Origin of the sequence: Pseudoalteromonas sp. NZS100_1 (assembly GCF_015864285.1) — a bacterium.
GTDB lineage: Bacteria > Pseudomonadota > Gammaproteobacteria > Enterobacterales > Alteromonadaceae > Pseudoalteromonas > Pseudoalteromonas arctica.
This window is the reverse complement of record NZ_JADYXN010000001.1, coordinates 230,687-323,569: the sequence shown is the minus strand read 5'-3', so window position 1 is coordinate 323,569 and position 92,883 is coordinate 230,687. Positions and strand designations below refer to the sequence as shown.

Genomic DNA, 92,883 nt, shown 5'->3' with positions numbered 1-92,883 from the left:
CAAAAGATGATAAGGGTATTGTGAAGCAACCAAAAGATCGGTCAACCGATCAAAAATACCTTAACTGATCGGTGTTACCATATATTGGGGCATTTTTTATGGTATTGGATATAGTATTGAACCAATTTTTACACCTAACCCAAAAAGTATCATTGCACTTATTATTACAACTAAAGTGATGTGGCCACGTAGCTCTTTCGACTCATATTTTGACATTGCTGCAGCTCCTTATTTCATAATAAAAAAAACAGTTATCATGCCTAATATGAAGCTGACTACTGATGACAATGCTAACACCGTGGTTATAGTGTGCTTGTTTAAAGTTGTTGCACCACCGAGAGGTGTTGTATCTTCATCAAGCTTAATTAATTTACCCTGGCGTACTTCTAAAACCGCGCATAAAGCCATTGTGGTTTCTTTTGATGCCGCGCCTTCTTTTTCTACCCGTTGGATTGTTCTCAAGCTTACATCGCAGGCATCGGCAAGTTGCTGTTGCGTCCAATTAAATTGCTGCCTAAGTTCTTTTATTGTTTTAGGATTAAGTTGCATTTTAAAATTTCCCAATCAAGAATTCTAAAATTATAATTAGCAAGTAGCCACCAACTAGGCCTCCAAAAAAGCAGCCAAAAAGCACTTTTAACGAAGTTTTTGGGTTATTTAATAATGATGATTGTTCATAACTTTTTATAAATTGGCCATTTTTATAAAGTGAGCACTCTAACCTGCCAGTTAAAATATTACGCATTTCAAACATTACTTTAAAATCATTGTCACCAATATTAAATTGATGGCCACTGTGAATCCTTTGGTTACGCTTATTACTTATAAGTTCATCATTTACGTATACTTCTTCTTTCCCTGTAAAGTAGCTACCAAAACACGCTATTTGATTATCGCCATCTTGAAAGTAAAATTTGTAACCTAATTTTCTTGTATTTAATACATCGTTTTTCATCATCGTTATCCTTGTTGAGTTGATGATGCTAATTTAGCGTTTGTTTTTGTTATTTACGCCGTCAGCTGTACGCCAGTATGTATTTTGGCATATGACAGGTGAACTGTCATATGTTGTTAGCTTTTGATTTTTATTAATTTATTATATTTTAAGTATGTATTGGAAATTTTAGCAACTGTCGTATAGCTTAATCTAAAAAGTGGGTACGTATTTAAAATATCATTTCTGGTTGCTAGTTATATCTAATAACCAGAACAAATAACTAAGGGATTAACACCTTAGGCTTTAAATCCGTTAGACTTGGGAAAAGGCTATTTTATATCAACTTAAGGCAGTGCAGTATTATGCGTCATGCAATTTGGCAACAGCTTCGCGAAGAAGCTAACGATGTAGTAACACGTGAACCATTATTAGCAAGTCATGTTTATTCATGCATTTTGAATCATGATTGTTTAGGTTCGGCATTGAGCTTTATTGTTGCTAATAAGTTGGCTGATGCGGTGGTATCGGCATTCACTATCCGAGAGCTGTTCGATCAAGCATTTGTAAAATGTGACCGTATGCTATCTTTTGTTGCTGAGGATATTAAAGCGGTAAAAGACCGCGACCCTGCATCAGAAACCTATCTTACGGTTATATTAAATCTAAAAGGTTTTCATGCTATTCAGGCGCACCGTTTGGCTAATTGCTTGTGGCAACAAAACCGCAAAGAGCTAGCGCGCTTTATTCAAAGCCGTAACTCTGAAGTGTTTGGGGTCGATATTCACCCAGCATGTAAAGTGGGTAAAGGCATTATGTTTGACCACGCAACCGGTATTGTTATTGGTGAAACAGCGGTAATTGAAGATAATGTATCAATTTTGCAATCTGTAACGCTTGGCGGTACAGGCAATGAGCAGGGTGATCGTCATCCCAAAATTAGAGCGGGCGTATTAATTGGCGCCGGCGCTAAAGTACTTGGTAATATTGAAGTAGGTGAGGGCGCACGAATTGGTGCGGGCTCAGTTGTACTTAGCAATGTTCCACCACACACAACCGCTGTTGGCGTGCCCGCTAAAATTATTGGTCGACCGGATTGTGAGTGTCCGGCGCAAAGTATGAACCAAAACTTTTTAGCAAATCCTGAGCCTGAAAACGAATCGCACACGAGTGCAATGCTATAAGTAATTAAAAATAATAAAACTTAAAAGGAATTAACATGAACAAGAATAGTTTATTGGCTCTAGGGATTGGGTTTATTGCGGGTGTAGGTTTAACTTGGAGCTACTTTAATGCAGCTTCAAGTCATCCAGAATCTGTTAAGTCGCAGCCAAGTTATGAAAAACAGCAAAAGCTTCATACTGGACAACAAAGTAATGAGGTATTAAGTAATGCAGACTCTGCAGTACCTGAGCAAGTCGCTAGTATAGAGCCCGCTGAAGAGACGCCTCCAACCTATTCAGAAACCCAAATGCTTGATGAGCTACCTTTAGAAGAGCAAGTAACTCAGCTTAAGCAGCAACTTGCTGAGCAGAAAGCGACAGTTAAAAGCATTTTAAAGCAAATGAGAGGTCCTTCAGATTTTGAGAAGATTTTACGTGATAAATTTGAAAAGCAAACGCGTGACGAAGAATGGGCTTATCGTACTGAAATGGCATTACAAGATTTTTTATTAACAGCTGATTTAGCGATTATACCCGATGTTGTTAGCGCAAAATGTAAAACGACGATATGTGAATTTGAACTTGCCGCACCCGCTGATAACGACACATTTGATAATTCTCAATGGCGAGAGCTAAACGACGAGTTGATGAAGCAAGAGTTTTGGCAACAATTTAAAAGCACTACCTCCACATCAAGCGATAGCGAGCTTAAATTGTTGCTAAGTACAGAGTTTTAAGTAATACCAACTTTATGTAACAGGTATAACCTGTGATTCTATAGAGCCATCAACGAGCTCTGTAATCAAAACATCGCCTGTTTTAATTTGCCCCACAGATTTAACCACTTTGCCTTGTTGTGTTTTAGTGATGCTATAGCCGCGCGCTAAAACATTAAGCGGACTTACTGAATCTAACCTGCTTGCTTGCAGTGCTAAGCTATTATTCGCTTGCTGTAACTGATGTTGTATAGCTTGGTTTAGCCTAGCTTGTAATTGCGAAAGTTGATGGCTTGCTGTAGCGAGTTTTTTATCGGGTGATTGGCGCATTAAACGCGGCGTTAAGTTATTGAGTGTGCGTTCTTGTTGGTATAAACGATTACGCATCGCCTGTTGCAGCGCAATGCTTAGCTCATCCAAACGTTGTGATTTTTGATTAAGCTGATTACGCGGATGACATAAATTAAGGCGGTGTTGTAACTGCGTTGCTAGTGCGCGCTTGTCGGCAATGCCGTGCTTAAACGCGTTAGATAAACGATTAACTAATTGCGTTACTTTGTTGTGTAACTCTTGCGTATTAGGGCTTACAAGCTCAGCTGCGGCTGATGGAGTCGCTGCACGAACATCAGCAACGTAATCGCTAATAGTGGTATCTATTTCGTGGCCTACCGCACTTACTATCGGTAATTCACTTTTGAAAATAGCGCGGGCGAGCTGTTCGTGATTAAAACACCATAAATCTTCAAGTGATCCGCCGCCTCGCCCTAAAATAAGTACGTCTACTTCATCACGTGTGTTGGCTAATTCAATTTGGTTAATTAAATGCACGTGCGCTTCTTTGCCTTGTACCATAGCAGGGTAAATGATGACTTCTAGCTGCGGTGCACGGCGTTTGAGTACCGTTAAAATATCTTTTATAGCAGCGCCGGTTGCTGAGGTAATAACACCAATGCGATTAATATTTTGGGGTAATGGCTGTTTGTGAGCAGAGCTAAATAATCCTTCGGCGGCTAAACGCATTTTAAGCGCATCAAATTCTTGCTTTAGCTGACCTTCGCCTGCAGGTTCCATATGTTCAACAATAAGCTGGTAATCACCGCGAGGCTCATAAAGTGATACGCGCGCTTTTACTGTTACTTGTGCGCCATTGGCAGGGCGGTAGCTTTGGTTGCGATTATTACCTCGCCACATTGCGGCTTTAATTTGTGCTTTATCGTCCTTTAACGAAAAGTACCAATGTCCAGATGCTGGGGTAATAAAGTTAGAAATTTCGCCCGTGAGCACTAAAGATGCAAAACCTTGCTCAAGGATTGTGCGAATTTCTCTATTAAGGCGTGAAACGGTGTAAACCGCCTGCGAAGGCTTCGAAAACATAAAAAACAACCTAAAACTATTTATTGCACTACTTTATCATAAATATTTGCGAAATATTATTTACTCATGGCAACAACGCTGTTAAAATTTGGCCGCAATTCCTTATCTTAGATCCACATGTGAGAAGTTGCCAAAATGCTTAGAATCGCTAAAGAAGCTCTTACCTTTGATGACGTACTTTTAGTACCTGGTCATTCTACTGTTTTGCCACACACGGCAAATATTTCAACTCGCTTAACGCGTGGTATCAAACTTAACTTGCCGCTTATTTCAGCATCTATGGATACTGTTACAGAAGCTCGTTTAGCTATTGCCCTTGCGCAAGAAGGTGGTCTTGGTTTTATTCATAAAAACATGACTATTGAAGAACAAGCGAAAAACGTACGTAAAGTTAAAACCTACGAAGCAGGTATTGTTTCATACCCTGTAACGGTGACTGCCGATTTAACAATAGCAGACGCTATTGAGCTTTCACACGAAAAAGGTTTTTCAGGCTTTCCAGTTACCGATAGCGACAATGTACTTGTTGGTATTGTAACTAGCCGTGACATGCGTTTTGAAACTAAGCTTGAACAGCCTGTTTCTACCGTTATGACTAAAAAAGAAAAGCTTGTTACCGTTAAAGAAGGCGCAGCTCGCGAAGAAATTTTAGGCTTAATGCACGAACACCGCATTGAAAAAATCCTTGTTGTTGATGACGCTTTTAAACTTAAAGGCATGATAACAGTAAAAGATTACCAAAAAGCCCAAGACAAACCAGACGCATGTAAAGACGACCAAGGTCGTTTACGTGTAGGTGCTGCTGTAAGTGTTGGTGCTGGTACTGATGAGCGTATTGCTGCATTAGTAGAAGCGGGTATTGATGTTTTACTTATCGATACATCGCATGGTCATTCTCAAGGTGTTATTGACCGTGTTACTAAAACTCGCAAAGAGTATCCAGACTTACAAATTATTGCCGGTAACATAGCTACAGCAGAAGGTGCGATTGCACTTGCAGACGCTGGCGCCGACGCAGTTAAAGTAGGTATAGGCCCAGGTTCTATCTGTACTACACGTATTGTTACCGGTTGTGGCGTTCCACAAATTACAGCTATTTCAGATGCTGTTGAAGGCTTAAAAGGTCGCGACATTCCTGTAATTGCTGATGGCGGCATTCGTTTTTCTGGCGATATTGTTAAGGCACTTGTTGCTGGTGCATCGTGTGTAATGGTGGGTTCTCTTCTCGCTGGTACAGAAGAAGCACCAGGTGAAGTTGAATTATACCAAGGTCGTTACTACAAGTCTTACCGTGGTATGGGCTCATTGGGCGCGATGGATCAAAAAGAAGGTTCATCAGATCGTTACTTCCAAAAATCAAACGAAGCAGACAAGTTAGTACCTGAAGGTATTGAAGGTCGCGTAGCTTACAAAGGTCCAATTGCAACGATTATTCATCAGCAAGTAGGTGGCTTACGTAGTGCTATGGGTTTAACGGGTTGTGCAACAATTGAAGAGCTTAATACAAAACCACAGTTTGTACGCGTTACTTCAGCGGGTATGGGTGAATCGCACGTACACGATGTGCAAATCACTAAAGAAGCACCAAATTACCGCTTAGGTTAAGCAGCGTAATTAATTTAATATACTGGGCTTGCTTTGCAAGCCCTCTTTTTAGTCGTTTACATTAACAAATGACATTTAGCATCAGACTTTACGAGATACTCCATGAGCAAAGATATTCACGATTCACGAATTCTCATTTTAGACTTTGGTTCACAATACACGCAATTAATCGCGCGCCGTATCCGCGAAATTGGTGTTTACTGTGAGCTATGGGCATGGGATGTGACTGAAGAGCAAATCCGCGAGTTCAACCCACAAGGTATTATTCTTTCTGGTGGCCCAGAATCAACAACACTTGAAAACAGCCCGCGCGCTCCAGAGTACGTATTTAATGCAGGCGTGCCTGTGTTAGGCATTTGTTATGGCATGCAAACAATGGCTGCTCAACTAGGTGGTAGTGTACACAGCTCTGATAAAAAAGAGTTTGGTTACGCACAAGTTGAAAAAGTAGGTAATTGTGCATTGTTTGATGCAATTGAAGACAGCATTACCGATGGCGGCAACGGCATACTCGACGTATGGATGAGCCATGGCGACAAAGTAATGGATATTCCAGCTGGTTTTGCAACAACAGCTAAAACATCTACTTGTCCACATGCTGCAATGTCTAACGAAGAAAAACGTTTTTACGGTGTACAGTTTCATCCAGAAGTTACACACACGCATCAAGGTCAGCGCTTGTTAGAGCGTTTTGCTATTGATATTTGTGGCTGTGAAAAATTGTGGACTGCTGCAAAAATTATCGATGATGCTATCGAGCGTATTAAAGAAACAGTTGGCGATGACGAAGTTATTTTAGGCCTCTCTGGTGGTGTTGATTCATCGGTTGTGGCTATGCTTATTCACCGTGCAATTGGCGAAAGACTAACATGTGTATTTGTTGATAATGGCTTACTTCGTTTAAACGAAGGCCAACAAGTAATGGACATGTTTGGTAATAAATTTGGCTTAAACATTGTTAAAGTTGAAGCTGAAGAGCAGTTTTTAAATGATCTAGCGGGTAAGTCAGACCCAGAAGATAAACGTAAAGCCATTGGTCACACGTTTATTAATGTATTTGATGAGCAAGCCAAAAAGCTTAAAAATGCAAAATGGTTAGCGCAAGGTACAATTTACCCAGATGTAATTGAATCAGCGGCATCTGCAACTGGTAAAGCGCATGTTATTAAATCTCACCACAATGTGGGTGGATTACCAGATGACATGAAAATGGGCCTAGTTGAGCCATTACGTGAGTTATTTAAAGACGAAGTACGTAAAATTGGCCTAGAGCTAGGTTTACCGTACGACATGCTTTACCGTCATCCTTTCCCTGGACCAGGTTTAGGTGTGCGTGTACTTGGCGAAATCAAAAAAGAATACTGTGATTTATTACGCCGCGCTGATGCGATTTTCATCGAAGAGCTTCACAAAGCTGAGCTTTACCATAAAGTAAGTCAAGCGTTTACTGTATTCTTACCTGTTAAATCGGTAGGGGTTATGGGCGATGCACGTAAGTACGATTGGGTTGTATCACTTCGTTGTGTGGAAACAATCGACTTTATGACAGCGCGCTGGTCACATTTACCTTATGAGTTTTTAGGTGTGGTATCAAACCGTATCATTAATGAAATAGACGGTATTTCTCGTGTTGTTTACGATATTTCAGGTAAACCACCTGCAACTATCGAATGGGAATAATTAATTTTAGTTTTAATTAACTAATTTTAAGTGATTAAAAAACGGCGAATTAGCATGCTAATTCGCCGTTTTGTTTATTTAAAAAGCAGTTAAACTAAAAGAGTGATTTTTCTCTTTACCTTTGGCGAAACTTCTCTATAATTCGTCGTCATTGCAGGGGCGTAGTTCCAATTGGTAGAACAGCGGTCTCCAAAACCGATGGTTGGGAGTTCGAATCTCTCCGCCCCTGCCATTTCTTCTTTACATCGTTTTTATTACTTCTTATATTGTTCAAATGTCTAATCTACTGAGTTGTTATGCATCCACGTTACGCAGCTATTTTTGATATAGAAAATCTTGAACTCAATCAACATTATTGTCCTCAAGCAAATGATCAAGCTAATACTTTATCGCAAAGCACGATAGCTAGTTCTTTAACGCTAAATGAGCAACTACTTGCAGACATTAAACTCAGTGCAGAGCCTATTATTATAAATAGCGTTGTACAGGGCAGTGAGATGCAATTAAACGATAATAAGCTTACATTGCCAACCCCACAGCTCAACGCCTCTGAGAAGCGTGCTTTATGGGCTTTAATGAGTAAACACCTTGATAAACTTTAAATCAGTAGATGAAACTGCAATACCTCAATTAATGGCCATCGAAACAGCGTGTCATAGCCATCCGTGGACTTTAAATACAATGGGTTCATGTATAGGCGGGCGCTATTTTAATGTTGCCGCATTTGATGAGGCGAGCATGATTGGTTTTTATATTGGTGAAAAAGCAGGGCCTGATTTTACACTTATGGATATTTGTGTAACACCAAGTCACCAGGGTAAGGGTATTGCAAGGCAGTTGTTAGCGCAGTTTATTGAATATGGTGAGCAGCAAAATGCTGAAAACCTCTTTTTAGAAGTTCGCGAATCAAATACGCGTGCTATTGCGCTGTATGAGCGCGCAGGCTTTGCTGAGATGTCAGTGCGTAAAAACTACTACCCAAGCGATAACCCTGCTAAAAATGGCTTTGAAGACGCTATTTTAATGGGTATGGCGCTAGGTTTAAACTTTTCATAATTAAAGTCGGTAATTAGCATTTAAAATATAGAGCCGTTAAAGTACTGCATTTGTACAGTTTTGTAAGTTTGCTTTTTAGGTTACTTTGTCGCTAATTGCTTGCTCAATGGCTGCTATTAAATCATTTACCAGCTCGTCTCTTGGTACTTTATTGTTACTTTTTAAGTTCTCTTCAAGTGCCGCAGCGCTATGGTAAATTTCATCAAAGTTAAAGCATCCAGAACTGCCTTTAACACTGTGCGCTATACCTCTTAATGCTTCCCAATCATCACAATGCTGCAAAGCTTTAACTTCTTCTAAATATGTAGGTAAGTTAGCTAAGTAATTATCGGCAATTTGCTGAAACTTTTCGCTCTTTAATAGGCTATCCCATTTATTTTGATTATCTTTTTCAAGATGTAAATAGCTTACAAGTACTTTTTCGAGTGCATCTTTATCAATGGGTTTAGCCAGTGCTTTGTCGCAACCAGCTTCTAGATAAGTGCCTATATCATGGTTCATTACATTGGCAGTAAGGGCAATGATAGGGCCATCATACGCTGCATGACGAAGCATTTTAGTCGCTTCTAATCCGCCCATTACAGGCATTTGCATATCCATAATAATAAGTTGGTAGTCGTTTACGAGCGCCATTTCTACAGCTTGTGCGCCATTACTGGCAATATCGGGTTCAAGACCCCAGGTTTGCAGTAATAATTTAATTAATAGTTGGTTATCTGGGTTATCCTCAGCCACTAATATATTGGCGTCGAAGCTATTGGTTGCAAACGATAAGAGAGGATCTTTCTCTGGTATTAACTGGCTGTCTTGCGTTAAAAATTCAAGCATGGGTTGATCATCAGATAGCTGACATGCCACCCTAATTGTAACTCGGCTACCTACACCCACTTCACTTTCAAGGTTTACATCGCCACCAAGTAACAGTGCTAAGTTTTTAGAAATACACAACCCAAGACCTGTACCACCAAAACGACGTGTAGTTGTGGCATCGGCTTGTTCAAACGGCTTAAATACACGTTCTATTTGATGCTCAGACATACCAATACCAGTATCTTTAATTACAAACTCTAGCTTTTGACTTGCTTGTAAATAATGCACACAAATAGACACGCTACCATTTTCGGTAAATTTAACGGCGTTATTAGCAATGTTTATAAGTATTTGTTTTAAGCGGGTCACATCACTATAAATGGTGCGGGGTAGCGGCAGTTGATAGTCGATATTAAGGGTTAATTGTTTTTCTTGTGCCAGTGGTTGAATAATTGATTCAATATCGTGCACAAGCTGCACTACGTTTAACGCTGACAAATCAACAGCCAGCTTTTCAGCTTCAATTTTAGATAAATCGAGTATGTTATTTATTAACTCTAGTAAGTGTTTTGAATTACGTAAAATAGTGCTTAGGTGTTGTTTGTCATTCGCTACTTTATCGTTGTGTAGTAACTGCTCAGTAAAGCCCATAATGGCCGTGAGCGGCGTGCGTATTTCGTGACTCATGTTAGCTAAAAAACGACTCTTAAGTTGATTAGCTTGCTCAGCTTGGCCAATAGCTAACTCAAGTTGGCTGTTCATAGCTTCAAGTGCTTGGGTACGACTTTCCACTTTATCTTCAAGGTGGTGTTTGTATTCTTCAAGCTGTTGTTGGTAGTGCCTTATTTGATTAACCATGTGGTTAAAGTCGTTAAATAAAACACCTACTTCATCATTTGTATGAGCTGGTAAGTGCACCGACAAATCGCCATCACCAACACGATGACTCGCAGCCCCGAGTAACTCAATTGGGTTAAGTAATAAATTGCGGACCACTACAAAAATTAATATTGGCAGGGTGATCACCGAAATAATAACAATTAAGCCTGTTATTAAACTTATGGCTTTACCTGATTGATAAAGCACCCCTTTGGGAATGGTCGATACGTAATAATATCCGCCGGGCATTTGCACTGCAAAAATCATTCGCTCTATTTTGTCTATGCTTGAGAGTTCAATAGTTGAAAGCATGCCGATATCAGCGAGGTCGTGCACTTGATTAAGTTCGTACTCGCTTATGTATTGGCCACGCATATTATAATCGGAGCTAAATAAAATTTTCCCGTCTTTAGTCAACATTAAATTAAGCGTGTTGTTATATGGCGCTTCTAAAATACTAGAGTTTAGTATTGAAGGTTCTATATGTATTACAATAAAACCAAGCTGCTGTGGTCGTTTTAAATAGTAATCAACACTATAAATTCGTTGAATAAAATATAAACTAGTGGTGCCATCATCCTTTTGAATCATAAATTGCTGTTTACTTAAATTACTTTGCAATACTTGATTAAAAAACGGGTAGCTTTTAGGCGCTGTTGTTAGGTTGTTAGAGTAGTAGGCATCGCTTTTCCCACTGGCTGAAACTAAATTAATGCTAATTATATCGGGATAAGCCTCACTGTAACTGGCAAATACATCCATAAGCGCGCCAAGTTTTCGGGTGTAATTACCGTTGGCACGAATGTCGTTTGCTAAAAAATCACTAAGTACTGGCGAGGTTGAAAGTAGTTTTGCTGTAGAGTGAAAAGAGTCGATATAATTAAATATTTTTTGCTGTTGTTGCTCAACAAAACGGCTCATTATTAAATCAGCTTGTTTTTGTGTTGAATTAGTTACATTGGTGAGCGTAAAGCCACCTAAAAATAGCAGCGGTAGAATAACAAGGGGTGTTATATACCATAATAATCTAATACTTAACTTACTGGTTTTCATGACCAAACGACTTATCCTCCATGCAATCTATCAATAATATGCGTTACGACTTTATTACACAAGCTTGTGGCGGTCTTGGTGGCTAAATTACAATCAGTAGTTACATGGTATTTAGCTCTGTATTGGTGTTTTTTTATTTTATTAAGTTATTTTAATTTAATAAGTTACATGCTTATAACTGTTATTTTATTGTTCAAAAAAGTTTACATAAATTTACATCTTTTAAAGTCATTTTTTTAAAGATAAATGCTATCACTTAAAATTAAATTTTCTAATTTACTCTTAGTTATAAATACCAGTGGGTTAACGCAGGGCTGTTAGCCGGGCCACTAGGTTATATTCTCAAGCAAGGCTTAAAAATTCTAATGGTGTGCAGGGGCTTGGTGTATTGTGTGCTGATTCTATTTATTTGGCTTATTACTGATTTTTTTGTACCTCATTTGCAGTTAGGCTTCCCAAAATCCATATTGATAAAAAAGATCAGCTAATAACCAACCATTGATTGTTTATAAGGCCAAGATCAGCGAAAATAGTCTTCAATTACGATTAACATAACGGATCGCATGTGAAGGGCCAATTTAGGGCTTTTCTGATGGTGTGTTGAGCTTTCGAGGTTGCTCTATACCAATTTTATTAAAAACAAGATCGTTCTAGCGTATTAAATAACTCACTAACTACGTTAAAAATTATTCATAGAGAATAACTCTATGTGATAATTTCGCCTTGTTATTGCGCTATTTTATTATCGCTATAATAGAACGCTAATTTAATGCAATTGGTATTATTTAAGCCTTGAAAGCTCAGCATACTTAAAGTGGATAATATCCGTATACAAACTAAAAGAACTTTTTTAATGGCAGATCAAAATCTCCTTAGCGAAATTAATAAACGACGAACCTTTGCTATCATCTCTCACCCAGATGCTGGTAAAACAACCATTACCGAAAAAGTATTGTTATTCGGACAAGCTATTCAACGAGCCGGCACTGTAAAAGGCCGTGGCTCTAACCAGCATGCAAAGTCTGACTGGATGGAAATGGAAAAAGAGCGTGGTATATCTGTTACTACCTCTGTAATGCAGTTTCCATATAACAACGCACTTGTTAATTTACTTGATACTCCAGGACATGAAGATTTCTCGGAAGATACTTACCGCACATTAACTGCGGTAGATTCGTGTTTAATGGTTATTGATGCGGCAAAGGGTGTAGAAGATCGTACCCGTAAGCTAATGGAAGTTACACGCCTGCGTACAACGCCAATTGTTACGTTTATGAATAAATGTGACCGTGAAATTCGCGACCCAATGGAAGTGCTTGACGAAGTTGAAACAGAGCTAAATATTGCCTGTGCACCCATTACTTGGCCAATTGGCTGTGGTAAAGAGTTCAAAGGTGTTTATCACATTCATAATGACGAAGCTGTTTTATACAAAACAGGTCAGGGTCATAAAATTCAAGAAGTTCGTACCATTAAAGGTCTTGATAACCCAGAACTTGATATTGCCATTGGTGAAGATTTAGCTGCGCAATTACGCGATGAGCTTGAGCTTGTTATTGGCGCATCAAACGAATTTGATTTAGATCTGTTTTTAGCAGGTGAGCTTTCGCCAGTTTATTACGGTACCGCACTTGGTAACTTTGGTGTTGACCACGTTTTAGATGGTTTAACTAAATGGGCACCAACGCCACTGCCTCGTGAAACCGAAGACAGACTTATTGTTGCAACTGAAGAAAACTTTACTGGTTTTGTATTTAAAATTCAGGCCAACATGGACCCTAAACACCGTGACCGTATTGCATTTATGCGTATTGTATCGGGTAAGTATAGCCAAGGCATGAAAATGAATCACGTGCGAATTGGCAAGCAAGTGAGCATTTCTGATGCGGTAACCTTTATGGCGGGCGATCGTGAGCGCGCAGCTGACGCTTACGCGGGCGATATTATTGGTTTGCATAACCACGGTACCATTCAAATTGGTGATACGTTCACACAAGGCGAAAAGCTTAAATTTAGTGGTATCCCTAACTTTGCGCCTGAATTATTCCGCCGTATTCGTCTTCGCGATCCGCTTAAGCAAAAGCAATTATTAAAAGGCTTAGTACAGCTTTCTGAAGAAGGTGCTGTGCAGGTATTTAGACCGCTTATAAACAACGATTTAATTGTGGGCGCGGTAGGTGTACTTCAGTTTGATGTAGTTGTAGCGCGCTTAAAAGCCGAATATAACGTAGATGCTATTTACGAAGGTGTAAACGTAAATACAGCGCGTTGGGTAAGCAGCGACGATGTGAAAAAGTTTGAAGACTTTAAGCGCAAGTGCGAAAGTAATTTAGCACTCGATGGTGGCGATAACTTAACTTACATTGCGCCGAGCCGTGTAAATCTTAACTTATCGGTAGAGCGTTACCCAGAAGTGACATTTAACCACACTCGCGAAAACTAGAATCGACTGACTACAGTTAACTGAAAGCCTGCTTTGGCGGGCTTACAAAGGTAAAAAATATGAATATTCGTACTATTTTAATCGAAAAAGCCATTGCCGCTATGGCGGGCGCAGGCTTACCTGAAGATACAAACCCAGCAGTAACACAAAGCACACGTCCACAATTTGGTGATTACCAAATTAATGCAGCAATGGGCGCGGCTAAAAAAATGAAAAGCAATCCACGTGAGCTTGCGCAAAAAATTATAGATAATCTTGATGTAAGCGATATTGCTCAAAAGACTGAAATTGCTGGCCCAGGTTTTATTAATATTCATTTAAAGCCTGAGTTTTTAGCTCAAAGCGTACAAGCCGCTAACAGTGATGCAAAGCTTGCTGTAAACGAGCATGCTAACCCGCAAAAAGTGGTTGTTGACTATTCATCACCAAACCTTGCTAAAGAAATGCACGTAGGCCATTTACGTTCAACCATTATTGGTGACTCAATTGTACGTGCGCTTGAATTTAGAGGTGATACGGTTGTACGTCAAAATCACATGGGTGATTGGGGCACGCAATTTGGTATGTTAATCGCGCATTTAGAAGATCAAATTAGCCAAGGTGTTGATTTAGATTCTGTAGCGCTTGCTGATTTAGAAACCTTTTACCGCGATGCTAAAAAACGCTTTGACGACGAAGAAGGCTTTGCTGATAAAGCACGTAATTACGTTGTTAAATTACAAGGCGGCGATGCGCACTGTGAAAAACTTTGGAAACTGTTTATAGCTACCTCAGTTAAGCACTCTGAAGAAGTATACAAGCGTTTAAATGTAACACTTACTCAAGCTGATATTATGGCTGAAAGCGCATACAACGCAGAACTTAACGATATTATTAGCCTACTTAAAGATAAAAATATTGCAGTAGAGTCGCAAGGCGCGCAAGTTGTGTTTTTAGATGAACTTGCCAACAAAGATGGTGAACCATCTGCGTTTATCGTACAAAAATCTGGCGGTGGTTTTTTATATGCAACAACAGATTTAGCGGCATGTGATTATCGTTCAAATAAATTAGGTGCTGATCGTATCTTAATTTTTGTAGATGCACGTCAAAATCTACACTTTAATCAAGTAGAGCTAACAGCGCGTAAAGCAGGTTTATTACGAGACGAAACAAGTTACGAGTTTTGCCCGTTTGGCACCATGATGGGCGCCGATAACAAACCATTTAAAACACGTACTGGCGGCACAGTAAAACTTGCTGACTTATTAGAAGAATCAATTAACCGTGCAGCTGCAAAACTAGCTGAACGTGAATCGGATTTAAGTGATAGCGATCGCAGCGAGATTGCACGTAAAGTAGGTATTGGCGCAGTTAAATACGCCGACCTTTCTAAGCACCGTACCAGCGATTACATTTTTAACTGGGACAGCATGCTAAGCTTTGAAGGCGCAACCGCTCCTTATTTACAATATGCTTATACACGTATACGCAGTATTTTCCGTAAGTCAGGCGTTGATGCAGCTACATTAAATTCAGATGTTGCAATTATTGAGCCTCAAGAAAAAGCACTAGCACTTAAGCTACTACAGCTTGAAGAAGTACTTGATTTAATGATCAGCGAAGCAACACCGCACGTACTATGTGGTTACTTATATGAGCTAGCAAGCTTATACATGACATTTTACGAAGCCTGCCCAGTACTTAAAGAGGGCGTAGAGCCAAGCGTGCGCGATAGCCGTTTAGTGTTGTGTAATTTGGTTTCAAGAACATTAGAAACGGGATTGGACTTACTCGGCATTGAAGTCATGGAGCAAATGTAATCACCGTCGTATTTTAACCTAATACTGCGTTATCCACCCCAACTTACCCTAATCACATACAAACCGTATGCTCATAGGGATAAGTCGGGTTGGATGCCTTGTCTTAGGCTAAACTACTTAGGTGAACCGTCTGCTGCGTGTAGTTCGCTTTGACTGCGTTGTCGTGCTTTTTTAGCCTAAGTCACATACTAAATGTATGCTCCTTGGCATAAAAAAGCACTCCGTCTTGTCAGCACTTCTACACTTGCAGATATCTGAGTTGTGTAGTTTACGTTGTAGGTTGGGTTGAGTGAAACGAAACCCAACGATACGCCTGAGACTCTATGTTTATTGCTATCGAATGCACCTGAGGCTCTGTGTTTATTGCTATCGATAAACCTGAGACTCTATGTTTACTGCTATCGAATACACTCGAGACTCGGTGTTATTGCTATCGCATGCACCTGAATCTTAATATTTGTTACTACTCAACATCCATTGTTTTAAGCTCGCTACTCTAAGCTCTTTTCTAAGGCTTTATTTAAAGGACTTGTTATGAAACTCGAAGATATCCGCCGTGAATACCTGCAAGACGCGTTAAGCGAAGATAACTTGCAAGATGATCCATTCAAGCAGTTTGAAACATGGCTTGAGCATGCAGTGGCAAGCCAGTTACCCGATCCAACTGCGATGGTTGTAGCAACTGTTGATGAAACCGGTCAACCTTCACAGCGCATTGTGCTTTTAAAGCATCTGGATGATAACGGTTTTGTATTTTTTACCAATACAGGTTCGCGTAAAGCGCAAGAGCTTAAAGGTAATAATAAAATATCGCTGCACTTTCCGTGGCACCACATGGAACGCCAAGTTATTGTATATGGCGAGGCTAAACCATTACCTACCTCTGCTGTGGCAAAGTACTTTTTATCTCGTCCTAAAGAAAGCCAATTAGCTGCATGGGCATCAGCGCAAAGTCGTCCGGTGTCATCACGTAAAGTACTAATGGAAACCTTCGCCAACATGAAAAGTAAGTTTGCTAAATGTGAAATTCCATTGCCTGATTTTTGGGGCGGATATTGTGTAGTACCCACTAAAATTGAGTTTTGGCAAGGTGGGGCGCATCGTTTGCATGATCGCTTTATATATCAGCGCCAAGCAGATAACAGCTGGCAAATTACACGCTTAAACCCTTAATTAAAAGATGAGTAAGTAACCGTGCAATTTATTGACTCTCATTGCCACCTCGACTTTAGCGAGTTTGATTCGAATCGTGAATCGCTCATAAGTGAGTGTGTAGCAAAGGGAGTTAATCAGTTTGTTGTGCCGGGTATTACGCTTGCTCAATCACATACTCTCATAAAACTCAAAGCAACTTACCCAAGTATAAAAATAGCCGCAGGGCTACATCCTTACTTTTTAGAGCAACATAACGAATCGCACATAGAAGCGTTATTTGAATTCGCGACTACAAATAAACATCAGCTGGTTGCTATTGGGGAGTGCGGGCTTGATCGAAGTATTGAAAACCTTCCTAAACAAACTTATTTATTTGAGCAGCAAATAGGGCTTTCTAATGAGCTTAATTTACCGCTTATTGTGCATCATAGGCAAAGCCATGATTTAATTGCGCAATCGTTTAAGCGGTGTAAGCCAAAAAACGGGGGAGTGATTCATGCCTTTTCGGGCTCACTTCAACAAGCGCAGTACTATATTAAGCAGGGTTTTAAGCTTGGCATAGGCGGTGTTATTACCTATGATCGCGCAGTTAAAACACGCGCTGTTATTGCTGCTATTGAGCCAGAGCACTTAGTGCTTGAAACCGACTCACCTTCAATGCCGTTAAGCGGTCATCAAGGTGAAGTTAACACGCCATTACATATACCTGATGTATTTAACGCGTTATGTGATTTAAAGCCACATAGTGAAAGAGGGACGCTTGCAAAGCAGCTTTACGATTCTTGTTCAGATGTTTTTTGCATATAGCGATTTACCTGCCAACGTTTTAATCCACGCCCTAACTGCCACGTAAAAATACATGCAATCACTAGCATTAACAATACTTGACGACCTAAGTCATGAAAATGATTATGGCTGTCGGATATTGCGGCGCGAGTTAAATAAGTAACAGACACAAAGCCTATAGGGCGGTCATCATCGCTTATCACGGGTTCCATAAAAGGTGTTTTTAGTTTACTAATACCCGGTGTAGAGTCAGGGAGTTGTCCATAAATATGATGTGACTGCCAATTGTCACTGCTAGCAATTAAAATGCCTTGTTGATCATAAATAGTCGCAGAAAGTACAAATTCATCTTTACTTATATCGTTACAAATGGCGTTGAGCTGTGGTTTGTTTTTTTCAATAAGCGGTGTTTTAACATTTAAAGCCATAAACTGAGTGAGGCTTTTTGCCGTGCTATCGGCACTATCATAAAGTAACTGATGACTCTGAAAACTACTATTAACACCTACCCAGCTTAGTAATACAAAACAACCAGCCGCTAGTATTAAGCGAACAAGTCGTTTTCTTTGAGAAGCAGTAATAGGGTTTTTAATATGGTTATTTTTCATAGTCACCGTTTATGCTACTGACAGCATTTTGATTTGATGTTACAACTACACTAACTATAACCTTAAACCCCACCTGATGGCGAATTTAGTGTTGAGAATACCAGTTATGATATGCCAATTATCAGGAAAATAAAAATAAACACGGAGATTCCATGTCGCAAATCAACATGGCACAGCAAGCTGCTGAGCAACCATTACAACACTTAACTCTAAATAAATGGTTTAGCTATAGTGGTGGTGCATTTACACCTCTTGATTATATACCAAACAAAGCATTAGGGTTATTTAGCATCGCATTTGCGGGTGATTTTGAAGAAAAACACATTGTTAGCATTATTGATTTTTTAGCTATGCATAACCAAACCGTCACTGCTATATGCCAATATCAACCAGATTTAGGGTTAGCTCCAGCACTGTGTTTTTACGCGCAAAACTCCGATCAAGCTATAAACCCGTTAGTACTACAAGAGTTTTCAAGCACTCTAGATTGTCAATTAGTGCAAGTTGCTACTGTGCCTAATTTATATGAGCCTGGTTTATTGGTTATGGATATGGATTCAACTGCAATAACTATTGAGTGCATAGACGAAATAGCACGCCTTGCGGATGTTTACGACGAAGTTGCCTCTGTAACCGCACTTGCAATGGCGGGTAAACTTGATTTTAGCGAGAGTTTAAATCAGCGCGTAGCTAAACTGGCTGGTATTGAAAAAAGCTTAATTGAAGAGCTAAAAAGTGCATTGCCACTCATGCCGGGCATTAAAGTGCTGTGTCAAATTCTAAAACAGCATGACTGGTATTTAGCAATTGCATCAGGTGGTTTTGTACCGTTTGCAGAGCGCGTTCAAGAGCTTATTAATTTAGATGAAGTGCACGCTAATGTACTCGAATTTAAAGACGATAAACTAACAGGTAAAGTACTGGGTACAATTGTAGATGCACAACAAAAAGCAATTATTCTAGAGTCGTTACAACATAAACTAGGGCTTGAGAAGTCGCAAACAGTTGCTATTGGCGATGGCGCAAACGATTTAGTCATGATGGCAAAAGCTGGCCTAGGTGTAGCAGTGCATGGCAAACCTAAAGTAGTTGAGCAAGCACAAGCGGCTATTTGTGAAGGGTCATTATTACAATTGTTGTATATGTTGGCCATTCCGTTAGATAAAGAGCCCGCTCTTTAAAGTTGTTTAAGTTAAACTGCTTAGCGTAAGCGGTTTAACCAAATTAGTTTACGGCGGCCCATTTGTTCAACTTGCTCTTTTTTAAGCTCTAAATGGCTTAGAGCTTCTTCAGTTATATCTACTACGTCCCCCACGCCTGCAACAGCCCATAATGCTTCTTCTAAATCTTTTGCTTTATGCATTGCATATTGGCTTACGTATTTAAGCTCATTAGATAGGTAGTCAGTATCGGGGCGACCTGTGCGCGAAATATACAAACGCATCACAAATATAAGTTGTGATGTAATGCCTTTACTAATTTGTTTATAAAAGCTTGAGTAGTCTTCACCTAAAGCGCATTGGCTAACAATAGCCTCTTCAATTTTGCCCTTACGAGGGTCGAAATTAATAGCGAGTGTAAAAGCAAGCGGTGCGTCTTGGCGACTGCGATCTTTAATATTAGGCGTTATTACATTAATAATTTGCTCTTCGGTAAGGATACTCGAAAAGTCAGTTTTGTTACCTAATAAGCCAAAATTTTGCAAAATAACATGCATAGGACTGGCGTATAAGCCATAACCAATTGCACCTGTTTTAAAGTGTGCAGCTTCCTTGTGTAAATACAGCGGAAATTGGCATACACTTTTTGTAACCATATTTCTAAGCGCGGTAGATAAGCCTTCTACTTTTGGCGCTTCTTCAGATACTTTAAGTTTGTCTTTATTACCTTCTATTAGCTGAGTGAAAAAAGTCACGCCAGCATGGGGTAAATCAGCAACACGATTCGCTTTTAGGTTAATAGTAGTGAATGACTTACTAATGGCCATTATTTCGTACTTTAGTTCGCTAAGTTTATGCTTTTTAGTTATTTTTTGAAGCTCAGGAAATGTTAAAAGTACTATATCACCTTTTTTAAATGTGACTGGTTGCTCGCACTCTAATTGCAAACCCATTACAGAAAAGTCACGTGTATAACCGTTAAATACTTCATCATTAATAGTGACGCTAACCGGTGTTTTATAAAGGTAGCGCTTATGCGAGCGTAAATTTACGTATTCAAGTGGCACAATATCTAAATAAGGTGGCGTTTTATGTTTTGCGTGGCCAAAATGTTTAAGCTGATTTACTAACGCTTTATCAAAAGTAAGTTGTTTATAATCTGCTTGCTCTGTTTTATTGCCAATACTTGTAAGTACAACAATATATTTAACGTCTTTTATAAGGCCTTTAACTCGAGGGGAAGGCGGCTTGTTGAGTTTTTCAATATTAGCGCCAGCACTATTAGGTAATGAAAGCGGTATAAAAGAATCATCTGGATGACTTGGCATTATTTGTATTTTAAAGCACTGCCAACTTTCTTTTTGGCTACCAAAACCTAAAAATAGATCACGTAATTTAGGGTTATTATTTAGCTCAGTTCGTGTCGCAGAGTAATAGTAAATTTTACCCGATGATATATGTGTAAATGTATAGAGGTAATCTTCTTTGACCGCGGTAATTTGGGTTAGTAATTGTGTAATGCGCTGATGATTGAGTATATTGTACAAACACGGTGTTTTTCTTTCATCGGTAAAATAGCGCTGGATAAAAATATTATTTTCAGTAGTAAGGCTAAGGCTTGGGTAATACTGTTCATCTTTTTTGCTTAAAAATACATATAAAGACGTTACACGAGGGATGTAGTATTGCTCATACCCCTTTGATACTACAGCATCGAGCGTGTTATCTAAATTTACTTTATAACGACGTTTATTACCGTGAATAAAGCTTTCTAAAAAGTCATTAAAGGCGTCGTTATTTTCGATATAAGTGCGTTTTAAGCGAATGTGGTTGTATTCACGAGAGATATTTTCAACGGCAACAACCTCGTATTGAATACCGTTTTTTAGGCCAAGTTCAAAGTCTTGTTCAAGGCCTACCAAGCGCATTGCTATTAGTTCACCTTTTTTTATAGAGTAGCGCGTTGCAAGCTTAACCTTACAACCGCTTAAAGATATATCTGAGGTGCTAGCAGCAATGTTCTTTTTATCTTTGTAATCAATAGTTACTTTTATTGAGTAATTCATCCGTTCTTCACGGCGGCTCTCGTAAGAGGCAAACTTAATGACTTCAGTGCTTAAGTTACTTTCTGATTCTTGTAGTTCTGATTTTTCGGCGGCTTGTTTTTGTAATACTCGGTGGTTATTTTCTGTATTCATTACGGCTTCGTAAACGGCTAGGGTATATTCACCATGCTGTTTAAGTGCTTTTTCAAACACTTCAATGGCTGTGTCATCCATAAAGTGCTGTTTGCCGTTATGCTCATACGGTTTTACTTGGCCCGTCACTAATCCACGAAGATCAACAAAGCGTGCCACTGGCTGAGATAAGCGTGACATTTCCATTTTCATCAAAAATTGCTCAGGTTTGGTTAACCCAGCGGTTTTTGATTTGAAAATTAGGTCAAATTTAGCATTGCCTAAATATGTTTTTAACTCATTCACGAGGTCTTCGTGTTTGAGCATTATGTCATCAGCCATTTATAAAACCATCACCGTCTAATTGAAAAAGTAGGTATACTGTTAAGTCCATTTATTAGAAGTTCAATAAACGTTAAATCGCGCTATGTTATTAATATAGGTACAATTATTTTAGTTACTACTGTTTAGCTCTTGTTATTATGTGTTATATGCCATTTTGTTGGCAAGTTACTTTAAACTATTTCAAAGCAAAAAGTATGCCCTAAATTATAGCTAAAAAGAAACACCATGTGTATTTAATGATTGTGACGCTAGATTTTTACGCAGGCAAGAGTTTGTTGCTAAGTAAATGCTTGAAGTGGCAAAATAAGTTATTAGAAGTAAATGTTTTTAAAATTAGAGAATCGTAGATAAGGTTATAAATGACTAAAGCGGCAAAAATAGAGTTTGTGTGTACAGAATGTGGCATGAACTACCCACGTTGGCAGGGTCAATGCCGCTGCGGTGCGTGGAACACATTAGCAGAATTTAAACCTTCAGCAGGGCAGAGTAAAAAAGCGTCAGTTCGAGCAAATGTAGGTGGTTATGCTGGCGGTGCTGGTGGCGGCTCTAAAAAAATTAATGATATTGCTACGTCAGAGGCAGAAAAACAGCTAACTGAAATAGGCGAGCTCGATCGTGTGCTAAGCGGTGGTGTAACTACCGGCTCTGTTAATATAATTTCGGGTGATCCAGGTGCTGGTAAAACAACCTTGCTATCTGATCTAGTGGCGAGAATGTCACAACGTATGCCGTCACTTTACTGTACGGCCGAGGAGTCATTATCGCAGTTTAAAAACAGGGTAAATCGTTTAAAGTTAAACTATAACCCTGACGAGCTTTATTTACTTTCAGAAACCAGTGTTGAAACCATCATTGAAGAGCTCGAGAAAAATAAAATTAAGTTTGCTGTTATTGACTCTATTCAAGCGGTTGTAACCGAAACGGCAAATGGTAGCCCAGGTTCGCCTTCGCAAGTAAAAAGTGCCGCCCAAGCATTGACTCAATACTGTAAGCAAAATGATGTAACCATGTTTATTATTGCTCATGTAAATAAAAATAACGAAATAGCAGGTCCTCAAACACTTGTACATATTGTCGATGCGCTTTTACACATAGACACCAACGATGGGCAAATTCGAACCCTTAGGGCAAATAAAAACCGCTTTGGTGATATAGATACCGTTGGCATTTTTAAAATGTGCGAACGTGGGATGTTAAGCGTTGATAACCCGAGCGAAATTTTCTTGTCGGGTTCAACCACTGACTCGCCAGGCTCTACAATTACCTGTATTCGTAAAGGCAATCGTAATTTATTGCTGGAAATTCAGTGTTTAACGACCGAAACCGAGGCGGAATTTCCGCAGCGTGTGTGCGTTGGTTTAAACATGAACCGCATAAAAATGCTGACTGGCATATTACGAAAACACACTAAAACCAAAATATTCCACGATACGTTTTTTAATATTGTGGGTGGCCTAAGAATTGATGAAACAGAAACTTGTATTGATTTAGCATTAGTAACCGCGTTACTTAGCAGCTTAAATGAATTTGTTGTGCCACGTACCACGTGTATTATGGGCGAACTCAGCTTAAACGGCGATGTACGCCCAATTGATAGTGGTGTGCCACGTGTTAAAGAAGCAGCACAACATGGTTTTACAGAAATATATATTCCATTTCGTAATTACCATAAGTCGATGGAAGGGCTGGGCGCTAAAATTACCCCAGTTAAAACAGTACATGAGTTGCTTAGTTTAATTAATTAATACTTACGGGTGTTAATGTGTAATGTTACTCTTAATAAAACTCGGTTTACACAAAGAATAGAATAAGGAAATAACATGAAAAAGTTAGTAATAGTTGCAGCGATTGTAGCTGCGGGCGTTGGTGGCGTGAGCTATGCAAATTATGTAGCTACACAAGAAGTGCGTGCAGAAGTAGATAAGCAACTTGCTTTAGTAAGCGAGCAAACTGGCGCTACATTTAAATACGCTGGTTTATCGGCAAGTGTTATTTCAAAAAGCGTAGAAATAACAAATATGGAAGTAATAAGCCCAGAGGGCGACAATGTTGCTAATATTCAAAGCATTGAAATAACAGGTTACGAGCCAGATAAAATATCACCGCATACATCATTTGATGTAAAAAGCTTTCAGTTTGATAAAGATTTTGTTTCAAAATTACCTGCTGATACAAACGAAATGCTCGCGTCGGCAAGTTACGACTTACATTCATCACTTGATTACGATGAAGAGTCTGGCAATAGTGATGTAGTCGTTAAGCTTGATGCAAAAGACATTGTTAGTTTTAATATGGATATGGGCTTGGCTAATTCAAAAGCATTAATGGATGCTTCATTAGCGATTAGTAAAGCGCAGCAAGAAGCGGGTAACCAGCCACTTACTTATGAGCAAGAGTTACAGCAGCAAACACTTGTTATGCAAGCAATGAGTAAGTTAGAGCCGCGCAATGTTAGCTTTGCCTTAAATAACCAAGGTAAGTTAAAAGACTTACTATCAAGTGAGCTTGAAAAGCAAGGCATGACGCTAGAGCAAATGGAAATGATGTTAGAGCAGCAGTTACAACAGGCTCCTGTAACTGAAAATATTGCAGAGGCTTTAACTAGCTTTGCTAAAGGTTTAAATTCATTCAGTGTGTCTGCAAAGCTACCTGAAGGTAAAACTATGATGGAAATTAACCAACAAGTTATGATGCTAATAGGGCAACCTGAAGAGCTAGTTAAGTTTATTAACTTAGAAGTTAAAGGTGATTAAGCCTTAGTTTTGTATTAATAAAGGCGCCAATTGGCGCCTTTATTATTTTGTGTTGTTATAAGCAGTTAGTAACTCTGATTGCTAAAGCAGTTTGCTTTTATGATATTGGTGATTATTTGTTGTGATGGTTTTATTTTTTCCATCGCTAAAAACTCATCAGGCTGATGCGCTTGGTTAATTGAGCCTGGGCCCATTACGATTGTTTCACAACCGAGTTGTTGGATAAACGGCGCTTCAGTGCAATAATTTACCGCGACCGCTTTCTGCCCCGCTATTTTTTCAGCCATTTTAACTAAAGCACTGTCGGTGCTACCACTAAATGCCGGGATTGGTTCATGTAAATCAATAACGCTCACCGCATTTGGGTATTGCTGATTTATCTCTTTTGTTGCATCAAGCACTAATGCTTGTAGTTCTTGTACACTTAAACCTGGTAATGGGCGCATATCTATATGCATTTCACAGCAACCACAAATTCTATTCGCATTATCGCCACCATGAATATTACCTAAGTTTAATGTTGGATAAGGAATTTCAAAGTGATTTATTGAATACTTATGCTTTAATTGCTCTTTTAAGATCATCAATTTTGTAATCACTTTATGCATTACTTCAATGGCGTTAAGGCCACGTTCGGGATCTGAGCTATGCCCAGAGCGACCAACCACTCTTATTGCTGTACTCATATGGCCCTTGTGCATAAATACTGGCGTCATATCAGTAGGTTCGCCAATTATACAGCGTGCAGGTTTTAAATTAGGGTGCTTACATATTTGCTGTGCACCTGCCATAGTTGTTTCTTCATCAGCAGTGGCGAGTATTAAAATAGGTTGAGTTTGCTGCTTTTCATCAAGTTCACTAATCGCTTGTAATACAAAAGCAAAAAATCCTTTCATATCAATGCTTCCCAGCCCATACAATTTATTGTCTAGTTCGGTAAGTTTAAACGGATTGTGGTTCCAGCGGCTGTCATCAAAAGGCACTGTATCTGTGTGGCCCGCAAGCATTAACCCGCCATCGCCTTTTCCACGCTTTGCTAATAAATTAAAGCGGCCTTTACCTCCTTCTAATTCAATAATTTCACACGTAAAACCGAGTGTTTCGCACCACCTAGCAAGGAGTTCAATTACGTTTTTATTGCTCATACACAAGCTGTCTTCAATTGCACTAATAGAAGGGGCTGCAATCAATTGTTGATACATAGAAATAAACGAAGGCAAAGGCATAAAAAAATCCAAAATTATTATTCAATTTAATTGCATAACAATATAAAAGTATTTATGATGAATATCAATTCACTTTTTAAGCATAAATATATTAAAGTAAAGCTATGAAAATAATGCGACGATAATCTACAAATTCATTAAATTAAGTCTTAATTTAGCGTCTTAGCTAGTTTAAGCGAACAACATATATATTTAGCAGTAAATTTAAAAATAACGAGTAATCAATGAATGTAGTTATTATTGGCGCAAGCGGTTATAGCGGCGCAGAGTTAGCAAGCTTAGTTGCTAATCATCCAAACCTTACCTTAACAGGCTGTTATGTATCTGAGGGTAGCTTAGATAAAAATAAATTACTAAGTGATTTATACCCAGAGCACCTTGGCTTACTAGATTGTCCTTTACTTCCTCTTAGTGCATCAGCTTTTGATGACATTCAAAGTGATGCTGACTATGTGTGTTTATGTACCGATCACAAAGTAAGTGTTGATTTAGCGCCTCAATTTTTAGCTATGGGTAAAAAAGTATTTGATTTATCTGGTGGCTATCGCCTAGCAAATAATGATGATTACGTTACTTATTATGGTTTTGAGCATCAACACCCAGAGCTTTTAAATGAAGCGGCTTACGGTTTAGCAGAGTGGAACAGTGATGCTATCGCTAACGCAAAGCTAATTGCTGTTGCAGGCTGTTACCCAACAGCGGCGCTCAATGCACTTAAACCGCTTAAACAAGCAGGCTTATTGAGCAGCGAAAGTATTATCATTAATGCCGTTTCGGGTGTTACGGGTGCCGGGCGTAAAGCGAGTGTAGGAACACATTTTTGTGAGGTATCGCTTGCACCTTATGGTTTGTTTAACCATCGCCACGGTCCTGAAATTGAACAACACCTTGGCCACAAAGTATTATTTACACCGCATCTAGGTAGCTTTGCGCGCGGTATTTTAGAAACTATTTATGTACAACTTAAGCCTGGCGTTACCAAGGAAAACGTTGCATCGGCTTATCAAGTGCTTGCTAACGAACCATTAATTCGTTTGTTAGGCGATAAAATACCTTCAATTAAAGGTGTTGCTAAGCAACCATTTGTTGATATTGGTTGGCAGCAACAAGGCACGCAGTTAATTGTAATGTCTGCCATTGATAACTTATTAAAAGGCGCTGCTGGACAAGCTTTGCAGTGTATTAATATTTCTATGAATTTAGATCACACTACGGGCTTAAAAGGAGCGTTTTAAATGAGTAAAAAAACGTGGGTTATTAAACTCGGTGGTGCAGTACTTAATACAGAAAATGCAGCAAAAGCGTTATTTGATGTGCTAAGCGAGCAAAAAAATGATGAGTTTGTCATTGTTCATGGCGGTGGCTCTTTAGTAGATACATGGCTAAAGCAAGCGGGTTTTGCTAGTGCTAAACACCAAGGTTTACGTATTAGTCCAGCAGAGCAAATGCCTTATATAGTAGGTGCGCTTGCAGGTTGCGCTAATAAACAATTAATGACTCAAGCTATAAGCGCAGGGCATAAGCCTGTCGGCTTAAGTCTTTTTGAGGCGGGTGTGACTGCAACCCAAAAATTAAAAGCGCTTTGCTTAGTGGGTAAATGCACAAGTAACGACGATTCTATCATCAATGATTTACTTAGAATTTCTCGTTTACCTATTGTTAGCTCTATCGGCTTTGATGAACAAGGCTTGTGGTACAACGTAAATGCAGATGAAGCTGCAGCGGCTATTGCCAGTAATTTAAATGCAGAACTAATTTTTATGACGGATGTAGAAGCGGTACTTGACGCAAATAAACAACCGTTACATCAACTTGACACAAAACACATTGATACTTTAATTACAGATGGAGTAATTGTGGGCGGGATGGAGGTCAAAGTTAAGACCAGCCTTCACGCTGCCCAACATTTACGACGCGGTGTGTATATTTCCAGCTGGCAAAAGCCAGAAAATTTAACTGCTCTGCTGCAAGGTGAGCATGTCGGAACGAAGATTACACCATAGGTTTATTATGTTTGAGAATTTTTTAACAGGTTTAGAATTAGACCAAAAAGGCGCACTTAATTTATTAAAGTTAGCGCAAGATATAAAAGCAAAGCCAGAAAAATACAGCCAAGTATTATCGGGTAAATCAATCGTAACATTGTTTGAAAAGCAAAGTTTACGTACACGTTTATCGTTTGATATAGGTATTAATCGCCTTGGTGGTCATGCTGTTTATTTAGATCAGCAAAATGGCGCTATGGGTGCACGTGAATCAATTAAAGATTTTGCACTTAATATTTCTACTTGGGCTGATGGTATTGTGGCGCGTGTAAATCAGCACAGCACATTAACTACGTTAGGTGAATATTCATCGGTACCGGTAGTTAATAGCTTGTGTGACTTGTACCACCCTTGCCAAGCACTTGCTGATTTTTTAACACTCCAAGAAGTACATGGCGATGTGAGTCAGCTTAAAGTAGCTTACTTAGGTGAGGGCAATAACGTGACTCATTCATTGATGTTACTTGCCGCAACGCTAGGTACTGACTTTGTTGCTGTAACACCAAAAGGGTGTTCGCCAGATTCACAAATACTTAAAAAAGCAGAGCAAATTGCAGCAATGAATGGCGCATCAGTCATGGTGAGCGATAGAGTTGAAGCTGCGGTTGGTGCAAACGTTGTATACGCAGATACATGGGTATCAATGGGTGATACAACGCCGCTTGAGCAAGTAAAAGAAAAATACATGCCTTATCAATTAAACCAGGCATTGCTAGATCAAACAGGTGCGACTACGGTATTACATTGCCAACCGGCACACCGTGAATTTGAAATTACCTCTGAGGTAATGGATGGTCCAGCATCAAAAATCATTCAACAAGCAGAGAATCGCATGCATGCGCAAAATGCTCTGCTAGTTACATTACTAAATCCAAATTTTGTTAAGGAACACCTATGAGTTCAATTAAAAAAGTCGTTTTAGCCTATTCTGGTGGTCTTGATACGTCGGCTATCGTGCCATGGTTAAAAGAAAACTACGGCTGTGAAGTAATCGCGTTTGTTGCCGATGTAGGTCAAGGCGCTGAAGAACTTGAAGGCGTAGAAGCTAAAGCAATTGCCTCTGGTGCATCTGAATGTTACGTAGTTGACTTAAAAGATGAAATGGTAAGTGATTACATTTACCCAACGCTTAAAACGGGCTCAATTTACGAAGGTACTTATTTATTAGGTACTTCTATGGCGCGCCCAATTATTGCTAAAGCACAAGTTGAAATTGCACGTAAAGTAGGTGCTGATGCACTTTCTCATGGTTGTACTGGTAAAGGTAATGACCAAGTTCGTTTTGAATCATGTTTTGCAGCACTAGCCCCTGATTTAAAAGTAATTGCGCCATGGCGTGAGTGGGACTTATCGAGCCGTGAATCATTACTTGATTACTTAGCAGAGCGTGATATTCCGTGTTCAGCATCTGCTACAAAAATTTATAGCCGTGATGCTAACGCATGGCATATTTCGCACGAAGGTGGTGAGCTTGAAGACCCATGGTGTCAACCAACTGAACAAGTATGGACTTGGACTAACTCTCCAGAGCAAGCACCAGATAAATCAGAACTAGTAACATTAAAAGTTGTTGAAGGCGAAGTGGTTGCTGTAAATGGCGTAGAGCTTAAACCTTACGATTGTTTAGTTAAATTAAACGATATTGCATCGCCTCATGGTGTTGGACGTGTTGATATTGTAGAAAACCGTTTAGTTGGCATGAAGTCACGCGGTTGTTATGAAACGCCAGGCGGCACAGTCATTATGGCAGCGCTTCAAGCCATTGACGAGCTAGTGCTTGATAAAGCAAGCCGTAAGTGGAAAGAAGTACTCGGTGGTGAGTTTTCACATTTAGTATACGACGGCCGTTGGTTTACGCCTCTTAAAGATTCTATTTTAGCCGGTGCTGAAGCACTTTCTAAAGTGGCAACAGGTGAAGTGGTACTTAAGCTATACAAAGGCCAAGTAACTGCAGTTCAAAAGCAGTCACCAAATAGCTTATACAGCGAAGCATTTGCTACATTTGGCGAAGATGATGTGTACGACCAATCACACGCTGAAGGCTTTATTCGTTTATTCTCGCTTTCAAGCAGAATTTCAGCACTCGCTAAAAAGTAATTTATTACGCCCCTCATAAAAGGGGCACTACAGGGTTTGGAGAGATTTCATGGCATTATGGGGCGGACGTTTTTCTACGGGTCCAGATGAGGCGTTTAAGCAATTTAACGACTCTCTTCCCTTTGACTACCAGTTAGCAGAGCAAGATATTATTGGCTCTGTGGCATGGGCTGGTGCACTTGAACAGGTAAGTGTACTTTCAAGTGACGAGCACACAAGATTAGTGGCTGCATTAAATGAGCTGCTTGAAGAAGTTAAAGCAGATCCACAAGCGGTAGCTACTTCAGGTGCAGAGGATATTCATTCACATGTTGAAGCAGCTCTAATTGAAAAAGTAGGTGATTTAGCTAAAAAATTACATACAGGCCGAAGCCGTAATGACCAAGTTGCCACCGACTTTAGATTATGGTGCCGTGATACGGCTGACCATTTACTAGATGCTATTGCACAGCTTAAAGGCGAGTTTGTAGCGCTTGCAGAGCGAGAGCTTGGCACAATATTACCAGGTTACACGCACTTACAGCGCGCACAACCAGTATTGTTTAGCCACTGGTGTATGGCGTATGTAGAGATGCTAGAGCGTGATGAAAGCCGCCTGCAAGATGCTAAAGCGCGCATGAATTTTTGCCCATTAGGCAGTGGTGCATTAGCAGGTACAGCTTATCCGATTGATCGCCAAGCATTAGCACACGGATTAGGTTTTACAGCGGCTACAAAAAATAGCCTTGATGGCGTATCTGATCGTGATTTTGTGTTAGATCTTTTAAGTTGTGCGTCTATTTCGATGATTCACTTATCTCGTATGTCAGAGGATTTGATTTTTTATAATTCGGGTGAAGCCGGATTTATAGAGCTTGCTGATAACGTAACATCAGGCTCATCGCTCATGCCTCAGAAAAAAAATCCTGATGCACTCGAGCTTATTCGCGGTAAAACCGGACGTGTGTTTGGTGCATTTAGCGCTATGATGATGACGTTAAAAGCGCTGCCACTTGCATACAATAAAGATATGCAAGAGGATAAAGAAGGGCTATTCGACGCTATGCCAACATGGCTTGCATGTATTCATATGGCGCAAGCATGTATTAAAGGCGTTAAAGTAAACGGCGATAAGACACTTGCTGCAGCAAAAGGAGGGCATGCAAATGCAACCGAACTTGCTGATTACTTAGTTGCTAAAGGTGTGCCATTTAGAGAAGGGCATCACATTGTAGGTGTACTTGTACAGCTTGCGATTAGCGAAGGTAAAACGCTTGAAGAGCTATCGCTTGAGCAGTACAAATCAGTAAACACTGTATTTGAAGACGATGTTTACCCAGTACTTGAAATTGATGCATGTATAAAAGCACGTAAAGCCCTTGGTGGGACGTCTATTGAACAAGTAACGAATGCTGTTAAAGAAGCCAAAAAAAAACAGCAAATAACGGTACGTGATGCAAATTTAGATGATGTAGAAGCAATTGCCACGCTTATACAGCATTGGGCAACGGTAGGTGAAAACCTGCCTCGTGCAAAAAGCGATATGGTGCACTCTATTAACGAGTTTGCAGTAACAGAAATAAATGGAAAAGTGTCGGGCTGTGCGTCGTTATACATTTACGATACCGGCCTTGCTGAAATACGCTCATTGGGTATAGACCCAAAAAGTAAAGTGTCGGGGCAGGGTAGACAGCTTGTAGATCATCTACTTACTAAAGCCAAAAAATTGGCACTTAACCGAGTTATTGTATTAACACGCGTACCAGATTTTTTTGAACAACAACGTTTTACTTTTTGTAGCAAAGACTCTTTGCCTGAAAAAGTAATGAAAGATTGTGAACTTTGCCTTCGTAAAGAAAATTGTGACGAAGTAGCAATGGAATATATTTTGAAGCTAAGTACACGTGCGGAGATCCCGTGTAAATACGTAGCTTAAACTCCCTGGATACAAAAAACGTACGGTTATCCCTGTACGTTTTTTTATGTTTGTAGTGAACTGGTCGGAGCTGTTTGGTTTGATTATATAAGTATGTTTTGAGTAAGTTTTAAGGTGTCAAAAAAAGTTGGCACATTGGTTGCTTTGTATAAGGTAGATAGCAAAATAGCTATCACTACTTTAAACAGGTGATGCATTTATCTACATAATAATGTGGTTAAAAGTTGCACCAAATATAATTAAAACTTTTACAAGGATCAATCACATGCAAGTTTCAGCTAATAGCCAAGTACAAATGCAAGCATACAACAAAACACAACAATTAAAGCCTGCAATGGAACAAACTGCTAGCCCTAAAACCCTGCAATCTGATACAGTAAGCATCTCTCAAGAAGGTATGGCTGCTGCGAGTGTTAACTCTGTTGAACGTGGCCTTGCTATTCTTTCTGGTGGTACAGGCACTCGTCCTAAGTAGTAATAAGGTATTGAATGTTTTTAACTGAGTTTTTTGGTCTTTTCTCATTATCAGCTTTTGTTATGTGGGCTTTTTTAATGGCCTTCTTTTTCAATGTTTTTGTATATAGCTTAGACGTTAAAAGAAAGACTACCTTATTACTCAGTTCATTAATCATGATGATATCTTATACAGCCACAGATTACTTCTATACGTGGCTTTCATACTATAACACCACATATTTGGACTGGGCTATTCATGATTTAATTACTATTATTGTACTCATCTTTAGCTTTAAATTATTGAAAAAAACAACTACATCCTTCTTATATTTGATCGTTGGTCTATCAATAAATATGCTATTAGTACTGTTAATGTATTTAGATGTATATGTGTATAAAAATAATGAACCATGGTTTTTCTGGGAAATATATGTAGGTTTCGTTGCTTTTAATGACTTAGCAATGGTTGTAGCATTAATTGTAGATAGAGACTTTTTAGGGCTACACAGGATAAAAAGAAAATTAATTCGATTGTTTAAATCGAGAAAAATAAAAATAACGACCTAGTTTAAATGTACGTTACTGAAGCCCTGATGGATTATGTAGAAGCTTTCTCTCAATGGGGCTTTTTAATGGCCTTCTTATACTGTTTAGCTTCCAGTATAAATAAAGAAAATAAATCCTCGGTTTATTTGTCTGCGCTTATGCTCTGCTCATATATTTCCAGTGGTTACATAAACTTATTAGAAAGTTTATATTTAAATTGGGCGCTCTACGATTTTATTACAATTTTAGCTTTGTTAATTTTAGAGTACTTTAAAGTACTTCACCGCTCTATAGCTTTTCACTTCATCATCTTTGCGTTAATAATAAATGCTGTGCTCACCTTAATATTGCATTACGATCTATACGTTTTATATAACTATGAGCCTTGGTGGTATTGGAGTGTTTATTCTATTGGCGTTAATATGTTCGATGTTTTAATGTTTCTTTCACTAGTATTCAATAAAAATACCACTTTTAAAAGAGGGGTTACATTGAACTTTAAAAAGTTGAAAAATATTGAATGAGCTTTTAATTAGCCCAACAGTTTCTCTGTACATAGGTGCATTTGTACAATGGGGATTTCTTATGGCTTTTTTGTACTCCCTTGCTCATTCGATTAATAAGCCTAATAAAGAAAGAGTGTATTTGTCTTTGGTTATGAGTGTTTCATATTCGTTTAGTATATTTACAAATATGGATACGGTAACTTATCTAGATTTTTTGTTTTCCGATATTTTAACTCTCCTAGTTATCATTTCCCTTAGGCGGCTCTGGCATGATGGTATTACCTATCTATATATTATTACTGGTTTAGCTATAAACTCAACCCTGCATTTTCTCATGCATTACGACATCTATATATCAAATAATACAAGCTACTGGTGGCTTTGGAATGCTTACGCGATAGGGGTCAATGCTGCTGATTTTATAATGGTAGCTATATTTTTTATAAACAAAGATTTTTTATACTTGATGAAATTTAGAAATGGTTTGATTACTAGTTTGAAAAGGACAGTTGATGGCTGACCTACTCTGGAGTCTTGTCGATTTAGGCGATAATATAGGGCTATTATTTACTTGGTTCTTTTTAATTTCATTTTTATATAATCTATCAGCAAGTATAAATAAGGCAGATAAAAGCCTGCTACAGTTATCATTCATTATGCTGGTTTCTTATACTTCAAGTCTTTTTATGGATCCTCGAACTTCGACTTCTCACTTAAATTACTTTTATTTTGATTTTGCTACCATAGGTACTTTATTACTTTGGCGAGCTGTATGTAAAAATCCTGTCCCCATTGCTTTTGTCTATGTAATTGTTGGTCTATTTATTAATGCGTGTCTGTTCCTGGGTATGTATTACGACATTGTAATCGTTGGCACTCTTTACTATTGGTGGTTTTGGACCATTTACACATTCGGGATGTATTTTGTCGATTTTACCATGGCATTGGTATTAATCATCAATAAGGATTTTTTAGGCTTAAACAAGCTTTTAAGATGTGTTAGAAAGTTAAGTTTAGATCGCTGAGGCAGTAAAGCTCAACTTAAAAGAAGAGTGATTTTGTGCCTTTATTTGATGTTGCCGTAATATGTAAAGCGGTATAATAATTTTTTATCTAGTGTTGGAGTAAAATGGTTGAGCTACTTTTAAATACAAATATCTCGTTTTATATAGGTGTTTTTGTACAGTGGGGCTTTTTGATGGCTTTTTTATATTCTTTAGTAAGCTCTATAAATAGCGCAGATAAAAGCATTGTTTGGCTATCTTTCATCATGGCACTTTCTTACTCTTCTAGTATGTTTATTGATATGGACGCAATAACTTACTTCGATTTTTTCTTATTCGATATTATTACTCTATTTGTTATTATTTTATCTGGTTTTTTTATAAAGATTAGCAGCATATACATTTATTTATTATTTGGTTTAGGTATAAACACCTTACTATTTTTTGCAATGTATATAGATAATGATGTTATGCACCATTATGATTTTTGGTGGTTCTGGTGGGTGTACATAGTAGGTATAAATTTTACAGATTTGACCATGGTTTTAGTTTTCTTTATAGGTAAAGATGTTTTAAAACTTACTTGGTTAGAAGGAAAGCTAAATAAAGTGTTTAATAAAAGGGCCTATTAGTAATGGATTTCAGTGCTAACAGGCCTTATTTATTATTAACTGCTACCACAACCCAATTTAGTTTTTAGCGCTTTAACAATTACAGGGTCTACAAACTCGCTTACATCACCATTGTGGCGAGCTACTTCTTTAACGAGTGTTGATGAAATAAATGAATTTCGCTCTGCGGGTGTTAAAAATACACTTTCTAAGTCGGGGTTCAGGCGGCGGTTCATGTTAGCTAATTGAAATTCATAGTCAAAATCAGATACAGCTCTAATACCGCGAATAAGCACATTAGCATTGTGATCGCGCGCAAGGTCAGCCAATAAACCAGAAAAACCAATCACCTTAACATTATTTATGTGGCTTAAAATAGTGTTTGCAAGCTCAACACGTTCTTCAAGGTTAAAGCAGGGTTTTTTACTTGGGTTATTAGCAACGGCAACTAATACAGTATCAAACATTTTAGCTGCACGTTGAATAAGGTCTGTGTGCCCATTAGTTAGTGGATCAAAGGTGCCAGGGTAAATTGCAATAACTTTCATAATGTTCACTATTTATTATTTTAGCGCTAGTTTAACAGTGTTTATGCCACAAAGCAGCCTAGCTAAAAAAGCATATAAACACTTACTTTCTTTAAACAGGTCAGTCCATGGTGGGAGTGTTTTAATGATTCATATTTGTTTATACTGTTTACCTCTTTTGAGTGTAATGTAGCCTATAGATAATTTGAGTATTAGCATATGAATACCAAGGATAAAATAATACACACCAGTATTTTGTTGTTTAACGAAAATGGTGAGCGTGCAATAACGACAAATCATATTGCATCAAACTTAGGGATGAGCCCGGGTAATCTTTATTATCATTTTAAAAATAAAGAAGACATTATCCGTCATATTTTTGCGCTGTATCGCGATCATTTAAATACTCACTTTAAACCTATTAATAAAGATGATGATGCATTTAATCATTTAACGGCTTACCTAGATTCGTTATTTGAGCTGATGTGGCGCTATCATTTTTTTTACGACAATCTCGGGGATATTCTCTCTAGAGATGCTGATTTAAAACAAGCTTATATTGATTTTCAGTTAGAGTTGTTAGAGCAAGTTCGTAAAATTATTTTAGGACTTCGCGACAGTGAAATGATTGCTATTGATGAGCAAGATGTCATTGATTTAGCACATACACTAAAGTTAACGGTTAGTTTTTGGACGCCTTATATTAAAGCCCGTAGGCCAAGTGGTACGCTTGCTGAGCAAGATATATATCATGGCATTTTAAAAGTACTTACATTATTTAGAGCGTACAGTACCGATAAAAGCATTGATAAAATGAACCTGCTACGTGAAAAATATACTGAATTAGCGCAACAGGCCCTAGCTGTAGTTTAATCGATAGTAATAGGCTGTTTCCTAGGCGCTGAATTTTTTGCTATAATCCCGCGCCAAATGCCTGGGAGCGCGAATTCCCGCAGTCTAAGAGTGAACTATGCTTAAATTTATCGTCAAACTACATCCTGAAATAGCCATTAAAAGCCGTTCAGTCCGTAAACGCTTTACTAAAGTGTTAGAAAATAACATTAAAATTGTATTGCGCCGTGTTGACGAAAAAGTACAAGTAAGAAATAACTGGGATAACATTTCAGTTGTTACAAAACTTGAAGACGCGCAAGTTCGCCTTGATTTTATCGATAGCCTTAAACGCATCCCTGGCATTGTTCAATTTATTGAAGTAACCGAAACACAATTCGAAACTCTTGATGATATTTATCAAAAAACCATCGCTTTAGTTGGTCATACTATTGTGGGTAAAACCTTTTGTGTTCGTGCTAAGCGCATAGGGCAACACGATTTTACCTCAACTGATTTAGAGCGTTATGTTGGTGGTGGATTAAATCAACATATTGAAGGCGCAAGCGTAAAGCTTAGCCGCCCAGAAGTAACAATACGCCTAGAAGTAAAAGACGATAAAGCTTACATTGTTTCTCATACACATTTTGGTATGGCTGGTTTTCCTCTGCCAACTCAAGAAGATGTGCTTTCGCTTATGTCGGGTGGCTTTGACTCTGGCGTAGCAAGTTACCAAATGATTCGTAAAGGCGCACGCACGCACTTTTTATTCTTTAATCTAGGTGGCGCAGCGCACGAAATTGGCGTTAAGCAAGCAAGCTACTACTTATGGAAAAAATACAGCTCTACACATAAAGTTAAATTTGTAACGGTTGATTTTGAACCTGTTGTTGCTGAAATTTTAGAAAACGTTGAAAACAGCCAAATGGGTGTTGTACTTAAACGTATGATGATGCGCGCAGGGAGTGTGGTTGCGCAAAAGTTAAACATTCAAGCACTTGTTACTGGCGAAAGTATTGGCCAAGTATCTAGTCAAACATTAGCGAATTTAAGCGTGATTGACCGTGTTACTGAAACGCTTATTTTACGCCCGCTTATTCAACACGATAAGCAAGAAATTATTAATATTGCTCGCCAAATTGGTACGGCTGAAATGGCAGAAACAATGCCTGAATACTGTGGTGTTATTTCTAAAAAGCCAACGGTTAAAGCCAAAATAGACGTTATTCTTGGTGAAGAAGAAAAGTTTGACTTTGATGTACTTGATACCGTTGTAAATAACGCACGTATAATGGACGTGCGTGATATTGACGTTGAAGCCAAACAAGAACTTAAAGAAGCTGAATCGGTTGCTGATTTACCTGTAGGCTCTGTGGTAGTTGATATTCGCTCACCAGAGGAAGAAGAAGCTGCACCGCTTGCAATCGACGGTGTTGAAGTGGTTCATTTACCGTTCTTCCGTCTGGCGACTAAGTTTGGTGATTTACCAAAAGACACCGACTACTATTTATATTGTGATAGAGGCGTAATGAGCCAACTACAGGCACTTATGCTGCACGAACAAGGCTTTGAAACTGTAAAAGTTTACCGCCCATAAGGTTTGTCGTCTTAAAGTTAAGAATTTATATAAGCGTAGTTTATACCACGCTTTTTTTTGCCTGAATTTTGACAAACAACTCATCGTTGTAAGGTGTAGGAATACCGTGAAGTTTGCCTTGTTGGCTAATATAGCCACATATAGCTGATATTTCAGTTTCTCTGCAATGCGCGACGTCTTGCTGCATTGAAGAGTAATTGTCAGACGTTAATTCCATTATTTTATAAGCGGTATTAAGTGCTTTAATCAATGGGATATTAAGCCCTTGTACCTTTGCTATATTGCATGCTTCAGTGAGTGCATTAAAAATTATAGCGTTGTACTTAGGTGCGCGTAACTCACCATTTTTTACATTACTTAAAGCGCTTAATGGGTTAATGGCAATATTTACGAGTAGTTTTTCAAAACGAAGCTGCTGAATGTTATTAGTAAACTTTAGGCTGGGTATTACTTTAAAAATATCAGCTATTGGCGCGCTATTTTGAAAAGCTAATTCATTACAAGCACCAATAACACTTTGTCCCTCACCAGTGTGCTGCACAATGTATTGGTTTGATTTAAAGCCCGCTATGCTTGTCGTTAAAAAGTAGAGTGCTTGGTGAGTGCTTAGCTGGCTATTTACCTCATCAACATTACCCATTCCGTTATGCGAAAGTACAACAGAGCAATGACTTGGTAGAAGAGGCTTTATTTGCGTAAATGCATCAAGTACTTGAAAGGCTTTAACGGTAAATAAAACAACATCAAATTCAGCCGCTTTATTTAGCTGATTTAATGCAATAAAGTGTGCGTCAATTTTTTTAGATGCACCCTTACCTCGACTATAAAAGCGGGTATTTGTTGGGCTTTTGCGAGTTAAAACACTGACATTATGCGACGCACTTAGAAAATGACTAAGTAACAAGCCAATAGCACCATCGCCGACAATTAAAATATTAGCCATATGGGTTCTTTTTTCGAGGTGTAAAAATTACTCTAAGTAAAAAGTAGCTTGCGGCACCTGCAAAATCAGCAAAAAAATCACCGAGTGATGCTTGCCTATAGGGGAGTGCGTCTTGCATTATTTCTATAGAGGCGCCATAACCAGCCAATAAAAGTATTTGCGCATATAAAGGAAGCTTAAACGCTTTATCCATTATTATGGCTAGTATAAAAAAAATCCCAAAATGGGCGACTTTATCAACATGAGGAAATAAATTTACAACGCCACCTTTTATTTCTTTGGCAAATAAAAAGGTAAAAGCTACTATGCTGATTAAAAAAATTGCTTGATAAACACGCCTTGTCACGACAAATCCTAAAATCGCTTAAAAAAGAGGCGCAAGTATATCAAACTAATTTAATATCGCACCTGAACAAGATGCAGAAAAATGTAAAGATTTATAATTTTAGCGTTATAATTACCACATAAAATTAAGATTAAATAGTTAGGAGCAAACCAATGCCTTCATTTGATATTGTATCTGAAGTAGAAATGAACGAAGCTAAAAACGCAGTTGATAATGCAAATCGTGAGCTAGAGACTCGCTTTGACTTTAGAGGCGTTGATGCATCTATTGAGCTAAATGACAAAACAATTAAGCTTAAAGCTGAAGCAGACTCTCAGGTTATGCAATTATTTGATATTTTAGCTAACAAAATATCTAAGCGTGGTATGGATGTATCAAGCTTAGAGCTTCAAGATATTACCCGTGCAGGTAAAAATGTATTTCGTAACGTTGGCTTAAAGCAGGGTATCGAAAAGGACATGGCTAAAAAAGTAGTTAAAGCCATTAAAGACTCTAAAGTTAAAGTTCAAGCTGCTATCCAAGGCGAAGAAGTACGTGTAACGGGTAAAAAACGTGACGATCTTCAAGAGGCTATGCAAGTAGTGCGCAGTGCTGAGCTAGGTCAACCTTTTCAGTTTAAAAATTTCCGCGATTAATTAATAAATAGTTTTAAATTAAGCATGCTTTAATCTGTTTATACTTACAGACAGATTGAAGCTACTTACTCTTTTTAAATATCTCACTATTATCCCTCTTTGCTGCCTAGATACTCCCGTATGTATTAATCTTCTTTTTGATATTTAAGCTATTATATTTAATCACATGCAATTAAGTACTTCACGCTAGAAGGTATTAAAATGAAACTTCATCAATTATTTTTGTTATTTGTTTTGCTTACATTTACCAAACCAAGCTTATCAAAAACAGTTGATATTGATGTACTGGTTGAAGATGGCTACTTTCCCATTATTATTAATGCGCAAAAAAAGCAGGGTTTTGCTCCTGAGTTTATTAAGATTTTAAACGGCGCACAGCAGGAGTTTAACTTCGTACTTAAGTCTCTACCTGTAAAAAGGCTTGCTTTGTCAGTTGAAAAAAATAATTTTGATGTTTTATTTTTAATGGCACTGCAATGGATCCCACAATCAGCGCAAGAGAATATTAAAAAAACCGAATTTTATACCATTACCAAAAATGAGCTTTATACGCTTAAAGAAAATACAAATGAGCAAGCTTACTTTGACGACATTACGTCATTAACAAAGGTTGGGGTTCTGGGGTACTCGTATCAATTTGCTGGATTTAATACAGATGCCGAATTTTTAAGTGAGGAACATCAAGTAAGTTTAACCATTGATGAATTCAATGTGGTTAAAATGCTGCTATTAAAGCGCGCGGAAGTAGGCGTTTTAAATAATATTGCTTACCAATATTTTAAAAATCAAAATACTTTTAATATGGATTTACTCTATAAAAGTAACGTACCAGATGCCGTTTATGAAACGCACTTTTTAGTTAACTCTAAATCAAATAAGATCACTAGTAATAAAATGGATGAAATACTAAGCTTACGTACTGCACAAATACAACTTCAGAAGCTACTTAATAAATATGGCGTTTCTTCAAACTATACTAGCCCTTAACTGCATTTTAAAGGTTTTTAGCTGTATAGACGTCCATTGACATTTGTAAACAAAATACTCACAATAGCGACATATTTTCAAGGTGCTTGCTAGCCACTTCATGTAATGATTTTTTTAGCAGGATAATCGGGAAGTTGGTGCGTTTTCATGATGACTACAAGCCCAACACTGCCCCCGCAACGGTAAAGTATTGCATATTTTGATGTGCTTACTGAGTCCGGAGACCGGCCTTGATGCAATCTTACTTACTTAAATCTTTGCGGTGGGCAAAGGTAGGGGACATCATGTTAAACAAAACAACTTTAGGCGTTGCTATTTCTGCTGCGCTTTCATTTTCTGTGTCTGGCGCAGAGCAATCAATTGAAAAAATAACCGTTACAGCTAATAAATTTGAGCAATCAATCAATGACGTTTTAGCAAGTGTAAATGTTATTGAGCGTGCAGAAATAGAAGCAAGCAACGTACGCGATTTACCAACCTTATTAAGCACGCGAGTTGGTTTTCAGGTTAATCCAAACGGTGGTTTTGGCCAAAATACAGGTGTGTCACTTCGTGGTACTGGCTCTGGCGATACGCTAATTTTGATTGACGGTGTACGTACAGGCTCAGCAACACTTGGTCAAAAAGCATTAAATAATGTCCCTTTAAATAGTATTGAACGCATTGAAATTATTAAGGGTTCTCGCGCGGCTGTTTACGGCTCTGATGCACTTGCTGGCGTAATTAACATTATAACGCGTGAATCAGATAACTTATCTGTGAGTGCTACGTTTGGTTCTGATTCTTACCAAAATTATCAAGTGGCAGGCTCTGTAAAATCAGGCGATATAACAACAGCATTTAATGCAGGCTTTGAAAAAACAGATAACTTTGATGTACTGCAAGGCGTAGCACCAGATGAAGATGGCTATGAAAATAAAAACCTTGGTTTTAAAGTAAATTATACTGATGCACACTACGGCGACTTTAAGTTATTAGGTCAATACAGTGAAGGATTTGCAGATTACGACAGTCGCTTTAGCCCAGCCGACAGTACGATTGAACGAGATGATTTTAAAAACTATCAGCTTTCTGCAGGTTGGAGTAAAAACTACACTAACCAAACGCACAGTATTGATTTAGCGCTAGCAACGGATGATTCAGACAATACATATGTCGATTTTTCAGTTGGACCAACAACAAGTACTTTTATAACTAAACGCACACAAATTGATTATAACGGCCAATACCTATTATCTGATGAGCTTAACATTAGTGGTGGTATCAATTGGTACAACGATGATGTATCTCATAGTTCGCAACTATTTGTTGAAGACAGCCGAGATGTACTTGCTGTGTTTGTAGGTGCTTACTACGATGCAGATAAAGTATTAGCTAATTTAACTGTTCGCCAAGATGACGACGAGCAATTTGGCGACGAAACAACGTATACCGCAGCTGCGGGTTATCATTTATCTGAAGATGCAACATTTCGTATAAGCCAAAGTACTGGCTTTAAAGCCCCTACATTTAACGATTTATATTTCCCACTTTATGGTAACCCTGATTTACAGCCTGAAAAATCAGTAAACCGTGAGTTAGGTTTGAGTGTGGACTTTGATATTGCGCAAGTTGATGTTGCAATTTTTAGAAACGATATAGAAGATAAAATTGATTACGATGCAAACTTTGCATTAGCTAATATTGATGAAGCACGTTATGAAGGGGTTGAATTTAGCTTATCTCAGCAGTTTTTTGGTTTTGATAGCAACCTTAACTTTGCTTATTTAAGTGCAGAAGACGAAGAAACGGGCGCAGAGTTACGTAATGTTGCTAAACGTACTTTTAACTGGGAACTTGCAAAACAGTTTGGTGCTTTTGATGCAAGCTTAGACATGCAATATCGTAGTGACCGACAAGGTGCTGTGACGCGTTTAGGATCATACACGCTTTGGAACTTAGCGGGTAATTATCAAGTAAATGAGCATATTGAAGTTTCGCTTCGTGTAGAAAACTTATTTGATAAAGAGTATAACGCTGTTGATTCAAATACTGATTTTACAACGGGTCAAGTGTATTACTACAACACGCCAGAGCGTCGCTTTTTTGCAGGCGCAAGCTACCAGTTTTAACGGTATTTATTAATATTAAAAAGCCCGACTTACGTCGGGCTTTTTAATGTGTAGCTAAGTTTAACTAATCAATTTAACTGCTCAAATTAGCTAGTCAGCTAAGAATTCTTTAAACACAGTTTCAAACTTATGTAATTTAGGTGCTATTAAAATACTACAGTAACCCTGCTGTGGGTTTTCGTTATAGTAATCTTGATGATAATGCTCTGCTGGATAATACGTAGTGGCAGGGCTGACTTCTGTTACAATGGGCTCACTCACATGGCTTTGCAGTTGAGCTATCATTTCATTGGTTTGCTTTAGTTGGGCTTCATCGTGATAGTAAACAACGCTTCTATATTGTGTGCCTATATCGTTACCTTGACGATTCAATTGTGTTGCATCATGCAAAGTGAAAAACATTGCTAGCAGTGTTTCAAAGCTAACTACAGTGGTGTCAAATTCAACTTTAACAACCTCAGCGTGCCCGGTTGTGCCAGAGCATACAGAATTATAGGTTGGGGTGTCGGTTTCGCCACCGGTATAGCCAGAACTCACATCTAATACGCCATTTACACGTCTAAATGCTGCATCTATACACCAAAAACAGCCGCCACCAAATGTTGCTACTTGCGTTGTTGAGCTCATAAGTATTCCTAAAATGTATATGGAGTTTAAAGGCGAGCATAAATTGTATGCGCCGCAACAACAAGGTTACGGCGCAATAAAGAGATTAGATCTCTTCGAAAGGCTTTTCAGCAGCTTGTTTATTCAGCTTTTGTTGTAAAAACTCAGGTGATTGTGTATTTTTCGATAGAGCATAATACGCAGCAGGTACAACAAAAAGAGTCAGCAGGGTAGATACAATAACCCCTGTAAACACAACTACACCAATTACCATACGGCTTTCGGCGCCGGGGCCTGAAGCAAAAACCAAAGGAACAGAGCTCATAACGGTTGTAAGTGAGGTCATTATTATTGGGCGAAGGCGCTGGGTAGCTGCCTGTAGTATTGCTTCACTAAACTCAACGCCTTTATCGCGTAATTGGTTAGTAAATTCCACAATCAAAATACCATTTTTAGCACTTAAGCCTATGAGCATAACAATACCTATTTGGCTGTAAATATTTAAGGTCAGTCCTGTAGCCCAAAGCCCAAACATAGCGCCCATTAAACCAAGCGGTACGGTAAGCATAATGACAAATGGGTGCATAAAGCTTTCAAACTGCGCAGCAAGTACTAAAAAGGTAACGGTGAGTGCAAGTATAAATACGTAGGTCATCGCTGATGCGCCTTCGTAATAAAGCTGCGACTCGCCTTTGTAATCTACTGCGCCATCTATATCGTTTTCTTGCGCGGCTACCTCGTTTAAAAAGTTAAGCGCTTGTTCAAGGGTATAACCGTCGGCTAAGTTGGCGCTTAGTGTAATTGCGCGCATACGGTTGTAACGGTTTAAGCGCGACGCGGTTGCTTCTTCTTTTAAGCTGATAAGGCTATCAAGTGGAACTAGTTCACCGCTTCGTGATTTAAGGTATATATTTGAAATATCAGTAGGATTGGTAAAATCTTCTTTTGTTCCTTTTAAAATCACATCGTATTCTTCACCGCGGTCAATAAAGGTCGTAACACGGCGCTGGCCAAGCATTGTTTCTAGTGTACGGCCTACATCAGATACCGAAACGCCTAAATCGGCAGCTTTGTTTTTATCTATGCTGACTAAAAACTGCGGGAAGGTTTCTTTATAATCATGATCGATTCTTACTAAACCTGGGTTTTGTTCAGCACGCTTAATTATACGGTCACGCCAATCGGCTAGTTGAGCGTAATCATTACCTTGCAGTACAAACTCAATTGGGCGAGATGAGCCACCACCACCAATACCACGGCGCATAATGGCAAATGCACGAACATCGGTAACTTCTTGCATTTTACCGCTTATTTCATCCATTACTTCCCACGTTGAGCGTTTGCGTTTATCCCAATCGGCCATACCCACAATCGCAACACCGCCGCTGCCACCCCAGCCAGGCACTCGGACAAGTACACGACTTAGCTCACCGGCTTGCGAGTAAGGCATTAAGCGCTCTTCAATTTTAGCCATATTAGCGGCGTTATTTTCGTAACTTGCGCCTTCTGGGCCGCTCATCATAATAAAGAACGTACCACGATCTTCTTTTGGCGTTAGCTCAGAGGGAACTTGTAAAAACAACGAGTAACTAACAAAGCCAGCTAATAATAAGCTCACCATTAAACCCCATTTACGGGTTATGTTGGTGGAGAGTGAATTACGGTAACTTACTTCAATTTTAGTAAACTGGCGGTCCATCCATTGGCTAAATTTATTTGGTTTGTCTGATACTTTAAGTACTTTAGAGCACAAGGCTGGTGCGAGAGTTAGTGCTGTAACACTTGAGAAAAATACGGCAGCACTTACCGCCATAGCAAACTCAGTAAATAATGCACCTATACGGCCATCCATAAATACTAATGGCACAAACACCGATATTAGTACAAGCGTGGTTGCTACTATAGCAAAACCTACTTCACGCGCGCCTCTAAATGCAGCTAGTAACGGCGGCTCACCCAGTTCAATACGACGGTGAATATTTTCAAGCATTACAATGGCATCATCTACTACTAAACCAATGGCCAGTACTAAGGCAAGTAAAGTTAGTAAGTTAATTGAGTAGCCCATTGCCAACAAAAACATAAAGCTACCAACAAGTGCGACCGGTACGGTGACCGCAGGGATAAGCGTTGCTCGTATATTGCCTAAAAACAAAAATATAACGAGTACGACTAAACCCATAGAGATGGCAAGTGTGCTGTAAACTTCATTAATAGACTCTTTAATAAATACAGACGAATCGTAGCTGTCTTGAATTGTAGTGCCTTCAGGTAGGTTGCGTTTGATTTTTTCAAGTTCGCTGCGTGCGTTATCTACTACGGTTAGTGTGTTTGCTTTAGCTTGTTTTACAATACCTAAGCCAATCATATTACGCCCGTTACCACGAAATAAGCTTTCGTCATCGGCAGCTTCTAAACGTACATCGGCAACTTCACCTAAACGTACTAAGTAACCTTCATCACCACGCTTAATTACCAGGTTTTTAAAATCGCGCTGATCTTTATAACTACGGGCAGTACGCACGGTAAAGTCACGATCTATAGATTCTATTTCGCCAGCCGGTAACTCAACGTTTTCTGTACGCAGTGTATTTTCAATATCGCTTGAGGTAATACCCCGTGCGGCCATTGCTTGGCGGTTAAGCCAAATTTTCATGGCGTATTGGCGCTCACCACCAATACGTACGTTAGATACACCATCTACTACGGCTAAGCGGTCAACAATAAAACGCTGCGCGTAATCAGAGAGCTGTAACGAGTCCATTGTTTCGCTGTTTAATACAAACCAGGCGATTGGGCTTTCATCACTATTTGATTTAGATACTTCTGGCGGGCGTACCTGATCCGGCAAACTATCAAGTGCACGTGCTACACGTTCGCGTACATCGTTAGATGCTGCATCTATGTCGCGGTTAATATCAAACTCAATGGTAATGTTTGAACGTCCATTACGACTCGATGAGTTAATACTTTTAATACCTTCAATACCTGAAATTCGATTTTCTATTATTTGCGTTATTTTGGTTTCTATAATTTCGGCAGAAGCACCTGTGTATTCAGTGCTGATATTTACAATCGGCGTTTCAATATCCGGGTATTCACGAAGTGGCAGCATAGTAAACGCAACCAGTCCAAAAGTAAGAAGCAGTAAATTAATTACAATGGCAAAAACGGGGCGCTTGACGCTAGTATCTGTAATTTTCACGTATTACCCCTTTACGCTTACTTTACTTCCAGAGCGAATTTTTATTAGCCCCTCAGTAACAATTTGCTCGCCATCAGTTAGGCCCTCATCGATAGCAACCCAGCCATTATTTCTGCTAGCAACATGCACTTCAATTTTATTAGCTATCCCATCTTGAATTTGAAAAACAAAGTGTTTGTCTTGCAAAGGTATAACCGCTTTTTCTGGCACCATTAAAGCTTGGTTGCTGCTTAGCTCAAGTGCTGTATTTAGTAACATACCAGGGCGAAGTAATCCTGATTTATTGGCAAAACTTGCTGTTACTTCAACACTGCGAGTAACCGAATCAATACGCGAGCTAATATGCGTTACCTTGCCGTTAAATGTCTGTCCTGGGTAGGCATCGTTTTGCGTAAGCACTTTCATGCCCATATTTAATTGTGCTAAATATTTTTCAGGTACTTTAAAGTCAACTTTAATAATACTAATATCATCAAGTGTTGTGATTATTGTTGTATTACTTACGTAAGCACCTATTGATATTTCACGCTTACCTAACAGGCCTGAAAAGGGCGCACTAATAGTCATTTCGTTTAATTTAGTTTTAGCGCTTTCTAGTTGGGCCTCTGTTGCATCAACACGAGATAACTGCTCTTCAAGTAACGACTTTGCCGTTGATTGCGAGCGTGAAAGTTCGGTTAGGCGATCTAACTGGCGTTGTTCTTCACGTAAGTTAATGCCAAGCTCTTTAACGGCAAGCTGTTCTTGTTGGCTCTGTAACTGTACTAACTTTTGTCCTTTACTGACTAAGTCGCCGTCTTTAAAATATATATCTGTGACATAATCGTTTTGCGCACTTTTTATATAGATTGCTTGGTTTGCACGCGCGCTACCGATCGCTTCTATCATCACTGCGTTTTCCTGAGAAGTAACAGTATGAGCTGTTACTTGAGTAGACATTTGTGATAAATCGGCCTGTTCGCCGTGGCTAGCGGGTAGATATAAATAAACGCTAAATATTAGAAGTAACGTAATAATAAATGGAAAAAGTGCTTTACCTGATTGTCTTGAGTACATTGATTTCATACCTGAAAATGAATTGTAAGTATTGTACGAAATAAGACCGGGAAAAGACGGTTATGTGTCTCATAAATTTGTGCGTTAAGCGTAAAAGTAAATAAGATTTATTCATTGTTCCTATTTTGTTGAGGAAAAAGCGGTAATGTATGAAATTTAAAACCACCTGTAACTTATGTATAACAACAAGAAAGGTCATAATTTGGGCTGTTATTATGTTTGTTTTTTATATGGTGTTTTACCAATATGGATAAACCTAACAATGTCATTAAGTTTCGGGCACAAGGTGCGCGAAACGCAATTGAAGTGCTTGTTGCAGGTGCAATTGGTTTAGTTTTTATTATGTTGTTTAATTTACTGAGGCCGGGTGAGATTAGCATACTTGAAATATTTTTAGTGAGCTTGTGTATTGCCGCTATTTTTATTGGATATTTAAAAACTCAAGAACCATATCATAGCCTTATATTAAATGAGTCTGAGCTCGTTTATTGCCATAAATACGGAGCTTGGTGTATGCCTCATAGTAACTTTCATCACAGTGGTATACCCAAAGTAGAAGATGGCTTTGATTACTTAGAATTAAATGCGGTTGGTATAAAGGTAAACGACATAGATGACTTTTTAACAAGCATAGCGCCTCGAATTGCAGGGAAATTATTAATAGAGCAGCGTAATTTGTTTATGCAAGTTGTTCAAAAACATTGCAAAAATGGCAATTGCCCATCAGAATGGCTAATAGAAGATACACATTACACATCCCATAAAGGGATAAGCTATACTGGTCTTATAGCTATGTTTGCTAACAGGACTAAGCACCTTCAACTGTTAATCGGTTACGATTTATTATTACCAGCCAGTGTGTTAGATAGAGATATCTGGGCATTTAGTGCTAACTTAAATAAGTGGAAGCGCGAGCCTAGTCAGTTTATAGCGTCGCAAATTAATAATTAAGCTGCGACTGTAGGAAAGAAAAATGAGTCAAGAGAGAGCCTTTTTAAAAAGTGGTCGAAACACCATAATACATAAAGATAAAAAGCATGATTTAGTGATTGTAAACTCTGAAATTCATCCTAAAATTAAAGTGACTCAACATGGCTTAGAGCCATTTAAAGAAGAGTTACCTAAAAACCGCCGTGATGCAAAAGATCGCTATTTAGAAATAGTCTATGTTGGAAGCCCTGATGTATTTGGCGAAGAAAAACAATTACTATTTATTCAAGCTTTAGATGGGCGTGAATACAAAGTAGATTACAGTAAAATCGGTACGAAGTTGTTTGTACGCATTCATCAAGATACATATATGTAGTACTTTAATGGCATCTTTATTGCTAGTAATTACACTATAGTAATTATTTGACATAATAAGGTGCTGCGTATGAAAGCGTTTGCTTTAATCCCCCTCATTTCTTGCGGTTTGCTGAGTGCGTGTGGAGGAGGTGGCGGTGATAGCGATAATACAGTTGTAGAAACATCTGTTAATGCTGGAACCGATTTACAAATTATCGAAAAAACTGAATTTACCATCACAGCACAAGGTTCCCCCGCTGATGGTACGTTTTCATGGCAACAAGTTAGCGGCCCAAGCTTAGAAGGTTTTCCGCTTGAAGGCGCTGAGCAAACATTGACAGCCCCTGACGTAAAAACTGATAGTGAAATAATCTTAAGAGTGAGCTATCAAAGCACGGGTAGTAGCGCTGTTAGTGACGACATTTCTATTTCAGTGAGCTCTAATAATCAACTCCCTCTTGCTGTTGTTACCCAAACATCTCCTGAAACACTTCCTTCTGTATACAAAGATACAGTGACTTTGAGCGCCCTTGAGTCGAGCGATCCTGATGATAATGGCCAAATTGATAGTTATTTGTGGCAACTGCTATCAGGTCCTGACTTAGATATTGCTAGCTTTAATGAGTCAACTCTTAGCTTTTCTCATCCTTTACTAGAAAGTAACGTAAATTTGTCTTGGCAGCTAACAGTCACTGATGATGAAGGCGGTGAGGCGAGTACTCAATATTCAATGACGCTTAATAAAACAAATGAACTAGTGGATGCAAATGCAGGCGCTGATCAAAATGTCGAAGAGTTTGAAGAAGTAACGCTTGATGCAACGAATAGCGAAACTGTCACCGATACCTATCAGTGTAAGTGGCAACAACTTACCGGTAATAGCGAAACATTAAGTAATAGCGACCAATGTACAACGACATTTTTTGCCTCTGATGTAGATACTGAATCCACGTTGAGCTTTGAAGTAACGGTAACCGACTCAAAAGGACGCACCGATACAGATTCTTTATTTGTTGATGTATCACCAAAAGCGCTTGGGCTTATAAACGATAGTGGTGTTGGTGAGTGCTATAACAACACCCAACGCATTAACTGTGAAAGCGATGACTTTCCAGCGCAAGATGCTGAACTTGGACGCGATAGCTATGCAAACCGCTTAGATAAGGTTGGTAAAGGTAATTTAGCGTTTGATTACACTAAACTTAATCAGTTTGCGGATGAAGTTGGTGATAATAGTAGTGACTTTACCTGTATACGCGATAATGTTACTGGACTTGTATGGGAAGTAAAAAGTGAATCCTCAGGAGTATTGCCAAATACAAGCTTGCGTGAGGGGCAAAATCATTACTTTTGGGATTTAGGCAACACTACTTTTACCGATACCAGTACAGCCAATTCAACTTGTCCGGATGATACCAGTTGCGGCGTGCAAAGCTATATAAACGAAGTGAATAACTTAGATTTTTGTGGTGGTACAAATTGGCGGTTACCTACTTATACAGAGCTTTTAGGTTTAATTGATTATGGTAAGCAAGGGCAAAGCATATTAATTGATGAGGTGTTTTTCCCCAATATGCCAAGTGAAAGTGCATTAAGCCACTTACGTTATTGGACTTCACAAACCGCAGCCGATGGTACAAGTTTATCGCAAGCGTACATTATTGATATGAGTGATGGTAACGATCTTGCTTATCCAAAAGAAAATACCGCGTATGTTCGTTTAGTTAGAAGCCGTTAGGAGAAAATAATGAGATTTAAATTACTCTATGCACTAGCAACTATAAGCTTGAGCTTTAATATTGCAGCGGCGCAAACGTGCTACGACGGTGCAGATACCACAACGCCGACAGATAGATTTACTATAAATACAGATGGCACAGTGTCTGATACCGAAACAGGTCTTATGTGGCAACGCTGTAGTTATGGGCAAATTTATAATACAGATACAAAACTTTGCGAAGGCTCTACACCTTCTCTTACTTGGCAAGAGGCACTACGCGGTGCTAAAAATGATACAACCGCAGATTACGATGATTGGCAAATGCCTAACATTAAAGAGTTGGCGAGTATTTTAGAGCACAGTTGCACCGAGCCGAGCATTAATGAAGAGGTGTTTTTTGGTACTAAGCTTCAAAACTATTGGTCAAATACATCGGGTGTGAGCACGATGAGCTCTGCATGGGTTTATCAATTTGATAGTGGGTTGAATAGCTTGCATGCCAAAACTAGTAATGTGTATTTACGGTTAGTTCGCTACGAAGAGTAAATTACATATTAAGATTAGACAGATGAAAGTGCAGCCTTAAAACCGCTGCATTTTTTTGTTTTACATAAATTTACGTTATTTCAATAATAAAGCGCTTACAACGTTGTCACTTAGTGCGTTTTTTTGCCATTATAGGCCGTGATTTAATTACGAAGGAACATCACGGTGTATTTAAGCTATTTTGGCCTGAATGAAAAACCTTTTTCAATTTCGCCCAACCCTCATTACTTATTTTTAAGTGAACGACATAAAGAAGCCTTAGCACACCTTACCTACGGATTAGGTGAAGACGGTGGTTTTGTATTATTAACAGGCGAAGTGGGTACTGGTAAAACTACAATTACCCGCAGTATGTTAGAGCAGTTACCTGAAAACACGCAAGTAGCGATGATCCATAACCCAGCACTATCAGAGCTGGAGTTATTGGCTAGTATTTGTGATGAGCTCAACATTAGTTACGATGCTAATAATGCGACGCTTAAAAGTCTTACCGATATTATAAAAAAGCACTTAGAGACCAATAATAAATCGGGTGGGCACACCATACTTATAATTGATGAAGCGCAGTTACTTGCCCCTAATGTGCTTGAACAATTACGCTTGCTGACAAATATAGAAACCGATCATAAAAAATTATTACAAATAGTATTGGTTGGTCAACCTGAGCTACAAGAGCTTTTAAAGCGCAATGAATTAAGGCAACTCGCCCAGAGAATAACAGCTCGTTACCATTTATTACCACTTACGCAAGGCCAAACAGTTGCTTACATAAAGCATCGGTTACATGTTGCAGGATGTGATAAAGGAATTTTTTCGATGGATGCCATGCAAGCTGTTCATCAATTAACTGGTGGTGTGCCACGATTAATGAACTTGGTATGTGAGCGAGCTTTGGTAGGCACTTTTGCAAAGCAGCAGTTGATAGTTGATAGCGATATAATAAAAAAATCAGCACATGAGTCATTACCCATGGATTTTGTAGCGCCAGTTAATGAGGCCAACAAAGCAACGTCATTTGTACCATATAGCCTTGCATTCGTTGCTTTATTTGCCGTAGGCATTGGGCTTTCATTTATTTTATAGTTAGGTAAGTTATGTCTTATTTATTAGATGCGCTAAAGCAGTCGCAGCAATCAGATATGAGTGCTGAGCAATACGACTTACAATCAGAGCAGTTAAAGCAACAGCAAGCACTAAAGCGTTATAGACGATTAGCGTTAGTATTTGGTACAAGCTTAGCTGCTTTTATTGCTGTAGCTGGTGGGTTTACTACTGGTAAGTGGTTTCAAGGTACTACTTTATTAAACACATCGGAACCCGCTGTAATTAAGGTGGTTGAAAGCGAAAAATCGTCACCTAAAGAACAAGTTAAAGAAGTAGATGCCGCAGTTGAAAAGCAGCAAATAGCTAAGTTAGAACCCGCTAAAATAGCTCCAAATAATACTGCAACGATTGAAGGGCAACTTGTACATGTGCAAACACCTAATGGTGTACAGCAAATGTTATTAACGCCTAATGGGCAATATATTCCTATGCCATCGAGTCCGGTCACGAGCGCAATGGGTTATAATCAGCAGAACGTGCAACAAGTAATGCCAGTTCAAAATTATAATCAGCCAGTATTTAATCCACAAAATAATTACAATCCAAATAATACACAGAACGCTTCGGTATTTGGGCAAAGTCAAAATACAGCATCAGCTCAACTAGATATGAGTAAATATAAAGTACTAGGTAAGCCAATTAATGGTAACAACCAATCTCAACAGATGAGCGATCCTGAGCTTGATGAGGTGCCTACAACACTTAAAAATGCGTTTGCGCAAGCTATACAAGACGTCGAAAAAAATCAGGATTATGAAGTTACCCATGCATCAAAAACGTCATCACGTGTTGAGCCTGTAGAATTACTACCAGATGATTTGCAATCAATGTTGCCTAGTATTAAATATCAAGCGCATATTTATTCATCGAGTGCTGACAAACGTTGGATCAAGCTAAATGGCCGAGAGTTACATGAAGGAGAGAGCATAGGCGCTTTAACTGTAAGAGAGATTACACCTGAGCAAAGTGTACTTGATTTTGATGGTTATGAGTTTAGCTTAAAGGCTTTGCAAGACTGGCCGCAGTAAACGTTTAGCTATTATATTGAGAGCTCGGTAGAATGTTGAGCTCTCAATATTGCTTAGGGTAATATTGAGTTTTTATAAAAGCGTTCTAAATCAATATTATATTCTTTAGGTTTCACCGCTGATTCAAGGGTGTCTAAGGTTTTTTTATTAGATAAATCGATATCTTTTATCTCTGTATAGCGACTATGTTTGGCGCTGTAAAATGTTTTAACGATAGGCTTTAGTGGTGTACTGGGGTTACTCTCGGTCACTAAACCCACTTTTTGACTCGATAATCTAACGAGCGTTCCTACCGGATGAATACCAATACATTGAATAAACTTATTAAGCAGCACGGGATCGAAGCTATCTGGGCATCCGTCTTTTAGTATTTTAAAGGCTTTTATTGGCTCCATGCCTGCTTTGTAAACACGTTCTGCGGTAAGTGCATCATACACATCTACAATTGATGCCATACGTACGTACTGACTTATTTCGTCGCCCTTTTTACCAAACGGGTAGCCTTTACCATCAAGCCTTTCATGATGCATACCTGCAATATCAACCGCGATACCCGTTAAGCCAGACTCTTCTAATATTTCTTTACTGAAAAGCGAGTGCATTTTCATTATTTTAAATTCATCATCGGTAAAGCGGCCCGGCTTATTGAGTATTTCATCAGGGATTTTTATCTTACCAATGTCGTGTAAAAGTGCGCCGGTAGTCAGTTCAACAATAATGTTTTTTTCTATACCTAAATGTTTAGCGAAAATCCCCATTAATATCGATACATTAATAGAGTGCTCAAGTAGGTAAGCATCTTTTTGGCGCATTTGGGTAAGGCAGGCTAGGGCATCTTGGTTTCTAAAAACAGAGTCCATAAAGCCACTTGCCAGCTCTTTGAATGGTGCAATATCTATATCGCGGCCTGCTTTAATATCTTTAAATGCTTTTATTTGCAGTGTTTTAGCTTCGTCATACAGTTTTTTTGCCTTTCCCATTTCTTGTTCGGCACTGTGTGTTTTTTGCCAAGGGTCACGCTTTATTTTTGTTGCAGGTACAGCAATAGGAGCTTTTTCAGGGACTGATTCAATGAGGGTTTTATCAGGGTCGATTTCTACTTCTAAAATACCTGCTTTTATTAGGTTATTAATACCAGCCTGAGTTTTAACCCAGCCTTGATTTTTAATTTTAATACTGCCAGTTTGTCTAGTAACGCTTTGCACAAACATACCAGGCAGTAACTGACCAACAGGAATTATTTTCAAATTTATTACTTCTATTATTAATCTTTCATTAAGCTAACAAATATATACGTTACTACCTAATAAAAAAGGCACTTTTCAGTGCCTTTTTTATTTTTTAGTTAAAAAGCATTAGCTTAATTATTCATCATCTTCAACAAGCGTCATTAGTGATGTGTTACCACCTGATGCTGTTGTATCAATACTGATTGTTTTTTCAGTAATAAGACGTTTGATTAATGTATCGTAATACTCAGAGCTAATTACTGGTAAAATAGCACCTTTACGCTGTGCAAGCTGTTGGCTAAAGTAGCCCAAGCGAGACGAGCGAGCAGCAACTACCGCACCGGCTAAATGAGGGTGCGCCAAAATAGCTTGTAACTGGTTAGGTTTAGCTACTTGGAAAACACCTTCTGCAACACCTGTAGAGATAAATTTATCTTTAAAGGCAACTGCTTCATCATAAAACAGCTCAGACGCTACAGTAATTACCGTATTACCTGCGGCAATAGCAGTGATGATAGACAATGCCCAGAAGTTAAATGATGTGCTCTTATCTGCATAACACACTACACAACCACGTGCTTCTAGATGAAGTGTATTAGACTCACCCGTTGGCCCAGGCAGGGTAGTAAACTTACGCATGTGCTTTTCAAGGCGGTTAAGCTGTGCACGTGCTTCTGATAATGTTAATGCTAAGTCGTCTGCTAAATCGTCGATAATTTCTACCGTCGCGATTTTAGCAAGCAACTGACGTACAGCCGAAACACGGTCGTTTAGTGGTGTTGCACGCCAGATTTTTTCATCGCGCATTGAGTTAGCCATTAGCTTTTTAACTTGTTCATTCGCACCGCTGTAGTGGTGTAAATCAAGTTCGTCAGGCGTTAGGTTAGTCATTTGTACGTTATCTGGTGATGCTTTTTCTTTTACTAAACGTTGTAGGTAGTTAGGGCCACCGGCTTTAGGGCCAGTACCTGATAAACCACGGCCACCAAACGGTTGCACACCAACAATGGCACCAATCATGTTTCGGTTAATGTAAACATTACCCGCACGTGACATTTTAGCAAGGTACTCACAGCGCTCTTCAATACGTGAGTGAACACCCATTGTCAGACCATAGCCCGTGTTATTTATTTGATCCATCACATCATCAAGTTCATTCGATTTAAAGCGAACAATATGAACACATGGGCCAAATACTTCACGTTTAAGTACTGATAAGTCTTTAATTTCGTATAAACGAGGAGCAAAAAAGTATGCGCCATTTTGAGTATTATCAGGAATTTTACATTCGTAATGAAGTATAGAATTACCTTTTAAGTACTCAACGTGTTCATTTAAGTTTTTAAGTGCTTTTTCATCAATTACAGGGCCAACATCAGTTGATAGTAACGATGGATCGCCAATGTGTAACTCAGCTAGAGCGCCTTTAAGCATTTCGATAATGCCATCAGCTACGTCATCTTGAATGAATAAAACACGAAGAGCAGAACAACGTTGGCCAGCACTTTGAAAACCAGAACTGATCACATCGTCAACTACTTGCTCAGGAAGCGCCGTTGAGTCAACAATCATACAGTTTTGGCCACCTGTTTCTGCAATTAACGGTACTTGAATATCGTTACGTGCAGCAAGTGTTTGAGAAATTAATGTGCCTGTTTCAGTAGAACCTGTAAACATAACCGCTTGAATGCGCTCATCAGGAACAATTGTTTTACCTACTTCAGAGCCGCGAGCGATAACCGGTTGAACAACGTGCTCAGGTAAACCAACAGATAGCATTAGTTCAATGGCACGAAGGGCGATTAAACTTGTTTGCTCAGCAGGCTTAGCAATTACAGTGTTACCTGTAACAATCGCAGCAGCAACTTGACCTAAAAATATAGCAAGCGGGAAGTTCCACGGGCTAATACATAAAATAACGCCACGGGCTTCAAAACGCTCATCTTTAGATAACTCTTCAGCGCGCGCTGCGTAGTAACGACAAAAATCAACCGCTTCACGCACTTCATCAATACCATCTTGCGCTACTTTACCTGCTTCTTTAATACAGATAGCGACTAGTTCATCATGATGACGCTCTAAAATGTCAGCAACGCGACGCAGTAAATTAGCGCGCTCTTTTACTGGTGTTTGTGACCATGATTCAAGTGCGGCTTCAGCGTTGGCCAGTAATACTTTCATCTCTTCGCCAGTTTGTAACTTAACGTGGCCGATGATTTCTTTGTGGTTCGCTGGGTTTTTAACAGCCAATGAGCCCTCTGGTACTTGGCTTTGCTCAATTAGGTGCTCGTTAAACCATGTTTCAAGATTCTCTTTGAAAGGGGTAATAACGTTAATATCGGTTAAATCCATGCCTTTAGAGTTAGCACGTTCTTCACCGTATAAATCAATTGGCATTTTGATTTGCGTATTGTACTTGTTACGCAAGCCTTGCAATGTTTCCACAGGGTCTGGTAGTAATGATTCAACAGGTTTTGTTGTATCTACAATCGCGTTTACAAATGATGAGTTAGCGCCATTTTCTAATAAACGACGAACAAGGTAAGCAAGTAGGTCTTCGTGTTGACCAACAGGGGCATATACACGGCACTGGATTTTTTCCTCGTTTACGATTTGGTCGAATAATGATTCACCCATACCGTGCAAACGTTGAAATTCAAAACCGGTGTTGTCGCCTTTCGCTACTTCTAAAATAGTCGCGGCAGTGTAAGCGTTGTGCGTTGCAAATTGTGGATAAAGTACGTCGCGCGCTTCAAGCATTTTAATTGCACATGCTTTGTAAGAAACATCGGTTGTTGCTTTACGAGTAAATACAGGGAAATGCTCTAAACCATCTTGTTGTGTGGTTTTGATTTCAGTATCCCAGTACGCGCCCTTAACTAAACGTACCATCATTTTACGACCAACACGGGTTGCAAGGTCTGTTAGCCATTCAATTACAAAAATAGCGCGTTTTTGATACGCTTGAACCGCTAAGCCAAATCCTTGCCAATCACCAAGATCTTCATCACTAAATACTGCTTCAATGACATCTAATGAAATATCTAAACGGTCAGCTTCTTCAGCATCAACGGTAAAGCCGATATCGTATTTCTTAGCAGCAAGCGCAAGCTCTTTTAACTTTGGTACAATTTCTTCCATCACACGGTCTTTATGAGTGAACTCATAGCGCGGATGAATAGCAGAAAGCTTAACTGAAATACCAGGGCTCTTAATTGGACCACGACCATTTGCCGCTTTACCAATCGAGTGTATAGCATTCATGTAGCTGTCAAAGTAACGCTTCGCATCTTTCATTGTGCGCGCGCCTTCGCCTAGCATATCGTAAGAATATACATAACCTTTTTGCTCTGTATCGGCAGCACGTTCAATTGCTTCGTCAATGGTACGACCCATAACGAATTGCTTACCCATAATTTTCATAGCAAAATTTACAGACTTACGAATAACTGGCTCACCTAAACGACCAATGGTCTTTTTAAGCATGCCGAACTGTTGTTCTTTCGTTTTGTCTGTGTAGTTAACCATTTTACCGGTAACTAATAACCCCCAAGAAGACGCGTTTACGAATAAAGAATCGCTGCTGCCTAAATGAGAGCTCCAATCACCTTTCGCTAACTTGTCACGAATCAGTACATCTTGAGTTGCTTTGTCTGGTACGCGAAGCAGCGCTTCGGCCAAACACATTAATACAACGCCTTCTTCACTAGAGAGTGAAAATTCATTTAAAAGCGCATCAACACCGCCTTGCCCATCTTGCTCTTTACGAATGTTTAAAACAATCTGGCGGGCTCTTTCCCAGGCACGACTTCGTGCTTTTACGCCTACTTCTGCAAGCGGTAAAATATGATCAATAACCGCATTTTCATCTATGCGGTAGAAGTCACGGATTCTTTGTCTAATAGGACAAATCGTTGTTAAATCGCCGTTGAATAACATAAGCAACCCTCAGGAGTGTTAAGAATTAAAGTAAAATTAATTACCAATAAATTACCAGTGATATTGTGAGTGCATTCTAATTAAATTTCAGCAGAATATGCTGGTTAAATTTCGCGTTTTACGATAATTTACAGGGCATAAATTTAACTTATCCGCATAAAATTCTGTTATGACAATTCCAAATAGATTACGCATGCTAGATCGTATTGATTTAGCCATACTAGACGTTCTACAAAAGAACGGCAGAATTTCAAATGTTAACCTCGCAAAACAGGTTAATTTGAGTGCAAGCCCGTGTCTTGATCGTGTAAAACGATTAGAGCAAGAAGGCTATATCGAAGGCTACTACGCTAAGCTTAGCGAAGCAAAGCTTAATCAAAGCTTAGTAGCACATGTTCAAGTGTCGCTTGTTGCTTCAAATACAGCAGTATTTAAGGTATTTAGAGAGCATATACTAAGAATACAACAAGTCGTTGAATGTGACATGGTGGCAGGCGGCTATGATTATTTATTAAAAATCCGTGTTTCTAATATGGAAGAGTACAGACAAGTGCTAGGTGACTTAGTCGATATACCTGGTGTGGGCACTCATCATACTTATATGGTGATCGAAAAAATTAAAAAAGACGAAGGGTTGTTAATCGACATTTAGGCGTCCCTTAAATAATAAAAACCGCCAAGTGCGGTTTTTATTTCAGTACATAAAGATTCTATCAATATAGGTCGTACATTACCTTATACATAATTTATTACGACCTTCCGACTTCGCTCTGTATAACGCCGTATCAGCCGCGCATATTAATGCTTCAGATGTTCTGTACTGATTATCGTATTCACACGCAATGCCTTGGCTTACACTAATTTTTACATTTGGTGGCAGCCCAATATCTCTAAAATTAATGTTGAGTATTTTTTCTTGAATACGTTTTGCGATCATTTCTGCATTTGAGATATGTGAGCGGGGTAATACAACAGCAAACTCTTCACCACCATAGCGAGCTACTAAGCTATCCTTGGAGGGTAGGCATGCTTCAATAGTTTGCGCTACCTTTTGTAAGCATTTATCACCTTTAACATGACCAAAACTATCATTAAACAGTTTGAAAAAATCAATATCGATTAAAATAAAACTCAAAGGTTGTTTGTTTACGATGCACTCTTGCCAATTTTTAATAATCGTTTTCTCTAGGGTGCAGCGATTAGCGACGCCAGTGAGGTGATCTATTTTGGCTATGTTCTCGAGTACTTTATACTTTTTAACATGCTTTGAAATGTCATGCATAATACAAATAAATAAAGGTGTATTGTTTGTGGTTGATGCAGGCATACAAGAAATTGAAAGTTCTATATCTAAACAGTTGCCGTTATTTTTTATTATTTTAACTTCTTTGGGACCATGATTGAGTGGTGTTTGATAATTATTTTTCCAACTTTCAAACATGTAAGCATAGTCATCGCGATATTGCTCTTGTAAGCAATCATGCCATTTTCTACCTATTAATAAATCTGACGTCACGTTAAAAAAACGTGCTGCGACGGGGTTTACTGATTCAAACACGCCATCTGCATTAACAATAAAAATAGCATCGGCCATGACATTCGTGACATTAATAATAGCGCTTATTTTTTCATTGTTAACGGTGTTAGAAATGCTGCTCATTAATGCAGATACAGCATTGTCGGCGTTGTTTGCTCTGCTATTTTCATTATTGTTAGACATGGTGTTGCTCATTTTTATTGTTAATGAAACTTTATGTCTAGTAGTTTATTTAATTTATATTTTTAAACCTTTCGGTAACCTTCTTTTTTAATTGTTTGATTTTACTTGTTTTTATTGAAGTGTGTCAGTGTTTAACTAAAAGGTAGTTAGTTTATAAATAAATTGCGTAGGAATAAATCAGCCCCATGCAATTTAAAATCAATAATTAATCGTTGTTGATTAATTTTTTTTTATTTATAACTTGTGGGTCAGGGCTTGAATAAGGTTTATCATTACATTCAACGTTAAATATTAAACACGCAGTGCCTGAGTTTTTTGCTGTATCGGTGATAGTGATTGCTTGGTGGTTATCACTAAGTGCATAACTGAAGTCTTGGGCACATGTTCCTATTTTATCAGTAACTGTAGCTCCTGTGAAAAAAAAGCCTAGCCCAACTGCAGCAGGAGTTAAAGTGTAAGTACCTGCAGTTTCGGTTCTTACTGTACCGCCGCCATCAACGGCTTTGCCATTTTCTGTGTAGCTAAAAATAGCCTCTTTTTTATCGTTAAACTCAATATGCACTTGAATGTCGACTTTGTTTATAGTGGTCGTCATGTAATTTCCTTTGTGTTTAGTTTTATAGTTTAAAGTCAGTAATGCCTAGTTTTAACAGGCTTGCTGTTATTGTTGGTATTTCGTTTGCTCGGTTTAAGCAGGTATATGCTTGTACCTGCGGGTACTTTACGTGAATACTTTGGTTTATTTTTACTGTTTTAGTAATAGCTTTAAGCACATTTAAGCAAAATTGCTCTCGTTGTTCGCTGGTCGCAGCTAATTTAGCTTTGAGTAGGTTTATATTTATGGGGGCTAAGTTATCTCTATTTTTCATTTTATTGGTTATGTACCGTTTATATTCGCCATCATTCTCAAGGGTCGTTAATAACTCTTGCGCTTTAAGGGGGAAGTTTCTGTCAATAAAATAGTGAATTAGACTAATTTGTGTATTGATAGAATTGATACTATTAAGACCTTGTGATTTTAAGAAGCTAATAATTTTTTCTGTCCTTGAATCAATCTTTTTGTCATAAGACAACATTATCAATTGCGCTAATGAGCGATAATACATATGTTGAAATTCATTATTTTCCGGATCTTGCTTTAAAGCCTCATTTATAATTTCATTCGCAAAGCGAGCTTTTAAATAGGCCATTTTTTTATCAGGTAAATAACTTAGTAAATAACTTTGTTGCATATGTATATTTGCTGACATATAAAAAAGACTGGCGTCATCAGGGTAGTGATTAGTCATTTTTTTCACCACAGAAACTGCATTTTCCAGCATATTCATTGCGACATTAAAGTTACCTAAGTTACCTTCAGTTTTTGCAAGCCAACTGATTGTATCTGCTTTATCACGTAATAAATTTTTACTATTCGGTTTTAGTTCAATGGCCCTATTCTTAAGTATAAGTGACTCTGTAAAGCTTTTTTTCGCGGCTATATAGTCAAATTTCTCTGTGTATAAAGAACCCAATGAGTTATGTGAATACGACAACTCCATAATGGAATTAAAATCATTCGGTGCTAACGAATACATGGTTTTGCTATATGAATGGTACTTTTTAAATAATGGCTCAGTGGCGGCGTAATCACTTTTATCGTAACTAAGCTGCCCTAACCAAAAGGCATTGGCACCCGCAAGCGTGAGTAGCTCTAAATTATCGGGCTGGATTTTTAATAATGCCTCAAGGCGGGTGCGGGCGTTTTCAAAGGCGGTGAAGGCCTCAATGGTTTTACCGCGCGAATAGGCCACTTCCCCCATTGCCTCAAGAGTTTGTGCGTACTGAAAACGGTTGTTAAATTGTGCTTTATCATCGCTAAAGCTAAAAAGTGAACCTGATTCGTCAGTTTGATTAGTAAAATACTCAAGTGCTTTATTACTAATACCATCAAGTAAATCCATACGCTTTACGCTACGTAATTTATCGGCAAAATCACCGACCATAAAACCAAGCAGGCTCTCTGCCTCAAGCTGCTTTTTTTGTGCGTTTTGCTGGGCCTTAAAACTAGTAAAGCTCATTAATAACGCGGTAAATGTAAGCAAACACAATAAAGCAACGGTCACTCGTTTTACTCTTATTTTTGCTTTTGTTTTTTTTACAGAGCTTTTGATAAGAGCGTGCTCGTTATCATCTAATTTAAACAGTTTGTCGCTAAGTAATAGCTGCGCTTCTTGTAGAGGTTTACCTGGCGCTAGGAGGTAAGCACTACTTTTACCTTCATCTACCCAATTTTGCGCTTGATGCTGTAAGCGACTTTTTATTGCTAAGGCATCTTTATGATCATTAATCCATTGTTTTGCTCGCGGCCATTGACGTAATAATGCCTCGTGAGCAAGGCTAAAACAGGCTTCTTGATTTTGTAAATGCGATACAAATAAACGGCTATCGACCATGGCTTGCACAAGCTCTTTTTGGCTTGTGTTCGTTAATGTTTGCCAGCGGGCAGCGCGGCTCGTAATGGTTTTACCATCTGGATTTAAAGTGATCAGTTGTGATAACACGCTTTTTAGTTGCTGTTGTTGCTCGTTGCTGAGGTCAATAAATATATCTTCTGCTTTTTTGCCTATGGCTCCCTCAATACCCCCGAGTTTTGTGTAAACACTGTGCAGTAGCTCGTTACTATCACTGCGTTGTAAATACAGTTCTTGCAGTGTGTATTGCAGCATGGGCAGTGCGTCGGGGTTATTAGCTGTATCGGCGCACAGAATTTCATCCAGTGGCGTTTGGGTTTGCGGGTCGAGTGAAAATGTTAAATTAGCGGTTAACGCTGGCAGGCGAATAATTTGTTGTAGTTCGTGCCTGTTTGGTGGTGTTAAATCGTAATGCGCACCATGAGCTTTACCTGCCATTAGGCTGGGTTGTTCAACCACTAAAGGATAAAAGTCGTTACGACATGCACTAAATAGAATCACTGTTTTAGAGGTTGCTAAGCGCTCAATAACCGATAAAAAATGGCTGCGTGTTTCGCTACTAAATAAAGGAGAAGAAAGCAGTACTTCTAAGCGGTCAATAAATAAAAATAACTGCGGTGTTTTAAGTTGTGTAGAGGTTTTGCTTAGTGCAGCTTGTATGGCGTTAATTACGTCATCTATTGCCAACTCTAGTTGTTCTGCAAGTGTTTGCGCGCTTAATCCTTCAAACACAGGTAGGTTGTTTATATCCCAATCAAGCAGTGCGGAAGCTAAATCTAGAAAAAGCCTATTTTGATGGACGTCTGCAAAGTCGAGCTGAGCGTAGGAAACCACCCCAATGCCATTATAACCTCGCTCATCAAGTAATTTAGGCAATATACCCGCATTAACAAGTGATGACTTACCCGTGCCACTTGGACCGAGTATTAAGCAAAAAGCACGACCAAATTTAACTTGGCTCGATATTCTATTGAGTAACGTTTCTATAGATTGATTGCGGCCAAAAAATAGGTGTGTATCGCTTGGGTTGTAGGCGCTTAATCCTAAAAAAGGTGAGCCACCTTGCCATGTGTTTTCAGTTGTTTTTATGTCTTCAGCTAGAGGAAACTCAAGTTTTGCAATAACGCGGTAACCACGCTTTCGAATAGTTTCTATGTAGGTGGGTTCACTTGCTTTATCACCGAGGGCTTTTCGTAACTGGGTAATTGTTTTATGCAGCGGGTTATCGCCTACCTCAACATTTTTCCAGCATTGATCTAATAGCTCGTCACTAGTAACAATTTCGCCTTTTTGGAAGCAAAGATGAACTAACACATCCATGGCTTTTGGTTCTAACTGTTTAGTTTTTTCTGCACGCTGAAGAGTATTTGACTGGGGATTGACTTGCCAATCACCTAAATAAAAAGGGCTGCGATTCATAATTGCTCATTATTGTTATTATGTAATTAAAGCGAGTGATTAGCCGACTTTTTTAACCAAGTCTTTATATTACAGATAAAATAACAAACAGATAAGGAGTTTTTACGCAGTAAAAGAGGTTTATTGATGTGGGTAATTCAATATTGAATTACCCACTGGATTTTATGACTATATATCGCTTTTATTTATAGTAACTACGCGTTGAGGGAATGGGATTTCAATATCAGCGTTATTAATTGCTTTATAAACACCGCCATTAATAGCCAGTTTGGTTTCAATAATTTTAGTAGTAGGCACCCAATATCGGTAGCTTATTGTAACACCGCTATCGGCAAAGCGTTCAATACCCACTTGTGATAACGGATTTTGTGCGACTAATTCGTGTGCTTTAAGTACGTCTTCAATAAGGCTAATCGCATTATCAGAGCAAGCACTATAGGCTATATCTATTTCACCTTTGACCAATGAGTAACTAAATGAGTTATGAAGTATTTCACCTACTATATGCTTATTTGGAATGGTGATTTCTACTTTTTCTTCATTGATTAAAATAGTGTAGCCAAGCTCAATTGTTTTAACTTGGCCGCTTACATTTTTAACTTCAATAGTATCACCAACAACAAAAGGTCGAGTGGCTATAATGGCAAGGCCCGCACCATAGTTAGAGAGCATTCCTTGCAGCGCTAAACCAGCACCTAAAGATGCAGCACCAATGGCTGCTACAAATGGCGTAACGCTGATACCTATTTTGCCAAGTGCAATAATTATAACCATTACAATTAGCAGTACTTTTACCACGCTACTGACAAAGCTAGTAAGCGTAATGTCAACGTTATGACGGGTCATTAACGCGGCTACAAATTTGGCAAGCTTTTGTGCTATCCACAAACCAATGAGGACGATAAAAATAGCGCCAACAATTTGCATACTGTAGGTAACCATATACTCAGTAAGCATGGTGTAATATTTTTCAAACTGTTCGATTTCAGAACTGATCATAAAGCGCTCTATGTTAGGGCTATGTTGTATTTTTCCAACTATAGCAAAATGTTGACTAAAAATGGATATAACAGCGGCACTATAATTGCTGTTAATAAAGCACTTAGCGCCATTGCAACTGAGGAGTAAGCGCCTACTTTTGGATGTTCAGCAATAGCAGCAGCAGTCCCAATTGCATGACAAGCTGTGCCCATTGCAACACCTTGAGATTCGTGATTAAAAATATTAATAAGTTTAAAAAGCATAAAACCAAATAAAGCGCCTAGTAAACCAATAAAAATAACTAAAGCCGCAGCAAGAGAGCTAATCCCCCCTAATGAGTCAGTAACAATTAAAGATATTGGGGTTGTGACACTGAGTGCGGCAACAGATGCACTTAGCTGCGCAGGCGCATTAAATAATATGCTTAGCAAAAATGCCACAACGGTTGCGTTAACAATACCTAAGCTACATGTTGCGACTATGAGTAATAGATTTTTTCGTACGTGTGTAAACTGCTGATATAAAGGAAGCGCTAAAGCCACAATCGCGGGCTCTAATAACCAGCTTAGTAATTTGCTGTGCGAGGCAAATTGCGTATAAGGCAAATTTAGATTAACTAGTAATAAAGCGATAATACTAATACTTAAAAATACGGGGTTAGTGAGCGATTTAAATACGCTGTTTTTTATACTTTGGTTTACGGCCCTTAGTGCTAAAAACAATACAATAATAAAAGGAATACTTAGCCACCATAAATTAGGCTGTAGCTCTGAAATAGCGGAAAAAGTAAAATTAGTCATTATTTTCTCTTCCCTTAAAGTACGCAATTACACTGCTAACAAGCAACAAGGTAGTTATAGGGACTAGCACCATAACTGAGGCTAAAAATGCCCAGTGCGACTTTATAAGGCCGAGGTGTTCAATAAATCCCACACCCGCAGGAATGAAAAATATAGGCATAATATTTAAAATAGGGGAGGCGCATGGTTTTACATGTTGCTCTTTTACAATACCCGATAAGAGTAAAACTAATAAAATAACCATAGCGAGTAACGGTGCAGGAAAGCTTCCACCAATAAAGTGCATAATGAGTTTAGCACAGGCTAAACATAGTAAAATAATAGCGCTACTGAGCAGATATTTCATCAAAGTGGCTCACAGAAAAGATAAGAGCTTAACTTTAACAAATCAAACTCTTTTATGCATTGTGCAATAGTCTACCAGTGCTTTGTATTTGCGTAGGTTATATCTGCTTTTCCTTTAGCTTTAGCAATTGCTTTTTTAGTGTTTGGGTTTAGCAGTAAGCGAATTTGGCTTAAGGTTTCTTTAGCGAGTATTTTTCGTTGGTTTGGTTTATAGCTAAGTTGTGTAACACGTTTAATAGCAGCAAGCGTATCGGGTGAACGCTCAAGTAATGTATCGAGCATGTTTTGCGTTGCTTGCTGAGTATCATCGGTAAGTTTAGTAACCAAACCTAGCTCATTTGCTTGTTGTGCAGTGATTGGGTTTGCGTGGCTTGCAAGCCAAAGTGCTTGGTCGCGCTTAACTAAACCGCTCATCATTACATTTGCGCCCATATCGGGGCACAATCCCCAACGCGCTTCCATAATGGCAAGTTTGGCATCAATATGAACAACTCTGTAATCTGCCCCCAAAGCTATTTGCAAACCACCCCCTAAACAGTTGCCATCAATTTGTGCAATAACGGGCACACTAAGTGACTGCCAGCCTAATACTACTTTTTGCGCTAAATTTTGATTGCCTGGTAACCATTTAAGCAATAATTTCACTATGTTCATTGGTGTAGCCATTACTGCAGATATATCAAGGCCTGCACAAAAATGCTCGCCATCACCTTTTATTACCACAGCACGAATACTACGATCTCTTTTTATATTTTTAATGGCTTTGTTTAGCTCTACAAACATTTCAAAGCTTAATGCATTTTGTTTTTTTGCTCTGCTAAGCGTGACGGTTGCAATGCCATTTTGTTTTTCTAGTTTTATCATTACACACTCCTCTGACCTGTTGCTTGAGCTTATGTTGTTATAGGAATTAAGTAAAGTGACGGTATTTTTTAAATAAATGGAATTTATTGCTAAAGCCGTAGTCTTAAAGGATTGGTTTTAGATGAGAAAAAGCTAAACAATTCGAACCTAAGATAATAAAAATATTTTACGTTGTTATTTTAACTAAAATAATAAAAGTAATCTTTATATTCAATAGTTTAGGTGAATTGTTATTTGTCGATTTAGTTGTATGCTGAATAAAGCATGACTCGGTTACAAAAAAGTCAGTGTTTTACGTTTTTTTTTATCAAAATGATGATGAGATTTGATAATATAGCGCAACTTAAAAGCTTAAGGTAAGCACATATGTCGGGTCCACGTTTATATACGGTAGAAGAAGCTACTCACCAAGCTTATGATATTTTTTTAGAGTTAGCGCCAAATAACTTGAGTGAAAAAGATGTTGAAGACTTTAATGAGTTTAGAGAAGACCTAGGCTTTATTGAAGAAGACGAGCCAGATGACCAGTGGCAAGACTTTGTAGCCCTTGAAATAGAGCCAGAGCACTTTATTCAGGTGTTGGTTGGTTTAGAATTTGAAAATGATGATGTTTTGTTTGCTAAAATTTTGATTAGTCGTGATAAAGATGCTCCGTTTTGTCATATTTTATGGAAAGAAACTGAATAAGCAATACTGCTTATTTTTATAATTGTGTGCAGAGAGAGTATTGTGCGTAAGTATTTATTTTTAATTTTTTTAATAATTAGCAGCCCAAGTTGGGCCGTTGATCCATTTGAAGATTTTCATGAATATGGCAAGCTCTCTGATGAAGAAATTCATGAGTTACACAAAGGTGACATGTTCTATGGTGATACTGAATTTGGCTTTATTCTAAGTAAAGGTAACACCAATTCGACCAGTTTTAAGCTCAAAGGTAATTTATACCAAGACTTTGAAAAGTGGCGTAACCAATTTAAAATAGACTCTCTTTATAAGCGTGATGAGAACGATGAAAGCGGTGGCACTGATGTTACAGCTAATCGTGTTTTTGTATCAGCGCAAGGTAACTATAAAGTAGGTGTTAAAAACTCCTCATTTTTTATTTACGGTGATTACGAAGAAGATGAGTTTAGTGGACTTGATTTTAAAAGTACGGTGGCGACAGGCTATGGTGCACGTGTATATCAAGGCTCTAAAAACAAAGTAGATATTGATATAGGACCTGGTTTATACCGTTCAGTAGCGGATGAAGATTCGGATGTGAGCGAAGATGAAATTAATAAAACCGGTTATTTAGTACGTGTTGCAATGCAGTGGGAACGTTTGGTTTCTAAGCGTACTCGTTTTAATCAAGATGTGAGTATAGAGCAGTCGCTCTCAGGTCTTAATTCTCGCTTAAAATCGGAAACCGCACTAATAAGCCAAGTGATTGGTGCGGTATCACTCAAATTTACCTACATGTATCGTTATAATTCAAAACCCGAAGATGATAAACTCAAGTTTGACTCAGAGCTGAGTGCTACATTGGTGTACAGCTTTTAAGTATTTATTTAATTTAGAGAATATTATGTATCAGCATAAACAGTATGCGGTGTTTATCTTTTTTGTATTAGCGTGGATAGGCGGTTTTGTAGCGCTTGCATGGAACTTGTTAGGCGCTGATGGACCTTTAATGATATTTGCTGGGATTTTAGTGCTGGTGGGCTTTTTGTTCCATGGTCTAACAGTAAAAGTAGATGATAAAAAAATTAGCTGGGCGTTTGGCCCAGGCGTTGCAGGGCAAAGCATTGAGCTTGGCGAAGTAGTAGAAGCTAAGGCAGTTCAAAACTCTTACAGACACGGTATTGGTATGCGAATTACTCACGATGGTTGGGTGTATACAGTATCTGGCTTTAGTGCAATACAGCTAACGCTTAAAGATGGCACTTTGTATCGAGTTGGCACAAACGATCAAAAAGGTTTACTCGCCGCTCTAAAAGAAAAGAATGTATCAATCGCGCTGCCTAGTAAGGCAAAAACTGAAACGGTTAAGCGCAACAATATGATATAAAAAAAGCGCCCTAGGCGCTTTTTTACTTGGTTTAACAGTGTATTAGTGGTCGTGACCACATCCACCTTCACCATGTACATGACCATGAGTGAGTTCTTCTTCGGTTGCATCACGTACTTCTAGTATCTCTACATCAAAGTTAAGTGTTATGCCTGCAAGTGGGTTATTGCCATCTACAATCACTTCTTCATCTTGGATATCGATGATCATTACTGATTGGTCACCATCATCTGTTGATGCACGAAATTGCATGCCGACTTCAATTTCCATACCTTCAAACATCGACTTAGGTACAGCTTGCATTAGGTTATCGTGGCGTTCGCCATAACCATCATCAGGTTCAACTTTTACGCTAAGTGTGTCGCCTGGTTGTTTGCCTTGCAAAGCATTTTCTAGGCCTGAAATTAAGTAGCCTGTGCCAATGATAAAGTGTAGTGGCTCACCACCGAACGAATTATCAATGCTATTGCCATCATTATCCATTACCGAATAATGCATTTTTACCACTTTGTTTGCCGCAACGATCATAGTCATTCCTATTTATTCATCTTCAAGAGAGTAGGGTAGAGGCAGAATGCTTAGCTCCACCTGAGGTGTGTGTTTTGCACGAAGTACCTGAGTTACATCAGTATCGTTTGGCAACACAACGAGGCCTGTTAATTTATTTGTTTGTTCATTAAAGCTTTGTGCAATAAGTTTACCCGCACGGCGCCAATTTTCGCCTAATTGGGTTTCTAAATCGGGCTCTGAAAGTATCCCTTCGCTTTGACCTGAAACTATATACATTGCACGCTTATTTTTACCTAGGTACTTCATGCGAGCCACAGTTTCTTGACCGGTATAACACCCTTTTTTAAAGCTTATACCGCCAATAGCATGTAGGTTTACCATTTGAGGAACATACTCGCCAATTGCATCTGCACTTAACTGAGGTTCACCTGCAAGCATAGATGCTTGTTGCCAAGGAGCTTCGTTATCAAGTGTAGATACGTCATCAGGCATACTAAACTGGCTATCGACCATCAATAAAACACGGTTATCAGCTAATTTTAGTGCTTTACCGCTTTCAAAGTCACACGCGCTCGCATCACCTTCAAAGTTAATATCAAGTTGTGCGAGTACATCCGATAAATCATCACCAATGAGACCAATTAATCGCTTTGAACATGCACTAATGTCAACTTTTGCAAATACGGCATACTTTTTTAGCTCAGCTAACGATTTTTCTACTTCGTTTTCGCTGCCTGTAAGGTAGTAGCTGTCTTGATAAGAAAATAATTTAAATACGCCCCAAAGTTTACCTTTAGCGCTGCAATGGCCAGCCCACAAATAATTACTGCTGGTTAATTTATTTAGATCTTGAGTGATTTGCCCGTGTAAATAAGATAATTTATCAGCACCGCAGAGGCTAATAAGTTGATGAGATAACGGACATGCATAAACGCTCGACATAAAAACCTTCTTTGCAATATAAATGAAGTGACATAATAACGCAGTTGTTACGTATGGTACAGACAAGCGCTTATTGGTGCGGGTTTATTCTTTAATGAGAGATTAATAGCTGCTAAATAGGCTTGTGTTTGTTAAACTCGAGTCAATTAAGTATGAGGTTTAAAATGGTTGAAATTCATAGTAAAGCACGTATTCGTTGGGCTTGCCGTCGTGGCATGTTAGAGCTTGATGTTTTGTTTATGCCGTTTGTTGAAGAAGCATACGACTCTTTGAGCGCAGAGCAACAGGCTATTTTTCAGCGTTTGCTAACAGAAGAAGACCCTGACTTATTTGCATGGTTTATGGGTCATCAAGAATGTAAAGATGAGCAGTTAAACGGTATGGTTTCGCTGATCTTAGACCGAGTTCGTGTATAGGTTTACAGTTACTAATAATAACGCTGACCACAAACCTATTGTGGTCTTTTTTTGCATGCTCATTTTAATATTATGTTTATTTTTAGATTCGCTACTAGCTATGCTTTTTTGTTTGATAATTAATATATTAGCTGGCTTTTTAGTGTGGCAAAAAGTGTTGGCAATTCATCCAAACCATGGCGTTATAATTCTAGAACCCAAGCTATTTAGGTTTGAGGGTGAAGGTTTAAAAATTCAGGGTGAAATTAGTAAAAAAAGCCGTTTTTATGGCAATAATATATGGCTACATATTAAAGGTTTTAGTAACAACCATTGGCTTATAATTTCAGCCAATGGTGTTAATGAACAAAGCTATGCGCGTCTAAAACGTGCTACTTTAAGCGCGATTAATTGCGTTTTGGAGTCAAAATAGTCGGTGTTGGATTTTCATTTTGTTCAGGGTAATCAATAGTATAATGTAGGCCTCTGCTTTCTTTTCGCTCCATTGCACTTCTAATAATGAGTTCTGACACTTGTACTAAGTTACGAAGCTCAAGCAAGTTATTACTTACTCTAAAGTTTGCATAATAATCATGTATTTCTTGCTGCAGCAACTCAACCCTATGCAGTGCACGTTCTAAGCGTTTAGTAGAGCGTACAATACCTACATAATCCCACATAAATAAACGTAGTTCATGCCAGTTATGGGTAATAACAATTTCTTCATCAGAGTTACTAACACGGCTTTCATCCCAATGAGGTAGAGCCATTGGCTCTGGTGCATGTTCAATTTTACTTAAAATGTCTTTAGCTGCAGCGTGGGCAAATACAATACATTCCAATAATGAATTACTTGCCATACGGTTTGCACCATGTAGGCCTGTGTAAGCGACTTCGCCAACAGCATACAAGTTATCGAGATCTGTTTTACCGTTAAAGTCGGTCATTACGCCACCACAAGTGTAATGCGCAGCAGGTACAACTGGGATTGCTTCTTTTGTTATATCAAGCCCTACACTTAGGCATTTTGCGTAAATAGTAGGAAAGTGCTCAATAATAAAGTCTTTATCTTTGTGGCTAATATCTAAATAAACACAATTAGCACCTAAACGCTTCATTTCAAAATCGATTGCGCGTGCCACTATATCGCGTGGAGCAAGTTCTTCACGACTGTCAAAATCTTTCATAAAACGAGTGCCATCAGGTCGTTTTAAATAAGCCCCTTCACCGCGCATAGCTTCTGTAATTAAAAAGTTTTGTAGCTCTGGATGATAAAGGCTCGTTGGATGAAATTGATTAAATTCCATATTGGCAACTTTACAGCCTGCGCGCCATGCCATTGCAATGCCATCACCACTTGATACATCTGGATTAGATGTATACAAATACACTTTGCTTGCGCCACCAGTGGCAAGAGCAACAAATTTAGCTGAAATGGTTTCTACCTTTTTAGCTTTTTTGTTCCACACATACATACCTTCAATGTGTGAGCCTGTTTTTCCGGCGCTTTTATCTGTAATTAAATCAATAGCATTGTATTGCTCTAAGAGCGTTATATTCTTATGAATTTTAACTTGGCTAATAAGCGTGGTTTGCACAGCTTTGCCAGTAGCATCGGCTGCATGCAAAATACGACGATGGCTGTGACCGCCTTCACGTGTTAAATGAAAACGCTCTTTTCCTTTGCTATCAAACTCCATATCAAAGGGAACACCTTGGTCGATTAACCACTGTAGGCAATCGTGAGCATTGCTGGCAGTATAATGAACAGCGTCTCTATCGCATAAACCGCCGCCCGCATCGAGTGTATCTTCAACATGAGATTCTATGCTGTCGTTTTGTTTATCAAATACAGCTGCTATACCACCTTGAGCATATAAAGTAGAACCTTCTGTAAGCGCTCCTTTACTGATCACGGTAACGTTACAATAATTAGCTAGAGATAATGCAAGTGATAAGCCTGCTGCGCCGCTACCTATAATAGCGACATCTGCAATGTGATGTTTATTTTGGTTCATGTCAGAGGTACTTTGCGGTTACAATGCTCATATAGAGCAATATTTGTTTTTAATATCTGTAGTTGTACCATATTTGTCATACTACTACGTAGTGATTTTAAAGGCTTAGCGCCGTTATTTATCATCTATTTTATAAAAAAATAATATTAAGCAGAACTTTTTATTCATAAAGAGGTCAGAGTATTTGTGAACAATGACGACAATATGAATAACAAGCAAAAATCAGACATAGGAGTACCGGCTCGAATGAGCGAGCAGGAATTAGATTTAGTGCTAGTAAAAAGGGTCCAGCAAGGAGATAAAAACGCCTTCAACCTATTAGTAAAGAAGTATCAAAACAAAATTGCAGGTTTGATCTCACGTTATGTATCAAACCAAGGCGATATTGCTGATGTAGCACAAGAGGCTTTTATTAAAGCTTACCGTGCACTTCCAAACTTTAGAGGTGACAGCGCCTTTTACACGTGGTTATACCGTATTGCCGTTAATTGTGCTAAAAATTACTTAGTAGCCCAGGGGCGTAAGCCGCCAGCAAATGATATAGACGCTGAAGATGCCGAGTTTTATGATTGTGCAGATTCAATGCGATCTAATGCATCTCCTGAAAACCTACTTTTAAGCGAAGAAGTACGCGCTGTTATTTTTAATACGATTGATAGTTTGCCTGAAGATCTTAAAACCGCAATCACCCTTAGAGAAATCGAAGGGATGAGCTATGAAGAAATAGCAGTGGTAATGGATTGCCCGGTCGGGACTGTGCGTTCGCGTATATTTCGTGCCCGTGAAGCAATAGATAACAAATTAAACCCATTAATAGGCGAGTCTTAGTATGACAAAAGCACACCTTAACAAGTTAGATAACGAAGCGTTATCGGCATTACTTGATGGCGAGCAACATCTGACTGATGCAAAAATTGCAGAGCAAGATGTAACTACGTTTGGCCGTTATGCGTTAATTGGTGATGCGATGCGTGCTCAAAAAAATAATAACGACATACATATTGATATTAGCGATCGCGTTGCATTAGCACTTGAAAGCGAGCCTGTTTATGCTGACTTTAGTCAGTCAAAAACACAGCATCAAGCAATCACTGAGACGGTACAAGATAATAAAGTAGTGGCTTTTAATTGGCGCAAGCCAGTTGCTCAACTAGCAATTGCAGCCAGTGTGGCAATGTTTGCTATTGTGGGAGTTAATACGCTTCCTCAAAGTAACAACGAGCAACAAAGCGAAATTCCATTACTACAAACCACACCGCTGACAGGTATGGCGTCGCCAGTAAGTTACTCATCTGAACCTGCGCTTGAAAATGCAGAGCAAGGTTTACGTGAATTACAGCAACAACGTATTGGTGCATTAGTTCTTGAGCATCAACGCCAAGCACGAGTTGCGAATTCTTTAGAAACAGCGCAAACTAATACCAAAGCGTCTGAGGAAAAAAACTAATTAAATGAAAGTAATCACTTTTGTTCTGTCGTTGGTAGTAAGCTTTAATGCATTTGCCAACGACACAAATCCTGCCAAAGATTTATTACTAAAAATGGCTAATGCCGTTCACACCCGTAATTTTGACGCTTCGTTTGTGGTTGTCAAAGGTAAAACAATGGAACCCTACCGATGGGTGCATGCTTTACAAGGTGATACAGAACTTGAGCATTTAAGTTTACTTAACGGTGCTGGGCTTGAAATGGTCCGTATTGACAACCAAGTTACTTATTTTGAACCTCAGTCTGAACCATACTCCCTAAAAACAGATTCAATAGCGGGTCCAATCCCTGAAGTGCTTTTTAAAGATATAGATCGCTTAAGCGCGCACTATGATTTTGTATTAGGCGGGAAAGGTCGTATTGCAGGGCGTGCTGCTCAACTAGTTCGCATAGAATCTAAAGACGAGTATAAATATAATTATTGGATTTGGCTGGATATGGAATCGTCGTTGTTACTAAAAGCCGCGTACGTTAACCATGAAGGTGAGGCCTTAGAACAGTTACAGCTTACCCATATTAGTGTGACAGAGCAGCCAGCAGGTATGTTACTTGAAGTGCTCAATCGAAACTTTCCAACGCCTTTACCAAACGATGCACTTATAAACGAAGACAGTACAGCGACTAACTGGCAGATTAGTTGGTTACCGGATGGCTTTGAATTACTAAAATCAGACAGACATAAGCTCGATTTAAATAACGAATTAACAGACTATTACTTGTTCTCCGATGGTTTTGTTGAAATTTCGGTATTTATTCAGCGTCCATTACCGGGTAAGCGTTTAAGTGGTGCACTAACCTCTGGTGCAACGACAGTATATGTGCATAATGGCGGTAATTTTGATGTATCGGTTGTTGGTAATGTACCGAGTATGACCGCAAAAGCGATTGCTGAGTCAGTTACCCGCGCATTATAAACGATTCGTAAGGATTGTTATGATTGAACAAACCCTCACTGTTGTGGCCCTCGATGGCCACATTGCTCATTTAGAAGCACAACAAAAACAAGCTTGTGAAGGCTGCAATGGTCGTTGCGGCTCACAAGTGTTTGGTAAGCTGTTTGGCACTGCAAAAAAAACCTTCCCCTATAAATTTGAATCCCCGGTCGAAGTGGGTCAAAAAGTTACCTTATCACTTGATGATAGTCATGTAGTTAGGCATGCTTTTGCTGTTTACATGTTACCGCTCCTTTTAAGCTTGGTTTTTGCATTTATTGCGGCGCAATTATTTATGGCTCCCGAAGGTTGGCAGATTTTAGCCGCAGCTTTAGGTGGTGTTACTGGCTTTTTTATAGCTAAAACTCGTGTGAAATCGCTAAAGCACGATATAAAAGTTATAAAAATACATCCAATTAGTATCCCTTTAACTCAAATAGATGGTGATTGACGCCAATTAAATGTAAAATTGCCGTTTTATACCAAAGTAACTTGGAAATACAGGGAACCGTGGTTTTTTAAATTATTTTATCTGACTGAATTATTTAAGTTAAGTAAACATAACTTGTTGTTATTCAATAAATAAAATGGTTATAACCCATCTTAAAAAGCATTCGTGATGTTTGTTATATACAAATTTAGCTTATGGCATCCTATAGCAAGTATTTTCAAGTCACTTAGGTATTCATATTTAGTCCATTAAAATAGAAGTATAGAATCCAGTTTATGAAGCATATCCGTAATTTTTCGATCATCGCCCATATTGATCATGGTAAATCGACCCTTTCAGATCGTTTGATCCAAGTTTGTGGCGGTTTAACCGACCGTGAAATGCAAAAACAAGTTTTGGATTCAATGGATATTGAGCGCGAACGTGGTATTACCATTAAAGCGCAAAGTGTAACGTTGAATTATAAAGCGAACGATGGCGAAACTTATCAACTTAATTTCATTGATACTCCAGGACACGTTGATTTTACGTATGAAGTATCGCGTTCTTTAGCTGCATGTGAAGGTGCACTACTCGTTGTTGATGCAGGCCAAGGCGTTGAAGCACAAACATTAGCTAACTGTTACACCGCGATGGAAATGGATTTAGAAGTAATTCCAGTACTTAATAAAATCGATTTACCGCAAGCGGATCCCTTACGTGTTGCAGAAGAAATTGAAGAAATTATTGGTATTGATGCCCTTGATGCAGTGCAATGTAGCGCTAAAACGGGTGTAGGTATTGCCGAAGTACTTGAAATGATTGTTAGGGATGTTCCGCCGCCAGTAGGCGAAAAAGATGGGCCTCTACAAGCACTTATTATTGATTCTTGGTTTGACCCGTACCAAGGCGTTGTATCACTAGTGCGTATTAAGCACGGTGAATTACGCACGGGCGACAAAATAAAAATAATGTCGAACGAGCATATACATACAGCTGACCAAGTGGGTGTGTTTACACCTAAGCAAACTAACACCGGTATTTTAAGAACCGGTGAAGTAGGGTTTGTTATTGCCGGTATTAAAGAGATACATGGTGCGCCAGTGGGTGATACTATTACTCATCAAAAAAATGCGGCGCCGCTTCGCTTACCAGGCTTTCAAAAAATAAAACCTCAGGTTTATGCGGGTATGTTCCCAATTGCATCTGATGAATATGAATCATTTCGTGATGCACTTAACAAATTAAGCTTAAACGATGCGTCGTTATTCTTTGAACCAGAGAATTCAACTGCACTAGGTTTTGGTTTCCGCTGTGGCTTTTTAGGTATGCTGCACATGGAAATCATTCAAGAGCGTTTAGAGCGTGAATACGATATTGATTTAATTACAACGGCACCTACGGTGATCTATGAGATAGTTACTAAAGAAGGTACATTCCAGATTGATAACCCGTCTGATTTACCTGCAGTAAACGATATTTTAGAAATTCGTGAGCCGATTGTTGAAGCTAATATTTTGGTACCACAAGAATACTTAGGTAATGTTATTACTTTGTGTATTGAAAAACGCGGTAGCCAAACAAAAATGACCTATCACGGAAAGCAAGTAGCTGTTACGTATGAGCTACCTATGGCTGAAGTGGTAATGGACTTTTTTGATAAATTAAAATCAACAAGCCGTGGTTTTGCATCGCTTGATTATAACTTTAAACACTTTCAAACATCAGATATGGTGCGTGTTGATATTTTAATCAATAGTGAGCGTGTTGACGCACTTGCGATTATTGTTCACCGTGATGGTGCTCAGTCTCGTGGTCGCCAATTAGCTGATGCATTAAAAGAGCTTATTCCTCGTCAAATGTTTGATATTGCGATTCAAGCAGCTATTGGACAACACGTTATTGCACGTACTACGGTAAAACAGTTACGTAAAAACGTAATTGCTAAGTGTTACGGTGGCGATGTGAGTCGTAAGAAAAAGCTACTTAAAAAGCAAAAAGATGGTAAAAAACGTATGAAGCAAGTAGGTAATGTTGAAGTGCCTCAAGAAGCGTTTTTAGCTATTTTAAAAGTTGGTAAATAAAAACAAAGGATTATAAATGGCTGGTTATTTTTCAGTTTTATTGGTGCTATTAACCTTAGGCTCAGGCTTAATATGGTTAATAGATCACTTAATGTATGCACCTAAAAGACAGGAGCGCTTAGCGATAGCGCAAACGTCTGCTGGAGCTCCGTTAGATGAAGAAACTGCGGCATTAATTGCACCAGAACCAGTACTAACAGAAACAGCAAAGTCGATTTTCCCGATGATTGCAGCAATTACTATTTTTAGATCATTTATTTTTGAACCGTTTCAAATTCCATCTGGTTCAATGATGCCTACACTGTTAGTGGGTGACTTTATTTTAGTACAAAAGTATTCATATGGAATAAAAGACCCAGTTTGGCGCACTCAGTTAGTTGATGTCGGTGAGCCTGAACGTGGTGATATTGTTGTTTTTAAATACCCTTTAGATGAAAGTGTTGACTATATTAAACGTACGATTGGTTTACCTGGCGATAAAATTGTTTATCGTGATAAACGTTTATATATTCAGCCAAACTGTAAAGAAGGCGAAACCCAACAGGGTGAGCTTTTATGTAATGAATTCAATAAAATTGATTTTAAACTAATTAATGATAACGAATTTAAACAAGGCCCAATGCCTCTAGCTCGTGTGAATGAAAATTTAACAACAGTTACGCATGATATATTAATCAACCCACAAGCGCCTGAAAGAAAAGGGCGTTACTATCAGCAACCGGGCACGCCTTCTGATGAATGGACTGTTCCTGCTGATCATTATTTTATGATGGGTGATAACCGCGACAACAGCCAAGATGGTCGCTTTTGGGGCTTTGTACCAAAAGAAAACTTGGTGGGTAAAGCTGTCTTTATATGGATGAGTTTTGAATTTGAGAATGGCCCTGATGATATTTTACCAGGATGGGTTCCAACTGGTGTTCGCTTTGAACGCCTAGGTAATATTCAGTAACGATGAAAAAAAATGTAACAGAATTATATAAAAAAATTGGCTATGAATTCGCTGATCAAGGTTTACTTGAACAAGCAATGACGCACCGCAGCCACAAAGGTCAACATAATGAGCGACTAGAATTTTTAGGCGACTCGATTTTAAGCTTTGTGATTGCCAATGCACTTTATGCCAAATTTCCTAAAGCGCGTGAAGGCGATTTAAGCCGCATGCGTTCAACACTTGTGCGTGGTCAAACACTTGCTGAGTTTGGTCTTGAATTTGGTCTAGGCGATTATTTACGCTTAGGGCCGGGCGAGCTTAAAAGTGGCGGTTTTCGTCGCGAGTCAACGCTTGCTGATGCAGTAGAAGCTATTATAGGCGCTGCATTTTTAGATTCAGGTATCGACAGTTGTGGCGATCTTATATTGGCGTGGTACCAATCACGTTTGGATGCTATTTCACCAGGGCTTAACCAGAAAGATCCTAAAACCCTGCTGCAAGAGTATTTACAAGCCCGTAAATTATCGTTACCGGGCTACACAGTAGTTGATACACAAGGCCAAGCACACAATCAAACATTCACGGTTGAATGTATTGTTGATGGAATGGATAGCATAATTTCTGTTGGTAGCTCGCGCCGTAAGGCCGAACAAAAAGCTGCCGAAAAAGCATTGAAGATACTTAAAAATGAACCTTGATACCTTAATACAGCCTCATGAACGTGATGTAGATACATTTTGTGGAATGGTGGCGATTGTCGGTCGACCAAACGTAGGTAAATCGACTTTGCTTAATGAAATCATTGAGCAAAAAGTGAGTATTACCTCACGTAAACCACAAACTACACGTCATCGTATTATGGGTATTCATACCGTAGATAAACACCAAGCGGTATACATAGATACACCGGGTCTACACGTTGAAGAAAAGCGTGCTATTAACCGTCTAATGAATCGAGCAGCGTCTAGTTCTATCGGCGATGTAGAGCTTATTATTTTTGTCGTTGAAGGCACTCATTGGAATGCAGATGACGATATGGTACTTAATAAAGTATCGCAAAGTGGTAAGCCTGTATTATTGGTTATTAATAAAATTGACCAAGTTAAAGACCGTGATCTTGTATTGCCTCATATGAAATGGTTAAGTGACAAGTTTGATTTTGTTGGAATTATGCCAGTATCAGCAACGCAAGGTAAAAACGTTGATTTAATCAAAGCAGAAGTAACTAAACGCTTACCTCCTTGCGAATTTTACTTTCCTGAAGATTATGTAACTGACCGTTCGATGCGCTTTATGGCAGCTGAAGTTATTCGTGAAAAGCTAATGCGTTTTATGGGTGAAGAACTACCGTATTCTGTGACTGTTGAAATTGAGCAGTTTAAATGGCAAGACAACGGTATTTGGCACATCAATGGGTTGATTCTTGTTGAGCGCGAAACACAAAAACGCATGGTTATTGGTAATAAAGGCGAAAAGCTAAAAACCATTGGCCGTGAAGCCCGTAAAGACATAGAAGAAATGCTTGATAACAAAGTATTTTTAGAGCTTTGGGTTAAAGTTAAGTCGGGTTGGGCTGATGATGAACGTGCACTAAGAAGCTTAGGTTACAGTGAAGACTAAACCAAGCAGTAGCTTAGTGAATGGATAGCGACTTCTACACCGCGTATTTATTACATCGGCGTCCTTATAGTGACTCCCAGGTAATGTTAGATATGCTTGTAGAAGGCGTTGGTCAGTTAAGAATGCTGGCCCGAATTAGTGGTCGCCAGGCCACTAAACATAAAGCACAACTTCAGCCGTTCCAGGCACTCCTTGTTAATTACAGTGGCAAGTACGATTTAAAATATATCAATAAGTTTGAACTGCATGGTAACCCGCACTTTTTAAAAGGTGATGAGCTTTATTGTGGTTTTTATTTGAATGAGCTAACTAATCGCATCGTTCCTGTTAATGAGCCAATTGAACAAGTATTTGAGCTATATAAATCCCACCTAGGAAACCTAAACAGCGGAGCCAATTTACAAGAAGTGCTTCGCTCGTACGAATTTCAATTATTGGAATTACTCGGTTATGGCGTGGATTTTAGTTTTGATGCCAGTGGTGAACCAATAGATGAAAAGCAGACGTATAGTTATTTCCCCGAACTTGGTTTTTTAATACAAGAAGATACGCGTTCTGGATTTAGTGGCAAACAACTCAACGCCATAGCAAATCATGACTTTAGCCAAAGTGATGTGCTATATATGGCAAAGCAATTAAGTCGCTATTTATTAAAACCCTTATTAGGTAGTAAACCATTAAAAAGCCGTGAGCTATTTATGGCCTCTCAATAAACGTAATTTTACAGGTAAGAAAATGAAAGATATTCTTTTGGGTGTAAACGTAGATCATATTGCAACACTTCGTCAAGCGCGTGGAACAAGTTACCCAGATCCAGCCCATGCAGCCAGTGTAGCAGAGCATGCAGGCGCAGACGGTATTACGATTCACTTACGTGAAGACAGACGCCATATTCAAGATCGCGACGTTTATGTGATGGCTAAAACTATCCAAACTCGCATGAATCTTGAAACCGCTGTTACCGATGAAATGATACAAATAGCGCTTGAAGTAAAACCCGAGTACGTGTGTTTAGTACCTGAAAAGCGCGAAGAGTTAACCACCGAGGGCGGCTTAGATGTAGCGGGTAATATAGATAAAATTAAAGCCGCAACAAAAACGCTTACCGACGCGGGTATTAAAGTATCGCTATTTATTGATGCAGATAAAGCACAACTAGATGCAGCCAAAGAATGTGGTGCTCCTTATGTAGAAATACACACAGGCGCGTATGCTGATGCAACAAATGATACTGATTTACACAAAGAGTTAGAGCATATTCGTGAAGGTGTTAAATACGCAGCAAGCTTAGGTTTGATTGTTAACGCTGGCCATGGTCTTCATTACCATAACGTTAAACCTATTGCCGCGATGCCTGAGATTTATGAGCTAAATATTGGCCACGCTATTATTGCTCGTGCAGCGATAGATGGACTCGATAAAGCCGTACGCGATATGAAACGATTAATGATTGAAGCAAGAATGTAATACGATTCTACATAAGTATTTAAAAAGCTTAATTAAAAAAACGCGGTTAATGCCGCGTTTTTTTGTATCTAAAATTCAAAGCTTATCTTTGTAACTCAGTTACGCTTGCATCAGCAAGTAAGTTTTCAAGCTCGTCCTGTAGCTCAAATAATTCAGGTTCAATATTCTCTAACAAGCATTTATTTTTAAGTGATGTTTCAATTGTTTCTGCGAGTGATTTAAGTTTTGGTACACCAGTGTAGCAACATGCACCATGAAACTTGTGGACAATACTTAAGACTTGCTGACAATCATTACTCTCTATCGCTTTAGCAAGCAATTTAAGAGTTTCAGGGACGCTTAGAAGTAGCATATTAAGCATCTCTAGCGCTAACTCGCTCTTTCCTCCAGCACGCTGCAGGGCTTGTGCCCAATCAATTCGACTACTTTGAAATGGAGCCGGGCTTTGTGGTGTATCTGTTTTAGCTTTATCGCGATTAACCGGGGTCTGTGGACTATGGTCGCTAATAATTTGTTTAAGCATATCTTCATCAATAGGCTTAGTTAAATAGCCTTTAAAGCCATCTTTTAGTAGTTGCTCTTTTTCGCTTTGAAGGGCGTGTGCCGTTACAGCGATAATGGGTGTATCTTCATTAAGTGATGATTCTTGTATAAGCTTGCATGCGGTTATACCGTCCATAATTGGCATCTGAATATCCATAAAAATTATGTCGTATTTATGACTTTTACTTAAGCTGTATGCTTGTGAACCATTATGTGCCGTTTCTATTACTTCAATCTGTTCACTTAATAAAGTATGGAGAAGTTTTAAGTTGGCATCGTTATCATCAACAACTAATACTTTTAACGGCAGCAAAGCTTGATCGTTTTGTTCAATATTATGAGTAGGGTGGTCAAGCCTGTAAGGTGCAGCAAGTACTTCACATAACTTACGGTGATTAAGTGGTTTACTTAAACACGCATCAGCACCGCTGCCTATAAAGGCTTCTCGCATATTGTGCGATACAGTATTAAGCATTAAATATAAGTAATCAGTAGATTCACGCACGGCTTTCACATAGCTTTTTAGTTGCTGCATATCATCAACTGATGCCATATGGCCAATTAAGCAAACATCATATTTATGTTCAGTATTTTTTATAGCGTCTAAAAAGCTAGTCTCGTTAAAACATGCCGTTACGCTTGATTCCCATTGAGTCAATAACGAAAGTACAGCGTGATGTGTATGCTCGTGTGGCTCTAAATACAAAATACGCTTACCAATGAGCGATTTAGTCGGTAAGTCGTTAGTAAATACATGATTGGGCAAACTAAACACACTATTGAATGTAAAACAGGTACCGTTACCTGGTGCAGAGTTTAATGTTATGCGGCCATTCATCGCTTCAACAATATGCTTAGTAATAATGAGGCCAAGACCTGTACCACCAAACTTACGTGTAATGCTTGAGTCTGCTTGCCCAAATGGAGTAAATAAAGAGTCTTGCTTATCCATAGGTATACCCACGCCAGTATCTGTTACTGACACAAGTAAAGAGGTGCGTTCGTCGTCGAGTAACCGATGGCTTATGTCGACCTTAATGGAGCCTTTTTCAGTAAATTTAATCGCATTACTTAATAGGTTTATCAGCACTTGTTTAAAGCGAGTGGGATCGCCCGTTAAGTCATCTGGTACTTGTTGGTTAATGTAAATGGATAGCTCTAATTGCTTATCGTGTGCGCTAGGAGCGAGTAGCGTCATCACTTCATTTACAGCATCACGAAGTTGAAACTGAATCGACTCAAGTTCCATTGCACCCGCTTCTAGTTTGGAGAAATCTAGAATGTCGCTAATAATAGTCATTAAACTATTTGCTGATAGCATAATAGTGTCGAGATAATCTTTTTGATGCTTGTTTAGTGGTGTTTTATAAAGCTGGCGTGTAAATCCAATAACACCATTTAACGGAGTACGAAGTTCGTGACTCATTTTAGCTAAAAAGTCTGATTTTACGCGGTTAGCATCTTGAGCTTCTTTTTTTGCAAACGAGAGTTCTATATTTGAAGTTTCGTATTGCTCTAGTGTTTCACGGTAGTCGCTAGTTGCTTGATCAATATTTTTTTGCATTTCATCTTTTTGCATCACCATAGTGTGAGCAATGGTATTTAAGCCTTCTCGCAATAGCTCAAATTCACCTATCATGTTGTCGTTAAGGCCAGTACTTCTTTTACCTTCGACTAACTTGTCGGTTGCAAGTACTAACTTATTAAGCGGCGTCATAAACATGCGGCTTAACCTTAAAGCTAAAATTGCTGCAAACACCAATGATAAAATAATTACAATACCGCTAATTAATAAAGCACGTTGCTGCCCTATAACCGCTTGGTCTTTGTTTAGCTGTATAATAACGGTGCCCAAAGATGACTGAAAAGCAGATGGGTCCCATTTAGAGTCGTGACTTGTATGGTTAATAATGGGCGTGAAGAATGTAACAAGCTCATCTGACTTTTGCACGTGGGTCGTTTTTAAATTTATGAGCGTCTTTTGATTAATTAACTTTTCAAATGAGCGGTGATAATTACTCGTCATTAATAGCGCATTATTTTTATCAAAAATTGCAATCGACTTAATTGTAGGGGAGTGCTTGTTATGTGTGTAGCTTATAAGGCGATTCAATAGCTGTTTGTTTTTTTCGAGCATGGGTTGCTCAAGCGCAATAGCAAGGGGCTCAGAAATAGTAGTACCTTGCTGATATAAAATTTCATCAAGCTCAATGTAACGATTTATTGTAAAATAGCCACCAAGTAGTAATCCTATGATCACCGTTGGGATCAGGGTCAGTGTTAAAACAGAATCGCGTAAGCCTAATTTGGTCATAATGGGAGCGTTTTATCGTTATTAGTATGATTTGAGTATATACGGTTCAACACGCATTCTAAAGCATCTAAATATAGGTGCTTCATAAATAAACTGAAGGTAATGCCTAATGGCGCAAATTTTTAAAGCGAAAAAAAAACCGCTTAAGCAACAAACATTAGAATTAAATATAACGGGAATGGATCATCAAGGGCGTGGCATTGCTAAGCATAATAATAAAGTATGCTTTGTAAGCGGTGCATTACCAAATGAAACAGTTAAAGCAATGCTCGTCGAAGATAAAGCTAAATACAGCAGTGCAAAAGTAATTAAAGTTATTAAAGCGAGTGAATCAAGAGTAGACGCTTTTTGTGAGCACTATAATCAGTGTGGTGGCTGCCAATTACAGCATTTAGAAGTAAGCCAACAAGTTGTAGAAAAACAAACTGCAGTTACTCAGCTATTTAGTAAGTTTGCTAAATTAAACAGCTTAAACTGGCAAGCTCCATTATTAAGTAAGTCTGTGCATTACAGGCGCAGCGCTCGCATAGCCGTTATGTTTGATAAAGCAGCAAAAAAAATGCGTGTGGGTTACAGAGCCAGTGGTTCAAAAAATATTGTCAGTATTAATAAATGTACAGTACTTGATGAAGTATTTGCAGATGTTTTTACACTTTTTGATGGTTTAATTAATCAACACAAAGCGCTGCACAGTATAAGCCATTTACAGTTATGCCAAAGTGATGAGAAAAACTTTGTTGTTATTCGTCACACTAAAGCAATTAACGATGATACAAAGGCTTTGGTTGAGCACATAACAAAAAGCCAACAGTTTGAAGTTGTATGGCAAAGCGAGAGCGATGTAATTGAGCATTCACACTTAGCCATGCCGTTTTATTATCTTAAAGAGTTTGATCTAAAATTTGAATTTGGTTTAGGTAATTTTATTCAGGTAAATGCGCAAGTTAACGAAGCTATGTTAAAGCAAGCCGCAAATTGGCTTGATTTAAAAGGTGATGAAAATTTATTGGATTTATTTTGTGGCATTGGTAATTTCTCATTAGTGTTGGCAAAACAAGCAAAATCTGTAATTGGCGTAGAAGGTGTGACTTCAGCGGTTGCAATGGCTGCTCAAAATGCGCAAACTAACTCTATTACCAATGCGCAGTTTCATTGCTTTGATTTAACGCAAAGCATACAGAGCGCCCCATGGTTTAGTAAAAACTTACATGTGCTTGTACTCGATCCTTCTAGGACTGGTGCAATGGCTGTATTAGAGCAATTATCTTTAAAGCAGTTTAAAACTATTTTATATGTCTCTTGTGACCCTGTTACTTTAGCCCGTGACAGCGCAATTATTTCACAAGCTGGCTTTGATCTTAATAAAATTGGGCTAATGAATATGTTTCCTCATACAGGGCATATTGAAACTATGGCGTTATTTCAACGGAGGTAGAACGCATTATGGTAGCTACACGACAATCACATCAACAAGATGAGACAACAGATTTTAGCACTCGGCTTTCATTTCTTGCCTTGTCTGAAGAAAAAACAGAGCTACTTACTAAAGCGCAAGCGCTCTGCGTAAAATGTGATAATGAAAGCAGGCAAACTACTGCAATCGAAATGGTTGAAATTTTAGCTGAGCTAAATCTCGACCCCGAATCGTTAGCTACTGCGTATTTAACCCCGTATTTTTTAAACGATTTAATATCACTTGAAACCATAGAAGAGCAGCTTGGTAGTAATATAGCCATGCTGTTAACTGGGGTTGCACAAATGGCCACTATTAGTACTTTATCGCATCAAGGTAAAGGAACTATGCAAGTTGATAATATTCGAAAAATGTTATTAACCATGGTTGAAGATGTGCGCGCCGTGGTCATTAAGCTTGCCGAGCAGGTATGTCATTTACGTAATGTAAAAAATGCGGATGAAGAAGACCGCGTCATTGCCGCTAAAGAAACGGCTGATATTTTTGCACCATTGGCAAACAGATTAGGAATAGGGCAATTAAAGTGGGAACTGGAAGATTTATCGTTTAGATATTTGCACCCAGGCACCTATAAAAGCATAGCCAAACAACTTGACGACAAACGTCTTACGCGCGAAGCCTATATGGAAGATATGGTTGAGCAAGTAAAAAACCGTTTAAGTGAAGCGGGCATAGAGGCCCAAGTTTATGGCCGCCCCAAGCACATTTACAGCATTTATAAAAAAATGCAGCAAAAAAACTACGAGTTTGATCAGCTTTTTGATATTCGTGCAATGCGTATCGTTGTTGAACGCCTACAAGATTGTTATGGAGCGCTGGGTATTGTGCACACCAATTGGCGTCATCTTAATAAAGAGTTTGACGACTATGTAGCAACCCCAAAACAAAACGGCTATCAGTCAATCCATACCGTAGTATTTGGGCCTGAAGGTAAAACAGTAGAAATACAAATTCGTACCAGCGATATGCATCAAGATGCTGAGTTGGGTGTGGCTGCACACTGGATGTACAAAGAAGGTGCATTACCGGGACGCGGCTCGGGTTATGAGCAAAAAATTAGCTGGTTGCGTAAGTTACTTCAATGGCAAGAAGAAGTAGTCGATGGTGGTGATTTAGCTGAAGAGCTTAAAAACCAAGTAGTAGAAGATCGCGTATACATATTTACCCCAAGCGGCGATATTATTGATTTACCACTTGGCGCTACACCGCTTGATTTTGCTTACTACATTCACTCAAATGTGGGGCATCGTTGTATTGGTGCAAAAATATTCGGCAAAATAGTGCCGTTCACGCATCAACTTACAACTGGGGATCAGGTAGAAATACTGACCCAAAAACAACCAAATCCAAGTCGTGATTGGTTAAACCCATCATTAGGGTATATTAAGTCATCGCGTGCTAGAGCTAAAATTCATCACTGGTTTAAACAGCTCGACCGCGACAAAAACTTAAGTGCGGGGAAAGAAATTCTCGACAGTGAATTACAAAAGCTTAATTTAACATACAAAGATTTAGAGCCAGCCATCAAGCGTTTTAACTTTAAAGAACTTGATGACTTAATGGTTGCAATTGGTGCGGGCGATGTACGCCTCAATCAAATGCTTAACTTTGTAAGTGATCGGACAGAAGATGAACCGGTTATTCGTATTAAAGCGCCTAGCAAAGTAACCGGTGACAAAAACGGCATAGTGGTTGATGGCGTTGGTAGCTTAATGAGCCATGTAGCCAAATGCTGTCGTCCTGTCCCTGGCGATGAGATAATAGGTTATATAACGCAAGGTCGAGGAATAGGTGTTCATAAGGAAGACTGTGATTCGTTTAATAACTTAAAAAATCAGCATCCAGAGCGTGTTATTTCGGTAAGTTGGTCTGATGATATCAACGGCTCGTACGCACTAAGTATTAAAATAGAAGCAACCGATCGTTCAGGCCTAATACGCGATATAAGCTCAGTACTTGCTAACGAAAAAGTAAATGTTTTAAATATGAACGTAAATACGGTTGAAGATAATCAGTTAGCTATATTTACGATGCAAATAGAAGTACATGACTTATCGGGTACTAACCGTGTTCTTTCTAAGTTACACCAAATTGAAGGTGTACACGATGCCAAGCGTGGTCATTAATCATGAATGATAATGCAGCGCTTACACAACTTCTTAGCATAATGAAAACACTGCGAGATCCCAAGGGCGGTTGCCCGTGGGATCTCAAACAAGATTTTAAATCTATTGTGCCGCATACACTAGAAGAAGCATACGAAGTTGCCGACTGTATTGAGTCAGGCAACTTAGATGAGCATAAAGGTGAATTGGGTGATTTGTTATTTCAAATTATTTTTTATGCGCAGCTTGCACAAGAGCAAAATCTATTTGATTTTAATGATGTAGTGGAGCAATTAAACGATAAGCTTACACGTCGTCACCCGCATGTATTTGGCGATAAAAAAGAGCTAACAGATAAGCAGCTATCGCACCAGTGGCAAACAATCAAAGCACAAGAGCGCAGTGCTAAAGCGCAAACAGAATCACCTTCTTTTTGGCAAGATATTCCTGCCAATATGCCAAGCTTAAGTAAAGCCAAAAAAATTCAACAACGGGTTGCCGCACTTGGTTTCGATTGGCCAACGTATCATGGTGCACTTGATAAAGTGAGCGAAGAAGTGCTTGAAGTAAAAGAAGCGATTGAGCAAGACCCGTTATCTGATCATACAGCGGAAGAGCTCGGCGACTTACTTTTTGCCACTGTTAATGTTGTACGCCATGTTAAACGAGATCCCGAACAACTGCTTCGTAGCGCTAATGATAAGTTTTCAGCGCGTTTTGAAAAGGTAAACGCCTATTTGCATGCGCAAGGTAAAAGCTTAGATACAGCCACCTTTGAAGAAATGGACAGCGCATGGGATGCGATTAAAAAAGTAAAATAGGCTTAATGTTAAATAGTGCACATTTTTTGTGCGCGCATTAGCTAATTTTAGCTGGATTGATAAGCAGTGTTTTGGTACAATTTCGCCCCGTCTTGATGATATACCCTTAGGCTCTTCTTTGGGTGTTATATTCCTTTTAATTCCTGATATTCTAGGGTTCGCATGAGTACAAAATTTATCTTCGTTACTGGCGGAGTTGTTTCTTCGTTGGGTAAAGGTATTGCCGCAGCTTCACTGGCCGCTATTTTAGAAGCCCGTGGTTTAAATGTTACCATTTTAAAGCTGGATCCTTACATCAACGTTGACCCAGGCACAATGAGCCCAATTCAACACGGTGAAGTTTACGTTACAGAAGACGGCGCAGAAACTGACCTTGATTTAGGTCACTACGAGCGTTTTATTCGTACCAAAATGACTAGTCGTAATAACTTCACACAAGGCCGTGTATATGAAGACGTATTACGTCGTGAGCGCCGTGGTGAATACTTAGGCGCTACTATTCAGGTTATTCCACATATCACTAACGATATTAAGCAACGTGTATACGACGGTGCTGAAGGTTATGATATTGCTATTGTAGAAATTGGCGGCACTGTAGGTGATATAGAATCACAACCGTTTATTGAAGCAATTCGTCAGATGGGAACTGAAATTGGCCGCGAACGCGCGCTATTTATTCACTTAACGTTAGTGCCATTTTTAGGCCCTGCAGGTGAAGTTAAAACAAAACCAACTCAGCACTCTGTTAAAGAGTTACGCTCAGTAGGTATTCAGCCAGATATTCTTATTTGTCGTTCAGACCGTAAACTACCTAATAATGAGCGTGCAAAAATCTCATTATTCACAAACGTAGAAGAAAAAGCGGTTATTTCATTACCTGACGTAGACAGCATTTATAAAATTCCAGCGCTATTAAAAACGCAAGAATTAGATAACTTCGTATGTCGTCGTTTTCACTTAGATCCACCAGAAGCTGATTTAGCTGAGTGGGAACAAGTACTTTATCAAGAGTCTAACCCAACGGGTGAAGTGACAATTGGTATGGTTGGTAAATACACTGAATTACCAGATGCGTACAAATCGGTTAATGAAGCATTAAAGCATGCGGGCCTTAAAAACCGTTTAACAATTAATATTCAATACGTAGATTCACAAGATTTAGAAAACAAAGGTGTTGAATTACTTTCACACTTAGATGCTATTTTAGTACCAGGTGGATTTGGCGGACGTGGTGTTGAGGGTAAAATCTTAGCGGCTAAATACGCACGTGAAAATAAAGTACCATACCTAGGTATTTGTTTAGGTATGCAAGTAGCATTAATTGAATATGCACGTAATGTTGCAGGCTTAACGGATGCAAACTCTACAGAGTTTAATGCAAATTCAGAAGCGCCAGTAGTTGGCTTAATTACTGAATGGCTAGATGCTGAAGGTAATGTTGAAACACGTAGCGAAAAATCTGATTTAGGTGGCACTATGCGTTTAGGCGCACAAAAATGTCATTTAACACCAGGTTCTAAAGTACGCGAAGTATATGGCAGCGACGAAATTGTTGAACGTCATCGTCATCGCTACGAAGTAAATAATAACTTTGTAGAAATACTTGAAAAAGCAGGCTTAAGCTTTACTGGTTTATCAGAAGATAAAAAACTGGTAGAAATTATCGAAAATAAAGATCACCCATGGTTTATTGCCGCGCAGTTCCACCCGGAATTCACGTCAACTCCACGTGATGGTCATCCGTTGTTTGAAGGGTTTGTAGCAGCCGCGCATATCCACCAAAAAGCGAATTCGTAATTTTAAAAGCCGTGCATATTGCACGGCTTTTTTGTTTTAAGGGCTGACTAAGCTATATAAAACGTAGTAAAGTTAGCTGAACTCACCATTTTGGGAATATAGAGGAATCAAGATGTCAGAAATCGTAAAAGTAATCGGTCGCGAAATTATGGACTCGCGTGGTAACCCAACTGTTGAAGCAGACGTACATTTAGCAGATGGCTCTTGGGGTCGTGCAGCAGCACCTTCAGGCGCATCTACTGGTACTCGTGAAGCATTAGAGTTACGCGACGGTGATAAATCACGTTACTTAGGTAAAGGTGTATTAAAAGCAGTTGGTTATATCAATAACGAAATTGCTGATGCTTTAAAAGGCCAAAGTGCATTAGATCAAAGCGCTGTAGATAAAGTGATGCTAGATTTAGACGGTACCGAAAATAAAGAAAAATTAGGTGCAAACGCAATCTTAGCTGTATCACTAGCAACCGCGAAAGCAGCTGCACAGTCTAAAAAAGTTGAGCTTTATGAACATATCGCTGACTTAAACGGCACGCCAGGTGTTTACTCTATGCCACTTCCAATGATGAACATCATCAATGGTGGTGAGCATGCAGATAACTCTGTAGATATTCAAGAATTCATGATCCAACCTGTTGGCGCTAAAAACTTCCGCGAAGGCCTACGCATGGGTGCTGAAGTATTCCATAGCCTTGCTAAAGTACTTAAAGCTGATGGTCATTCAACAGCGGTTGGCGATGAAGGTGGTTTTGCACCAAACCTTGCATCTAACGAAGCGGCTCTTGCTGCAATTAAAGTAGCTGTAGCAAACGCAGGTTACGAGCTAGGTAAAGATATTACTTTAGCGATGGATTGTGCTGCATCTGAGTTCTACGACAAAGAAGCAAACATCTACGACCTTAAGGGTGAAGGCAAAAAATTCACTTCTGAAGAATTTAACTTCTTCTTACAAGATCTTACTAATCAGTACCCAATCGTTTCTATTGAAGATGGTCTTGATGAGTCTGATTGGGATGGCTTTGCACATCAAACTAAACTAATGGGTGATAAAATCCAATTAGTAGGTGATGATTTATTTGTAACAAATACTAAGATTTTAAAACGTGGTATCGACAACGGTATTGCTAACTCAATCTTAATTAAGTTTAACCAAATCGGTTCTTTAACTGAAACTTTAGCTGCAATCAAAATGGCTAAAGATGCTGGTTTTACTGTTGTTATTTCTCACCGTTCTGGTGAAACTGAAGATTCAACAATTGCTGATTTAGCGGTTGGTACTGCTGCAGGTCAAATTAAAACAGGTTCATTGAGCCGTTCTGACCGTGTTGCAAAGTACAATCAATTACTACGTATTGAAGAGCAATTAGGTGATAAAGCACCGTACAACGGTCTTAAAGAAGTTAAAGGTCAGTAATTCTATTTTATATAGAATCTAATTTTTAATTTTAGATGATAAAATCCTCGCATAAGCGGGGATTTTTTATGCCTGATACTTTTTCAAAGATATGAGAATAAGTTGTAGGGTTAAGCTTGCTGGCGCGCGCACAGAGCGAAAGAGGGTGGCGGCAATAATATTAAAGGTTACTTAAGTTTTAATATTTTATAACACAGTTAAAGCTGAAACTGCTGCTTTAAAATATCACCTGTAAAACTGGTTTTTAAGTAAAAGCCACGGGGTAGGGTTTTAATTATTTGCCCATTTGGACCAATAGCATCAGTCACTATTTTGCTATGAGCTGCTTTAGGGCGTATTTGCATCGCATCGCCTAAATGGCCTG

General features: G+C 38.8%; 83 protein-coding genes, 1 tRNA gene and 1 riboswitch (1 of these 85 running past the window's edge). Of the genes, 57 read left to right on the top strand and 27 right to left on the bottom strand.

Annotation, left to right across the window (positions count from 1 at the left end):
• Positions 1 to 228: 228 nt before the first annotated feature.
• On the bottom strand, positions 229 to 549 hold the full coding sequence (locus I6F66_RS01435) for a helix-turn-helix domain-containing protein (RefSeq protein ID WP_024598636.1): 321 nt from the start codon (positions 547 to 549) through the stop codon (positions 229 to 231).
• 1 nt (position 550) lies between these two features.
• Entirely contained in the window at positions 551 to 955 is a 405-nt protein-coding gene (locus tag I6F66_RS01430; protein ID WP_197139946.1) for a hypothetical protein, read from the bottom strand.
• A 344-nt stretch (positions 956 to 1,299) separates the two neighbouring features.
• On the opposite strand from I6F66_RS01430, the gene cysE reads away from it, so the two are divergent.
• Positions 1,300 to 2,118, top strand: a complete 819-nt coding sequence (cysE, locus tag I6F66_RS01425; protein ID WP_165727596.1) for a serine O-acetyltransferase — start codon at positions 1,300 to 1,302, stop codon at positions 2,116 to 2,118.
• A gap of 35 nt (positions 2,119 to 2,153) precedes the next feature.
• Positions 2,154 to 2,834, top strand: coding sequence for a hypothetical protein (locus tag I6F66_RS01420; RefSeq protein ID WP_165740795.1), 681 nt, complete (start codon positions 2,154 to 2,156; stop codon positions 2,832 to 2,834).
• A 12-nt stretch (positions 2,835 to 2,846) separates the two neighbouring features.
• Here I6F66_RS01420 and xseA read toward each other — a convergent pair whose 3' ends face one another.
• Positions 2,847 to 4,187, bottom strand: coding sequence for an exodeoxyribonuclease VII large subunit (xseA, locus tag I6F66_RS01415; RefSeq protein ID WP_197208525.1), 1,341 nt, complete (start codon positions 4,185 to 4,187; stop codon positions 2,847 to 2,849).
• 135 nt (positions 4,188 to 4,322) lie between these two features.
• On the opposite strand from xseA, the gene guaB reads away from it, so the two are divergent.
• The 5 genes from guaB to rimI all read left to right on the top strand — a co-directional run bounded on the left by guaB (position 4,323) and on the right by rimI (position 8,528).
• Positions 4,323 to 5,792 (top strand): IMP dehydrogenase, encoded by a 1,470-nt coding sequence (gene guaB / locus I6F66_RS01410; protein WP_165727594.1) that lies wholly within the window; start codon positions 4,323 to 4,325, stop codon positions 5,790 to 5,792.
• Positions 5,793 to 5,894: 102 nt separating this feature from the next.
• Positions 5,895 to 7,472 (top strand): glutamine-hydrolyzing GMP synthase, encoded by a 1,578-nt coding sequence (gene guaA, locus I6F66_RS01405; RefSeq protein ID WP_197159649.1) that lies wholly within the window; start codon positions 5,895 to 5,897, stop codon positions 7,470 to 7,472.
• A gap of 155 nt (positions 7,473 to 7,627) precedes the next feature.
• Positions 7,628 to 7,704: transfer RNA gene (locus tag I6F66_RS01400), tRNA-Trp, on the top strand.
• Between the two features lie 64 nt (positions 7,705 to 7,768).
• Positions 7,769 to 8,074 (top strand): hypothetical protein, encoded by a 306-nt coding sequence (locus tag I6F66_RS01395; RefSeq protein ID WP_010553170.1) that lies wholly within the window; start codon positions 7,769 to 7,771, stop codon positions 8,072 to 8,074.
• Complete coding sequence (gene rimI / locus I6F66_RS01390) at positions 8,061 to 8,528, top strand: ribosomal protein S18-alanine N-acetyltransferase (protein WP_007581622.1); 468 nt, start codon at positions 8,061 to 8,063, stop codon at positions 8,526 to 8,528. Before I6F66_RS01395 ends, rimI begins: the two co-directional genes overlap by 14 nt.
• 75 nt (positions 8,529 to 8,603) lie before the next feature.
• Here rimI and I6F66_RS01385 read toward each other — a convergent pair whose 3' ends face one another.
• Positions 8,604 to 11,270 (bottom strand): ATP-binding protein, encoded by a 2,667-nt coding sequence (locus tag I6F66_RS01385; protein WP_197208523.1) that lies wholly within the window; start codon positions 11,268 to 11,270, stop codon positions 8,604 to 8,606.
• An 853-nt stretch (positions 11,271 to 12,123) separates the two neighbouring features.
• On the opposite strand from I6F66_RS01385, the gene prfC reads away from it, so the two are divergent.
• The 4 genes from prfC (at position 12,124) to I6F66_RS01365 (ending at position 17,477) form a co-directional block, all read left to right on the top strand.
• Entirely contained in the window at positions 12,124 to 13,713 is a 1,590-nt protein-coding gene (prfC, locus tag I6F66_RS01380; protein WP_007581628.1) for a peptide chain release factor 3, read from the top strand.
• A gap of 59 nt (positions 13,714 to 13,772) precedes the next feature.
• Entirely contained in the window at positions 13,773 to 15,515 is a 1,743-nt protein-coding gene (gene argS, locus I6F66_RS01375) for an arginine--tRNA ligase (RefSeq protein WP_197159669.1), read from the top strand.
• 534 nt (positions 15,516 to 16,049) lie between these two features.
• The gene (pdxH, locus tag I6F66_RS01370) at positions 16,050 to 16,688 is read left to right on the top strand and encodes a pyridoxamine 5'-phosphate oxidase (RefSeq protein ID WP_197159670.1); all 639 of its coding nucleotides are present in this window, start codon (positions 16,050 to 16,052) and stop codon (positions 16,686 to 16,688) included.
• A gap of 21 nt (positions 16,689 to 16,709) precedes the next feature.
• A complete protein-coding gene (locus I6F66_RS01365; protein ID WP_165740679.1) occupies positions 16,710 to 17,477 on the top strand; it encodes a TatD family hydrolase in 768 nt (255 codons plus the stop codon).
• Here I6F66_RS01365 and I6F66_RS01360 read toward each other — a convergent pair.
• A complete protein-coding gene (locus tag I6F66_RS01360) occupies positions 17,444 to 18,064 on the bottom strand; it encodes an AhpA/YtjB family protein (RefSeq protein WP_007581635.1) in 621 nt (206 codons plus the stop codon). The genes I6F66_RS01365 and I6F66_RS01360 overlap by 34 nt on opposite strands.
• Positions 18,065 to 18,216: 152 nt before the next feature.
• On the opposite strand from I6F66_RS01360, the gene serB reads away from it, so the two are divergent.
• Complete coding sequence (serB, locus tag I6F66_RS01355) at positions 18,217 to 19,245, top strand: phosphoserine phosphatase SerB (RefSeq protein WP_165740678.1); 1,029 nt, start codon at positions 18,217 to 18,219, stop codon at positions 19,243 to 19,245.
• Positions 19,246 to 19,265: 20 nt separating this feature from the next.
• Here serB and I6F66_RS01350 read toward each other — a convergent pair whose 3' ends face one another.
• On the bottom strand, positions 19,266 to 21,743 hold the full coding sequence (locus I6F66_RS01350; RefSeq protein ID WP_010553175.1) for a PilZ domain-containing protein: 2,478 nt from the start codon (positions 21,741 to 21,743) through the stop codon (positions 19,266 to 19,268).
• Between the two features lie 362 nt (positions 21,744 to 22,105).
• Here I6F66_RS01350 and radA point away from each other — a divergent pair, with 362 nt between their 5' ends.
• Entirely contained in the window at positions 22,106 to 23,491 is a 1,386-nt protein-coding gene (radA, locus tag I6F66_RS01345) for a DNA repair protein RadA (protein WP_024590039.1), read from the top strand.
• 75 nt (positions 23,492 to 23,566) lie between these two features.
• Positions 23,567 to 24,499, top strand: coding sequence for a hypothetical protein (locus tag I6F66_RS01340; protein ID WP_197208521.1), 933 nt, complete (start codon positions 23,567 to 23,569; stop codon positions 24,497 to 24,499).
• A 65-nt stretch (positions 24,500 to 24,564) separates the two neighbouring features.
• Here the strand turns inward: I6F66_RS01340 and argE are convergent, their stop codons facing one another.
• The gene (gene argE / locus I6F66_RS01335; RefSeq protein ID WP_165734551.1) at positions 24,565 to 25,725 is read right to left on the bottom strand and encodes an acetylornithine deacetylase; all 1,161 of its coding nucleotides are present in this window, start codon (positions 25,723 to 25,725) and stop codon (positions 24,565 to 24,567) included.
• Positions 25,726 to 25,949: 224 nt separating this feature from the next.
• Here argE and argC point away from each other — a divergent pair, with 224 nt between their 5' ends.
• The 11 genes from argC to I6F66_RS01280 all read left to right on the top strand — a co-directional run bounded on the left by argC (position 25,950) and on the right by I6F66_RS01280 (position 34,926).
• Complete coding sequence (gene argC, locus I6F66_RS01330) at positions 25,950 to 26,960, top strand: N-acetyl-gamma-glutamyl-phosphate reductase (protein WP_197101131.1); 1,011 nt, start codon at positions 25,950 to 25,952, stop codon at positions 26,958 to 26,960.
• Positions 26,961 to 27,728 carry an acetylglutamate kinase gene (gene argB, locus I6F66_RS01325; protein ID WP_165727586.1) on the top strand — a complete coding sequence of 256 codons (768 nt, stop codon included), beginning with the start codon at positions 26,961 to 26,963 and terminating at the stop codon, positions 27,726 to 27,728. It begins immediately after the preceding gene.
• 7 nt (positions 27,729 to 27,735) lie between these two features.
• A complete protein-coding gene (locus I6F66_RS01320) occupies positions 27,736 to 28,668 on the top strand; it encodes an ornithine carbamoyltransferase (protein ID WP_165727585.1) in 933 nt (310 codons plus the stop codon).
• Positions 28,665 to 29,867, top strand: coding sequence for an argininosuccinate synthase (locus tag I6F66_RS01315; protein WP_007581653.1), 1,203 nt, complete (start codon positions 28,665 to 28,667; stop codon positions 29,865 to 29,867). Before I6F66_RS01320 ends, I6F66_RS01315 begins: the two co-directional genes overlap by 4 nt.
• A gap of 49 nt (positions 29,868 to 29,916) precedes the next feature.
• Positions 29,917 to 31,782: an argininosuccinate lyase gene (gene argH / locus I6F66_RS01310; RefSeq protein WP_007581654.1), complete on the top strand. Its 1,866-nt coding sequence runs from the start codon at positions 29,917 to 29,919 to the stop codon at positions 31,780 to 31,782.
• A 265-nt stretch (positions 31,783 to 32,047) separates the two neighbouring features.
• Positions 32,048 to 32,257 (top strand): hypothetical protein, encoded by a 210-nt coding sequence (locus I6F66_RS01305; RefSeq protein WP_024590033.1) that lies wholly within the window; start codon positions 32,048 to 32,050, stop codon positions 32,255 to 32,257.
• 14 nt (positions 32,258 to 32,271) lie between these two features.
• On the top strand, positions 32,272 to 32,805 hold the full coding sequence (locus tag I6F66_RS01300) for a hypothetical protein (protein ID WP_024590032.1): 534 nt from the start codon (positions 32,272 to 32,274) through the stop codon (positions 32,803 to 32,805).
• A gap of 5 nt (positions 32,806 to 32,810) precedes the next feature.
• Positions 32,811 to 33,308 carry a hypothetical protein gene (locus I6F66_RS01295; RefSeq protein WP_197118671.1) on the top strand — a complete coding sequence of 166 codons (498 nt, stop codon included), beginning with the start codon at positions 32,811 to 32,813 and terminating at the stop codon, positions 33,306 to 33,308.
• Entirely contained in the window at positions 33,301 to 33,810 is a 510-nt protein-coding gene (locus tag I6F66_RS01290) for a hypothetical protein (RefSeq protein ID WP_197208519.1), read from the top strand. The genes I6F66_RS01295 and I6F66_RS01290 overlap by 8 nt, the downstream gene beginning before the upstream one ends.
• Positions 33,803 to 34,315, top strand: coding sequence for a hypothetical protein (locus tag I6F66_RS01285; protein WP_197208517.1), 513 nt, complete (start codon positions 33,803 to 33,805; stop codon positions 34,313 to 34,315). The genes I6F66_RS01290 and I6F66_RS01285 overlap by 8 nt, the downstream gene beginning before the upstream one ends.
• A 104-nt stretch (positions 34,316 to 34,419) precedes the next feature.
• Entirely contained in the window at positions 34,420 to 34,926 is a 507-nt protein-coding gene (locus I6F66_RS01280; protein WP_165727580.1) for a hypothetical protein, read from the top strand.
• A gap of 35 nt (positions 34,927 to 34,961) precedes the next feature.
• On the opposite strand, the gene coaD is transcribed toward I6F66_RS01280, so the two are convergent.
• Complete coding sequence (gene coaD, locus I6F66_RS01275; protein WP_197208515.1) at positions 34,962 to 35,453, bottom strand: pantetheine-phosphate adenylyltransferase; 492 nt, start codon at positions 35,451 to 35,453, stop codon at positions 34,962 to 34,964.
• 198 nt (positions 35,454 to 35,651) lie between these two features.
• Here coaD and I6F66_RS01270 point away from each other — a divergent pair, with 198 nt between their 5' ends.
• Together I6F66_RS01270 and thiI are read left to right on the top strand one after the other, a co-directional pair.
• Positions 35,652 to 36,305: a TetR/AcrR family transcriptional regulator gene (locus tag I6F66_RS01270; RefSeq protein WP_197208513.1), complete on the top strand. Its 654-nt coding sequence runs from the start codon at positions 35,652 to 35,654 to the stop codon at positions 36,303 to 36,305.
• 97 nt (positions 36,306 to 36,402) lie between these two features.
• Positions 36,403 to 37,860 carry a tRNA uracil 4-sulfurtransferase ThiI gene (gene thiI, locus I6F66_RS01265; protein ID WP_101164302.1) on the top strand — a complete coding sequence of 486 codons (1,458 nt, stop codon included), beginning with the start codon at positions 36,403 to 36,405 and terminating at the stop codon, positions 37,858 to 37,860.
• Positions 37,861 to 37,900: 40 nt separating this feature from the next.
• Here thiI and I6F66_RS01260 read toward each other — a convergent pair whose 3' ends face one another.
• Positions 37,901 to 38,803: a ketopantoate reductase family protein gene (locus tag I6F66_RS01260; protein WP_197175379.1), complete on the bottom strand. Its 903-nt coding sequence runs from the start codon at positions 38,801 to 38,803 to the stop codon at positions 37,901 to 37,903.
• Positions 38,796 to 39,149 (bottom strand): VanZ family protein, encoded by a 354-nt coding sequence (locus I6F66_RS01255; RefSeq protein WP_007581666.1) that lies wholly within the window; start codon positions 39,147 to 39,149, stop codon positions 38,796 to 38,798. Before I6F66_RS01255 ends, I6F66_RS01260 begins: the two co-directional genes overlap by 8 nt.
• Before the next feature lie 152 nt (positions 39,150 to 39,301).
• Here I6F66_RS01255 and I6F66_RS01250 point away from each other — a divergent pair, with 152 nt between their 5' ends.
• The 3 genes from I6F66_RS01250 (at position 39,302) to I6F66_RS01240 (ending at position 42,882) form a co-directional block, all read left to right on the top strand.
• On the top strand, positions 39,302 to 39,784 hold the full coding sequence (locus tag I6F66_RS01250) for a YajQ family cyclic di-GMP-binding protein (protein WP_007377833.1): 483 nt from the start codon (positions 39,302 to 39,304) through the stop codon (positions 39,782 to 39,784).
• Between the two features lie 201 nt (positions 39,785 to 39,985).
• A complete protein-coding gene (locus tag I6F66_RS01245) occupies positions 39,986 to 40,771 on the top strand; it encodes an ABC transporter substrate-binding protein (protein WP_197139978.1) in 786 nt (261 codons plus the stop codon).
• A gap of 63 nt (positions 40,772 to 40,834) precedes the next feature.
• Positions 40,835 to 41,019, top strand: a riboswitch (cobalamin riboswitch).
• Positions 41,020 to 41,055: 36 nt separating this feature from the next.
• A complete protein-coding gene (locus tag I6F66_RS01240; RefSeq protein ID WP_197110884.1) occupies positions 41,056 to 42,882 on the top strand; it encodes a TonB-dependent receptor in 1,827 nt (608 codons plus the stop codon).
• A 90-nt stretch (positions 42,883 to 42,972) separates the two neighbouring features.
• Here I6F66_RS01240 and msrA read toward each other — a convergent pair whose 3' ends face one another.
• The 3 genes from msrA to I6F66_RS01225 form a co-directional block, all read right to left on the bottom strand.
• Complete coding sequence (gene msrA, locus I6F66_RS01235; RefSeq protein WP_197139986.1) at positions 42,973 to 43,509, bottom strand: peptide-methionine (S)-S-oxide reductase MsrA; 537 nt, start codon at positions 43,507 to 43,509, stop codon at positions 42,973 to 42,975.
• Between the two features lie 85 nt (positions 43,510 to 43,594).
• Positions 43,595 to 46,693, bottom strand: coding sequence for an efflux RND transporter permease subunit (locus I6F66_RS01230; protein ID WP_010553194.1), 3,099 nt, complete (start codon positions 46,691 to 46,693; stop codon positions 43,595 to 43,597).
• A 3-nt stretch (positions 46,694 to 46,696) separates the two neighbouring features.
• On the bottom strand, positions 46,697 to 47,749 hold the full coding sequence (locus I6F66_RS01225) for an efflux RND transporter periplasmic adaptor subunit (RefSeq protein WP_024590017.1): 1,053 nt from the start codon (positions 47,747 to 47,749) through the stop codon (positions 46,697 to 46,699).
• 246 nt (positions 47,750 to 47,995) lie between these two features.
• Between I6F66_RS01225 and I6F66_RS01220 the strand changes: the two genes are divergently transcribed.
• The 6 genes from I6F66_RS01220 (at position 47,996) to I6F66_RS01195 (ending at position 53,434) form a co-directional block, all read left to right on the top strand.
• Positions 47,996 to 48,700 carry a DUF2982 domain-containing protein gene (locus I6F66_RS01220; protein ID WP_165740792.1) on the top strand — a complete coding sequence of 235 codons (705 nt, stop codon included), beginning with the start codon at positions 47,996 to 47,998 and terminating at the stop codon, positions 48,698 to 48,700.
• A 22-nt stretch (positions 48,701 to 48,722) separates the two neighbouring features.
• Positions 48,723 to 49,055 (top strand): hypothetical protein, encoded by a 333-nt coding sequence (locus I6F66_RS01215; protein WP_007581673.1) that lies wholly within the window; start codon positions 48,723 to 48,725, stop codon positions 49,053 to 49,055.
• Between the two features lie 69 nt (positions 49,056 to 49,124).
• Entirely contained in the window at positions 49,125 to 50,774 is a 1,650-nt protein-coding gene (locus I6F66_RS01210; protein ID WP_197118678.1) for a DUF1566 domain-containing protein, read from the top strand.
• 9 nt (positions 50,775 to 50,783) lie between these two features.
• Positions 50,784 to 51,302, top strand: coding sequence for a DUF1566 domain-containing protein (locus tag I6F66_RS01205; RefSeq protein ID WP_121954209.1), 519 nt, complete (start codon positions 50,784 to 50,786; stop codon positions 51,300 to 51,302).
• A gap of 165 nt (positions 51,303 to 51,467) precedes the next feature.
• The gene (locus I6F66_RS01200; RefSeq protein ID WP_024592309.1) at positions 51,468 to 52,385 is read left to right on the top strand and encodes an ExeA family protein; all 918 of its coding nucleotides are present in this window, start codon (positions 51,468 to 51,470) and stop codon (positions 52,383 to 52,385) included.
• An 11-nt stretch (positions 52,386 to 52,396) separates the two neighbouring features.
• Positions 52,397 to 53,434 (top strand): general secretion pathway protein GspB, encoded by a 1,038-nt coding sequence (locus I6F66_RS01195; RefSeq protein WP_197208511.1) that lies wholly within the window; start codon positions 52,397 to 52,399, stop codon positions 53,432 to 53,434.
• 53 nt (positions 53,435 to 53,487) lie between these two features.
• Here I6F66_RS01195 and I6F66_RS01190 read toward each other — a convergent pair whose 3' ends face one another.
• Together I6F66_RS01190 and putA are read right to left on the bottom strand one after the other, a co-directional pair.
• Positions 53,488 to 54,681 carry an HD-GYP domain-containing protein gene (locus I6F66_RS01190; protein ID WP_007581678.1) on the bottom strand — a complete coding sequence of 398 codons (1,194 nt, stop codon included), beginning with the start codon at positions 54,679 to 54,681 and terminating at the stop codon, positions 53,488 to 53,490.
• A 117-nt stretch (positions 54,682 to 54,798) separates the two neighbouring features.
• Positions 54,799 to 58,602 (bottom strand): bifunctional proline dehydrogenase/L-glutamate gamma-semialdehyde dehydrogenase PutA, encoded by a 3,804-nt coding sequence (gene putA, locus I6F66_RS01185; protein ID WP_010553201.1) that lies wholly within the window; start codon positions 58,600 to 58,602, stop codon positions 54,799 to 54,801.
• A 169-nt stretch (positions 58,603 to 58,771) separates the two neighbouring features.
• Here putA and I6F66_RS01180 point away from each other — a divergent pair, with 169 nt between their 5' ends.
• A complete protein-coding gene (locus I6F66_RS01180) occupies positions 58,772 to 59,254 on the top strand; it encodes a winged helix-turn-helix transcriptional regulator (protein WP_024590009.1) in 483 nt (160 codons plus the stop codon).
• A gap of 78 nt (positions 59,255 to 59,332) precedes the next feature.
• On the opposite strand, the gene I6F66_RS01175 is transcribed toward I6F66_RS01180, so the two are convergent.
• The 7 genes from I6F66_RS01175 to I6F66_RS01145 all read right to left on the bottom strand — a co-directional run bounded on the left by I6F66_RS01175 (position 59,333) and on the right by I6F66_RS01145 (position 67,184).
• Complete coding sequence (locus tag I6F66_RS01175) at positions 59,333 to 60,322, bottom strand: sensor domain-containing diguanylate cyclase (protein ID WP_165740718.1); 990 nt, start codon at positions 60,320 to 60,322, stop codon at positions 59,333 to 59,335.
• A gap of 205 nt (positions 60,323 to 60,527) precedes the next feature.
• Entirely contained in the window at positions 60,528 to 60,917 is a 390-nt protein-coding gene (locus I6F66_RS01170) for a DP-EP family protein (protein WP_166377285.1), read from the bottom strand.
• Positions 60,918 to 60,939: 22 nt separating this feature from the next.
• Positions 60,940 to 64,194, bottom strand: coding sequence for a winged helix-turn-helix domain-containing protein (locus I6F66_RS01165; protein ID WP_197208509.1), 3,255 nt, complete (start codon positions 64,192 to 64,194; stop codon positions 60,940 to 60,942).
• 168 nt (positions 64,195 to 64,362) lie between these two features.
• A complete protein-coding gene (locus I6F66_RS01160; RefSeq protein WP_197208507.1) occupies positions 64,363 to 65,193 on the bottom strand; it encodes a mechanosensitive ion channel family protein in 831 nt (276 codons plus the stop codon).
• Between the two features lie 38 nt (positions 65,194 to 65,231).
• Positions 65,232 to 65,975 carry an LrgB family protein gene (locus I6F66_RS01155; protein WP_166420188.1) on the bottom strand — a complete coding sequence of 248 codons (744 nt, stop codon included), beginning with the start codon at positions 65,973 to 65,975 and terminating at the stop codon, positions 65,232 to 65,234.
• Entirely contained in the window at positions 65,968 to 66,321 is a 354-nt protein-coding gene (locus I6F66_RS01150; RefSeq protein ID WP_166420189.1) for a CidA/LrgA family protein, read from the bottom strand. Before I6F66_RS01150 ends, I6F66_RS01155 begins: the two co-directional genes overlap by 8 nt.
• A 71-nt stretch (positions 66,322 to 66,392) precedes the next feature.
• Entirely contained in the window at positions 66,393 to 67,184 is a 792-nt protein-coding gene (locus I6F66_RS01145; protein WP_165727562.1) for a crotonase/enoyl-CoA hydratase family protein, read from the bottom strand.
• 366 nt (positions 67,185 to 67,550) lie between these two features.
• On the opposite strand from I6F66_RS01145, the gene I6F66_RS01140 reads away from it, so the two are divergent.
• Genes I6F66_RS01140 through I6F66_RS01130 form a run of 3 tightly spaced genes read left to right on the top strand, consistent with a single transcriptional unit; the run spans position 67,551 to position 69,234 of the window.
• Positions 67,551 to 67,871 carry an HI1450 family dsDNA-mimic protein gene (locus I6F66_RS01140; RefSeq protein ID WP_007581697.1) on the top strand — a complete coding sequence of 107 codons (321 nt, stop codon included), beginning with the start codon at positions 67,551 to 67,553 and terminating at the stop codon, positions 67,869 to 67,871.
• A 42-nt stretch (positions 67,872 to 67,913) separates the two neighbouring features.
• Complete coding sequence (locus I6F66_RS01135) at positions 67,914 to 68,726, top strand: DUF481 domain-containing protein (protein WP_007581700.1); 813 nt, start codon at positions 67,914 to 67,916, stop codon at positions 68,724 to 68,726.
• A 25-nt stretch (positions 68,727 to 68,751) separates the two neighbouring features.
• Positions 68,752 to 69,234: a hypothetical protein gene (locus tag I6F66_RS01130; RefSeq protein WP_008168001.1), complete on the top strand. Its 483-nt coding sequence runs from the start codon at positions 68,752 to 68,754 to the stop codon at positions 69,232 to 69,234.
• Between the two features lie 42 nt (positions 69,235 to 69,276).
• Here the strand turns inward: I6F66_RS01130 and I6F66_RS01125 are convergent, their stop codons facing one another.
• Positions 69,277 to 69,762: a peptidylprolyl isomerase gene (locus I6F66_RS01125; protein ID WP_197140005.1), complete on the bottom strand. Its 486-nt coding sequence runs from the start codon at positions 69,760 to 69,762 to the stop codon at positions 69,277 to 69,279.
• Between the two features lie 12 nt (positions 69,763 to 69,774).
• Complete coding sequence (locus I6F66_RS01120) at positions 69,775 to 70,686, bottom strand: folate-binding protein YgfZ (RefSeq protein ID WP_165741703.1); 912 nt, start codon at positions 70,684 to 70,686, stop codon at positions 69,775 to 69,777.
• A gap of 164 nt (positions 70,687 to 70,850) precedes the next feature.
• Here I6F66_RS01120 and I6F66_RS01115 point away from each other — a divergent pair, with 164 nt between their 5' ends.
• Positions 70,851 to 71,102, top strand: coding sequence for a succinate dehydrogenase assembly factor 2 (locus I6F66_RS01115; protein ID WP_007581709.1), 252 nt, complete (start codon positions 70,851 to 70,853; stop codon positions 71,100 to 71,102).
• A 55-nt stretch (positions 71,103 to 71,157) separates the two neighbouring features.
• Positions 71,158 to 71,514, top strand: a complete 357-nt coding sequence (locus I6F66_RS22490) for a hypothetical protein (RefSeq protein WP_024609021.1) — start codon at positions 71,158 to 71,160, stop codon at positions 71,512 to 71,514.
• Here the strand turns inward: I6F66_RS22490 and nadB are convergent.
• Positions 71,489 to 73,099: an L-aspartate oxidase gene (gene nadB / locus I6F66_RS01110; RefSeq protein ID WP_007581714.1), complete on the bottom strand. Its 1,611-nt coding sequence runs from the start codon at positions 73,097 to 73,099 to the stop codon at positions 71,489 to 71,491. The two genes, I6F66_RS22490 and nadB, sit on opposite strands and share 26 nt — an antisense overlap.
• Positions 73,100 to 73,345: 246 nt before the next feature.
• On the opposite strand from nadB, the gene rpoE reads away from it, so the two are divergent.
• From rpoE to pdxJ, 10 genes are all read left to right on the top strand, one after another.
• On the top strand, positions 73,346 to 73,927 hold the full coding sequence (rpoE, locus tag I6F66_RS01105) for an RNA polymerase sigma factor RpoE (RefSeq protein WP_002958721.1): 582 nt from the start codon (positions 73,346 to 73,348) through the stop codon (positions 73,925 to 73,927).
• 1 nt (position 73,928) lies between these two features.
• Positions 73,929 to 74,546: a sigma-E factor negative regulatory protein gene (locus I6F66_RS01100; RefSeq protein WP_197208506.1), complete on the top strand. Its 618-nt coding sequence runs from the start codon at positions 73,929 to 73,931 to the stop codon at positions 74,544 to 74,546.
• Positions 74,547 to 74,550: 4 nt separating this feature from the next.
• Positions 74,551 to 75,501, top strand: a complete 951-nt coding sequence (locus tag I6F66_RS01095) for a MucB/RseB C-terminal domain-containing protein (RefSeq protein ID WP_007581719.1) — start codon at positions 74,551 to 74,553, stop codon at positions 75,499 to 75,501.
• 19 nt (positions 75,502 to 75,520) lie between these two features.
• Positions 75,521 to 75,970, top strand: coding sequence for a SoxR reducing system RseC family protein (locus I6F66_RS01090; protein ID WP_165739861.1), 450 nt, complete (start codon positions 75,521 to 75,523; stop codon positions 75,968 to 75,970).
• 275 nt (positions 75,971 to 76,245) lie between these two features.
• The gene (gene lepA, locus I6F66_RS01085; protein ID WP_165739863.1) at positions 76,246 to 78,033 is read left to right on the top strand and encodes a translation elongation factor 4; all 1,788 of its coding nucleotides are present in this window, start codon (positions 76,246 to 76,248) and stop codon (positions 78,031 to 78,033) included.
• A gap of 16 nt (positions 78,034 to 78,049) precedes the next feature.
• Positions 78,050 to 78,985 carry a signal peptidase I gene (gene lepB / locus I6F66_RS01080; protein ID WP_024589998.1) on the top strand — a complete coding sequence of 312 codons (936 nt, stop codon included), beginning with the start codon at positions 78,050 to 78,052 and terminating at the stop codon, positions 78,983 to 78,985.
• A 2-nt stretch (positions 78,986 to 78,987) separates the two neighbouring features.
• On the top strand, positions 78,988 to 79,665 hold the full coding sequence (gene rnc, locus I6F66_RS01075; protein ID WP_007581728.1) for a ribonuclease III: 678 nt from the start codon (positions 78,988 to 78,990) through the stop codon (positions 79,663 to 79,665).
• Positions 79,655 to 80,587, top strand: a complete 933-nt coding sequence (era, locus tag I6F66_RS01070) for a GTPase Era (protein ID WP_007581730.1) — start codon at positions 79,655 to 79,657, stop codon at positions 80,585 to 80,587. The genes rnc and era overlap by 11 nt, the downstream gene beginning before the upstream one ends.
• Before the next feature lie 20 nt (positions 80,588 to 80,607).
• Positions 80,608 to 81,300 (top strand): DNA repair protein RecO, encoded by a 693-nt coding sequence (recO, locus tag I6F66_RS01065; RefSeq protein WP_024592970.1) that lies wholly within the window; start codon positions 80,608 to 80,610, stop codon positions 81,298 to 81,300.
• Between the two features lie 22 nt (positions 81,301 to 81,322).
• Complete coding sequence (gene pdxJ, locus I6F66_RS01060) at positions 81,323 to 82,054, top strand: pyridoxine 5'-phosphate synthase (protein WP_007581734.1); 732 nt, start codon at positions 81,323 to 81,325, stop codon at positions 82,052 to 82,054.
• Positions 82,055 to 82,136: 82 nt separating this feature from the next.
• Here the strand turns inward: pdxJ and barA are convergent, their stop codons facing one another.
• Positions 82,137 to 84,911 (bottom strand): two-component sensor histidine kinase BarA, encoded by a 2,775-nt coding sequence (barA, locus tag I6F66_RS01055; protein ID WP_197140007.1) that lies wholly within the window; start codon positions 84,909 to 84,911, stop codon positions 82,137 to 82,139.
• A gap of 109 nt (positions 84,912 to 85,020) precedes the next feature.
• Here barA and rlmD point away from each other — a divergent pair, with 109 nt between their 5' ends.
• From rlmD to eno, 5 genes are all read left to right on the top strand, one after another.
• The gene (gene rlmD, locus I6F66_RS01050) at positions 85,021 to 86,346 is read left to right on the top strand and encodes a 23S rRNA (uracil(1939)-C(5))-methyltransferase RlmD (RefSeq protein WP_165739867.1); all 1,326 of its coding nucleotides are present in this window, start codon (positions 85,021 to 85,023) and stop codon (positions 86,344 to 86,346) included.
• A gap of 8 nt (positions 86,347 to 86,354) precedes the next feature.
• Complete coding sequence (gene relA, locus I6F66_RS01045) at positions 86,355 to 88,511, top strand: GTP diphosphokinase (RefSeq protein ID WP_010553214.1); 2,157 nt, start codon at positions 86,355 to 86,357, stop codon at positions 88,509 to 88,511.
• Between the two features lie 2 nt (positions 88,512 to 88,513).
• Positions 88,514 to 89,311: a nucleoside triphosphate pyrophosphohydrolase gene (gene mazG, locus I6F66_RS01040; protein WP_197208504.1), complete on the top strand. Its 798-nt coding sequence runs from the start codon at positions 88,514 to 88,516 to the stop codon at positions 89,309 to 89,311.
• A gap of 162 nt (positions 89,312 to 89,473) precedes the next feature.
• Complete coding sequence (locus tag I6F66_RS01035) at positions 89,474 to 91,108, top strand: CTP synthase (RefSeq protein WP_010553216.1); 1,635 nt, start codon at positions 89,474 to 89,476, stop codon at positions 91,106 to 91,108.
• A gap of 112 nt (positions 91,109 to 91,220) precedes the next feature.
• Positions 91,221 to 92,519, top strand: coding sequence for a phosphopyruvate hydratase (eno, locus tag I6F66_RS01030; RefSeq protein ID WP_024589994.1), 1,299 nt, complete (start codon positions 91,221 to 91,223; stop codon positions 92,517 to 92,519).
• A gap of 197 nt (positions 92,520 to 92,716) precedes the next feature.
• Here the strand turns inward: eno and mutH are convergent, their stop codons facing one another.
• Positions 92,717 to 92,883 carry the end of a DNA mismatch repair endonuclease MutH gene (gene mutH / locus I6F66_RS01025; protein WP_024589993.1) on the bottom strand. 505 nt of this gene lie beyond the right edge of the window, so only the last 167 of its 672 coding nucleotides appear in the window; its start codon lies beyond the right edge, outside the window; it ends in the stop codon at positions 92,717 to 92,719.

Bases quoted from the DNA above. Each gene is read 5' to 3' on its own strand.
- barA (WP_197140007.1), bottom strand. From the start codon at position 84,911: ATGACCAAATTAGGCTTACGCGATTCTGTTTTAACACTGACCCTGATC.
- I6F66_RS01300 (WP_024590032.1), top strand. From the start codon at position 32,272: ATGTTTTTAACTGAGTTTTTTGGTCTTTTCTCATTATCAGCTTTTGTT.
- lepB (WP_024589998.1), top strand. From the start codon at position 78,050: ATGGCTGGTTATTTTTCAGTTTTATTGGTGCTATTAACCTTAGGCTCA.
- I6F66_RS01175 (WP_165740718.1), bottom strand. From the start codon at position 60,322: ATGTCTAACAATAATGAAAATAGCAGAGCAAACAACGCCGACAATGCT.
- I6F66_RS01125 (WP_197140005.1), bottom strand. From the start codon at position 69,762: ATGATCGTTGCGGCAAACAAAGTGGTAAAAATGCATTATTCGGTAATG.
- I6F66_RS01205 (WP_121954209.1), top strand. From the start codon at position 50,784: ATGAGATTTAAATTACTCTATGCACTAGCAACTATAAGCTTGAGCTTT.
- eno (WP_024589994.1), top strand. From the start codon at position 91,221: ATGTCAGAAATCGTAAAAGTAATCGGTCGCGAAATTATGGACTCGCGT.
- I6F66_RS01145 (WP_165727562.1), bottom strand. From the start codon at position 67,184: ATGATAAAACTAGAAAAACAAAATGGCATTGCAACCGTCACGCTTAGC.
- I6F66_RS01155 (WP_166420188.1), bottom strand. From the start codon at position 65,975: ATGACTAATTTTACTTTTTCCGCTATTTCAGAGCTACAGCCTAATTTA.
- putA (WP_010553201.1), bottom strand. From the start codon at position 58,602: ATGTTATTCAACGGCGATTTAACAACGATTTGTCCTATTAGACAAAGA.
- msrA (WP_197139986.1), bottom strand. From the start codon at position 43,509: ATGAGCTCAACAACGCAAGTAGCAACATTTGGTGGCGGCTGTTTTTGG.
- coaD (WP_197208515.1), bottom strand. From the start codon at position 35,453: ATGAAAGTTATTGCAATTTACCCTGGCACCTTTGATCCACTAACTAAT.
- I6F66_RS01435 (WP_024598636.1), bottom strand. From the start codon at position 549: ATGCAACTTAATCCTAAAACAATAAAAGAACTTAGGCAGCAATTTAAT.
- rlmD (WP_165739867.1), top strand. From the start codon at position 85,021: ATGGCGCAAATTTTTAAAGCGAAAAAAAAACCGCTTAAGCAACAAACA.
- I6F66_RS22490 (WP_024609021.1), top strand. From the start codon at position 71,158: ATGCTCATTTTAATATTATGTTTATTTTTAGATTCGCTACTAGCTATG.
- argS (WP_197159669.1), top strand. From the start codon at position 13,773: ATGAATATTCGTACTATTTTAATCGAAAAAGCCATTGCCGCTATGGCG.
- argC (WP_197101131.1), top strand. From the start codon at position 25,950: ATGAATGTAGTTATTATTGGCGCAAGCGGTTATAGCGGCGCAGAGTTA.
- cysE (WP_165727596.1), top strand. From the start codon at position 1,300: ATGCGTCATGCAATTTGGCAACAGCTTCGCGAAGAAGCTAACGATGTA.
- rpoE (WP_002958721.1), top strand. From the start codon at position 73,346: ATGAGCGAGCAGGAATTAGATTTAGTGCTAGTAAAAAGGGTCCAGCAA.
- rnc (WP_007581728.1), top strand. From the start codon at position 78,988: ATGAAAAAAAATGTAACAGAATTATATAAAAAAATTGGCTATGAATTC.
- I6F66_RS01140 (WP_007581697.1), top strand. From the start codon at position 67,551: ATGTCGGGTCCACGTTTATATACGGTAGAAGAAGCTACTCACCAAGCT.
- I6F66_RS01420 (WP_165740795.1), top strand. From the start codon at position 2,154: ATGAACAAGAATAGTTTATTGGCTCTAGGGATTGGGTTTATTGCGGGT.
- I6F66_RS01430 (WP_197139946.1), bottom strand. From the start codon at position 955: ATGAAAAACGATGTATTAAATACAAGAAAATTAGGTTACAAATTTTAC.
- I6F66_RS01150 (WP_166420189.1), bottom strand. From the start codon at position 66,321: ATGAAATATCTGCTCAGTAGCGCTATTATTTTACTATGTTTAGCCTGT.
- I6F66_RS01285 (WP_197208517.1), top strand. From the start codon at position 33,803: ATGGCTGACCTACTCTGGAGTCTTGTCGATTTAGGCGATAATATAGGG.
- I6F66_RS01120 (WP_165741703.1), bottom strand. From the start codon at position 70,686: ATGTCGAGCGTTTATGCATGTCCGTTATCTCATCAACTTATTAGCCTC.
- era (WP_007581730.1), top strand. From the start codon at position 79,655: ATGAACCTTGATACCTTAATACAGCCTCATGAACGTGATGTAGATACA.
- lepA (WP_165739863.1), top strand. From the start codon at position 76,246: ATGAAGCATATCCGTAATTTTTCGATCATCGCCCATATTGATCATGGT.
- I6F66_RS01220 (WP_165740792.1), top strand. From the start codon at position 47,996: ATGGATAAACCTAACAATGTCATTAAGTTTCGGGCACAAGGTGCGCGA.
- I6F66_RS01210 (WP_197118678.1), top strand. From the start codon at position 49,125: ATGAAAGCGTTTGCTTTAATCCCCCTCATTTCTTGCGGTTTGCTGAGT.
- I6F66_RS01350 (WP_010553175.1), bottom strand. From the start codon at position 21,743: ATGGCTGATGACATAATGCTCAAACACGAAGACCTCGTGAATGAGTTA.
- I6F66_RS01090 (WP_165739861.1), top strand. From the start codon at position 75,521: ATGATTGAACAAACCCTCACTGTTGTGGCCCTCGATGGCCACATTGCT.
- I6F66_RS01305 (WP_024590033.1), top strand. From the start codon at position 32,048: ATGCAAGTTTCAGCTAATAGCCAAGTACAAATGCAAGCATACAACAAA.
- recO (WP_024592970.1), top strand. From the start codon at position 80,608: ATGGATAGCGACTTCTACACCGCGTATTTATTACATCGGCGTCCTTAT.
- I6F66_RS01260 (WP_197175379.1), bottom strand. From the start codon at position 38,803: ATGGCTAATATTTTAATTGTCGGCGATGGTGCTATTGGCTTGTTACTT.
- I6F66_RS01240 (WP_197110884.1), top strand. From the start codon at position 41,056: ATGTTAAACAAAACAACTTTAGGCGTTGCTATTTCTGCTGCGCTTTCA.
- I6F66_RS01395 (WP_010553170.1), top strand. From the start codon at position 7,769: ATGCATCCACGTTACGCAGCTATTTTTGATATAGAAAATCTTGAACTC.
- I6F66_RS01115 (WP_007581709.1), top strand. From the start codon at position 70,851: ATGGTTGAAATTCATAGTAAAGCACGTATTCGTTGGGCTTGCCGTCGT.
- pdxH (WP_197159670.1), top strand. From the start codon at position 16,050: ATGAAACTCGAAGATATCCGCCGTGAATACCTGCAAGACGCGTTAAGC.
- I6F66_RS01295 (WP_197118671.1), top strand. From the start codon at position 32,811: ATGTACGTTACTGAAGCCCTGATGGATTATGTAGAAGCTTTCTCTCAA.
- I6F66_RS01165 (WP_197208509.1), bottom strand. From the start codon at position 64,194: ATGAATCGCAGCCCTTTTTATTTAGGTGATTGGCAAGTCAATCCCCAG.
- mazG (WP_197208504.1), top strand. From the start codon at position 88,514: ATGAATGATAATGCAGCGCTTACACAACTTCTTAGCATAATGAAAACA.
- I6F66_RS01360 (WP_007581635.1), bottom strand. From the start codon at position 18,064: ATGAAAAATAACCATATTAAAAACCCTATTACTGCTTCTCAAAGAAAA.
- argE (WP_165734551.1), bottom strand. From the start codon at position 25,725: ATGCCTTTGCCTTCGTTTATTTCTATGTATCAACAATTGATTGCAGCC.
- relA (WP_010553214.1), top strand. From the start codon at position 86,355: ATGGTAGCTACACGACAATCACATCAACAAGATGAGACAACAGATTTT.
- guaA (WP_197159649.1), top strand. From the start codon at position 5,895: ATGAGCAAAGATATTCACGATTCACGAATTCTCATTTTAGACTTTGGT.
- I6F66_RS01215 (WP_007581673.1), top strand. From the start codon at position 48,723: ATGAGTCAAGAGAGAGCCTTTTTAAAAAGTGGTCGAAACACCATAATA.
- argB (WP_165727586.1), top strand. From the start codon at position 26,961: ATGAGTAAAAAAACGTGGGTTATTAAACTCGGTGGTGCAGTACTTAAT.
- I6F66_RS01035 (WP_010553216.1), top strand. From the start codon at position 89,474: ATGAGTACAAAATTTATCTTCGTTACTGGCGGAGTTGTTTCTTCGTTG.
- I6F66_RS01315 (WP_007581653.1), top strand. From the start codon at position 28,665: ATGAGTTCAATTAAAAAAGTCGTTTTAGCCTATTCTGGTGGTCTTGAT.
- I6F66_RS01180 (WP_024590009.1), top strand. From the start codon at position 58,772: ATGACAATTCCAAATAGATTACGCATGCTAGATCGTATTGATTTAGCC.
- radA (WP_024590039.1), top strand. From the start codon at position 22,106: ATGACTAAAGCGGCAAAAATAGAGTTTGTGTGTACAGAATGTGGCATG.
- thiI (WP_101164302.1), top strand. From the start codon at position 36,403: ATGCTTAAATTTATCGTCAAACTACATCCTGAAATAGCCATTAAAAGC.
- xseA (WP_197208525.1), bottom strand. From the start codon at position 4,187: ATGTTTTCGAAGCCTTCGCAGGCGGTTTACACCGTTTCACGCCTTAAT.
- I6F66_RS01100 (WP_197208506.1), top strand. From the start codon at position 73,929: ATGACAAAAGCACACCTTAACAAGTTAGATAACGAAGCGTTATCGGCA.
- I6F66_RS01385 (WP_197208523.1), bottom strand. From the start codon at position 11,270: ATGAAAACCAGTAAGTTAAGTATTAGATTATTATGGTATATAACACCC.
- I6F66_RS01245 (WP_197139978.1), top strand. From the start codon at position 39,986: ATGAAACTTCATCAATTATTTTTGTTATTTGTTTTGCTTACATTTACC.
- I6F66_RS01160 (WP_197208507.1), bottom strand. From the start codon at position 65,193: ATGATCAGTTCTGAAATCGAACAGTTTGAAAAATATTACACCATGCTT.
- I6F66_RS01270 (WP_197208513.1), top strand. From the start codon at position 35,652: ATGAATACCAAGGATAAAATAATACACACCAGTATTTTGTTGTTTAAC.
- argH (WP_007581654.1), top strand. From the start codon at position 29,917: ATGGCATTATGGGGCGGACGTTTTTCTACGGGTCCAGATGAGGCGTTT.
- nadB (WP_007581714.1), bottom strand. From the start codon at position 73,099: ATGAACCAAAATAAACATCACATTGCAGATGTCGCTATTATAGGTAGC.
- guaB (WP_165727594.1), top strand. From the start codon at position 4,323: ATGCTTAGAATCGCTAAAGAAGCTCTTACCTTTGATGACGTACTTTTA.
- pdxJ (WP_007581734.1), top strand. From the start codon at position 81,323: ATGAAAGATATTCTTTTGGGTGTAAACGTAGATCATATTGCAACACTT.
- I6F66_RS01320 (WP_165727585.1), top strand. From the start codon at position 27,736: ATGTTTGAGAATTTTTTAACAGGTTTAGAATTAGACCAAAAAGGCGCA.
- I6F66_RS01170 (WP_166377285.1), bottom strand. From the start codon at position 60,917: ATGACGACCACTATAAACAAAGTCGACATTCAAGTGCATATTGAGTTT.
- I6F66_RS01340 (WP_197208521.1), top strand. From the start codon at position 23,567: ATGAAAAAGTTAGTAATAGTTGCAGCGATTGTAGCTGCGGGCGTTGGT.
- serB (WP_165740678.1), top strand. From the start codon at position 18,217: ATGTCGCAAATCAACATGGCACAGCAAGCTGCTGAGCAACCATTACAA.
- I6F66_RS01095 (WP_007581719.1), top strand. From the start codon at position 74,551: ATGAAAGTAATCACTTTTGTTCTGTCGTTGGTAGTAAGCTTTAATGCA.
- I6F66_RS01225 (WP_024590017.1), bottom strand. From the start codon at position 47,749: ATGTACTCAAGACAATCAGGTAAAGCACTTTTTCCATTTATTATTACG.
- prfC (WP_007581628.1), top strand. From the start codon at position 12,124: ATGGCAGATCAAAATCTCCTTAGCGAAATTAATAAACGACGAACCTTT.
- I6F66_RS01130 (WP_008168001.1), top strand. From the start codon at position 68,752: ATGTATCAGCATAAACAGTATGCGGTGTTTATCTTTTTTGTATTAGCG.
- I6F66_RS01195 (WP_197208511.1), top strand. From the start codon at position 52,397: ATGTCTTATTTATTAGATGCGCTAAAGCAGTCGCAGCAATCAGATATG.
- I6F66_RS01250 (WP_007377833.1), top strand. From the start codon at position 39,302: ATGCCTTCATTTGATATTGTATCTGAAGTAGAAATGAACGAAGCTAAA.
- I6F66_RS01280 (WP_165727580.1), top strand. From the start codon at position 34,420: ATGGTTGAGCTACTTTTAAATACAAATATCTCGTTTTATATAGGTGTT.